83 protein-coding genes and 1 rRNA gene (1 of these 84 cut by a window edge) are annotated in these 85,309 nt (G+C 73.6%); 56 read left to right on the top strand and 28 right to left on the bottom strand.

The annotated features are described in order from the left end of the window. Positions 1-93: ribosomal RNA gene (gene rrf / locus ABWI07_RS28670) — 5S ribosomal RNA — on the top strand; the annotation flags it as partial. Between the two features lie 678 nt (positions 94-771). Here the strand turns inward: rrf and ABWI07_RS28665 are convergent. Next, positions 772-1,668, bottom strand: a complete 897-nt coding sequence (locus tag ABWI07_RS28665) for a hypothetical protein (RefSeq protein WP_353820351.1) — start codon at positions 1,666-1,668, stop codon at positions 772-774. A 71-nt stretch (positions 1,669-1,739) separates the two neighbouring features. Between ABWI07_RS28665 and ABWI07_RS28660 the strand changes: the two genes are divergently transcribed. After that, on the top strand, positions 1,740-4,235 hold the full coding sequence (locus ABWI07_RS28660; RefSeq protein ID WP_353820350.1) for a hypothetical protein: 2,496 nt from the start codon (positions 1,740-1,742) through the stop codon (positions 4,233-4,235). Here the strand turns inward: ABWI07_RS28660 and ABWI07_RS28655 are convergent. Both ABWI07_RS28655 and ABWI07_RS28650 read right to left on the bottom strand, forming a co-directional pair. Then, positions 4,232-4,744, bottom strand: coding sequence for a tetratricopeptide repeat protein (locus tag ABWI07_RS28655; RefSeq protein ID WP_353820349.1), 513 nt, complete (start codon positions 4,742-4,744; stop codon positions 4,232-4,234). The two genes, ABWI07_RS28660 and ABWI07_RS28655, sit on opposite strands and share 4 nt — an antisense overlap. A 15-nt stretch (positions 4,745-4,759) precedes the next feature. Further along, positions 4,760-6,016 (bottom strand): cytochrome P450, encoded by a 1,257-nt coding sequence (locus tag ABWI07_RS28650; protein ID WP_353820348.1) that lies wholly within the window; start codon positions 6,014-6,016, stop codon positions 4,760-4,762. A gap of 762 nt (positions 6,017-6,778) precedes the next feature. Between ABWI07_RS28650 and ABWI07_RS28645 the strand changes: the two genes are divergently transcribed. Together ABWI07_RS28645 and ABWI07_RS28640 are read left to right on the top strand one after the other, a co-directional pair. Then, positions 6,779-7,804, top strand: a complete 1,026-nt coding sequence (locus ABWI07_RS28645) for a M4 family metallopeptidase (RefSeq protein WP_353820347.1) — start codon at positions 6,779-6,781, stop codon at positions 7,802-7,804. 55 nt (positions 7,805-7,859) lie between these two features. Then, on the top strand, positions 7,860-8,483 hold the full coding sequence (locus ABWI07_RS28640) for a LysE family translocator (protein WP_353820346.1): 624 nt from the start codon (positions 7,860-7,862) through the stop codon (positions 8,481-8,483). A gap of 63 nt (positions 8,484-8,546) precedes the next feature. Here ABWI07_RS28640 and ABWI07_RS28635 read toward each other — a convergent pair whose 3' ends face one another. The 3 genes from ABWI07_RS28635 to ABWI07_RS28625 are packed head-to-tail and all read right to left on the bottom strand — an operon-like array spanning position 8,547 to position 10,507. Further along, entirely contained in the window at positions 8,547-9,416 is an 870-nt protein-coding gene (locus ABWI07_RS28635; RefSeq protein ID WP_353820345.1) for a phosphotransferase family protein, read from the bottom strand. Continuing rightward, positions 9,417-9,629, bottom strand: coding sequence for a DUF397 domain-containing protein (locus ABWI07_RS28630; protein ID WP_353820344.1), 213 nt, complete (start codon positions 9,627-9,629; stop codon positions 9,417-9,419). It lies immediately after the preceding gene. Beyond that, positions 9,626-10,507 (bottom strand): helix-turn-helix domain-containing protein, encoded by an 882-nt coding sequence (locus tag ABWI07_RS28625; protein ID WP_353820343.1) that lies wholly within the window; start codon positions 10,505-10,507, stop codon positions 9,626-9,628. The genes ABWI07_RS28630 and ABWI07_RS28625 overlap by 4 nt, the downstream gene beginning before the upstream one ends. A gap of 223 nt (positions 10,508-10,730) precedes the next feature. Here ABWI07_RS28625 and ABWI07_RS28620 point away from each other — a divergent pair, with 223 nt between their 5' ends. Together ABWI07_RS28620 and murA are read left to right on the top strand one after the other, a co-directional pair. Then, positions 10,731-11,174, top strand: coding sequence for an ATP-binding protein (locus ABWI07_RS28620; protein ID WP_353820358.1), 444 nt, complete (start codon positions 10,731-10,733; stop codon positions 11,172-11,174). Next, positions 11,167-12,468, top strand: coding sequence for a UDP-N-acetylglucosamine 1-carboxyvinyltransferase (gene murA / locus ABWI07_RS28615; RefSeq protein ID WP_149264687.1), 1,302 nt, complete (start codon positions 11,167-11,169; stop codon positions 12,466-12,468). Before ABWI07_RS28620 ends, murA begins: the two co-directional genes overlap by 8 nt. On the opposite strand, the gene ABWI07_RS28610 is transcribed toward murA, so the two are convergent. Then, complete coding sequence (locus ABWI07_RS28610) at positions 12,434-12,994, bottom strand: hypothetical protein (protein ID WP_353820342.1); 561 nt, start codon at positions 12,992-12,994, stop codon at positions 12,434-12,436. The genes murA and ABWI07_RS28610 overlap by 35 nt on opposite strands. A gap of 77 nt (positions 12,995-13,071) precedes the next feature. Here ABWI07_RS28610 and ABWI07_RS28605 point away from each other — a divergent pair, with 77 nt between their 5' ends. The 4 genes from ABWI07_RS28605 (at position 13,072) to ABWI07_RS28590 (ending at position 18,487) form a co-directional block, all read left to right on the top strand. After that, positions 13,072-14,226 carry a cytochrome P450 gene (locus tag ABWI07_RS28605; RefSeq protein WP_353820341.1) on the top strand — a complete coding sequence of 385 codons (1,155 nt, stop codon included), beginning with the start codon at positions 13,072-13,074 and terminating at the stop codon, positions 14,224-14,226. A gap of 49 nt (positions 14,227-14,275) precedes the next feature. Continuing rightward, positions 14,276-15,139 carry a hypothetical protein gene (locus ABWI07_RS28600; protein ID WP_353820340.1) on the top strand — a complete coding sequence of 288 codons (864 nt, stop codon included), beginning with the start codon at positions 14,276-14,278 and terminating at the stop codon, positions 15,137-15,139. 78 nt (positions 15,140-15,217) lie between these two features. Beyond that, positions 15,218-16,819: an acyl--CoA ligase family protein gene (locus ABWI07_RS28595; RefSeq protein ID WP_353820339.1), complete on the top strand. Its 1,602-nt coding sequence runs from the start codon at positions 15,218-15,220 to the stop codon at positions 16,817-16,819. Positions 16,820-16,927: 108 nt separating this feature from the next. Further along, positions 16,928-18,487: an FAD-dependent monooxygenase gene (locus tag ABWI07_RS28590; RefSeq protein ID WP_353820338.1), complete on the top strand. Its 1,560-nt coding sequence runs from the start codon at positions 16,928-16,930 to the stop codon at positions 18,485-18,487. Between the two features lie 78 nt (positions 18,488-18,565). Here the strand turns inward: ABWI07_RS28590 and ABWI07_RS28585 are convergent, their stop codons facing one another. Beyond that, positions 18,566-18,973 carry a DUF2795 domain-containing protein gene (locus tag ABWI07_RS28585; protein ID WP_353820337.1) on the bottom strand — a complete coding sequence of 136 codons (408 nt, stop codon included), beginning with the start codon at positions 18,971-18,973 and terminating at the stop codon, positions 18,566-18,568. A gap of 99 nt (positions 18,974-19,072) precedes the next feature. Between ABWI07_RS28585 and ABWI07_RS28580 the strand changes: the two genes are divergently transcribed. Continuing rightward, on the top strand, positions 19,073-19,432 hold the full coding sequence (locus ABWI07_RS28580) for a DUF7668 domain-containing protein (RefSeq protein ID WP_149264694.1): 360 nt from the start codon (positions 19,073-19,075) through the stop codon (positions 19,430-19,432). Between the two features lie 15 nt (positions 19,433-19,447). On the opposite strand, the gene ABWI07_RS28575 is transcribed toward ABWI07_RS28580, so the two are convergent. Next, the gene (locus ABWI07_RS28575; RefSeq protein WP_353820336.1) at positions 19,448-20,854 is read right to left on the bottom strand and encodes a cytochrome P450 family protein; all 1,407 of its coding nucleotides are present in this window, start codon (positions 20,852-20,854) and stop codon (positions 19,448-19,450) included. 142 nt (positions 20,855-20,996) lie between these two features. Here ABWI07_RS28575 and ABWI07_RS28570 point away from each other — a divergent pair, with 142 nt between their 5' ends. Continuing rightward, on the top strand, positions 20,997-21,185 hold the full coding sequence (locus ABWI07_RS28570; protein WP_353820335.1) for a DUF5302 domain-containing protein: 189 nt from the start codon (positions 20,997-20,999) through the stop codon (positions 21,183-21,185). Between the two features lie 103 nt (positions 21,186-21,288). Here the strand turns inward: ABWI07_RS28570 and ABWI07_RS28565 are convergent, their stop codons facing one another. The 4 genes from ABWI07_RS28565 to ABWI07_RS28550 form a co-directional block, all read right to left on the bottom strand. Then, positions 21,289-21,927: a pyridoxamine 5'-phosphate oxidase family protein gene (locus ABWI07_RS28565; protein WP_353820333.1), complete on the bottom strand. Its 639-nt coding sequence runs from the start codon at positions 21,925-21,927 to the stop codon at positions 21,289-21,291. A 59-nt stretch (positions 21,928-21,986) separates the two neighbouring features. Then, positions 21,987-22,733, bottom strand: coding sequence for a DUF899 domain-containing protein (locus tag ABWI07_RS28560; RefSeq protein WP_353820332.1), 747 nt, complete (start codon positions 22,731-22,733; stop codon positions 21,987-21,989). Between the two features lie 104 nt (positions 22,734-22,837). Next, positions 22,838-23,875, bottom strand: a complete 1,038-nt coding sequence (locus ABWI07_RS28555) for an MBL fold metallo-hydrolase (protein WP_353820331.1) — start codon at positions 23,873-23,875, stop codon at positions 22,838-22,840. 90 nt (positions 23,876-23,965) lie between these two features. After that, positions 23,966-24,874 (bottom strand): hypothetical protein, encoded by a 909-nt coding sequence (locus ABWI07_RS28550; RefSeq protein WP_353820330.1) that lies wholly within the window; start codon positions 24,872-24,874, stop codon positions 23,966-23,968. Positions 24,875-24,976: 102 nt separating this feature from the next. Here ABWI07_RS28550 and ABWI07_RS28545 point away from each other — a divergent pair, with 102 nt between their 5' ends. From ABWI07_RS28545 to ABWI07_RS28535, 3 genes are all read left to right on the top strand, one after another. Beyond that, complete coding sequence (locus ABWI07_RS28545) at positions 24,977-25,621, top strand: PadR family transcriptional regulator (protein ID WP_353820329.1); 645 nt, start codon at positions 24,977-24,979, stop codon at positions 25,619-25,621. Positions 25,622-25,772: 151 nt separating this feature from the next. Beyond that, positions 25,773-26,768: an ABC transporter ATP-binding protein gene (locus ABWI07_RS28540; protein WP_149264702.1), complete on the top strand. Its 996-nt coding sequence runs from the start codon at positions 25,773-25,775 to the stop codon at positions 26,766-26,768. Next, positions 26,765-27,541 carry an ABC transporter permease gene (locus tag ABWI07_RS28535; RefSeq protein ID WP_149264703.1) on the top strand — a complete coding sequence of 259 codons (777 nt, stop codon included), beginning with the start codon at positions 26,765-26,767 and terminating at the stop codon, positions 27,539-27,541. The genes ABWI07_RS28540 and ABWI07_RS28535 overlap by 4 nt, the downstream gene beginning before the upstream one ends. A 56-nt stretch (positions 27,542-27,597) precedes the next feature. Here the strand turns inward: ABWI07_RS28535 and ABWI07_RS28530 are convergent, their stop codons facing one another. Then, positions 27,598-28,923, bottom strand: a complete 1,326-nt coding sequence (locus ABWI07_RS28530; protein ID WP_502912865.1) for a M20/M25/M40 family metallo-hydrolase — start codon at positions 28,921-28,923, stop codon at positions 27,598-27,600. 243 nt (positions 28,924-29,166) lie between these two features. Here ABWI07_RS28530 and ABWI07_RS28525 point away from each other — a divergent pair, with 243 nt between their 5' ends. The 8 genes from ABWI07_RS28525 to ABWI07_RS28490 all read left to right on the top strand — a co-directional run bounded on the left by ABWI07_RS28525 (position 29,167) and on the right by ABWI07_RS28490 (position 38,525). Next, the gene (locus ABWI07_RS28525; protein WP_160161228.1) at positions 29,167-30,789 is read left to right on the top strand and encodes a peptide ABC transporter substrate-binding protein; all 1,623 of its coding nucleotides are present in this window, start codon (positions 29,167-29,169) and stop codon (positions 30,787-30,789) included. Between the two features lie 6 nt (positions 30,790-30,795). After that, positions 30,796-31,722, top strand: a complete 927-nt coding sequence (locus tag ABWI07_RS28520) for an ABC transporter permease (protein WP_149264705.1) — start codon at positions 30,796-30,798, stop codon at positions 31,720-31,722. A gap of 7 nt (positions 31,723-31,729) precedes the next feature. Beyond that, positions 31,730-32,692, top strand: coding sequence for an ABC transporter permease (locus ABWI07_RS28515; protein WP_149264706.1), 963 nt, complete (start codon positions 31,730-31,732; stop codon positions 32,690-32,692). Between the two features lie 8 nt (positions 32,693-32,700). Next, complete coding sequence (locus ABWI07_RS28510) at positions 32,701-33,735, top strand: ABC transporter ATP-binding protein (protein WP_149264707.1); 1,035 nt, start codon at positions 32,701-32,703, stop codon at positions 33,733-33,735. Continuing rightward, positions 33,719-34,747, top strand: coding sequence for an ABC transporter ATP-binding protein (locus ABWI07_RS28505; protein WP_149264708.1), 1,029 nt, complete (start codon positions 33,719-33,721; stop codon positions 34,745-34,747). Before ABWI07_RS28510 ends, ABWI07_RS28505 begins: the two co-directional genes overlap by 17 nt. Positions 34,748-34,786: 39 nt before the next feature. Further along, entirely contained in the window at positions 34,787-35,647 is an 861-nt protein-coding gene (locus ABWI07_RS28500; protein ID WP_353820328.1) for a spermidine synthase, read from the top strand. Positions 35,648-35,690: 43 nt separating this feature from the next. Continuing rightward, positions 35,691-36,464, top strand: a complete 774-nt coding sequence (locus ABWI07_RS28495) for an SDR family oxidoreductase (RefSeq protein ID WP_353820327.1) — start codon at positions 35,691-35,693, stop codon at positions 36,462-36,464. A gap of 93 nt (positions 36,465-36,557) precedes the next feature. Further along, positions 36,558-38,525: an ATP-binding SpoIIE family protein phosphatase gene (locus ABWI07_RS28490; protein WP_353820326.1), complete on the top strand. Its 1,968-nt coding sequence runs from the start codon at positions 36,558-36,560 to the stop codon at positions 38,523-38,525. A gap of 7 nt (positions 38,526-38,532) precedes the next feature. Here the strand turns inward: ABWI07_RS28490 and ABWI07_RS28485 are convergent, their stop codons facing one another. From ABWI07_RS28485 to ABWI07_RS28465, 5 genes are all read right to left on the bottom strand, one after another. Next, positions 38,533-39,681 (bottom strand): VldE C-terminal domain-containing protein, encoded by a 1,149-nt coding sequence (locus tag ABWI07_RS28485; protein WP_353820325.1) that lies wholly within the window; start codon positions 39,679-39,681, stop codon positions 38,533-38,535. 40 nt (positions 39,682-39,721) lie between these two features. After that, positions 39,722-40,561, bottom strand: a complete 840-nt coding sequence (locus ABWI07_RS28480) for a DUF4253 domain-containing protein (RefSeq protein ID WP_353820324.1) — start codon at positions 40,559-40,561, stop codon at positions 39,722-39,724. 110 nt (positions 40,562-40,671) lie between these two features. Next, entirely contained in the window at positions 40,672-40,842 is a 171-nt protein-coding gene (locus ABWI07_RS28475) for a hypothetical protein (RefSeq protein WP_160161229.1), read from the bottom strand. A 28-nt stretch (positions 40,843-40,870) separates the two neighbouring features. After that, a complete protein-coding gene (locus ABWI07_RS28470; RefSeq protein WP_353820323.1) occupies positions 40,871-43,297 on the bottom strand; it encodes an FtsX-like permease family protein in 2,427 nt (808 codons plus the stop codon). Continuing rightward, the gene (locus ABWI07_RS28465) at positions 43,294-44,025 is read right to left on the bottom strand and encodes an ABC transporter ATP-binding protein (protein ID WP_353820322.1); all 732 of its coding nucleotides are present in this window, start codon (positions 44,023-44,025) and stop codon (positions 43,294-43,296) included. Before ABWI07_RS28465 ends, ABWI07_RS28470 begins: the two co-directional genes overlap by 4 nt. A 184-nt stretch (positions 44,026-44,209) precedes the next feature. Between ABWI07_RS28465 and ABWI07_RS28460 the strand changes: the two genes are divergently transcribed. From ABWI07_RS28460 to ABWI07_RS28445, 4 genes are all read left to right on the top strand, one after another. Further along, positions 44,210-45,430, top strand: coding sequence for a sensor histidine kinase (locus tag ABWI07_RS28460; protein ID WP_353820321.1), 1,221 nt, complete (start codon positions 44,210-44,212; stop codon positions 45,428-45,430). After that, entirely contained in the window at positions 45,418-46,056 is a 639-nt protein-coding gene (locus ABWI07_RS28455) for a LuxR C-terminal-related transcriptional regulator (protein ID WP_149264715.1), read from the top strand. The genes ABWI07_RS28460 and ABWI07_RS28455 overlap by 13 nt, the downstream gene beginning before the upstream one ends. Further along, positions 46,053-46,541 (top strand): NUDIX domain-containing protein, encoded by a 489-nt coding sequence (locus ABWI07_RS28450; protein ID WP_353820320.1) that lies wholly within the window; start codon positions 46,053-46,055, stop codon positions 46,539-46,541. The genes ABWI07_RS28455 and ABWI07_RS28450 overlap by 4 nt, the downstream gene beginning before the upstream one ends. A gap of 76 nt (positions 46,542-46,617) precedes the next feature. Further along, the gene (locus ABWI07_RS28445) at positions 46,618-47,487 is read left to right on the top strand and encodes an alpha/beta hydrolase (protein WP_353820318.1); all 870 of its coding nucleotides are present in this window, start codon (positions 46,618-46,620) and stop codon (positions 47,485-47,487) included. On the opposite strand, the gene ABWI07_RS28440 is transcribed toward ABWI07_RS28445, so the two are convergent. Then, positions 47,488-48,417, bottom strand: a complete 930-nt coding sequence (locus tag ABWI07_RS28440) for a LysR substrate-binding domain-containing protein (protein WP_353820317.1) — start codon at positions 48,415-48,417, stop codon at positions 47,488-47,490. A 199-nt stretch (positions 48,418-48,616) separates the two neighbouring features. Here ABWI07_RS28440 and ABWI07_RS28435 point away from each other — a divergent pair, with 199 nt between their 5' ends. The 8 genes from ABWI07_RS28435 (at position 48,617) to ABWI07_RS28400 (ending at position 55,287) form a co-directional block, all read left to right on the top strand. Next, on the top strand, positions 48,617-50,053 hold the full coding sequence (locus ABWI07_RS28435) for a 2-hydroxymuconic semialdehyde dehydrogenase (protein ID WP_353820316.1): 1,437 nt from the start codon (positions 48,617-48,619) through the stop codon (positions 50,051-50,053). Positions 50,054-50,064: 11 nt separating this feature from the next. After that, positions 50,065-50,850: a 2-keto-4-pentenoate hydratase gene (locus ABWI07_RS28430; protein WP_305790882.1), complete on the top strand. Its 786-nt coding sequence runs from the start codon at positions 50,065-50,067 to the stop codon at positions 50,848-50,850. Then, entirely contained in the window at positions 50,850-51,593 is a 744-nt protein-coding gene (locus tag ABWI07_RS28425; RefSeq protein ID WP_353820315.1) for a 2-keto-4-pentenoate hydratase, read from the top strand. The genes ABWI07_RS28430 and ABWI07_RS28425 overlap by 1 nt, the downstream gene beginning before the upstream one ends. After that, entirely contained in the window at positions 51,593-52,036 is a 444-nt protein-coding gene (locus ABWI07_RS28420; RefSeq protein ID WP_149264720.1) for a RidA family protein, read from the top strand. Before ABWI07_RS28425 ends, ABWI07_RS28420 begins: the two co-directional genes overlap by 1 nt. Next, positions 52,033-52,605 carry a 3-hydroxyanthranilate 3,4-dioxygenase gene (locus ABWI07_RS28415; RefSeq protein ID WP_200842436.1) on the top strand — a complete coding sequence of 191 codons (573 nt, stop codon included), beginning with the start codon at positions 52,033-52,035 and terminating at the stop codon, positions 52,603-52,605. Before ABWI07_RS28420 ends, ABWI07_RS28415 begins: the two co-directional genes overlap by 4 nt. Further along, a complete protein-coding gene (locus ABWI07_RS28410) occupies positions 52,598-53,644 on the top strand; it encodes an amidohydrolase family protein (RefSeq protein WP_235037424.1) in 1,047 nt (348 codons plus the stop codon). Before ABWI07_RS28415 ends, ABWI07_RS28410 begins: the two co-directional genes overlap by 8 nt. After that, complete coding sequence (gene kynU / locus ABWI07_RS28405; RefSeq protein WP_235037425.1) at positions 53,641-54,891, top strand: kynureninase; 1,251 nt, start codon at positions 53,641-53,643, stop codon at positions 54,889-54,891. The genes ABWI07_RS28410 and kynU overlap by 4 nt, the downstream gene beginning before the upstream one ends. A 192-nt stretch (positions 54,892-55,083) precedes the next feature. Beyond that, the gene (locus tag ABWI07_RS28400; RefSeq protein WP_067639228.1) at positions 55,084-55,287 is read left to right on the top strand and encodes a cold-shock protein; all 204 of its coding nucleotides are present in this window, start codon (positions 55,084-55,086) and stop codon (positions 55,285-55,287) included. Between the two features lie 88 nt (positions 55,288-55,375). Here the strand turns inward: ABWI07_RS28400 and ABWI07_RS28395 are convergent, their stop codons facing one another. Further along, complete coding sequence (locus ABWI07_RS28395; RefSeq protein WP_353820314.1) at positions 55,376-56,560, bottom strand: MFS transporter; 1,185 nt, start codon at positions 56,558-56,560, stop codon at positions 55,376-55,378. Positions 56,561-56,637: 77 nt separating this feature from the next. On the opposite strand from ABWI07_RS28395, the gene ABWI07_RS28390 reads away from it, so the two are divergent. Continuing rightward, complete coding sequence (locus ABWI07_RS28390) at positions 56,638-57,657, top strand: ROK family transcriptional regulator (protein ID WP_235037426.1); 1,020 nt, start codon at positions 56,638-56,640, stop codon at positions 57,655-57,657. Here the strand turns inward: ABWI07_RS28390 and ABWI07_RS28385 are convergent. Continuing rightward, on the bottom strand, positions 57,654-58,328 hold the full coding sequence (locus ABWI07_RS28385; protein WP_353820313.1) for a TetR/AcrR family transcriptional regulator: 675 nt from the start codon (positions 58,326-58,328) through the stop codon (positions 57,654-57,656). The genes ABWI07_RS28390 and ABWI07_RS28385 overlap by 4 nt on opposite strands. A 131-nt stretch (positions 58,329-58,459) precedes the next feature. On the opposite strand from ABWI07_RS28385, the gene ABWI07_RS28380 reads away from it, so the two are divergent. After that, on the top strand, positions 58,460-59,668 hold the full coding sequence (locus tag ABWI07_RS28380) for an RNA-guided endonuclease InsQ/TnpB family protein (protein WP_353820312.1): 1,209 nt from the start codon (positions 58,460-58,462) through the stop codon (positions 59,666-59,668). Positions 59,669-59,681: 13 nt separating this feature from the next. Here ABWI07_RS28380 and ABWI07_RS28375 read toward each other — a convergent pair whose 3' ends face one another. Further along, positions 59,682-60,905, bottom strand: coding sequence for an acyl-CoA dehydrogenase family protein (locus ABWI07_RS28375; protein WP_149264724.1), 1,224 nt, complete (start codon positions 60,903-60,905; stop codon positions 59,682-59,684). 46 nt (positions 60,906-60,951) lie between these two features. On the opposite strand from ABWI07_RS28375, the gene ABWI07_RS28370 reads away from it, so the two are divergent. After that, positions 60,952-61,698, top strand: coding sequence for an SDR family oxidoreductase (locus tag ABWI07_RS28370; RefSeq protein ID WP_149264725.1), 747 nt, complete (start codon positions 60,952-60,954; stop codon positions 61,696-61,698). 28 nt (positions 61,699-61,726) lie between these two features. Then, positions 61,727-62,683: a quinone oxidoreductase family protein gene (locus ABWI07_RS28365; RefSeq protein ID WP_149264726.1), complete on the top strand. Its 957-nt coding sequence runs from the start codon at positions 61,727-61,729 to the stop codon at positions 62,681-62,683. A gap of 13 nt (positions 62,684-62,696) precedes the next feature. Here ABWI07_RS28365 and ABWI07_RS28360 read toward each other — a convergent pair whose 3' ends face one another. Together ABWI07_RS28360 and ABWI07_RS28355 are read right to left on the bottom strand one after the other, a co-directional pair. Beyond that, the gene (locus ABWI07_RS28360; RefSeq protein ID WP_141576397.1) at positions 62,697-63,371 is read right to left on the bottom strand and encodes a response regulator; all 675 of its coding nucleotides are present in this window, start codon (positions 63,369-63,371) and stop codon (positions 62,697-62,699) included. 39 nt (positions 63,372-63,410) lie between these two features. Continuing rightward, positions 63,411-64,661: a sensor histidine kinase gene (locus ABWI07_RS28355; RefSeq protein ID WP_353820311.1), complete on the bottom strand. Its 1,251-nt coding sequence runs from the start codon at positions 64,659-64,661 to the stop codon at positions 63,411-63,413. Between the two features lie 297 nt (positions 64,662-64,958). Between ABWI07_RS28355 and ABWI07_RS28350 the strand changes: the two genes are divergently transcribed. The 5 genes from ABWI07_RS28350 (at position 64,959) to ABWI07_RS28330 (ending at position 70,651) form a co-directional block, all read left to right on the top strand. Beyond that, positions 64,959-65,462, top strand: a complete 504-nt coding sequence (locus tag ABWI07_RS28350) for a cysteine dioxygenase (protein ID WP_353820309.1) — start codon at positions 64,959-64,961, stop codon at positions 65,460-65,462. A 61-nt stretch (positions 65,463-65,523) separates the two neighbouring features. Next, positions 65,524-66,156 (top strand): class I SAM-dependent methyltransferase, encoded by a 633-nt coding sequence (locus ABWI07_RS28345; protein ID WP_149264729.1) that lies wholly within the window; start codon positions 65,524-65,526, stop codon positions 66,154-66,156. Between the two features lie 48 nt (positions 66,157-66,204). Next, on the top strand, positions 66,205-67,668 hold the full coding sequence (locus ABWI07_RS28340; RefSeq protein ID WP_149264730.1) for a sugar porter family MFS transporter: 1,464 nt from the start codon (positions 66,205-66,207) through the stop codon (positions 67,666-67,668). A gap of 284 nt (positions 67,669-67,952) precedes the next feature. Further along, the gene (thrS, locus tag ABWI07_RS28335; RefSeq protein ID WP_353820308.1) at positions 67,953-69,938 is read left to right on the top strand and encodes a threonine--tRNA ligase; all 1,986 of its coding nucleotides are present in this window, start codon (positions 67,953-67,955) and stop codon (positions 69,936-69,938) included. A gap of 107 nt (positions 69,939-70,045) precedes the next feature. Continuing rightward, positions 70,046-70,651 carry a hypothetical protein gene (locus ABWI07_RS28330; RefSeq protein WP_353820307.1) on the top strand — a complete coding sequence of 202 codons (606 nt, stop codon included), beginning with the start codon at positions 70,046-70,048 and terminating at the stop codon, positions 70,649-70,651. On the opposite strand, the gene ABWI07_RS28325 is transcribed toward ABWI07_RS28330, so the two are convergent. Beyond that, positions 70,633-71,286: an Asp23/Gls24 family envelope stress response protein gene (locus ABWI07_RS28325; protein ID WP_353820306.1), complete on the bottom strand. Its 654-nt coding sequence runs from the start codon at positions 71,284-71,286 to the stop codon at positions 70,633-70,635. The two genes, ABWI07_RS28330 and ABWI07_RS28325, sit on opposite strands and share 19 nt — an antisense overlap. Positions 71,287-71,474: 188 nt before the next feature. Between ABWI07_RS28325 and ABWI07_RS28320 the strand changes: the two genes are divergently transcribed. Next, positions 71,475-72,104 carry an HIT family protein gene (locus ABWI07_RS28320; protein ID WP_235037427.1) on the top strand — a complete coding sequence of 210 codons (630 nt, stop codon included), beginning with the start codon at positions 71,475-71,477 and terminating at the stop codon, positions 72,102-72,104. Positions 72,105-72,169: 65 nt separating this feature from the next. On the opposite strand, the gene ABWI07_RS28315 is transcribed toward ABWI07_RS28320, so the two are convergent. Together ABWI07_RS28315 and ABWI07_RS28310 are read right to left on the bottom strand one after the other, a co-directional pair. Beyond that, positions 72,170-73,027, bottom strand: a complete 858-nt coding sequence (locus ABWI07_RS28315) for a polysaccharide deacetylase family protein (RefSeq protein WP_160161230.1) — start codon at positions 73,025-73,027, stop codon at positions 72,170-72,172. A 192-nt stretch (positions 73,028-73,219) separates the two neighbouring features. Continuing rightward, positions 73,220-75,385: an elongation factor G-like protein EF-G2 gene (locus ABWI07_RS28310; protein WP_149264735.1), complete on the bottom strand. Its 2,166-nt coding sequence runs from the start codon at positions 75,383-75,385 to the stop codon at positions 73,220-73,222. Between the two features lie 355 nt (positions 75,386-75,740). Here ABWI07_RS28310 and pgsA point away from each other — a divergent pair, with 355 nt between their 5' ends. The 11 genes from pgsA to ruvC all read left to right on the top strand — a co-directional run. After that, positions 75,741-76,403: a phosphatidylinositol phosphate synthase gene (gene pgsA, locus ABWI07_RS28305; protein WP_353820355.1), complete on the top strand. Its 663-nt coding sequence runs from the start codon at positions 75,741-75,743 to the stop codon at positions 76,401-76,403. Next, a complete protein-coding gene (locus tag ABWI07_RS28300; RefSeq protein WP_149264736.1) occupies positions 76,400-77,329 on the top strand; it encodes a phosphatidylinositol mannoside acyltransferase in 930 nt (309 codons plus the stop codon). Before pgsA ends, ABWI07_RS28300 begins: the two co-directional genes overlap by 4 nt. 10 nt (positions 77,330-77,339) lie before the next feature. Then, positions 77,340-78,503, top strand: coding sequence for a glycosyltransferase family 4 protein (locus ABWI07_RS28295; protein WP_149264737.1), 1,164 nt, complete (start codon positions 77,340-77,342; stop codon positions 78,501-78,503). A gap of 8 nt (positions 78,504-78,511) precedes the next feature. Further along, positions 78,512-79,051 (top strand): LemA family protein, encoded by a 540-nt coding sequence (locus ABWI07_RS28290; protein ID WP_149264738.1) that lies wholly within the window; start codon positions 78,512-78,514, stop codon positions 79,049-79,051. A gap of 172 nt (positions 79,052-79,223) precedes the next feature. Beyond that, a complete protein-coding gene (locus ABWI07_RS28285; protein ID WP_235037428.1) occupies positions 79,224-80,258 on the top strand; it encodes a DUF3048 domain-containing protein in 1,035 nt (344 codons plus the stop codon). Positions 80,259-80,413: 155 nt separating this feature from the next. After that, positions 80,414-81,337 (top strand): pyridoxal 5'-phosphate synthase lyase subunit PdxS, encoded by a 924-nt coding sequence (pdxS, locus tag ABWI07_RS28280; protein WP_149264739.1) that lies wholly within the window; start codon positions 80,414-80,416, stop codon positions 81,335-81,337. Between the two features lie 137 nt (positions 81,338-81,474). Continuing rightward, on the top strand, positions 81,475-82,089 hold the full coding sequence (locus ABWI07_RS28275; RefSeq protein WP_149264740.1) for a DUF6928 family protein: 615 nt from the start codon (positions 81,475-81,477) through the stop codon (positions 82,087-82,089). A 114-nt stretch (positions 82,090-82,203) separates the two neighbouring features. Beyond that, the gene (gene pdxT, locus ABWI07_RS28270) at positions 82,204-82,821 is read left to right on the top strand and encodes a pyridoxal 5'-phosphate synthase glutaminase subunit PdxT (RefSeq protein ID WP_353820305.1); all 618 of its coding nucleotides are present in this window, start codon (positions 82,204-82,206) and stop codon (positions 82,819-82,821) included. A 3-nt stretch (positions 82,822-82,824) separates the two neighbouring features. Then, entirely contained in the window at positions 82,825-83,580 is a 756-nt protein-coding gene (locus tag ABWI07_RS28265) for a YebC/PmpR family DNA-binding transcriptional regulator (RefSeq protein WP_149264742.1), read from the top strand. Positions 83,581-83,661: 81 nt separating this feature from the next. Then, a complete protein-coding gene (locus tag ABWI07_RS28260; RefSeq protein WP_149264743.1) occupies positions 83,662-84,813 on the top strand; it encodes a GNAT family N-acetyltransferase in 1,152 nt (383 codons plus the stop codon). 37 nt (positions 84,814-84,850) lie between these two features. Further along, a protein-coding gene (gene ruvC, locus ABWI07_RS28255; protein WP_235037429.1) for a crossover junction endodeoxyribonuclease RuvC crosses the window boundary here: on the top strand, positions 84,851-85,309 show its 5' portion. It continues 135 nt past the right edge of the window; only the first 459 of its 594 coding nucleotides appear in the window; the start codon lies at positions 84,851-84,853; its stop codon lies off the right edge, out of view.

Raw genomic sequence — 85,309 nt, 5'->3', positions numbered from 1 at the left:
ACACCCGGTCCCATCCCGAACCCGGAAGTTAAGCCCTTCAGCGCCGATGGTACTGCATGGGAGACCGTGTGGGAGAGTAGGACGCCGCCGGACACTTATTGGGGAAGGCCCCGCCGATCACGGCGGGGCCTTTCTTGTTTCATCGGGATTGCAGTAGCCGCCGTTTTTCGGGGTCGATTCTCAAGCTGAGTGCTGTTGAGACGAACGAACGCGTGGGGCGCGGTCGCCGGCGGCTCTGCGGTGGCGTGCCGTTCGCCGGCGCTGACCTGGCCGTGAAGGGTGGGGTTCGACTCTCGGTGGAGTTGGGTGGTGGACGGTGCGAGACCGCTGACCATGTCCAGTCCCGGGAGGGGCTCCCGTATCGCGGGGGGTAGCTCAGGGCGAGATTGGTTTGGGCTGGACTCGCCCTCGCCCTCGCCCTTGCTCTCGCCCTCGACCAGGTGCAACGTCGCCGGTAGCCCGGTCGGTGACTGGTGACTGGTGACTGGTGACTGTAACTCGTCTGGCATGACGTGATCATTCCACCGGCGAGGCGGGGTTCGTCGACGGGACGGGTTCGCTGGGTGGTGTCAGGTCCCGCGCTCGTGGAGCGCCGACCGACTGAGCTCGTCAGTGGTCGGCGGGAGGGGGGCGATGGCGACGGGACGCAAGGGCCGTGGCGCGTGCGTCGCGGTTACCGCGCGAGCCGGGCATGGCGGCTGACCCTTCCGCGGTCCAGTGCCAGTCATCCGCCACCCCTAGGAGGGGCGGCGCCGGTCGTCCTACCGCGTTTCAGGTTCGGGTGGCGGGGGTCTCGGGCTTGCGGGTGCGTGCTACCTCGGGGGTGCGGGCGTCCAAACTGATCTTGGCGAGGGCGTGGCGGCCGAGGTCGGCTGTCCCGGAGTGCTTGGTCTCGTCTTGGGTCAGGTAGACGGTCAGGTCGGGGAAGGTGACCAGCCATCCGCCGTCGCCGGCTGGGGCGGTTCGGAAATCGCGCGGGTCGCGCCGGGCTGCCAGTCTTTCCTTGGCGAAGTCGGCCGCAGAGTCGGCCTCGCGGGTTCCGGCGGGGACGAAGGTGCCGTTGCGGAAGTAGACCGTGGTCTGGGTCCGGTCACCGGCGGCCAGGGCCGCCTCGGACACGGTGGCCGGCGGCTCCGGTGGGCGATGGGTGAGCGTGCGTCGTGTGCTCCGCCGCCGGATTCGCCAGATCTTGGCCACCGCCCAGATGAGGAGCACCGGCCAGAGGACCAGCAGGGCCACGAGCAGGCCGGTTCCAGGCGCGTCCACCTGGATTCGCAGTGCCTCGTTGGAGCGGTCGCATGCGACCGCGACGTAGTCGGTGGCAGGGGCCTGGAACGCCCCGACCCATCGGTATCCCTTGATCTCCGCGGAGTCGCCGGAGTGCCGGACGCGGTCCAGCGTCAGCGGATAGGTGCCGTTCTGCCCGGCCAGCGCGCAGGAACCCGGGTCGGCGGCGCTTCCGACGACGTGGACGCGATAGCGCAGACCCTCGTCCACCCAGAGCACCGGACGGCTGTCGTCGGGGACGTTTCCGGACCGGACGGCGTCGACCGTGCTCGCGGTGAGGAGTGCGTGGTGCGTCCCCCAGAACAGCGCGGTGAGCAAGGCGAGCAGGACCACGGGCCAAGCCGGAATCAGATACGCGCGCCAGGACGTGGCGAAGGGCACCCGATACCGATATGCAACCTTTTTCGGCACCCGCGAATTGTACGATCTTGCGGCCTGGAGAGGGAGATCATTTGGACGTTACACGTACCGAGATCGACGGCGTTCCCGTGTTCTGGAGCAAGGGCGCGCCGGGCGACGACGACCATCGAGCGGCGCTGGTGTTCCGCGTGGGGCGGGCCGACGAGACCCTGGCACGGGGCGGGCTCACCCACCTGGTGGAGCATCTGGCGCTGCATGCGGTCGGCGATTCCGACTATCACCACAACGGCGTCGTGAACGCCGTGACCACCATGTTCGTCACCCATGGCGAGCCCGCGGAGATCGCTTCATTTCTGACGACCGTGTGCGAATCGCTGTGCGCGCTTCCCATGGACCGTCTGGAGGCGGAGAAGAACATCCTGCGGACCGAGGCCGAGGGACGCGACGCAGGGCTGCAAGGCCAGCTGCTGCTGTGGCGTTACGGAGCCGCCACTTATGGCCTGCCCGCCTACGACGAGCACGGTCTGACCGCCTTAACCCCCGAGGACGTCCAGGAGTGGGCGGCGCGCTGGTTCACCAAGAACAACGCGGCACTGGCGATCGTCGGCGGCCCGCCGCCCGAGGGGCTGACGCTGCCGCTTCCCGAGGGCGAACGGCGGCCCGTCCCGGAACCGACGAGCGCCCTGCCCCGGACACCCGCCTACTTCAACGCCGACGTCAACGGTGTCGCGCTGAGCGCGATCGTGCCGCGCTCGTCCGCCGCCCGGGTCTACGCCGACGTCCTCGGCCGCCGCCTTCACCGGGTGCTGCGGAGGGACAACGCGCTGAGCTACACGACGAGCGTCGACTTCTCATCGAGCACCGGGGACGGTGTGGAACTGCTCGCGTTCGCTGACGGTCTGGCCGAGGTGCGCCCGGAACTCGCGGAGCGGTTCTGCGGGGAGATCGGGCGCATCGCGGCCGAGCCGGTCGACGCGGCCGAACTCGCGGAGGTAGTCGCGGCGCGACGCGCCCGCACGGGCTCCGACGAGGCCCGCGCCTCGCAGCCGATGAGGCGGTGCCTTGCCGAACTGCTGGGAGCCCCGCTGCTGACGACGGACGAGGCCCTGGCGGAGCTCGACGCGGTGCGGCCCGAGGACGTCCAGGAGGTCGGCCGCGCCGTCCTGGACACCGCGCTCCTGATGCTTCCGCACGGCGAAGAGCCGCAAGGGGCGCGTTTCGCCCCGGCCCCGACCCGTTCCATGGTCGCGGTCGAGGGCCGCGTCCACACCCGGGCCGGCGACGTCCAGCAGGGCCTGATCGTCGGCCCTGAGGGGGCCACCTCGCTGACCGGCCCGATCATGGCGACCGTGCGCTTCGACCAGTGCGCCGCGGTGTTCGCGTGGCCGGACGGGGCACGCGCGCTGATCGGCCTGGACGGCGTGACGGTCGGGGTCGAGCCGAACCTCTGGCGCTCCGGCACGGCCGCCGTCGCGGAGATCGACCGGTACGCCCCCGCCGAGCTGGTCGTCCGCAAGCCGGCCCGCCCCGACGACCGCATCCCGTCTCCGGGCGACGGCGCCTCCTCGGCCGATCCTGAGGAGACCGGCAAAGCCTCACCCGGCGTGGTGGCCGCGCTCTTCGGGCTGCCCGGCAGGATCAGGTCGCGGCGGCGACGGCCGGCCTGGCGGGACGAGGCGCTGGCGGCGGCGCTGCCGAAGGTGCGCGGCGGCGACCTGCGCGCGGGCCTGGAACTGCTGGCACGCACCCGGGACGACGCCGAGACCCGCAGCCTCTACATGGATGGCCTCACCGACGCCGCGCTCGGACAGGCCGAGCGGCTCACGCGACTGTACGCGGACGATCCCGACGACCCGGACCTGTGCCTGTGGCTTGGCGCGACCCGGGTCGCCGAGGCATGGGAGGCGCGCAGCGCCCAACGCGCGGAGCACGTCGACGCGGAACGGTTCGGCCGGTTCTGGCGGCTGCTCGCCCTCGCGGGCCCGCCGCTCTACCGTGCCGCCGAGCTGCTTCCCGCGGACCCCGTCCCCTGGGACAGCCTCCAGTGGTACGGCATCGGCATGCAGCTCGGACGGGACGAACTGGACCGGATCTGGCGTGAGCTGACGGAGCGCGACCCGTCCCTCTACGCGGGCCATGTCTCCCGCTCCCAGGCATTGTGCAAGAAGTGGTGGGGCTCGGAGGCCGAGGTGCTGGACTTCGCCGAGGCGACCGTCGCCGCGGCCGAGCCGGGCGACCCGGTGACCGCGGTACTGGCGGTGGCGCACCTGGAGATCGGCGGTGAGATCGGCACCTGGGACGACCTGAACCGCTACCTGGCCCGGCCCTCGGTGCACGCCGCGCTCGTGGCGGCCGCCGACCGCTGGCTCGCCGGGGATCGGCCGCATCCGAGGAACCTGGAGGCCCACCACTTCTTCGGTGCGGTGTTCTACCGGGCCGGCGACCACGACCGGGCCCGGCGCCATCTCAGCCGGGTCGGCCGCACCAGCCCGCCCGAACGCGCGTGGGGGTACGCGCCCGACGCCGACCGGCTGCTGGTCCAGGCCCGGCGGGACGTCCGCGCGAAGCGTGAGGAGCCGCCGCACTAAGGGCGCAGGCCGGGGCCGTCCTGTGCGAGGGCCTTCGCATAGGCGGACAGCGAGCGGTTGTACTGCGGGAGGTGGCGGGAGAGCGCGCCCAGCGCGAGCCCGGCCGCCTCCCGCTCGCGTCCGACGTCGGTGAGCGCGAGCGCGAGGAACGCGGTGACGGCGTCGTCGAGCTCGTCCGAGCCGGCCTCGCGTTCCGCGGTCAGCAGCGCGACGCTCTCGTCGGCCCGGCCGAGGTTGCGGAGCGTGCTGGCGTACTGGATCACGGCCTGCCTCCGCCGCGGTCCGGAAAGCCCCGCGGCGAAGGCCCGCCGGTAGTGGTCGGCGGCCTCCGCCTCGTGGTCGAGGGCGTCGTGCGCGGAGGCCAGCTCGTACTCGGCGACGGCGTCGCCGGGCGGCAGCTCGCCGGTCAGGGCTTCGACCTTGCCGAGGAAGTCCTCGGGGGTGTGGTCGTCGAAGGCGTCCCACAGGGCGGCCATGCGCGCTTCCCAGTCGGGCGCGGGGTTGATCATAAGGTCAGCCTACGGTCATCCGTCCCGCTGCGGAGGTTCGAGGTCGAGCCAGAGCTCGGCCGGGTGACGGATCACGGTGACGGTGTTCCAGACGACGTCGTGCGGCGCGTGATGCAGCCGCGCGTCCGGGAAGCGGCGGGTCAGCTCGCGCAGGACGGTGTTCAGCTCCAGCCGGGCCAGCGGGGCGCCGAGGCAGACGTGGGGACCGGCTCCGAAGGCGAGGTGGGGGTTCGGGGCGCGCTGGAAGTCGATCCGCTCGGGGCCGTCGAACACGCCCGGGTCGCGGTTGGCGCGGTCGACCGCCGGAATCACCAGGTCGCCCTCGCGCAGCGGGACGCCGCCGAGTTCGACCTCGCGGGCGACCCGGCGCGGCTGCGCGGATTCGAACGCGGTGCCGGGAGTGGTGCGCAGCAGTTCCTCGACCGCGCCGGGAATGCGGTCGGGGCGGGCCGCGAGAAGGCGGTAGAGGGTGTCGCCGCCGTCCTCCCGGGTGGTGAGGAGCCGGAACAGGAAGCCCGCGATCGCGGCGGCCGTCGTCTCCCATCCCGCGACGACGACGCTCGCCGCCAGCAGCGCCGCCTCCTCCAGACCGGTCCGCCGGCGGACGGCGTTGGCGGCGATCACGGAGAGCAGGCCGCCTTCCTCGGAGCCGGGTTCCGCGTCCGCCATGAGCCCGCCGAGGCGCTCGGCCATGTAGCCGCTCATCTCCAGCACCGCGCGCTCGTTCTCGGCGGCGCGGTCGGCGCCCGTGGACAGGAACATGTCGCCCCACCTCCGGAACAGCGGCAGGTCGTCGTCCGGCAGGTGCATCACGCCGCCGATGACGCCGAGGGTGAGGGGCAGGGCGAGCTGCTCGTTGACCTCGATCGGACCGCCCGCCTGGACGAGCGAGTCGAGCAGCGCGGTGGTGAGCCGGTCGACGGTCGGCCGGTACCGGTCGATCCGGGCGGGCGCGAACGCGTTGCCGACCAGGTCGCGGTGCACGCGGTGTTCACGGCCGTCCCGCGCCAGCATCGTCGGGGAAGTGGGCGGGTAGGGCGGGATCGCGTCGGCTCCCGCACGGCGGAACGTGTCCTGCTCGCGCAGGACGCGCAGGCACTCCCTGTGCCCGGTGACCAGGAACGCCTCGTGCCCTTCCGGGAGGCGGACACGGGCGACGGGCGCGAGCCCGTCGTAGAGAGGGGACAGTCCCATCGGATCGTCGGGACGGACCCCGTCGACCGGAACGTCCTGGCAGGGGAACGGGTATCGCGGGTGATCGGTCGACGGCACGGCGCTCCTCGCGGATGTCGCTGGGGTGGTCACCTGTCTGCCCCGAAGCTCCGCGACACGCACGTCCCCGTCAACCCGGGGTGAGGTGCATGTGGCGTCCGCGACATCTGGGGCCCGCGCAACGCTTGTGCAACGTGGGATGCGGCAGAATTGGACCGCCCGGCCATGGCCGGAATCATGGTCGCGTCGGCGCCAACCCACACACGTGCACCGGCGCGGCCGCCGGCCGGCGGATCAGACGCTCGCACCGCGGTCCTCGGCGGCGCCGCGCCCGTTCCCCGGGACGGATTCCGGCGCGCCGCCCCGGGCGAGTCCGAAAAGGCCCAGCGCTCCCAGCGCCCAGGCCGCCGCAGCGAGCGGCAGCGAACCCGAGCCGCCGCGGTGAAGGCGGCGACGGCCAGGGCGAACGTCCTCACCGGGCCGAAGCGGTCGACCAGGGCGCCGCCGAGACGGCCGCCCGCGATGCCCGCGGCGCCGGTGAGGACCAGGAGGCCGCCGAGGCGGGACGGGGTCACGCCCGCGACCCCGTCGGGGAACGGCGCCAGGTACGTCTGGATCGAGATCGAGGGGCTCGCGGCGGCCAGCCGCCTCGGCGCCCTGACCTGCCGTCGAGCCGGAACACCGTGCTACTCCCGCCACTGGCGGTGGCACCAGCACAAACTTCGCCAGTGTTCGGGGCCGCGATCAGGCGATGCCAGACAGACTTGGACACGGCACGGATTGGACCTGTCCCCGCACCGGACCTGGCCGTACCGTCCGCCCATGCGTAACACACGACGCCTCGCCCTCGCGGCCGTGGCCGCGTTTCCCCTCGTGGCCGCGCTGCCGGCGGCGTCCGCCGCGGACTCCGGCGCGACCGCCACCGGGACCGTCTTCTACCCCAACCCCGTCCAGCAGCTCGGGGACCAGTCCCTCACCGACGCGAAGGACGCCGACTACGCCGCCCTCGCGCCCGCCTACCGGCAGGTCACCCTCACCGACCTCGACGGGTCCGGGTCGCTCACCGGGCGGTACGCGCGGGTCAAGAGCGAGACCGGCAAGGCCGCCCGGATCGAGGGCGGCGCGCTGCCCGCCTACCACCGCGACTCCGACCAGTTCGAGCAGGTGATGGGCTACTACTGGGTGACGACCGCGCAGCGGTACCTGCAGCACCTCGGGTTCGGGTCCGGGCTCCGGCCCGTGAACCAGCGGCAGATCGAGGTGCGGATCAACCAGTACGGCGGCGACAACTCCTTCTTCCGCCCCGACAAGGCGAACATCACGCTCGGCAAGGGCGGGATCGACGACGCCGAGGACGCCGAGGTGGTCATCCACGAGTACGGCCACTCCGTGCAGGACGGCCAGGTCACCGGGTTCGGCACGAACCTGGAGTCCGGATCGATCGGGGAGGCGTTCGGCGACTACCTGGCAGTGGCGGTCACCAGCTGGGCGACCGGCACGCCGACCAAGACCCCGGAGCCGTGCGTCGCCGACTGGGACTCGGTGTCCTACACGTCCGGGCCCACGCACTGCCTGCGGAGGCTGGACGGGACGAAGCACTACCCCGAGGACGTCCGCGGTGAGGTCCACGCCGACGGCGAGATCTGGTCGCGGGCCCTCTGGGACATCCGGCAGTCGCTCGGCGACACCCAGGCGAGCACGCTGATCGTCGAGGCGCAGTTCGCGTTCGCGCCGGACACCTCGTTCAAGGCCGCCGCCGAGGCGACCGTCGCCGCCGCCCAGCGCCTCTACGGAGCGAAAGCGGCGAAGGCCGCACAGGCGGCGTTCGCCGCGCGGGGCATCCTGTGACCGCTTGATCGTCGAGGGCGTGGTGCGGCCGTAAGGAGCGATATAGCATTCGCTCATGATCACGGCCGCGCTCGCCTTCGCCGTCGCCGCGCTGATCGTCAACGTGGTGCCGGGGCTCGACACTTTCCTGGTGCTCAGGACCTCCGTCGCGCAGGGACGGAGCCGAGGCTTGGCCGCGGCGCTCGGAATCATGGCCGGATGCGCGGTGTGGGGACTCGCCACGGCGGTCGGGCTGACCGCGCTGCTGACCGCCTCGCATGTGGCATACAACGTGGTGCGCGTCTGCGGCGCCGCCTACCTGGTGTGGCTCGGGGCGACGGCCCTCTGGCACGCCAGAAGGAAGGACGAGGTCGAACATCCCGAGCCCGTCGTGGTCGCGGGATGGCGTGCGGCGTTCCGCGCGGGAGTCGGGACCAATCTGCTGAACCCCAAGGCGGGCGTCTTCTACATGAGCCTCGTCCCGCAGTTCATGCCGCACGGCGCGCCGGTGTTCGGCACGACGATCCTGTTCACCGCGATCGACGTGGTGGAGCTCGCGGTCTGGTTCTGGCTCGTGTCGGGCGCGGCCGCCGCCATGGGGGAGCGCCTGCGGCGCCCGTCGTTCCGGCGGCGGATGGAGCAGCTCAGCGGCGTGGCCTTCCTCGGCTTCGCCGCCAACCTCCTGGCCGACCGCCCCTGACCCAGGCGACGGTCACGGCGAACGGCGTCATGCGAGAGCCCACGTGGGCTCTTCAACGGCCGGTCAGCTTTGCGAAGCCCGGGAGAGGCGCTCCTCGGTCCAAACCGTGTGGCGTTCGCGCAGGTCCTTCGAGGTGAGATCCGTGCGTCCCAGGTCGGTGTAGTTGGGAAGCCAGGTCTCGACGGTTCGGTACGAGTTGGTGAGGGCGAACACGTCCCACAAGGCAAGGTCAGGGACGAGCTCGCCTGCCGCCTCCTGGTAGGCGTCGGTGAAGGCCTCGGCCGTGGCCGGGCCATGGAGGAGGACGAGGTCGAGACGGCACCAGCCGACATCGAAGCCGCGCGGCGCCAGGGACGCGCCCGACCAGTCGACCACGCCGGTGAGGGTGCCGCCCTCCCACAGGACGTTGCCCGCCCAGAAGTCGAAATGCGTGAGGACGCGTTCGGCCGTGGCGAGGCGATTCCCTTGGGCCGCCAGGAGCGCTGTGCCAGGCGCGGAGCCTGGGAAGGCCCTGGCCGCCGCCATCCCATCGCGGAAGCCTGTCAACCGCGCGGCCGGGGTGGCGTGCAGGCGGGCGAGGACGCGGCCCAGCTGCACGGCCGCGGCGTCGGGTTCCATGGACGTGATGTCTGCACGGCCGGGGAGTCGGCTGATCAGGACGGCGGGAAGCCCGACACGCGCACCCTCCGGATCGGCGCCGAGGAGGCGCGGCGCCCAGCCGTCCAGGCCGTCGAGGACGTCCAGCACGTGGGCCTCGTTCACGGCGGCGGCGGTGTCGCCGGGCGGGAAGCGTCGCAGGACCGCCTGCCCGCGTGGTGTTTCGAGCAGGTCCGTTGCGGCATGCGTGCCGCCCGCGAGGCGCCTTACGGCGCGCACCGGCCCACCGGACACCTCGGCGGCCCACGCCAGGACCTCGTCGGACGGCCGCATCATCTAGCGGGTGCGTCCTTGCTTGAGCCGGGTGAGGAAGGACGCCCAGTCGTGGGCGTCGAAATGGAGGACGGGCCCGTCCGGGTCCTTCGAGTCGCGGGCGGCGACGGAACGGCCGCCCATCGACGCGACTTCGATGCACGAGCTGTTGTCGTCCACGCCGCCGCTTCGCGTGCTCTTGCGCCAGTCGAGTCGGGAGAGGTCTCGTCCGGTCATGCTCGCCTCGGTCTTCCCTTCGCCTGAGCTTGCGACTCGAAGACCAGATGCTCGATCCGCTGCCTCGAATCGTCCTCGGAGAGTGCGGCGGCGCGGAGCCTTTCGTAGACGTCGAGATAACGGCGCGTAGCCGCACCGTCGTCTACGAACCGCGACTGATTCGTCTCGTCGATATGGACTATATCGCCGCCGAGGGCCGGGACGGTGAGGATGTTGAAGCTGCCCAATGCAGGATGGGCGCCGGCGGTGAAGGGCAGCACCTGGAGGCCGACCCGCCCGCCGTCGATTTCGGTCAGCACGTGTTGCAATTGCCGCTGCATCACCTCGGGTCCGCCGACGCTCTGCCGCAGGGTGCTCTCGGCGACGATGACATGGACGTCGGGGCGAGCGGCCCGGTCGAGAATCTGTTGCCGCTTGATACGGACGTCGGTCAGACGCTTGGTCTCGAGGGGCGACCGGCCGGGAACGCCCGCCGCGAAAATCTCCCAGGCGTATTCGGGGGTCTGGAGGAGGCCTGGCAGGAAGACGCATTCGAAGGCTCGGATGCGGGTGGCCTCGTTCTCCATGCTGATGAAGGTCGGGTAGACGACGAGCACGTCGCGGTAGCTCTGCCACCAGTCCTTCGCGTCGTTTCGGCGAGTGAGGCCGAGGAGGGCTTCGCGGCGGGCCGGGTCCGTTATCCCGTAGGCGTCCAGGATGGGAGGAAGGTCGCGCTCGGGGATTCTGACCTGGCCCTTCTCGATACGGCTGATCGAGGAGACGGAGCGCCGCAGCAGTTTGTGAGCCTTCTGCAGGGTGAGGTTCTGTTCGAGCCGAATGTGGCGTAGTTCGAGGCCGAGGCGCACGGTCCGCACATCCGGTGTCGGTTCAGCGGACATTGTCGCTCTCCCTCCGTGGCCGTTCGATTCCATTGTGTGTCGACCGGCTCGCGGGCGGGGCGGGAACGCCAAGATCAGAGAATTCCCGCTGGAGGAATTCCCGTTGTCCGGTGGTCGGCGGATGCGTCCTGGCCCGGTTGTCCATGCTTGCGCTGGTCGCGTTGCGGAAGGTGGCGCGGAGTAATTCAGGAAGTGTCGGAAATGGGAGGGCGGCTTGGGCAGCATGGTGGTGCTGGGCGCGCTGACGGTGGACCGGGACGCATCGTCCGTGGCGCTGCTGCGCCGGTACGTGGACGGAGCCCTGGAGATGGAGGGCATCGGCGCGGAGGACGTCCAGCTGATCACGAGCGAGCTGGCGACCAACGCGGTCGAGCACGGCGCGGGGGACCGGATGGCGCTCGTCCTGACCGGGGACGGGGAGCGGGTCCGGGTGGAGCTCACGGACGGCGGAGGCGGGGAGCCGCGGGTGCGGGCGCCCGGGGACGAGGAGGAGGGCGGGCGCGGGCTGTTGATCGTCACGGCGGTGGCGGAGCGGTGGGGCGTGCGGCGCGAGGGCGGCGGCACCTGCGTGTGGGCGGAGGTCGCCCGCACGGAGCGGAGCGTGCCGGGGTTGCGGCGAAATCGGGGGGCCGGGCTCCCGGACGCCGTAGGCTGCTCGGGTGACTGAGAAGCTTTGGCAGATCGAGCCGTCGGGGCCGCTTCGCGGGGACGTCACCGTGCGGGGCGCGAAGAACGCGGTCAGCAAGCACATGGTCGCCGCGATGCTGGGGGACGGGCCGAGCACGATCAGCAATGCGCCGGACGTCGGCGAGGTCGGCATCACGGCGGGCATGCTGGAGCACGTCGGGATGACCGTGGAGCGGTCCGGCGGCGAGGTGACGGTCGTGCCGGGGCCCGTGTCGGACCCGAGCGTCGGCAAGGCGTTCACCGGCCTGAACCGCATCCCCATCCTGATGCTGGGGCCGCTGCTGCACCAGGCGGGCGAGGCGTTCGTGCCGCTGGTCGGGGGCGACCCGATCGGGCGGCGGCCGGTCGACTTCCACGTGGAGGCGCTGCGGGCGTTCGGAGCCGAGGTGTCGCTCGCGGCCGACGGGATCCACGCGCACGCCACGCGGCTCGTGGGGACGCGCATCGAACTGCCCTACCCGAGCGTCGGCGCCACCGAGACGGTGCTGCTGGCGGCGGTGCGGGCCGAGGGCAAGACCGTCATCCGCAACGCGGCGACCGAGCCGGAGATCACCGAGCTGGCGCTGTTCCTGCAGCGGATGGGGGCGCGGATCTCCTTCGCCCCCGACCGGCGCATCGTCGTGGAGGGCGTCGAGCGGCTGAGCGGCGCGCAGACGCGGCTCGGCGGCGACCGGATCGAGGCGTTCTCCTACCTGGTCGCGGGCCTGGTGACGGGCGGCGAGGTGCGGGTGCACGGGTGCCCGCAGGACCGGCTCGTCACCGCCATCACGACGCTGACCAGGATGGGCGCCGAGTTCGAGATCACCGACGACTGGATCATGGCGTCCGCGCCCGGCGGCCTGCGCCCCGCGGCGGTGCAGACCGACACGCACCCGGGGTTCGCGACGGACTGGCAGACGCCCCTGATGGTGCTGTTCACGCAGGCGGACGGCATGTCGGTGCTGCACGAGACCGTGTACGAGAACCGGCTCGCCTACGTCCCGGCGCTGCAGAGCATGGGCGCGGAGATCGAGGTCTACGACACCTGCCTGGGCGGTCCGGCCTGCCGGTACCACGACACGGCGGCGCTGCACTCGGCGGTCGTGCGCGGGGTGAGCAAGCTGCGCGGCGGGGACGTGACCATGCCCGACATCCGGGCCGGGTTCTCGGCCGTGCTGGCGGCTGCGGTCGCGGAGGGGCCGTCCACGCTCAGGGGCGTGCACCACATCGAGCGCGGCTACCACCGCCCCGTCGAGCAGTTCAGGACGCTGGGCCTGTCGCTGCGCGCGGGCTGAGGGAGTTCGGGGCCGTCCGGGGCCAGGTGAAGGTGAGCGATCCGCCTACGGGCAGGTCGTGCCAGAGCGGTGCCAGCTCGTCGAGCCGGGCCAGGACGCGATCGACGGCGGGCCGGTCCTCGGGCGGTATCGGCCGGCGGTCGGCCCACGCGGGCGTCCGCGCGCCCGCGCGGCGGCGCCAGGCGAGGTCGCACAGGCCCGCCAGGTGCTCGGACCTGGCCATGTCGCCGTGGTCGGACCGCCTGAGGAACGCCTCCCGCTTCTTCAGCCGGCGCTGCTCCCTGGCCCGCCGCCGCGGATCGCCGGGCGTCTCGCCCGTCTCGGCGAAGTCGCCGCCGCCCGCCGCGGCCCGCCCGAACACGCCGGACGCGAGGCCCATCTCCGCCTCGACCAGGTAGTGGACGAGGTCGTGCGGGATGTGGTCGTCGTAGCCGGGGGCGGGATCCATCCGGCGCGGGTTCCGCCCCGGGAGCCGGACGACGGTCGCGTACCGGCGCTCACCCGTCCGTTCGAAACTCACGTCCATCCGGCCAGGCTAGGCCGGAGGCTTTCCGCGCCGCATTCCGATTTCCTACGGTGGACCAGTCGTCTGGAGGGGGCGCCGTGGAGTTCGACCGGACCGATCCCTATCCGTTCTACGCCCGGGCGCGCGAGGCCGAAGGGCTGACCTTCGTCCCGGAACTGGACGCCTGGCTCGTCGCCCGGCACGCCGACGTGCGGGCGGTGCTGCGCGACCCGGAGACGTTCTCCTCGGCGAACGCGCTGCGGCCGGACGTGGTGCCGGGCCCCGAGGCCCTCGCCGTGCTGCGGGCGCTTCCGCAGGGCCGCCCCGTCGTGGTCACGGCGGACGGCGACGACCACCGGTGGCTGCGCGGGCCGCTGACGCGCGGGCTCTCGCCGAACCGGGTCGCCGCCGCCGTCCCGTTCATCACCCGGCGGGCGCGGGAGCTGGTCGACTCCTTCGCCGCAGACCGCCGCGTCGAGCTGATGGGACGGTACGCGCGCGTCCTGCCCGGCGAGGTGATCGGGCACATGCTCGGCATCGACCCGGAGGAGGTGCCCGCCCTGATCGAGGGCAGCTACCGGGCGGAGGACCTCGTCTTCCGGCCGATGGGCGCGGAGGAGCAGGTCGCCGCCGCCGAGCACGTCGCGGGCATGAAGCGGGTGCTGGACGAGCACGTGAAGGGCCGGGAGCCGGGCGACGACCTGTGCGGCCAGATGGCCCGCGCGATCGAGCCGCACGGCACGCTCATCTCCAACCTGCAGAACATCCTGCTGGCCGGGCACCTGACGACGACGGCCCTCATCGGCACGACGGTGCTGCACCTGTTGCGGAACCGGGAGCAGTGGGAGCTGCTGTGCCAACGGCCGGAGCTGATCCCGGCGGCCGTCAAGGAGGCCGCGCGCTACGACACCGCGATCCAGGGGTTCCGGCGGGTCACCACCCGCCCGGTGCGGGTGGCGGGCACCGACCTGCCCGCCGGCGCGGCGGTCTTCGTCGCCTTCGCCTCGACCGGGCGCGACCCGCGCGCCCATGACCGCCCCGACGAGTTCGACATCACCCGGGAGCCGGCGCGGCACCTGGCGTTCGGGCACGGCGTCCACGCCTGCCCGGGCTCGCAGCTCGCCCGCGAGCAGGTCCGCGTCACGCTGGAGGAGCTGACCGCGCGACTGCCGGGGCTGCGCGTCGAGGAACCGGTGGAGATGCTTCCGAGCCTGATCCACCGCTCGCCGAAGGAGCTGTTCCTTACCTGGTGATGGCCGGAATCTACAAGACGGGTGTGCCCGCGAGGGCCACGCTGGAGTCATGGATCTGACCAAGGCGACCGACTTCATGGCCATGCACGCGCGTCCTCTGGACCGCCGACGCTTCGAACTGCTGACCGGGGAGGGCGACCGGGAGGCGCTGCTCGCCGCGCTGAACGCCTACCGGAACCCCGACGGGGGATACGGCCACGGGCTGGAGCCCGACCTGCGGTCGCGGACGAGCCAGCCGGGCCCCGCGCTGCACGCGTTCGAGGTCTTCGAGGAACTGGCCCCGGTGACGGCGCCGGAGGCGGCCGCCCTCTGCGACTGGCTGGGCTCGGTGACGCTGCCGGACGGCGGCCTTCCGTTCGCCCTGCCCATCCCCGACCCCGCAGGCTGCGCGCCGTTCTGGACCGGCGCCGACCCGGGGACGTCCTCGCTGCAGATCACCGCGGTGGTCGCGGCCATGGCGCAGCGCGTCGCCGTCCACGACACGGCGGTCGCCCGGCATCCCTGGCTCGACCGCGCCACCCGCTACTGCCTCGACGCCATGCGCGCCAAGGACACGATGCACGCACTGGAAGTTGAGTTCGCCCTCTGGCTGGCGGACGCCGTCGAAGACACCGAGGCCATCGCCCTGCTCGGCGAGCACATCCCGGACGACGGCCTCCTCCATGTCGAGGGCGGCCTGGAGGACGAGTCGCTGCGCCCGCTCGACTTGGCGCCCTACCCGGACCGTCCGTCCCGCTCCCTCTTCAAGGCGGACATCGTGGCCGCCGAACTGCGGCGGCTCGACGGCATGCAGCAGGACGACGGCGGGTGGCTGGTCGACTTCGCCTCCTATTCGCCCGCCGCCGAACTGGAGTGGCGGGGCTACGCCACCGTCAGGGCCGTCTCCGTCCTGACCCGCAACGCGGGCGGCTAGCCCGGCGTCCCGGTGCGGGGCGGGTGCGCGTGGGATCCTGGAGACGCAGGCCACATCCGACGGCACCGGAGGCTCCCGATGGACAACGGCCCGGGTCACACGGCGCTCACCCCGCTCGCGTTCCTCGAACGGTCGGCCCAGGTGTTCCCCGCCAAGACCGCCTACGCCTACGGGGACCGGCGCGTCGCCTACGCCGAGTTCGCCGCCGAGGCGACCCGGCTGGCGAACGCGCTGCGGGCCTCCGGAGTCGAGCCGGGGGACCGGGTCGCCTACCTGGCGCCCAACGTCCCGGAGCTCCTCGTCGCGCACTTCGCGGTGCCGCTCGCCGGGGCGGTCCTCGTCGCGATCAACACGCGGCTGGCGCCGGACGAGATCCGCTACATCCTCGACCACTCGGGCGCGAAGGCCCTGGTGGTCGACGCGGGGCTGCATCCGTCCGTGGCGCCGGTCGCGGCCGGGCTGCCGCCGGTGGTCACCGTTCCCGCGGCCGGCGCCGAGCCCGACCCGGCGGTCGGCGGCATCTCCTACGAGGAGCTGCTGGCGCGCGGCTCGGACGACCCGCTGCCCTGGACGGTCCAGGACGAGAACGCCGCCATCTCGATCAACTACACGTCCGGCACCACGGGACGGCCGAAGGGCGTCGTCTACACGCACCGCGGCGCCTACCTCAACGCGCTCGGCGAGGTCGTGCACTCGCGGCACACGCCCGAGAGCGTCTACCTGTGGACGCTGCCGATGTTCCACTGCAACGGCTGGTGCACGCCGTGGGCGCTCGCCGCGATCGGCGGGACGCAGGTCTGCCTGCGCGCCGTCGTCGCCGGGGAGATCTGGCGGCTCATCGACACCGAGGGCGTCACCCACCTCAACGGCGCCCCGACCGTGCTGGTGACGATCGCGAACGCGCCGGAGGCGCACCCGCTGGAGCGGCCGCTGACCGTCACCACGGCGGGCGCGCCGCCGAGCCCGACGATCATCGGGGAGATGGAGCGGCTCGGGGCCGGCATCGTGCACGTGTACGGGCTGACGGAGACCTACGGGCCGTACTCGGTGTGCGAGCCGCAGCCCGGCTGGGCGGGGCTGCCCGCGGGCGACCGGGCCCGGCTGCTGGCGCGGCAGGGCGTCGGCATGATCCAGACCGACGGGCTGCGGGTCGTCGACGCCGACATGAACGACGTCCCGGCAGACGGGACGACGCTCGGCGAGATCGTCATGCGCGGCAACAACGTCATGAAGTGCTACCACCGGGACGAGGAGGCCACCGCCCACGCGTTCCGCGGCGGCTGGTTCCACTCCGGCGACCTCGGCGTCCGCCACCCCGACGGCTACGTCGAGCTGCGCGACCGTTCCAAGGACATCATCATCTCCGGCGGCGAGAACATCTCGACGGTCGAGGTCGAGCGGGCGATCGACTCGCATCCCGCCGTGCTGGAGGTCGCCGTGGTCGCGGTGCCGGACGACAGGTGGGGGGAGCGCCCCAAGGCGTTCGTGGTGCTGCGGGACGGCCGCACCGCCACCGAGTCCGAACTGGTCGAGCACGTCCGGGCGGGCCTCGCCCGGTACAAGGCCCCGGACGAGGTGGAGTTCGTCGCCGAGCTGCCCAAGACCTCCACCGGGAAGATCCAGAAGTTCCAGCTCCGGGAGCGGGAGTGGGCGGGGCGCGACCGCCGCGTCCAGGGCTGAGAACTCCCGCCGCGCCAGGGCCTCCCGCCGTGTGAGGCGCGGCGGTTCGTGGGAAGTGTTTCTGCGCGGGCGTCCGAGCCGCCGGCTGCCGAGCGAGAGGGGAGCGCGATGCCGCCCACCGACAGGCCGACCGGGAACGTGCTGATCGTGGGGGCCGGACCGACCGGCCTCCTCCTGGCGGGTGACCTCGCCGCGGCCGGGATCGGCTGCACGGTTCTGGAGCGCCGTCCCGAGGAGACGACCAACCTGACGCGGGCGTTCGCCGTGCACGCCCGCAGCCTGGAGATGCTGGACGCGCGCGGCGTCGCCGAGGAGCTGGTCGCGACCGGGACGCGCGTCAGCAGGCTGCGGCTGCTCGGCTCCACCGCCCTCGACCTCTCGCGGCTGCCGGGGCGGTTCCCGTACGTCCTGGTCACCCCGCAGTACGAGACCGAACGCGTCCTGCGGGAGCGGGCGCTGTCCGCCGGCGCGCAGATCGTGCACGGCGCCGAGGCCGTCGGGCTCCGCCAGGACGCGGCGGGCGTGGACGTCGACGTGCGGGACGCCGGCGGCGGGACGCGCACGCTCCGCGCGTCCTACGTCGTCGGCGCGGACGGGGTCCGCAGCACCGTCCGGGAGGCGCTCGGGCTGCCGTTCCCCGGCCGCGCGGCGGTGCGGTCGGTGATGCTGGCCGACGTCCGGCTGGACAGGGCGCCCGCCGACGTGCTCAGCGTGGGCGCCGTCGGCGACGCGTTCGCGTTCCTCGCCCCGTTCGGGGACGGCTGGTACCGGGTGATCGCGTGGAACCGCCGCCGTCAGGCGCCCGACTCCGAGCCCGTCGACATGGACGAGCTGCGCGAGGTGACCCGCCGCGCCCTCGGCACCGACCTCGGCATGGGGGAGCCGCGCTGGACGTCCCGGTTCCACAGCGACGAGCGGCAGGTCCCGCGCTACCGGGTGGGCCGGGCCTTCCTCGCCGGGGACGCCGCGCACGTCCACTCGCCGGCGGGCGGGCAGGGCATGAACACCGGGATGCAGGACGCGGCGAACCTCGGCTGGAAACTGGCCGCCGAGCTGCGCGGCTGGGCGCCGTCATGGCTGCTCGACAGCTACCACGAGGAGCGGCATCCCGTCGGCAGGCTCGTCCTGCGCAGGAGCGGCGCGCTGCTGCGGTTCGCCCTCGCCGAGCCGCGCTCGCTGCGGGCGGCCCGCGCCGCGGCGGCGTACGCGGCGACCCACGTGCCGCCCGTCGCGCGGCGGATCGCGGGCGCCGTCTCCGGTATCGACCTCGCCTACCCGGCGCCGCGCGGGTCGCATCCCCTGACCGGGCGGCGGGCCCCTGACGTGCCGCTGGCGGGCGACCCCGGCAGGCTCTACGAACTGCTGGCCGACGGACGGTTCGTGCTGGTGGTCGCGGCCAACGACCCCGCGGTCACCTACCTGGCGGCCAAGCGGTGGGCCGGCCGCGTGCACTGCGCGCCCGCCGGCGGCGCCACCCGCACGACCGCGCTGGTGCGTCCGGACGGCTACGTCGCCTGGGCGACCGACGAGACGGCGCCGGACCGGCGCGCGGCGGCGATCCGGGACGCGCTGAGCCAGTGGTGCGGGCGACCCGCCGACCGGCCCGCCCACGAGCCGAGGCCCAGCGAGACCGTTCCGGGCGAGGACGGGACGGGGACCGGACGCTGACGAGGCGCTTCCGACGAAGCAGCGGGGTCCGGCCGCGATGGGCGGCCGGACCCCGCTGCTTCCCCGGTGCGGCTCCGGTCAGTAGCGCCGCTCCTCGCGGCCGTAGCCGAGTTCCTCGGCCACGTCGGCGACGTTCTCGTACTCGCGTTTCGGCAGCGTCCGGAGCTGGTCGACCGCCCGGTCCGGCGCACCGCCCTCGGCGGCGTGGCGGACCAGCTCGTTCGGGCGGGCCGGGTAGCGGACGCCGCTGAGCATCCGGGCGAGGGCGCTGCGGCCCTCCACGTCCTGCGCGCTCATCCCGGGCGGGGAGCCCTCCCGGTCCCCGGCGGCGGGCGCCGTCGGGTCCGCGGGGTAGTCGTTGGAGAACGGCTCGGTCTCCTTGAACTCCTCGGCGTGCGTGGGGTGGTGGCCGCTGACCATGCCCTGCGTCTCGCGGCCCATCTCATCGTCCAGCTTCGCGCCGTGCTTGTCGCTCTGGTCTGGCATCTTCGTCCTCCTTGCGCGCCTACCGGACTGAGCGTTCCCGGGCGGGCACTGCCAAACATGCGGGCGATCACATGGCGGGCGCGCGGTACGGTGTGGCGCATGCTGCCGGAAGAGGGCGTGAACGCGGTCCGGGTCGTGGTCGGGCTGCTGGTCCGCGGCGAGTACGAGGAGCTCGAGACCCTCACCGAGGGGCGCCGGCTGAGCGCGGCGGAGACGGCCGCCGCGGTGGCCGCGTCCGGGCGCGACCTGATCAGCCCGCCCGACGGCGCCTTCGCCGACCTGGAGACGACCGGGGTCGAGCAGGTCTCGGGCGCGGAGCGCGCCTTCCATGTCGCCTTCCGGCTGTGGACCGCGCAGGACGGGCCTTCCGGGCCGGTGCTGAGCCTCACCCTGTCCGAGGTCATGGACGGCGTGTGGACCGTGGAGCTGGACGGGATCGAGGACGCCGGCGCGCTGTGACGCCCCGGCCCCCGGTCAGGACTGCCCGAGCCGCATCATCCGCAGGACGCGCCGCACCAGCGAGTTCTGCCCGCCCTCGCTCGGTTCCTCCTGATCCGTCGCCTCCTCGGCCTCGGCGGCGGGGGAGGACCGCGGCTCCGGCGGGTCCCCGGCCAGCTCGTAGGTGACCGGCAGCGACCGCAGGCCGCGCATCAGCGGGGACGAGCGCCACGGGAGCTGGTCGGCGGGCAGCGCGAGCCGCAGTTCGGAGAACCGGTCGAACAGCCGCTCCACCGCGATCGCGGTGATGGTGGTGGCGAGGTCGCGGCCGAGGCAGGCGTGCGGGCCGGCGCTCCACGCCAGGTGGGCGCGCGAGCTGTAGATCGAGTCCGGTCCGCCGCCCGCCGCGAACGCCGGGTCCAGGTGGGCGGCGGCGGGCGAGACCATGACCGGGTCGCCGGCCGCGATCTGGAACCGGCCGAGGCGCACGTCGGCCTTGGCCCACCGGAACGCCAGGTTCGCCATCGGCGGGTTGGCGGCCGCGGCCCGGTTGATCGCCTCCTGGAGCATCCCGGCCGACAGGCTGTCGCGGGCGCCGGTCTCCCCTATGAGCACCTCGGCGATGGTGTTGCAGATCAGCGTCCCGGTCACGTCGCCGACGAGGCCGGTCATCATCGCCATCTCGCCGGTGAGCTCCTCGGCCGTCAGGTCCGGCAAGGCGGCGAGCATGTAGGACGGCAGGTCGTCGCCGGGGTCCGCCGCCCGCGCCGCGCACAGGTCCGCGACCCGCGCGATCAGCCGGGCGGACGCCTCCTGGGCGTCCGGGCCCGCGTCCATCACCCGCCACAGATCGATGATCAGCTCGTCGCCGCCGTCGGCGCCCGAGCCGAGCAGCCGCCCGATCACCATCAGCGGCAGCGGCCGCGCGTACTGCGCCGACAGGTCGGCCCACCCGGTCCGGCCGCCGCTCTCCGCCAGCACCGTGAGCAGCTCGTCGGCGTAGCGCCGGACGGCCTGCTCCAGGGCCTTCGCCTCCGGCCTGCCCCGGTCCTGGAACGGCCGCAGCCCCTCGCTCCAGGCGCCGCGCAGCCGGGTGGACTCGGCGCCGTCGCGGAACCCGCAGTTGTCCGACTCGACGACGGGCAGCATCGGCCAGTCCGCCGGGACCGCGCCCTCCCGGTACGCGCGCCAGTTGCCGACCCGCCGGCTCCAGTTCCCGCGGGCGTCGCGCAGGATGTCGAGCGTCTGGGTGTAGCCGATGACGAGCCAGGCCGGGACCCCGAGGACGTCCACCGGAGCGACCGGGCCGTACTCCGCCCGCAGCCGCTCGTAGAACGCCGCGGGGCGGGCCTCGTAGTCGCGGTTCAGCAGCGGCTGGACGGCGAGCGCCTCCAGCGGCGGATGGGCGGGGGCGGGCTCGGCCTGCGGCGTCTGGGGCTCCACGTGCACAGACCCTAGGAGAGAACGTTCGCTCCTGGCCGGTTTATGCTGGAATCTCCCACGGCGATCTTTCGGCGTGCACGAGCTCGCGGCCATCGCGGGGTATGTGACGCTAGGGGTGCCCATACATGAGCTGGAGGTCCGCATGACCGACTCGGCGGGAGCGCCCGAAGACGGCGAGGACGAGGTGAAGCGCCGGTTCCGGGAGGCCCTGGAGCGCAAGCGCGGCGCGGAGAGCAAGAACGCCAGCGGCGGCGGCCGGAGCGGCTCGAAGGTGCGCGGCACCCACGAGCGCGCCGACCACCAGCGGCAGTTCCGCCGCAAGAGCGGCTGACCGGGCGGACCCGACCCGCCGGCCCCCGCGCCTGGGCGCGGGGGCCGTTCCGTTCTCCGGAGCCCGTGCCCCGCGAGGACCGCGCGCCCGGCCGCCGGGCGTGTCAGCCCTGGTAGAGCTTCTTGCTGTAGTTCGCCTCGCGGTAGTACTCCCGGAGCTCCTCGACGCTCTCCTCGGTGTACTGGACGTCCTTGACGATCCGGGCGTGCGGCGGCAGCGCCTCCGGCTCCCAGGACTCGGGCTTCCACAGCTTGGAGCGCATGAGCGCCTTCGCGCAGTGGAAGAAGATCTGCTCGATCTCCACGACGAGCGCGAGGGCCGGCCGGTGGCCCTTGACGACCATCTCGTCGAAGAACGGCGCGTCCCGGACGAGCGTGGCCCGGCCGTTGATCCGCAGCGTCTCGCCGCGGCCCGGCACCAGGAAGATCAGGCCGACGTGCGGGTTGCTCAGCACGTTCATGAACCCGTCCACCCGGCGGTTGCCGGGCCGGTCCGGGATGGCGATCGTCGTGTCGTCGAGCACGCGCACGAACCCGGGCGGGTCGCCCTTGGGCGAGACGTCGCAGTCGCCGGCGGCGTCGCTGGTGGCGATCAGGCAGAACGGGGACCGGGCGAGCCACTCGCGATCCCAGGCGTGCAGCGTGACGCGCTCCTTGTCGATCGCGCGCCGCATCGGCGCGCCGAGGAGCTCGCGCAGCTCGGCGGCCGAGGTGATCGCAGTGAACTCGGGGGCGACCGTCATCGCCGCTCCTTCCGCGGGGGATCAGGAGGTCAGCGTAACCAGGCCGGTTCCGGCGTTTCTCAGTGGGAGTACTCGTCGTCGTACTCGTCCGGATAGGGGAGCCTGGCGCCCGCCTGCATGCCGCCCGTCCCGCGGCCCTTCGGCTCCTCCCACTCCTCCTGGCGGCCGAGCGCGGTCACGTCGAGGAAGTAGTACGAGCCGCCGACCTGCTCCACGCCCCGCGCGTACGTCGAGTACGTGTGGTAGACGGTGTCGCCGTCCCGCAGGAAGCAGCTCGCGCCGGGCAGGTCCATCGGCCGGTCGCCCTCCGGCGGCACCGGCCGGTAGTTGTACTCCTCCGGCGCCACCGACCCGTCGAGGGTGACGTGGTAGTCGTAGTTGAAGTCGCCGCCGAACGAGGAGTACCAGGGGAACACCCAGCCCATCTCCGCCCGGAACGGCCCGATCTTCGACTGCGGGGCCCGCGACACCGCCGCGTAGGTCGTGCCGCGGTCGTGCAGGTGGCGCAGGAGCCCGACCGAGATCTCCGCGAGACCCGACGAGCAGCTCCGGCAGGCGCGGTCCCACTCCGGGGCCCACATCGCGTGGTTCACGATGAGCTGGCGGCGCCCCTCGAACAGGTCGAGCAGGGACGCCTTGCCGTCCGGCCCCTCGAAGACGTAGTCCTTGTCGACCCGCACCATGGGCAGCCGCCGCCGGGCGCTGTTCAGCGCGTCGCGGGCGCGGGTGAGTTCCTTCTCCTTGACGAGCAGTGCCTTGCGGGCCGCCAGCCACTCTTCGCGGGAGGCGACGTCTGGGAGCGCCATGCTCAGTCCTCCGATCTGCACGGTTTCCCATGCAGACTCGGCGGCGCGCCGGAACTCATCGCCCGCGCCGGACCCGATCGCGCGGAGCCGATCGCGCGGGGGCGTCAGCGCCGCACGGCGTAGCGGCGGACGCCGCCCTCCTCGTGGGAGTCGAGCACGCCCCGGTCGGCGAGGACGTCCAGATGCGCCTCGATCTCCAGGACGGCCAGCATCCGGCTGAACGCGTCCAGATCGTCGAGGCTGCGGCGGCGGCGCGTCCACCGCATCGCGGCCGCGACCTCGAAGGCGGTGCCGTGCCCGGCGCGGACCTGCGCGGCGGCGACGTCGAGCCGCTCGGCGTGGTGCTCCAGCAGCTCGTCGATCCGGGTGTGCACGCTCGGCCGCACGGGGCCGTGCGCGGGCAGCAGCACGGTGTCCGGCATGTCGCGCACGAGCCGCAGCGACTCCAGGTAGCTGCGCAGCGGCTTGGGCTCCGGCTCGGTCTCCAGTCCGATCGACGGGGTGATGTGCGGCAGGATGTGGTCCCCCGAGAACAGCAGCCCGGCGGCCGCGTCCCGCAGGACGATGTGGCCGCGCGTGTGGCCCGGCGTGGTGAACACGTCCAGGCCCCGGTCCGCCAGGGCGATGCGCTCCCCGTCGTCCAGCCACGCGTCCGGCATCGTGTGCGGAACGTCCCGCTCGGAACGGTCCACCGGCCGGCCCGCGATCTCGTCGGCCAGCTGGTCCGCGCCGCACCGCCGCAGCAGTTCGACCTGCCGGGGATGCAGACCCCGGTGGACGTCGAACGCCTCGATCGACGGCCGCTCGCCCCGGCCGATCCGCACCCGCGTCCCGAACGACTCGCGCAGCGCCAGGGCCTGCGAGTAGTGGTCCCAGTGGGCGTGGGTGACGAGGAACTGCGCCACGTCGTCCAGCCGGTGGCCGAGGGCGGCGAGCGCGCCTTCGAGCGAGGTCCGCGTGTCGGGCATGGCCCAGCCCGAGTCCACGACCACGAGGCCTTCGCCGTCCTCGATGACGTACACGTTGACCGCGTGCAGCGACGGGATCGGCAGCGCCAGGGGGATCCGGTGCACGCCCGGCGCGACCGGGTGGGCGCCCGGCTCGGTCCAGTCAGTCGGCTGCTCCACGACCGGTGCCGTCACCGCGCGCCCCCTTGATTGTCGAATCACGTTCGGAACGAACCTACTTCATCCCCGCCATCCCGTTTATCCCAGCCCCGCACCGGGCCGGGACTACCCGGGGTGCGGGTCGCGGGCGGCGGCGCGGCGGGCCTCGGTCGCGGCCCGGCGGGCCTCTCGGGCGGCCTCCTCCGCACGGGCGCGGTTCTGCTCGGCGCGCTCCGCCCTGCGGGAGGCGGCGTCCCGCTCGGCGATCGCCCGTTCCAGTTCGCGCCGGAGGTGCCCGACCTTGGCGGAGGCCTCCTGCGCCTCGCTCCTGGCCGCCTCCGCCTGCTCCTCCCGGTCGGCCAGCTTGTCCTCGGCCTGCTCGGCGCGCTTGCGCAGCGTCTCCGCGCGCTTGGCGCGGACCGCGCTCGTGCGCGCCACGTTCGACTTCGCCGGTTCCCCCTCCTTCTTCTTCTCCGGCTTCCTCTCCGGCGACGGCTTCGCCTTGGCGGGCTTCTCCTTCGGCTTCGGCTTCGCGCGCTCTTCCTGGTCCGGGGGCGTCGCGAAACCGGCCGGGACGAAGCCGGAGTGGCTGCGGGGCTGCGACAGCCGCCCCTCCCTGACCTCCTCGGCGATGTCGGCGTCCACCGTGGCGGCCTGGAGGGTGTCCTCCACCTCGCGGACCGCCTGCTCCCGCAGCGCGCTGCCCGCGTCCGCAGCGAGCTCGCCCGCCGTACGCACCAGCGACCCGACGAGGCCGGCCCGGCGGCGCTCCAGATCCCCGAGGCCGCGGCCGGAGCCCCAGGCCGCCCGCATCTCCTCGCCGACGTCCAGCAGGTCGGCGAGGTCGCCGGTGGCCGAGCGCGCCAGGAGGTTCACCGCCCACGCCGAGAGGGTGGGGCGGCGCAGCGCCCCTATCCGCTTCGCGAGCGCGGCGTCGCCTTCCGCCTTCGCCTCCCGGGCCAGGCGGGTGCGGGCCTCCACGAAGTCGGCGGGCGGGACGCCGTACAACTCGTCGGCCGCACTGGAGAAGTCCACGTCCGATCTCTACCCGCACCGGATCCGAGTGCATCGGGGGTGGACGGGCCCGGTTCCGGGTGCCATACTCGGCGACGAGTATTCGTCTACGAGGAGGGCGAGATGGCCAAGCGGCGCAAGGTGGGCAACCTTCTGGGGCTCGCCGTGCTGTCGACCGTCTCCGCCAAGCCGATGCACCCCTACGAGATGGCCTCGCTGATGCGCGCCCGCGGCAAGGACCGCGACATGGACATCAAGTGGGGGTCGCTCTACACCGTCGTCGGCAACCTGGAGAAGCACGGGTTCCTGGCCGTCGAGGGCAGCTCCCGGCACGGGTCTCGGCCCGAGCGCACCGTCTACCGCATCACCGACGCGGGACGGGACGAGCTGGCCGACTGGGTCCGGGAACTCATCGGGGTGCCCGAGCGGGAGCGGCCGCGCTTCGAGGCGGGGCTGTCCGTCCTCGGCGCGCTCGGGCCGGACGAGGCGGCGGCCCTGCTGCGCCGCCGCCTCGACGCGATGGAACGGGAGATCGCCGAGGACCGGGCCGTCCTGGAGGCCGCGAAGGAGGTCCCCCGCCTCTTCCTGATCGAGGCCGAGTACGACCTCGCGATGCGGCGCGCCGAGGCCGAGTGGGTGCGCGGCTTCCTCGCCGAGATCGAGGACGGCACGCTGCCGGACCTCGACCTGTGGCGGGCCTTCCACGAGACGGGCGAGATGCCGCCCGAGCTCGCCGAGCTGGCGGAGAGGGGAGCCCCGGAGGACTAGCGAGCGAGAGGCCCGGCGGCGGTGCTGCAACACCGCCGCCGGGCCGGGACCCACCACCGAGAACCCGCGCGGAGCGGGCCCTGGCGGCGTGACGCGACACCAGCCTATCCGGGGCCCTTCGTGCGGCACGTTTCCTTCCACGGAGGAGAACATGGCGCATGCCATCGAGGCCGAGGGCCTCGTGAAGAACTACCCCGGCGACGTCCGGGCCCTGGACGGCCTGTCGGTCACGGTCGGGCGGGGCGAGATCCTCGGGCTGCTCGGCCCCAACGGGGCGGGCAAGTCCACCACCGTCAAGATCCTCACCACGCTGGTCCGGCCGGACGCGGGCGCCGCGGCCGTGGCCGGGCACGACGTGCTGCGGCGGCCCGACCGGGTCCGGCGCGTCATCGGCGTGGTGTCGCAGCGGTCGGGCGCCGACCCCGAGGCCAGCGGCCGCGACAACCTCGTCCTGCAAGGCCGCCTCTACGGGATGGGCGGGGCGCAGGCGCGGCGGCGCGCGGCCGAGCTGCTCGCCAGGTTCGGGCTGGAGGACGCGGCGGGCAGGCCGGCGAAGACCTACTCCGGCGGGATGCGGCGGCGGCTCGACGTCGCGCTCGGCCTCGTCCACCGGCCGCAGGTGCTGTTCCTGGACGAGCCCACCACCGGCCTCGACCCGGAGGCGCGCGCGTCGATGTGGGCGGAGATCGCGCGGCTGGCGGGCGACGACGCGCTCGCGATCCTGCTGACCACCCACTACCTGGAGGAGGCCGACCGGCTCGCGCGGCGGCTGGCGATCGTCGACCGGGGCCGCGTCGTGGTCGAGGGCACCCCCGACGCGCTCAAGGGCGAGCTGCGCGGCGACGCCGTCCACGTGGAGTGGCGGGAGGCGCCGCCCGAGCCGCGGGTGCGGGAGGCGCTGGACCGCCTCCCCGGCGTGCGCGAGGTCGTCGTGGACGGGCCGCGCCTCAGCGCCCGCGCCGACGACGGCGCGGCGGCGGTCCCCGCCGTCCTCGCCGCGCTCGACCAGGCGGGCGTCCCGGCCGCGGCGGCGACCGTCGCGCGGCCCTCGCTGGACGACGTGTACCTGCGCTACGCCGGCCGCAGGTTCGCGCACGCCGACGGAGCCGGCCAGGCCGAGACCGCCGCCGCCGGAGGTGCCCGATGACCGCCCTCGTGACCGGGACCTGGTGGATGACCCACCGGCGGCTGACCGCGCTGGTGCGCAACCCGGCCGTCGTCGTCATGACGCTGGTGCAGCCGATGATCTGGCTGTTCCTGTTCGGCCAGCTGTTCAGGAGGGTGGTCGAGCTGCCCGGCTTCGGCACGCAGTCCTACCTGGACTACATCGTGCCCGGCGTGGTGGTCATGAACGCGGTGTCGCTGAACTCCTTCGCCGGGATGGCGACCATGGACGAGATCGAGCGCGGGACCCTCAACCGGTTCCTCGTCACGCCGGTGCGGCGCGGCGCGATCGCGAACGCCGGCGTCGTCGAGCAGGCCCTCAGCACGGCGTTCCAGTCCATCGTGATCATCGCGCTGGGAGGGGTCGCGGGCGCGCACTACCCGGGCGGCCTCACGGGCCTGGCGGTGCTGGTCGCCGCGTCGGTGCTGATCGGCGTCGTCCTCGCCGCGCTGTCCAACACCCTCGCCCTGCTCGTGCGCGACCGCAACACCATCATCGGCCTGAACGTGATGCTGCTGCTGCCGCTGACGTTCCTGTCGTCGGCGTTCATGGCGAAGGGGCTGATGCCGGGCTGGATGCGGCACGTAGCGGCCGGCAACCCGGTGAGCTGGGCGCTGGACGCGGCGCGCGGCGCGCTCGCCGACGATCCCGACTGGGGGACCGTCGGGACGCACGGCGGGTGGCTGCTCGTCCTGACGGCGGCCGCGGTCGGGCTCGCCGTCCACTCGTTGCGGAGCTATCAGAAGTCGCAGTGACCGGGGAAGGACCGGCGGGGGATCGGGCGGCGCGACGCACCGGGACCCCGCCGGTCCTACCGGGTGTCGAGGAACCGGTCCAGCACGCGGGTCCCGAAGGCGAGGCCGTCCAGCGGGACCCGCTCGTCCACGCCGTGGAACATCCCGAAGTAGTCGAGCTCCGGGCCGAGCAGCAGCGGCGCGAAGCCGAAGCTCGTGATCCCGATGCGGTGGAACGACTTCGCGTCGGTCCCCCCGGCCATCACGTACGGGACGGGGCGCGCGAGCGGGTCCTCGGCGCGCAGCGCGTCCGCGAGCGCGGCGAACGTCGGGCCCGCCGGGTCGGCGGCCGGGGCCTCCTCGTGGTTGATGAACTCGCGGGTCACCTTCGGGCCGAGCAGCCGGTCGATCGTGGCGAGGAACTCCTCGCCCGTGCCGGGCAGGTACCGGCCGTCGACCTGCGCGGTCGCCACCCCGGGGACGACGTTGACCTTGTAGCCGGCGTCGAGCCGGGTCGGGTTGGCCGAGTTGCGGATCGTCCCGGCGAACAGGTGCCCGGCGCGGCCGAGCCGGTCCGCCTCCTCGTCGAGGCGGTCGTGGTCGATGGGGGTGCCGAGGGCGTCCGCCAGCCCGTCCAGCAGCGCCCGGACACCCGGCGTCAGGCGGACCGGCCACTCGTGGGAGGCCAGCCGGGACACCGCGTGCGCGATCTCGGCCACCGCGTTGTCGGGGGCCGGCTTCGAGCCGTGCCCGGCCGTGCCGCGCGCCGTCAGCCTCATCCAGGTCGTGCCGCGCTCGCCGGTCGCGACGGGGTAGATCCGCGTCCCGCCGGCGTCCACGCTGAACCCGCCGGACTCGCTGATCGCCTCCGTGCAGCCCTCGAAGAACCCGCGGTGCTCGCGCGCCACGTACCGGGACCCGTACTCGCCGGTGCACTCCTCGTCGGCCAGGAAGGCCAGGACCAGGTCGCCGCGCGTGCGCCGCCCCTCCCGCAGCCGCGCCCGCACGGTCGCGAGCGTCATCGCGAGGCTGCCCTTCATGTCGACGGCGCCGCGCCCCCAAACGCACCCGTCCCGCACCTCGCCGGAGAACGGCGGAACGCTCCAGTCCGCCGGATCGGCGGGGACCACGTCCAGGTGCCCGTGGATCAGGAACCCCGGATGGGACGGGTCGGTGCCGGGGATCCGGGCGAGCGTGCTCGCGCGGCCCGGCGCCGACTCGACGATCGTCGCCTCGACGCCCACCTCGTCCAGCAGGGCGGCGACGTGCTCGGCGGCGGGGCGCTCCGGCTCGGCCACCCCCTCGCCCCGGTTCACGGTGGCGAACCTGATCAGGTCCGCGCAGATCGCCGCCGCCTCGGCGCCCGCCGGATCGGCGCCGGTCCCGTCCACCGTGCCGTCCACCGTGCCGCCCGCCGTCGCGCCCGCCTGATCGAAGTGCACCACACCCCCATTGTCCCCTTTTGCAACGAAGCTTCATTTTGGTCCGTCGCTGACCAGTGTCAACTAATGATCAAGAACGTCTCGATCCGGTTTCGGATCCGTCAGCGCCGTACCCAAACCGTCAAAGTGAGTACGACGCTGCGAACAATCCAGGTGCGGCGGGCGGCCAAGCGCCCGCCGGAAGAAAGACGGCCGAGGAGGAGCATGACCATCCTGAGGGGTGCCGGAAGAGGTCTCCGCCTGAATGTCGCGGGCCTCGCCGCGGTGGCGCTGGCCGCCTCACTCGGCCTTTCGGCCTGCGGCGGGAGCGACGACGCCGAGGCCGGCGACGGAACGTTCACCGTGGGCCATTCCGAGCCGGACCACCTGCTGCCCGCCAACACGACCGGCAGCTACGCCTTCGACGTGATCACCGAGATGTTCGACAACCTGATGGACCTGACCAAGGACGGCAAGGCCGTCCCGCTGGCGGCCGAGTCGGTCACCTCGGACGACCAGAAGGTCTGGACGATCAAGGTCAGGCCGGGGCAGAAGTTCCACAACGGGGAGCCGGTGACGGCCCAGAGCTTCGCCGACGCGTGGAACAACGCCGCGTACGGGCCGAACGCGATGGGCGCCAACGACTACTTCTCGTACATCAAGGGGTACGAGGACATGAACCCCGAGGACGAGAACGCCAAGCCCAAGGCCGACAAGCTCTCCGGGGTCGAGGTCGTCGACCAGAACACGCTCAAGGTCACGCTGAACGACCCGTTCAGCCAGTTCCCGCTGCTGCTGACCTACCCGGCGTACGCGCCGATGCCGAAGGCCGGGCTCAAGGACACCAAGGCCTTCGACGACCACCCGATCGGCAACGGCCCGTACATGATGGACGGGAACTGGAAGCGCAACGGGCCCATCAAGCTCGTCGCCTTCCCCGGTTACACCGGGGCGCGCAAGCCGAAGAACAAGGGCGTGACCTGGAAGAGCTACTCCAGCGCGGACACCGCCTACACCGACCTGCGGGCGGGCCGGATCGACGTGCTCCAGACCATTCCGTCCGCCAAGGTCCCCGAGGCCAAGCGGCTCCTGGGCGACCGGTTCCTCACCCGGAAGATGAGCACGACCGACTACCTCGGCATTCCCGTGTTCGACAAGCGGTTCGCCAATCCTGACCTGCGCAAGGCCATCTCGATGGCCATCGACCGGCAGGGCATCAACAAGGCCGTCTTCAACGGCGGCTACTTCCCCGCCGACTCGCTGGTCCCGTCCATCATCCCGGGCCACCGCGCGAACGCCTGCGGTGAGCTGTGCACCTACGACCCCGCCAAGGCCAAGCAGTTGTTCGACAAGGCCGGCGGATTCTCCGGGACGCTGGAGTTGTACTTCTCCAACGCGCAGCCGACCTACGCCCAGTGGATGCGGATCGTCGCCAACTCGCTGCGCGACAACCTCGGCATCAAGGACATCCAGTTCCGGCAGGTCCCCGCCTCCGACTACTTCTCCCTGCTGAGCGACCGCAAGGAGAAGGGTCCGTACCGGCAGAACTGGGAGGCCGACTACCCGAGCCCGCAGAACTACCTGGAGAACATGTGGGGCTCGGCGGGCAACCGCATGGGCTGGAAGAACACGGAGTTCGACGACCTCATCTCCAAGGCCAACAAGACGCCGGACCAGCAGCAGGCGTTCGCGCTCTACAACCAGGCAGAGGACATCGCCATCCGCGAGATGCCGATGATCCCGCTGTGGACGTGGGCGGGCGAGGGCGGCCGTTCCAAGAGGGTCGACAACGTCACGATCACCCCGTTCTCCACGGGCCTGATCGCCACCGAAGTGACGGTGAAGTAGCCGGCGATGTGGCGCTACGTCCTCCGGCGGCTCCTGCAGGCGGTCCCCGTCTTCATCGGCACCACGCTGCTCATCTACGCGATGGTGTTCGCACTGCCGGGCGATCCGATCCAGGCCCTCGCCGGGGACAAGCCGGTCCCGGAGAACGTCCTGGCGACCCTCCGCGACCGCTACAACCTGAACGACCCCCTGCTGGTGCAGTACGCCAAGTACATGTGGGGCCTCCTCCAGGGCGACCTCGGCGAGAACTACACCGGCGAGAGCGTCTCGGAGATGCTCAGCGGGCGCTGGGCGGTGACGGCGCAGCTCGCCGTCACCGCCTGGATCTTCGAGCTGGTCCTCGGGATCCTGCTCGGCGTCTGGGCGGGCCTGCGCCGCGGCAAGCTCGCCGACACCCTCGTCCTCAGCGGGACCACGCTGGTCATCGCGGTGCCGGTGTTCGTGCTCGGCTACGCGGCGCAGCTCCTGTTCGGGCTGCACTGGCAGATCTTCCCCACGGCCGGGACGGACGACGGCTGGCCGATGAGCTACCTGCTGCCCGGGATGGTGCTCGGCTCGCTCGGCCTGTCGTACGTGGCGCGGCTGACCCGCACGAGCCTGTCGGAGAACCTGCGGGCCGACTACGTGCGCACCGCGAACGCCAAGGGGCTCTCGCGGGCGCGGGTGGTCGGCCGGCACGCCCTGCGCAACTCGCTGATCCCGGTGGTGACCTATCTCGGCGTCGACTTCGGGAACATGATGGCCGGCGCGGTCGTGACCGAGGGCATCTTCAACCTGCCGGGCATCGGGGGGCAGGTCTTCGAGTCGATCCAGCTGAAGGAGGGGCCCGTCGTGGTCGGCGCGGTCACCCTGCTGGTGCTGATCTTCCTGCTGGTCAACCTGGTCGTGGACCTGCTGTACGGGGTGCTCGACCCGCGGATCAGGTACGAGTGAGGAGCGCATGACCATCAAGCAGCCGGACGCCGGGCCGCCGGGCGCCGAGCCGGAGGCGCCGGCCGGCGCCGGCGCCCCGGGGACGAGCGCCGCCGCGGTCGCCGTCGCCGGCGGGGAGATCGGCCGGGCGTCGCTGTGGGACGACGCGTGGCACGAGCTGCGGCGCCGCTGGATCTTCTGGGGCTCGGTGGCGGTCCTCGCGCTCGTGACGCTCATGGCCGCGGTGCCGCGGCTGTTCACCGCCACCGCGGTCAACGAGGGCTGCGACCCGAACGACGCCAAGCTCGGGCCGTCCGGCGACCACTGGTTCGGCACCGACCTCGCGGGCTGCGACTACTACGCGCACGTCGTGCACGGCGCCCGCCCGACGCTGCTGATCGGCGTCGCCGTCACCGTGTTCGCGCTGCTGATCGCCCTGCTGTTCGGGCTGCTCGCCGGATACTACGGCGGCCTGGTCGACGCGCTGATCGCCCGGCTGACCGACATCTTCTTCGGGCTGCCGTTCGTGCTCGGCGCCACCGTGATCCTGGTCGCCTTCCCCTCGCACGGGGTGTGGGCGATGACGCTGGTGCTGGTCCTGCTCGGCTGGACGACGATGATCCGCATCATGCGGGGGCAGGTCATCTCCGTCCGCGACGCCGACTACGTGCAGGCGGCGCGGCTGCTCGGCGCGTCCGACCGGCGGATCATGGTCCGGCACATCCTGCCGAACGCGATCGCCCCGGTGATCGTGGTGGCCACCCTCAACGTCGGCCACGTGATCGTGGGCGAGGCGACGCTGGACTTCCTCGGCGTCGGCCTCCAGTACCCGGAGGTCTCCTGGGGCCTCCAGCTCAACCAGGCGAAGGACGCCTTCGTCGACCATCCGCATCTGCTGATCTTCCCCGCGGTGTTCCTGTCGGCCACGGTGCTGAGCTTCCTGCTGCTCGGCGACGCCGTCCGCGACGCCCTCGACCCGAAGCTGCGGTGAGCCGAGACATGACCACGGACCTGAAGGACGACCCGGTCCCCGCCCCGGAACCGGAGGCGCCGCTCCTGCGCGTCGAGGACCTGCACGTGCGGTTCCGTGTGCGGGACCAGGACGTGCACGCGGTGAACGGGCTGTCCTACACCCTCGCCGAGGGCGAGACGCTCGCGATCCTGGGCGAGTCGGGCTCCGGGAAGAGCGTCGCGGCGCAGGCCGTGATGGGCATCCTGGACGTCCCGCCCGCGCGCGTCGAGCGCGGGTCGGTCCGGTTGCGCGGCGAGGAGCTGCTCGGCCTGCCCGAGCGGCGGCGCCGCGCGTACCGCGGCGACCGCATCTCGATGATCTTCCAGGACGCGCTGACCGCGCTGAACCCGGTCTTCACGGTCGGCGACCAGCTCCGCGAGATGTTCCGGGTGCACCGGGGCCTCGGCCGCAAGGAGGCCACCGCGAAGGCCGTCGAGCTGATGGAGCGGGTGCGGATCCCCTCCGCCCGGAGCCGGCTCGGCGACTACCCGCACCAGTTCTCCGGCGGCATGCGCCAGCGCATCATGATCGCGATGGCGCTGGCGCTGGAGCCGGACGTGCTGATAGCCGACGAGCCGACCACCGCGCTCGACGTGACCGTGCAGGCGCAGATCATGCGGCTGCTGGCCGGGCTGCAGGACGAGCTGCGCATGGGCATGGTGCTGATCACGCACGACCTCGGCGTGGTGGCCGGCGTCGCCGACCGGATCGTCGTGATGTACGCGGGGTCGGTCGCCGAGCAGGCGCCCGCCCGGGAGCTGTACGCGCGGCCCGCCCACCCCTACACCCGGGGCCTGCTCGCCTCGGTGCCGCGGCTCGACCGGCGCGGCGGCCCGCTCGTCCCGATCAAGGGGTCGCCGCCGAACCCGGCCGCGCTTCCGCCGGGCTGCCCCTTCCAGCCGCGCTGCCCGCGCGCCGAGGCGCTGTGCGCGGCGGAGCGGCCGCCGCTCGTCACCGTCGCCCCGGGGCACGAGGCCGCCTGCCACTTCGCCGAGGAGGTGCATCGTGCCGGAGCCGAGTGAGGGCCCGATCCTGGAGGTGGAGGGCCTCGTCAAACACTACCCCGTGACCCGGGGCGTCGTGGTCAAGCGCGCCGTCGGGCAGGTCAAGGCCGTGGACGGGGTGGATCTGGAGCTGCGCCGCGGCGAGACCCTCGGGATCGTCGGCGAGTCCGGGTGCGGGAAGTCGACGCTGGCCAAGCTCCTGCTCGCGGCCGAGCGCCCCACCGCCGGGACGGTCCGCTTCGACGGCCGCGACATCTTCGCGATGCCCAAGCCGGAGCTGCGGGCGCTGCGCCGCCGCGTCCAGATGGTGATGCAGGACCCCTACTCGTCGCTCAACCCGCGGATGACGGTCGGCGACATCGTGGGCGAGCCGTTCGCCGTCCACCCCGAGGTCGCGCCGAAGGGCGAGCGGCGCCGGCGCGTCCAGGAGCTGCTGGAGCTCGTCGGCCTCGACCCCGCCCACGTCAGCCGCTACCCGCACCAGTTCTCCGGCGGGCAGCGCCAGCGCGTCGGCATCGCCCGCGCGCTGGCGCTGCGCCCCGACGTCATCGTGTGCGACGAGCCCGTCTCGGCGCTGGACGTGTCCGTCCAGGCGCAGGTGATGAACCTGCTCGCCGAGCTGCAGCGCGAACTCGGCCTGGCGTACGTGTTCATCGCGCACGACCTGGCGGCCGTCCGCCACATCTCCGACCGGATCGCCGTCATGTACCTGGGCAAGGTGGTCGAGACGGGCGACGAGGCCCAGATCTACGAGCACCCCACCCACCCGTACACGCAGGCGCTGCTGTCGGCCGTCCCGGTGCCCGACCCGGACGCGCCCGGCTGGGCCGAGCAGATCCGGCTGGAAGGGGAGCCGCCGTCGCCGCTGGACCCGCCGTCCGGCTGCCGGTTCCGCACCCGCTGCTGGAAGGCTCAGGACATCTGCGCGGAGGAGGTGCCCGCGCTGGAGCAGCGGGAGGGCTCCGCCCATCCCAGCGCCTGCCACTTCGCGGCGGAGACCGTCCTGACGGACCTGACGGAACAGACCTGATCGCGGGCCGCGCGGGCGGCGGTCCGTAGGGTGGAGGCCATGGCACGCAAGGGCAGGCACGGATCCCGGCCGCGAACCTACGAGATCGCCGGCGGGGAGGCCGAGCTCCTGCGCGACGCCGACCGCGACGGCGGCTGGATGCTGCTCGTCGACGGCGTCCCCCAGTCGTACGTGGACCTGTCCGACCCCACCTACCTCGACTTCGAGTACATGCGGCTGATGGGCGACGTGGTCGACTCGCTCGGCCTGGCCGGGGAGGCGTTCGACGCGGTGCACATCGGCGGCGCCGGGTGCACGCTGCCCCGCTACATCGCCGCGACCCGGCCGGGCTCGCGGCAGATCGTGCTGGAGCCGGACGCCGAGCTGGTGCAGGTCGTCCGGGAGCGGCTGCCGGTCAAGAACGTCCCCGGCCTGCGGATCCGGATCACCGACGGGCGCTCGGGGATCGCCGCGCTCGCAGACCAGGCCGACGACCTGGTCGTGATGGACGCCTTCGCCGGGGCCTCGATGCCGCCGGACCTCGCGACCCGCGAGTTCGTCCTGGACGCCGCGCGGGTGCTGCGGCCCGGCGGCGTCTACCTGGCCAACGTCGCCGACGGGTTCCGGCTGCCGTTCGCCCGCCGGGTGACCGCGACGGTCCGCTCGGTGTTCCGGCACGCGCTGCTGATGGGCGACCCCGGCGTGCTGCGGGGCCGCCGCTTCGGGAACCTGATCGTGGCCGCGTCGCGGGAGCCGCTCCCCGCGGCCGAGCTGACGCGCCGCGCTGCGGGCGGCGTCGTGCGCGCCCGGCTGCTGGAGGGCGGCGACCTCGCCGCGTTCTGCGCCGGCGCCGCGCCGCTGCACGACGGCGAGGAGATCGTCGCGCCCGTCCCGCCGCCGCAGGTCTTCGGCAGGTCCTGACGGCGCTCCGCCGCAATCCCACGACCCGCCCAAGGAGGCGACCATGATCCTCGTGACCGGGGCGAGCGGCACGCTCGGCCGGCCCGTCACCCGCCTGCTGGCCGAGGCCGGCGCGGACGTGCACGCGCTCAGCCGCCGCGCCCGGCAGCCGGAGGCCGGGGTGACGTGGCACAAGGGCGACCTCGTGACCGGCGAGGGCCTCCAGGACGCCCTCGCCGGCGCCGAGACGATCGTGCACTGCGCCAGCGACCCGTTCCACTACAAGCGGGACCTCACCGCCGCGCGGAGGCTGATCCAGACCGCGCGCGGGCAGGGCGCGCCGCACCTGGTCTATATCTCGATCGTCGGCGTCGACAAGATCCCTTACCGCTATTACCAGATCAAGTACGCGGTGGAGCGGATGATCGAGGAGTCCGGCCTGCCGTACACGATCTTGCGCGCCACCCAGTTCCACACCCTGCCCGACACGGTCTTCAACGCGCTCACCAAGATCCCCGGCCTGGTGCTGCTGCCGGGAGGGCTGCGGGACCAGCCGGTCGACGCCGGCGAGGTCGCGGCGCGGCTCGCCGAACTGGCCCTGGGCGCCGGGCCCGCGCGGCGGGTCGACGACATGGGCGGCCCGGAGGTGCTCACGGCCGAGGAGATGATGCGGGACTACCTGAGGGCGCGGGGGCTGCGGCGGCCCGTCCGGGTGCCGCTCCCGCTCCCCGGGCGCGCCGCGCGCGGGTTCCGGGAGGGGCACCACCTGGCGCCGGACCGCGCGGTCGGGAAGCGGACGTGGCGTCAGTTCCTGGATGAGACCCATACGCATCGGTAAGGGACGGATTCCCCTCCCGTATCGGTCTCATCGGGCCGCTCGATGTCCCATAATCGAGCGATGGAGTCGTCCACCCGAATTCTCATTCTCGGCATGGATTCGTCGGGGAGAATTCTCCAGTTCGACCGCAATGCCGCTGCGGTTCTGAGCCCGAATGAGAACGGCCTGCTGGGCGCGCTGCTGGACGAGGTGATCCCCGGCGCGCACACGCCGCTGCTGGAGGCGCTGAAGGCCGGGCGGGAGCGCACCGCCATGCTCGCCGTGGAGACTCCGGTCGGCGGCACGCTCGACGCCGTCGTGACCGTCCACCCGATGAGCGGCGGCGCGCCCGGGATCGCCGCGCTCGCCGTCGTGAAGGTGCCGGTGCCGCTGGCGGACCGGTTCGTCGACCCGGCCGTCATCCGCCGCGCGCTGCTGGACGACGCGCTCCCGCGGATCGGCTCCACGCTCGACCTGGAAATGCTCGCGCGCGGGCTGATGGACGTGCTCGTCCCGCACTTCTGCAATTCCGGCGCGCTGCTGCTGCTGGAGACCCACATCGACGCCGACGAGGGGCCGGAGGGCCCCGACGGCCCCCAGCTGCGCCGGATGGCGATCGGGTTCGACGACGAGGACCCGGCCTGGGACGCGACGTTCCCGACCGGGGAGTCCCTCGGCTACCCGCGGGGGACCCCGCACGCGCTGTGCCTGGAGTCCGGCGAGCCGGTGCTGCGCTCGCTCGGCGGCGAGGGGTCGGCGTGGCTCGCCTCCTCGTGGCGGCGGCCGCCGGTCGCCGAGCTGCTCAAGGGCGCGTCGATGCTGCTGCTGCCGATCATCTCGCCGGTGGGCGTCCTCGGCTTCTTCGTCTGCACCCGCAACGTCGCGCACCGCCCGTTCGACGCCTACGACATCGAGATCGGGATGGAGTTCGCCGCCCGGGCGGCCATCTTCATCGAGAGCGCCCGGCAGTACTCCCGGGAGCGGGCGACCGCGCTGACCCTGCAGCGCAGCCTCCTGCCGACCGGGCTGTCGGCGCCGTCGCCGGTGGAGGTGCACCACCGGTACCTGCCGGGCAGCCGCCTCATCGAGGTCGGCGGCGACTGGTACGAGTCGATCGCGCTGCCGGGCGCGCGGGTCGCGCTGGTGGTCGGGGACGTGGCCGGGCACGGCGTGAAGGCCGCCGTCACCATGGGGCGGCTCCGCACCGCCATCCACACCCTCGCCGGGCTGGAGCTGCCGCCCGCCGAGGCGCTGGAGCGGCTCGACTCCCTGATGCGGACGCTCGGCGAGCGCGAGCCCCACTTCGCCACCTGCGCCTACGTCGTCTACGACGCGGTGAGCGGCCGGTGCGAGGTCGTCAGCGCCGGGCACCTGCCGCCGCTGCTGGCCCCGCCCGGCACGGCCTCGGAGTACCTGCCGGTGCCGCCCGCGCCGCCGCTCGGCGTCGGCGGCGAGGGCCCGATCGTCAGCCGCGAGTTCACCGTCGAGGACGGGACGCTGCTGTTCCTGTACACCGACGGCCTGGTGGAGAACCGGGCCCGCGACATCGACGACGGCCTGGCCAGGCTGCGCGCCACCTTCGGGCCGGGCGCGGCCGACCGCCCCCTGGAGGACCTGTGCCAGGCCGCCCTCGACGGCGTCTACGACGACCAGCACCGCGACGACATCGCGATGCTCGTCGCGCGGCTGGCGCGGATCCCGGCGGACCGGCACGCCTCCTGGGAGCTGCCCGCCGAGCCCGCCGCCGTCCGCCGGGCCCGCGGCCTCATCCGCGACCGGCTCGCCCGCTGGGACCTGGAGGACATGGCCTACACCACCACCCTGCTGGCGTCGGAGCTGGTCACCAACGCCGTCCGGCACGCCGGGGGCCGCATCGGGCTGCGGCTCGTGCGGGAGGGCGGGCTGGTCTGCGAGGTGTTCGACTCCTCCGACGGGCGCCCCCGGGTCCGCCACCAGGAGGACGAGGACGACACGAGCGAGTCGGGCCGGGGCCTCCAGGTGGTGGGGCGGCTGGCGCAGCGCTGGGGCGTCCGCCGCACCAAGGGCGGCAAGGTCGTCTGGTGCGAGCAGCCGCTCCCGTGAGGGGCCGCTAGCGCAGCACCGAGATGTGCACGTGGTCGTAGTGGTTCTGGGTGATGCTTCCCCGGTCCTCCATCGGCCGCCATCCGCCGCCGCGCACGTTCCAGATGTGCTGCTTCCAGATGACGTAGGAGATGCCCAGCCGCCGCGCGTTCGCGACGGCGTACCGGGCGACCTGGTCGCCGTGCCGCTGCGCGCCGGCGCTCGGCGTCCGGCCGCCGGTGCTCTCCATGAAGTCGCAGGCGCGGCCGTCGCCGTGGTCCTGCGGGTCGCCGGTGGAGCGGTAGCAGCCGATCACCGGGAACGGGCCGAACATCCGGGCGATCTCCAGCAGGGCGGTCCGCATCGTGGGCGTCATCATGTTGCCGGTGATGGGGGAGCGGTCGCCGACCGCCCCGTCCGGCCGCCCGGTCACCCGCGGCAGGCTCCTGCGCGGCGTGCCGCCGGTGCTCTTCGGCGCCGCCAGCGTCGCCACCCTCGTGCCGCGCGGGAGGATCCTCTTCAGCCGTTTCGCCAGCGCCGCGGCGTCGGCCTTCGGGGCGCTGATGACCATGCCGTTCCCCTCCGGCAGCCCCAGCGCGCGGGCCTGCCCGCGGGACACGACGGCGTCGACGTCGCCGATGCCCATCGAGGCGTAGGCGCCGACGCGGACCCGCCCCGGCTTCGCGCTGCGCCCCGCGGGGACCACGGCGCCGAGCGGCAGCGCGCCGTCCCGGCCCTGCTCGAACGACACCGCCAGGCCGCCGGACGCGACGGTCTGCCACAGCTGGTCGGACTGGGCGGTCGGCTCGGGCGCGAACGCGCGGAACCCCGACGGGTCGACCCCGAGCAGGCCCATGCGGCGGCCCCCGACGCTGGCCTGCGCCGCGTCCACGACCGCGACCCCGGCGACGCCCTTGAGGCGCCGCGCCCGCTCGACGGCCGCGGGCGGTAGCGTCGACGTCCCGGCGACGAGCAGGTGGGGGGTGTAGCGGCGGGTCAGCGGCGCGACGGCCGGCGCCCGCGGCGCGTCGGCCACGGAGACGAGGTTCCCGGCTCCGCGGGGCTCGCGGTCCGCCCGCTCCGTCCGGTCCCGGACGAGCACGGTGACGTCGGCGGCGAGGGTGACGGCGATTCCGGCCGCGATGACCGCCGAGAGCGCCCTGCCATTGCGTCGCATCCGTCCCCGTCCCCGTTCCGTTTCCGTCCCTGCCGACCGGTCAGTCCCACCAGAACGACCAGTTGGTCTTGCCGCGGATCTCCTCGGCGTATCCGGCGAGGGTGCCGGGCCCCTGGAACAGGATGTCGGGGCAGAACGCCCAGTGCTCGGCCGCGACGTGGACGGCGTGCCGTGTGCTCACGGGCGGCGCGGCGACGCTGAGCTCCATGGTGTTGAAGCCGAGCGCGACGACGCGGGCGCCGAAGCGGTCCTCCCAGCTGCGCAGGACGGCCGCGAGCGGTGCCGTCCACTCGTTGTGGTTCAGCGCGCCCTGCCAGCCGACGGCGGCGATCGCGTCGGCGCTCCGCTCCACCGCGACCAGGCCGAGCGGAAGGCCGCGGGCGGCGAGGGCGCGGGCGTGCCGGTCGGCCATGGCGTCGGGGTCGTCGACCGGGACGCCGGCGGGCGCGGGGCCGGGGCAGTGCCGCCCGTAGGGGGCGAGGTCGTCGTGGTCGTCGTCGGCGGCCTGCTCCGCCCAGTCCGCCCACACCTCGTACATGAACGCGTGGGGGTGGTAGTTGCCGATCTCGGCGACCGGCTCGGGGGCGATCTGGCCCGCCGCCCAGGGCTGGTCGGACTCGTCCATGAGCAGGGGCCACAGCCCCGACCGGGCGTGCTCGGCGCGGACCCGGGCCCACAGCTCGCCGCGGACCGGCTCGTCGCTCAGCCAGAACGCGGGCCGCATGAGGAGCTGCCGCTGCGGGTACCCGGGGTCGGGCCAGACCAGGTCCCCTTCGGGCAGCGGAACCGACAGCGTCCGGCCGGTCGCGCCCTCCTCGGCGCCGCCGTCGAACAGCTGCGGCAGGTCGCCCGGCAGGGGCCGGACCTCCACATCATCCATTTCACGCCGTTCCGGTACAGAGCATGCCAGTGGCGATCGTAACGGCGGTAGGGGCCGTCCGGGGGACGAGCCGTGCGGTTCGGTCGTCCGGCCGGGCGGCCCGGGCGGGCTCAGGGCTCGCGGCGGCCGCGGAGCAGCAGGTCGATCACGACGGCGGCGGCCGCGAGGCCGGTGACGGCGCTGACGGCGATCTGGACCCAGCCGTCGCCGAGGACCGCGTTCGACAGGACGTTCACGGCGACCAGGACGACGATCAGGGTCCAGCGGGTGGAGTTGCTCATGGGAGCGCCTTTCGGTGAGTGGGGGACTTCAGGAGAGCGAGGGAGGGGTGCGCCGGCGCAGCACCGCGCGCGCCGGGAGCAGGATCGCGGCGGCGCCTGATCCGGCAACGCCGAGGAGGATCACCGCGCAGGCGAGCGGCGGGACGGAGGGCAGCGGCAGGCCGGTGACGCGGGCCGCGAAGGCCGTCAGCGTCACCGCGGCGATGAGGGCCCCGGTCGCGATGCCCGTGCCGAGGACGATCGCGGCCTCCAGCCGCAGCATCCGCAGGACCTGGCGACGGGTCGCGCCGACCAGGCGCAGCAGCGCGAACTCGCGGCGGCGCGCCGCCGTCGCCAGCGCCAGCGTGGTGACGAGACCGATGAGGACGAACCCGGTGATCGCGGCGACGACCAGCCGGCTGACGAACCCCTGGAGCCTGACCTCGTGGGAGAGGCCCTCCTGGAAGCCGGCGGGCGTGAGCACCCGGGTCCCGGCGTAGGCGGCGGTGACCGCGCTCAGGTCCGCCCTGCCGCGGACGAGGACGCGATCGTCGAGCGGCGAGGAGGAGTGCGCGGCCACGACGTCGCGGGGGAGGAGCACGTCGCCGAACCCGAGGCCACGGTCGTAGACGGCGACGACGCGCGCCCGGATCCGCGTCCCGTCGCCGAGCCACAGGGTCGTCGTCGAGCCGACGCGCAGGCCGCCGGCGACGTCCCGGCTGAGCGCGACGGCGTCGCCGCGCAGGTCGCCGAGCCTGCCGGAGGACACGCCCGGGTCCAGGGTCGCGGCGGCGTCCGCGCCGACGCCGGCGCCGTTCAGCGAGCGCAGGTTCTTCTCGCCCAGTTCCCTGACCGCCATGACGGCGGTGGTGCGCTTGACCGGCGTCGCGGCCGTCACGCCGGGGACGCGGCGCACCGCCTCGACGACCCCGTGCGGGAGGCCGGGGCCCGCCGCCACGACGATCCGGTCGGCGCGGTTCCCGTCCTCCGCCTGCGTCCGCGCGGCCTGGACGACGGTGGACTGGGCGAAGAGCTGGACGCCGGCGAACGCGACGGCCAGGGCGACCGGCGTGATCAGCGATCCGGCGCGGAGGGCGGCGGTGCCGGCTGCGTGCTGGGCCATCCGCCCGGCCACCGGCGAGACGGCCCGGGCGGCGCGGCCCAGGACCCGGTTCCCGGCCCGCGCCACCAGCGGCCCGAGGAAGGCCGTGGCGATGATGAGCGAGATGACCAGGCCGCCGATCGAGGCGCTGGCGGCGGGGCCGGTGGCGCCGGCGGAGAACCCGAGCGCGTTCAGGCCGAGGACGAGGAAGGCGGCGCCGGTGACCACGCGCCAGCGGGGCAGGCGCGGGTTCTCGGCGGCGGCCTCGCCGAGCGCCTCCACGGGCCGGATCCGCGACAGCCGCAGCGAGGCGAGGAACGCGGTCGCGGTGGCGGCGAGCAGCGTGACGGCGACCGCCGCGAGCGCGGGGAGCGGACCGAGCGACAGCCCGAAGCCGTCCGGCAGGACGCCCTTGTTCACCATCGCGGCGTGCAGCGCGGCACCCGCCCCGAGCGACAGCGCCCCGCCGGCGAGCGCGGCCGGCGCCCCGATCCGCAGCGTCTCGCGCACGAGGCGGGCCCGCACCTGGCCCGGCGTCGCGCCGACCGCCCGCAGCAGCGCGAACTCGCGGGCGCGTTCCCGCACCGAAAGCACGATCAGGCCGCCGACGACCACGAGCGCCGTCATCACGGCGAGGCCGCCGAACGAGGCTGACAGCTCGACGATGTCGGGGCGCGCGGCGGCGACGGCCGGGTCCTCGGCGTCGCCGCGCGCGGCGCCGGTGGAGACGGAGAGGCCGGGCACGGCCTTGCGGAGCGCCTCCTCGTCGGGGTCGCCGAGCACCGCGAGGGCGTCGGCGAGGCCGGGGCGCCCGTCGAGGGCCGCGGCCGTCGCCGTGCTGAAGAACGCCGCGGCGGGACCGCCGGCGACGAGCCCGGACACGCGGTAGGGGCGGGGCGGCCCGTCGACCTGGATGCGGACCACCGCCCCCGGCGCGACGCCCGGCGACCGGCTCAGCACGACCTCGTCCGGCGCCTGCGGGGCGCGGCCCGCGCTCAGCAGGTAGGGCCGGAGCGCCGCAGATTCCCAGCCGTGCCCCGTCACCGGCCCTCCCGAGGAGAGCAGCGCGGGGAACGACACGTCGGCGACCACGTCCCGCACGCCCGGAACGGCCCGCAGCCTCGCGGCCGCCGCGACCGGGACGGGGGCGCGCTCGGTCAGCGGCCGGCTCTGCTCCTCCGGCGCGTCCGCGAACCTCCCCAACCGCTCCGTGACGCTCCCGGGGCCGGTCACGACCGCGGCGGCGGCGCCGAACCGCTCGACCGGCGCGTGCGCCCGGAGCGCCGACTCCAGCAGCACCCCGCACGCCCCGAGGAGCACCGCCGCGAACGCCAGCGCGACGAAGATCCCGGCGAACGCCCCCCGGCTCCTCACAGCGACTCCCAGCGGGACATGACGGCGGACGCGGTCGGGGCGGCCAGCTCGTCGACGATGCGGCCGCGGCTGAGGAACAGCACCGAGTCGGCCCACGCGGCGGCCGCCGGGTCGTGGGTGACCAGGACGATCGTCTGGCCGGTCAGGTCGGCGGCCTCGCGCAGCATCCGCATGACGTCGCGCGCGGTGCGGGGATCGAGGGCACCGGTCGGCTCGTCGGCGAAGACGACCTCCGGACGGGTGATCAGCGCGCGGGCGAGGGCGGCGCGCTGCTGCTGCCCGCCCGACAGCTCGGACGGGCGGTGCCGGAGCCGGTCCGCCAGCCCCACCCGCCGGACGATCTCCTCCAGCCGGGCCGGGTCGGGCTCGGCGCCGCCGAGCCGCAGCGGGAGGGTGATGTTCTGCTCGACGTCCATGGACGGGATCAGGTTGAACGCCTGGAACACGAACCCGATCCGCTCGCGGCGCAGCCGCGTCCGCTTCGCCTCGCCGAGCCGCCCGAGGTCCACCCCGCCGATCCGGACCGTGCCCCCGCTCGGGCGGTCGAGCCCGGACGCGCAGTGCAGGAACGTGCTCTTGCCCGATCCCGAGGGCCCCATCACCGCGGTGAACCCGCCGCGGCGGAACGTCCAGGTGACGCCGTCCAGGGCCCGCACGGCCCCGTAGGTCTTGGTGACCGCGTCCAGGCCCACCGCCTCCGCGGTGGCCTCGGCCGTCATCGTGGTCATGGTCCCCCTCCGTGGGATATCGCCTCTCACCTGGACGAACCTAGGTTCGGCAGGGGGTCGGGCACATGGGCGCGCACTCCCGAAACGGTGGTGTAGCGGGCTACACCACCGGTCCGGGGGCAGGCCCGGGTGCGAGGGGCGCCGGCGTCGCTTACGGTGTGCTGCGAGGTGACGGCGAGGTGACATGAACAGAGCTCTGAGACGCAGCACGGAGGCGACCGGCGAGCTGGTCGGAGCCCTGCGCACGGGCCTGCCCGCGATGGCCGGGCTCGTGCCGCTCACGGCGGCGCTCGTCCTGTCGTTCCTTGTGCTGCCGTGGCTGCCGTCGGCCGTGAAGCCCCTGCGGGCGCTCGCGAACGCCGAACGGCGGCGGGCCGGACGCGTCCTCGGCCGCGAGATCCCCGAGCCGTACCGCCCGTCCTCAGGCGACGGCCTCGGCGAGGCGCGCCGCCTGCTGCGGTCGCCGTCCACCTGGCGGGACGCCGCCTGGATGGCGGTGCACGGCCTCACCGCCCTGGTCGCGGCGGTGGTCGCGGTCGCGGTGTGGCCGGCCATCCCGTTCACGCTCTCGCTGCCGCTGTGGTGGTGGGCGGCGCCCGAGGGCTCCCAGTCGGCGTTCATCACCCTGGACAGCTGGCCCAAGGCGCTGACGATGCCGTTCGTGCAGGGGGCGTTCGACCTGGGCATCCTGCTGTGGCTGGTGCCGAGGATCGCGCGGTGGCAGGCCGGGCTCGCCGAGGTCCTGCTGGGGCCCACCCGGCGCACCAGCCTCGCCGAGCGGGTCGAGGAGCTGACCGAGACCCGCGCCGAGGCCCTGGAGGCGCACGGCGCCGAGCTGCGCCGCATCGAGCGCGACCTGCACGACGGCACGCAGGCCCAGCTCGTCGCCGCCGCCCTGCGGCTCGGGCTCGCCGACCGCCGCTTCGACGCCGACCCGGACGCGGCCCGGACGCTGTTCCTGGAGGCCAGGGACGGCGTCGAGGAGGCCCTCACGCAGCTGCGGACGGTGATCCGCGGCATCTACCCGCCGATCCTGTCCGACCGCGGCCTGGCGGGGGCGCTGCGGGCGCTCGCCGCCGGGCAGCCGATCCCCGTCGACCTGGACGTCGAGGACGGCCGTGCGCCCGCCGCCGTCGAGGCCGCCGCCTACTTCGTCGTGGCCGAGGCCCTCACCAACATCGCCAGGCACAGCGGCGCGCGGCACGGCGAGGTCGCGCTCCGCCGCGAACCCGCCCGCCTCACGATCACCGTGCGGGATGATGGCAAGGGCGGGGCCGATCCGGACCGGGGCAGCGGCCTCGCGGGCATCCGCCGCCGGGTGGCGGCGCTCGACGGGACGACCCGCCTCGACAGCCCCGACGGGGGAGGGACGACGCTTCAGGTGGAGCTGCCGTGCGGATCGTGATCGCGGAGGACAGCGTCCTGCTCCGCGAGGGCCTCGTCATGCTGCTGGACGCGGGCGGCCACGAGGTGGTCGCCGCCGCGGGCAGCGGCCCGGACGTGCTGCCCGCCCTGCTGGAGCACCGCCCCGACGCGGCCGTCCTCGACGTCCGGCTGCCGCCCGGGTTCCGCGACGAGGGGCTGCGCGCGGCGATCGAGGCGCGCAGGCGGCTCCCGGGCCTTCCGGTGCTGGTCCTGTCGCAGTACGTCGAGCAGACCTACGCCGCCGAGCTGCTCGCGGGCGGCGCCGGAGGCGTCGGCTACATGCTGAAGGACCGGGTCGGCCGCGTCGACGAGTTCCTGGACGCCCTGGACCGCGTCGCCGCCGGGGGCACCGCCCTCGACCCCGAGGTGGTCTCCCAGCTGATGACGTCCCGGCAGGACCCGCTCCAGGCCCTCACGCCCCGCGAGCGCGAGGTCCTCGGGCTGATGGCGCAGGGCCTCGACAACGCCACGATCGCCGAGACGCTCGTCATCACCGAGCGGTCGGTGAGCAAGCACATCGGCGCCGTGTTCGCCAAGCTCGGCCTCCCGCCCACCGACAGCGGGCACCGCCGCGTGCTCGCCGTCCTGGCCTACCTGAACTCGTGAGGGTCCGCCGGGGCGCCCGCGCCCTCCTCCTGGACGGCGGCTCGCTCGTCCTCCTGCGCCGCACCGTCCCCGGCCGCCCCGTCTACTGGACGACCCCCGGCGGAAAGATCGAGCCCACCGACGCGTCACCGGAGGCCGCGCTGCGCCGGGAGCTGGACGAGGAGCTCGGCGCCACGGCCGGGCCCGTCCGGCAGGTCTTCGCGTGCGCCGAGCAGAGCCCCGAGCTGCACCGCCTCAACACCTTCTACGTCTGCCGGCTGGTGGCGATGGACCTGTCGCGCCGGCACGGCCCTGAGTTCGACGACCCCGCGAACGGCCGCTACGACGTCGACCGCGTCCCGTGCACGCCCGACGCCCTCGGGTCCCTCCGGCTCGTCCCCGAGATGCTCTCCGCCTACCTGCGCGACCACGCCGGCGACCTCCCCGGCCTCGTGCCGGGCGGGCAGGACGCCGGGCACGAGGGACGGGGTATGGCGGAGGCGTGATACCGGAAGGCCGGGAAGGGTATTTGATCGTCTCCCCGGCGGGCGGGAGGCTGGTCCCGGAGGGGGAGGTGCTCCCGTGAGCGATCTGGACGACTGGCCGGGCAGCGAGCTGAGCGACGAGGAACTGGACGTCGCCTACAACGTGCGCAGGAAGGCCGGACCCGAGCTGTTCGACCGGCACATGGCCCGGTACCGGGCCATGTCGGAGGCGGCCGTCGCGGGCCTGCCCGGGCACCCGGGGATCGTCTACGACCAGGTGAGCGGGGAGCGCCTCGACGTCTGGGGCACGGGCGGGGAGCCGCGCCCGGTGTTCGTCTTCCTGCACGGCGGCTACTGGATGGCGCTGTCGCGGGACGTGTCGTCGTTCATGGCGAGGACGCTCCACGAGCAGGGCATCGCGACCGTGGTGCCCGACTACACGCTCGCGCCGAAGGCGACGCTGGAGGAGATCGTCCGGCAGGTGCGGGCCGCCGTGGCCTGGGTCCACCGGCACGGGCGGGACCACGGCCTCGACCCCGACCGGATCGTGGTGGGGGGCAGTTCGGCGGGCGGGCACCTGACCGGCATGACCATGGTCGGCGGATGGCAGGAGCCGCTCGGGCTGCCCGCCGACGTCGTCAAGGCCGCGATGCCGTTCAGCGGGCTGTTCGACATCCGGCCGATCACCCGCGTCTACGTCAACGAGTACGTGCGGCTGGACCTGGAGCGCGCGGCGGCGCTGAGCCCGGCGCTGCTGCCGGCGCGGTACCGCTGCCCGGCCGTCATCGCCGTCGCGGAGCACGACGGGGACGGATTCCTCGCGCAGTCCCGCATGTTCCATCCGCGCTGGGACGCCGGGGATCTGATGGTCGTCCCGGACCGCGACCACTTCGACGTGGTCCTCGACCTGGCGGACCCCGACTCCATGGTCGGCCGGGCGCTCGTCGACCTGGTCCGCGCGGTGTGATCAGCCGGCGATGATCTCAGCCGCCGCACCGCGGAGATGGTCCAGCATCAACCGGGCGGACGGGGTCGGGGCGCGGTGCGCGGGGAGCGTGACGCCCACCTGGCGGCGGACGGTCTCCAGCGGCACCGGGAGCGGCGCGATGTCGGCGTCGGTCCGCGCGACCAGCTCGGGAAGGGCGGCGATCATGTCGGTGTCGCGGACGAGGGTGCGCACGGTCAGCACCGAGGTGCACTCGACCAGATTGCCGGGCGGTTCCAGGCCCTCGGCGCGGAAGACCTGCTCCAGCTCCGACCGCAGCGCCGTCCGCTCCAGGGGCAGCACCCACGGGTAGGCGAGCAGGTCGGCGAGGCCGAGGCCCGGCACCGAGCGCGCGGGGTGGCCGCGGCGGGCGACGAGGCGTACGGGCTCGCCGTACAGGGTGATCTGGCGCAGGCCGCGCAGGTCGTCGATCGGATTGAGGCGGCCGAGGATCAGGTCGATCTCACCGTCCAGCAGGCGAGGCACCTGCGCGTCGAAGGTGGCCTCCTGGACGATCACGGTGACGCCGGGCCGGTCCCGCTTCAGCGCCGCGATCGCGCGGGGGAGCAGGACGCTGGAGCCGGCGAGCAGGGTGCCGATCGTGACCGTGCCGACCTCGCCGTCGGCCAGGCCGCTGATGCGCTCGCCGGCGCGGCGGAGCTCGGCCAGGACGGCGCGGGCGTGCTCGACGAACGCGTCGCCGAACATCGTCGGGGTCATGCCGCGCGGGCCGCGGGTGAACAGCTCCACGCCGAGGACGCCCTCCACCTCGCGCAGGCTGCGCGTCACCGCGGGCTGCGCGAGCCGCAGGTGCTCGGCGGCGCGCAGGACGCTGCCGTGGTCGGCGACGGCGACGACGAGCACCAGGTGCCGCAGCTTCAGCCGTCCGTTGAGCAGGTCGATCGCGCGCATGCCGCCTTGGTATCACAGATCGGTCATAACCGGCGGCCCGCAGGTCACCGTCCGGGTATGGGCGGGGCGGGGGAGTGCGGCCCTCCGGCCACGGCCTCCGGCATACCCGTTCCGTCATATCGGCCGGGTGGTTTGGTATTTGCCAGGCATAGCTTCGCGGGCAGAGGATCAGGATGTCGAGCCACGCGGGAGGGAACGGATGAAGGCTGAGCACTACGTCGGCGGGGTGTTCCGTACGGACGGTCCGACCTTCCCCCTCATCGCACCCGTGGACGGCACCGAGCTGGGGACCGTCCCCGAGGCCACGCGGGAGGTCGTCGACGACGCCGTGGCCGCGGCCCGGTCCGCGCTGAAGGGCCCCTGGGGCGCGATGGCCGCCGAGGAGCGGGCCGCGGCGCTGCGGCGCGTCGCGGACGGCATCCAGGCGCGGTTCGAGGAGTTCGTGGACGCCGAGGTCGCCGACACCGGCCGGCCCCGCGCGTTCGCCGAGACCGTCGACGTGCCGCGCGCCGTCGGCAACTTCCGCGCCTATGCCGACCTGCTCTACGGGCGGCCCGAGCGGGCCTACACCACGCGGGTCCCGGGATGGAGCTCCGGGACGGGCGAGGCGCTCAACTACACGGTGCGCCGGCCGCTCGGGGTGGTGGCGATCGTCTCGCCGTGGAACCTGCCGCTGCTGCTGTCCACCTGGAAGATCGCGCCCGCGCTCGCGTGCGGGAACACCGTGGTGGCCAAGCCGTCGGAGGAGACGCCGTCCACCGCGACGCTGCTCGCCCGGGTGATCGACGACGCCGGCCTCCCGGACGGCGTGTTCAACCTCGTGCACGGGCACGGCCCCGGCGCCGCGGGCGAGTTCCTCACCGGGCACCCGGGGGTCGACGCGATCGCGTTCACCGGCGAGTCGGCCACCGGCGCGGCGATCATGCGCAACGCCGCCGACCACGTCACCCCCGTCTCGTTCGAGCTGGGCGGCAAGAACCCCGCGCTCGTCTTCGCCGACGCCGACCTGGACGCCGCCGTGGACGGCACGGTCCGCTCCTCCTTCACCCACTCCGGGCAGATCTGCCTGTGCACCGAGCGCGTCTACGTGGAGCGCCCCGTCTTCGAGGAGTTCACCGCGAGGCTCGGGGAGCGGGCCAGGGCGCTGGAGGGCTACGGGCCGATGATCTCGGCCGAGCACCGCGACAAGGTCCTGTCGTACTACCGGCTCGCCCGCGAGGAGGGCGCAACGGTCGTCGCGGGCGGCGGCGCGCCGGAGTTCGGGGACGCGCGGGACGGCGGCTTCCACGTCGAGCCGACCGTCCTCACCGGCCTCCCTGAGACCGCCCGGAGCGTGCGGGAGGAGATCTTCGGGCCGGTCTGCCACGTCGCGCCGTTCGACACCGAGGACGAGGCCCTCGCGCTCGCCAACGACAGCCCCTACGGCCTCGCCTCCACCGTGTGGACGCGGGACCTGTCGCGGGCGCACCGGGTGGCGCCGCGCGTCGAGACCGGGATCGTCTGGGTGAACTGCTGGAACCTGCGCGACCTGCGCACCCCGTTCGGCGGCGTGAAGGCGTCCGGGATCGGGAGGGAGGGGGGAGAGTACTCCTTGGACTTCTTCTCCGAGCCCGTCAACGTCTGCATCCAGATCTGAGAGCGAGCCCAGTGACCACGAACATCGAGGCCGCCGCCGAGCGGCTCCTCGGCGCCTACGCAGCCGGCGCCCCGTGCGCCCCCGTCCGCGACCTGATCACCACCGCCGACGACGCCTACGCCGTCCAGGACCGGCTGACCGAGCGGTGGCTGGGGGAGGGGCGCCGCCTCGCCGGGCGCAAGATCGGGCTGACGTCGCGCGCCGTCCAGGCGCAGATCGGGGTGGACAGCCCCGACTTCGGGATGCTGTTCGCCGACATGGCCGTCCCGGACGGGGAGGAGATCCCCGCCGGCGCCGTCCTGCAGCCGCGCGCCGAGGCCGAGGTGGCGCTCGTGCTGGAGCACGACCTGACCCACGAGCGGCACACCGCCGCCGACGTGATCCGGGCGACGGCGTTCGCGCTGCCCGCCATCGAGGTGGTCGGCAGCCGCGTCCGCGACTGGGACATCACGCTCGCCGACACGGTCGCCGACAACGCCTCCTCCGGCATGTACGCGCTGGGCAACCGCCCCGTCCCGCTCAAGGACGTCGACCTGCGCCTGTGCGGGATGGTGATGGAGCGGCGCGGCGAGCAGGTCTCGACCGGCAACGGCGCCGCCTGCCTCGGGCACCCGCTGAACGCCGCGCTGTGGCTCGCCGACACCCTCGTCCGGGTCGGCCGCCCGCTGCGCGCGGGCGACACCGTGCTGACCGGCGCGCTCGGCCCGGTCGTCCCGGCGAACCCGGGCGACGTGTTCGAGGCGCGCATCGACGGCCTCGGCGACGTCCGCGTCGCCTTCGGCAAGGAGGAGTCCTGATGGCCGACGTGCACGCGCTCGCGGCGGAACTCGACGAGGCGGCCCGGAACGTCCGGGCGATCCCGAAGCTGACCGCCCGGACACCTCTGGACGTCGCGACGGCGTACGCGGTCCAGCGCTCCGGGATCGAGCGGCGGCGCCGCAGAGGCGAGCGGCTCGCCGGGGTGAAGATGGGGTTCACCAGCCGCGCCAAGATGGTCCAGATGGGCGTGGACGACGTCATCTGGGGCCTGCTGACCGACGGCATGGCGGCCGAGTCGTCGGTGGACGTGTCCCGCCTCGTCCATCCCCGCGTCGAGCCGGAGATCGCGTACCTGATCGGGCGGGAGGTCCGCTCCGCCGCCGAGGTCGAGTCCGCCGTGGCCGGCGTCGCCGTCGGCTTCGAGGTGCTCGACTCCCGCTACGAGAACTTCGACTTCACCCTCCCGGACGTCATCGCCGACAACGCCTCGGCGGCCCGGTTCGGCGTCGGCGCGTGGCACGCCCCCCGCGACCTGTCGAACACCGGGCTCCTGCTGGAGATCGACGGGCGCCCGGTGCAGACGGGCTCGTCCGCCGCGATCCTCGGGGACCCGGTGCGGTCGCTGCGCGCGGCGGCGCGGCTCGCGCTCGCCGCCGGGCTGACGCTGGAGCCGGGCTGGATCGTGCTCGCCGGCGCCGCGACGGCGGCCGTCCCGCTGCCGAAGGACGCCCATGTCCGGGTCGTCGGCGCGGGTCTCGGCGCCGTGGAGGTGACGACCTGATGGACGAGGCGATCCTGGTCGAGGGCAAGGCGCGGCCGCGCGGGCGGTTCCCGCACCTGCGGCGCGCGGGCGACCTGGTCTTCGTGTCCGGCACGAGCTCGCGCCGCCCGGACGGGACGTTCGCCGGGGCGAGCGCCGACGCGATGGGCGTCACCGACCTCGACATCCGGGAGCAGACCCGCGCCGTCATCGAGAACATCCGCGACCTGCTGGAGGCGGCGGGGGGCGGGCTGTCCGACGTCGTCAACGTGACCACCTACCTGGTGAGCATGAACGACTTCGGCGGTTACAACGAGGTCTACGGGGAGTACTTCGACGAGACCGGCCCCGCCCGCACGACCGTCGCAGTCCACCAGCTCCCGCACCCGCATCTGCTCATCGAGATCTCGTGCGTCGCGCACATCCCGCAGGCGACGCGGACCGGAAAGGAGGGCGGAGCATGACCCTGCCCCAGCTGACGTTCGGACGGCCGTTCAACTTCGACGCCTGGATCGAGGAGCACCGGGACCTGCTGAAGCCCCCGGTCGGCAACGTCCAGGTGTTCGAGGACGCCGGTCTGATCATCATGGTGGTCGGCGGCCCCAACCAGCGCACCGACTTCCACGACGACCCGACCGAGGAGTTCTTCTACCAGCTCAAGGGCAACATGGTGCTCCGCGTCATGGAGGAGGAGGGCCGCCCGCCCACCGACCTGCAGATCAACGAGGGCGACGTCTTCCTGCTGCCGCCGCACGTCCGGCACTCGCCGCAGCGGCCCGAGCCCGGGTCGATCGGCCTCGTCGTGGAGATCCCGCGCCCGGAGGGCCTCACCGAGGCGTTCGAGTGGTACTGCACCGAGTGCCACCACCTCGTCCACCGCGCCGAGCTCCAGGTCCGCTCGATCGTCGACGACCTGCCGCCCGCCTTCGAGGGCTTCTACGGCGGTGACCGCACGTGCCCGAACTGCGGCGCGGTCCACCCGGGCCGGCAGTGGCCGCGCTCGATGACCCCGACGACGGCGCCCCGTGTCTGACGGGGCCCTCGTGACGGTCTTCGACGTCCACACGCACGTCTTCCCGCGGATCGGCCGGGCCGAGGGGCGGATCCTCGCCGACGAGGGCGAGCCGTGGCTGCGCGTCGACGGCGGCGGCGCCGGGATGATGATGTGCGGCGACCAGGAGTACCGGCCCGTCGGAGAGGCGCTCTGGGACGCCGCGCGCCGCGTGGCCGACATGGACGCCGCCGGCGTCGACCGGCAGGCCGTCTCGTCCACGCCGCTGATGTTCGGGTACGCCGCCGAGCCGTCCCGCGCCGCCGACTGGTGCGACCTCGTCAACGACCGCATCCTCGCGTTCTGCGCGGACGCCCCCGACCGGCTCGTGCCGCTCTGCCAGGTGCCGCTCCAGGATCCGGAGCTCGCCTGCGAGGTCGCCACGCGGGCGTCCGCCGCGGGGCACCGCGGCGTCCACATCGGCAACCACGTCGGGGACCGCAACCTCGACGACGAGGGGATCACGGCGTTCCTCGCGCACTGCGCGGAGCTCGGCCTGCCCGTCCTGGCGCACCCGTGGGACATGCTCGGCGCCGACCGGATGCGCGGCCACATGCTGCCGTGGCTGGCGGGGATGCCCGCCGAGACGCAGCTGAGCATCCTCGGGCTGATGCTGTCGGGGGCCTTCGAGCGGCTCCCTGAGTCCCTGCGGCTGTGCTTCTGCCACGGCGGCGGCAGCTTCGCGTTCCTGCTCGGGCGGGCCGACAACGCCTGGCACCGCCGCGACATCGTCCGCGCCGACTCGCCGCGCCCGCCGTCGGAGTACGTCGGCCGCTTCCACGTCGACTCGGCCGTGTTCGACCCGCGCGCGCTCCGGCTGCTCGTCGACGTGATGGGCCCCGAACGGGTCATGCTCGGCACCGACTACCCGTTCCCGCTCGGCGAGAAGGACCCCGGCGCGACCATCCGGGCCTGCCCCGGCCTGGACGACGCCGAACGCGCCCTGCTGCTCGGCGGCAACGCGGAGGAGTTCTTCGCGCCCGCCCACGACCTGGTGACCACCGAAGGAATGACGCAGTGACCCTGGAGGAAGAAGCGCGGCGCCTCGACGCGACCGACCCGCTGCCCACGCTGCGAGGGGAGTTCCTCATCCCGCCCGCTCCCGGCGGGCCCTACGAGGAGGCCGCCTACTTCGCGGGCAACTCGCTCGGGCTCCAGCCGAGGAGCGTGGCCGGGCGGCTCCGCGAGGAGCTGGACGACTGGGCGCGGCTCGCCGTCGAGGCCCACACGCAGGCCCGCCGCCCCTGGGTGGACTACCACGAGCTGCTGCGGGGGCCCGCCGCCCGCCTCGTGGGGGCGCGCCCGCACGAGGTCGTCGCGATGAACTCGCTGACGGTCAACCTGCACCTGATGATGGCGAGCTTCTACCGGCCCGCCGGGGCCCGCACCCGCATCGTCATCGAGGACACCGCGTTCCCGTCCGACTCTTACGCGGTGGCGAGCCAGGCCGTCCACCACGGGCTCGATCCGGCCGAGGCGGTCGTGCGGCTCAGGCCCCGCGACGGCGAGGACAACCTGCGCACCGAGGACGTCGTCGGGTTCCTCGAACGCGAGGGCGGCACGGTCGCGCTCGTCCTGCTCGGCGGGGTCAACTACCTGACCGGCCAGCTGATGGACATGCCCGCGATCACCAAGGCGGGCCGGGCCGCCGGCGCCGTCGTCGGGTGGGACCTCGCCCACGCCGCGGGGAACGTCCCCCTGCGGCTGCACGACTGGGACGTGGACTTCGCCGCCTGGTGCACCTACAAGTACCTCAACAGCGGTCCGGGCGCGGTCGCGGGATGCTTCGTCCACGAGCGGCACGTCCGGGACTCCTCCGTGCCGAAGCTGTCGGGGTGGTGGGGCACCGACCCGGCCGTCCGGTTCCGGATGGACCCGGCGATCGCGCCGCCCGCCTCCGCCGACGCCTGGCAGCTGTCCAACCCGCCGATCATGGCGCTCGCGCCGGTGCTGGCCTCCCTGGAGATCTTCGACCGGGTCGGGATGGACGCGCTGCGCGCCAAGAGCGAGCGCCTCACCGGCCACCTGGCGGCCCGGCTCGCGGACCTCGGCGCCGACGTCGTCACTCCGTCCGACCCGGCCGCGCGCGGAGCCCAGCTCTCGCTGCGGGTGCCGGACGCGGGCGGGCTCGTCCGGCGGCTCGCCGCGGCGCACGGCGTCATCGCCGACGCCCGCGAACCGGACGTCATCCGGCTCGCGCCCGTCCCGCTGTACTGCACGTTCCACGACTGCCACCGCGCCGCCGAGGCACTCGCCGATCTTCTTTAGGTGTGTCGGTGCATGGGTCCGCCCCGCATCGGGTAAGTTCGTCTGCGTTGCACGATGGCACCGGCCCGGCCGGCCGGCGCCAAGCAGTCTCGAAGCGTTTTCTCCGGGTGACCGGCGGGCGTGAGTGAGTCCGCTTGCAGCCCGGGCCGCCGACCGGCGGACCGGAGACGTTTTACCCGGAAGGGAAAGACCATGGCCGAAGGCACCGTGAAGTGGTTCAACGCTGAGAAGGGCTTCGGGTTCATCGCGCCTGACGGCGGCGGCCCCGACGTGTTCGTCCACTACTCGGCGATCACCACCAACGGCTACCGCAGCCTCGACGAGAACCAGCGCGTCGGGTTCGAGATCACCCAGGGCCAGAAGGGCCCGCAGGCCGAGGGCGTCTACCCGCTCTAAGGTCCTGCCGGATCTCAGATGAGGCCGGGGACGCTCTGCGTGTCCCCGGCCTTTCGCATGCCCGGCGGCCGTGCGCGGCCGGTCCCGCCTACGGCAGCGCAGACCCGGCGTGTTCGGCGGGCTCCGCCGGGGGCCGCGCGGTGGCGCCGCCGCGCGGGGCCAGCGCGCCGGCCGACACGGTCATCACCGCGACCACGCACGTGATCATCGCGAACGCGGCCGGGTAGGACAGCGCCCCGGCCGTCCAGCCGGTGACGGCGGGCGCGGTCAGCCCGGACAGGTAGGTGATCGTCGCGACGCCCGCCACGCCCTCCCCGGGGGTGGCGCCGGCGGAGCCCGCCGCCGTGAAGACCAGCGGCACGACCGTCGCCACGCCGACGCCGAGCAGCGCGAAGCCCCCGACGGCCGGCCAGGGCGCTCGGGACGCCGTGACCGTCGCGCCGCCGAGGACCGCCACCACGCCCGCGCAGCGGACCACCCGCACCGGACCGAGCCGCCGCACCAGCCGGTCGCCGAGGAGCCGGGTGCCCGCCATGCACGCGACGAAGACCGTGTAGCCCGCGGCGGCCAGCCCGGGGCCCGCGCCCGCCACCTCGGTCAGGTAGACCGCGGTCCAGTCGGTGCTCGCGCCCTCGGCGAACATGGCGCAGAAGCCGACGACGCCGATGGCGAGGACGGCCCGGGTCGGCAGGGCGAACCGGCGCGGCGCCGGAGCGCCGGGGTCCGGGCGGACGTCCAGCAGCCCGCGCCCAGCGGGCACGCCCGCCGCCACCAGCACGGCGGCGACCAGCCCGAGATGCAGCCGGGCGTCGATCCCCGCGTGCGCGGCCAGGATGCCGGCGCCGCCCGCGACGAGGCTGCCGACGCACCACAGGCCGTGCAGCCCGGACATGATCGGCCGCCCCAGGTGCCGCTCCACCGACACCGCGTGCGCGTTCATCACCACGTCGGACATGCCGGCGGCGGCTCCGAACAGCAGCATCGCCCCGAACAGGAAGGCGGGCGCCGGGGCGAGGGCGGGGAGCGCCACGGCGGCGCACCAGGCCGCGATCAGCAGGCGGGTCGCGCGGCGCTCGCCGATCCGGTGCGCGACGCGGCTCGCGGTCGGCATGCCGACGAACGCGCCGGCGGACGGGCAGAGGAGCGCCAGGCCGAGGACGCCGGGGGACAGGTCGAGCCGGTCCTGGATCCAGGGGATGCGGGTGGCGAGGGAGCCGGCGACGGCGCCGTGCAGGACGAAGACGACCGCGATGGCGCGGTGGGGAGACCTCATGGTCCCAAAAACTAACAGGCAGGCTTCCTGATGAAAAGAGAAAATCAGGCAGGCTCCCTGCCTACTAGCATGGGGGCGTGAAGACCGCCGACCCCACGATGGCCCGCGCGATCAACGACCGGCTGGCGCTCGACCTGCTGCTGGAGCGCGGCCCGCTGACCGCGCCGCAGCTGCGGACGCTGACCGGGCTGTCGCGCCCGACGGTGTCCGACCTGATCGAGCGGCTGCGCGCCGGCGGCCTGATCGAGGTGGCGGGGGAGGCCGGCGCCGACCGGCGGGGCCCGAACGCCCGCCTCTACGGGCTGGTCGCCGACCGTGCGCACATCGCCGGGGTCGACCTGCGCCGCGACGCCGTGCACGTCGGCGTCGCCGACATCGCGGGGAACCCGGTGGGGGCGGCGTCCCGGCCGCTGCCGCCGTCCCCCGACCTCGCCGCGGTCGTCGCCGGAGCCGTGGCCGAGGCGGCGGACGGCCGCACGCTGCACACGGTGGTGCTCGGCACCCCCGGACTGATCCATCCGCGCACCGGGCGCGCCACCGGCGACCACGTCCCCGGCGGCAGGCCCGACCTCGGGGAGGCGCTCCGCGACCGGCTCGGCGCGCCGGTGCTCGTGGAGAACGAGGTCAACCTGGGCGCCGTCGCCGAGCACCGGGAGGGCGCCGCGGCCGGCCGCGACGACTTCGCGCTGCTCTGGCTGGACGACGGCGTCGGCGGGGCGCTCGTCCTGGACGGGCGGCTGCGGCGCGGCGCCTCCGGCGGCGCCGGCGAGGTGGGCCTGCTGAAGTTCGGCGGCACGGAGTTCTGCAGCCTGCTCGACCCGGCGGCCGTGGCGGGCCTCGGCGACGAGGCGGTCGCCGCGCGCATCACCGAGGCGGTGTTCGTGCTCGTCGCCGTCCTGGACCCGGGGCTCGTCGTGCTCGGCGGGGCGTTCGGCCGCGCCGGCGGCGACCGGCTCGCGGAGCTGGTCGCCGGGCACCTGGGCGTCCTCAGCCCGGCCGCCACCGAGGTGCGGGCGAGCCGCGTCGAGGGCGACGCCGTGCTGCGGGGCGCGGTCCTGACCGCCCTCGACCTCGTCCGCGACGACGTCTTCGGCTAGGGGCGCCTCACGTTCGGCAGGCGCTCGCCCGCCCGGAGCCGGTCGAGGCCGAGCCAGATGAACTCCACGGCCATCTGCTCGGCGCGCTCGCGCGGCGTGTCGGGATGCTCCAGCCACCACGACACCATCGACAGCATCGACCCGTACATCAGCGGGACGAGCAGCCGCGCCCGCCGCTCGTTCACCGCGAGCGCGGCCGGCGACAGCGCCGGGTCGGCGCGGCGGCGGCGCAGCAGCAGGTCGGCGAACGCGGTGCCGAGGCGGTCGCGCAGCTCCCGCAGCTCCAGCCCCACCTCGGGCTTGTCGAGATGCCGGACCACGAGCGCCCACGCGTCCGGCTCCTCGGTGGCGTAGTCGAACAGCACCCGGATCATCGCCCGGATGCCGTCGGCCGAGCCGTGCGCCGCGAGCACGGCCCGGTTCAGCCTGCCGGTGAGCTCGGCGACGATCACCTCGGTGATCTCGGCGAACAGCTCCTCCTTGGAGGTGAAGTGCTGGTACAGCAGCGCCTTGGAGACCTGCGCCGCGGCCGCCACGTGCTCCATCTGGGTCAGGTGGTAGCCGCGCCGGCCGAACTCCGCGAGCGCGACCTGCAGCAGCTGCTCGCGGCGCCGGGCGTGCGGCATGCGCCGCCGCGCGCCCGGCGCCGCCTCCCCCGTGCCGTTCGTCATCGTTTCTCCTTCGTTTCCTCCCCGGCCTTCAGGCCGGGGAGGAAACAGGTCCTTGCGGAGTAGGTCGGCGAAGTCGGGGCCTTTCGCCGTCCGTCAGACTGGCTCGCAGTGCAGCTGCTAGAACGTGAGCCATGGAGCGGCAGGTCAGGCGGGCGTTCAAGTACCGCTTCTACCCCACCGGCGAGCAGGCGGCCGAGTTGTCGCGCACGTTCGGGTGCGTGCGGCTGGTGTACGACAAGGCGCTGGAGGAACGCACCCGAGCCTGGTACGAGGAGCGGCGCCGCATCTCCTACGCGCAGTCGTCGGCCTTGCTGACGCAGTGGATGAAGACCGCGGAACTGGCCTTCCTTGCCGAGGTGTCGTGCGTTCCGCTCCAGCAGGCGCTGCGGCATCTGCAGACGGCGTTCGCCAACTTCTTCGCCAAGCGCGCCGCCTATCCGCGCTACAAGTCGCGCAAGCGGTCGCGTGCGTCGGCCGAGTACACCCGCAGCGCCTTCACCTGGCGCGACGGGCGTCTGACGCTGGCGAAGATGGCGGCGCCGCTGGACATCCGCTGGTCGCGTCCGCTGCCCCAGGGGGCCGAGCCGAGCACGGTGACCGTCTCCCGCGACAGCGCCGGACGCTGGTTCGTCTCCCTGCTGTGCCAGGACATGGTCACTGCGGCTCCGCCCAGGGACGCGGCGGTCGGGGTCGACGCCGGGATCAGCACGCTGGTGGCTCTGTCGTCCGGGGAGAAGGTCGCCAACCCCCGGCACGAGCGCCGTGACCGGACCCGGCTGGCCAAGGCGCAGCGGAACCTGGCCCGCAAAGCCCCGGGTTCGGTGAACCGGGACAAGGCCCGCCGCAGGGTGGCGCGGGTGCATGTGCGGATCGCCGATCGGCGCCGCGATTTGCTGCACAAGCTGTCGACCCGTCTCGTCCGTGAGAACCAAACGGTCGTGATCGAAGACCTCACCGTCGCCAACCTGCTCAAGAACCACAAGCTCGCGCGCGCCATCTCCGACGCCGCGTGGCGGGAACTGCGGTTCATGCTGGAGTACAAGTGCGCCTGGTACGGCCGCGACCTGGTCGTGGTCGACCGCTGGTTCCCCTCCTCCAAGCTGTGCGGGGCCTGCGGCACGGTCCGCGGCAAGCTGCCGCTGGATGTCCGCGAGTGGACGTGCGGCTGCGGGGCGGTGCATGACCGCGATGTGAACGCGGTGCGCAACATCCTGGCCGCCGGGCTGGCGGTGTCCGCCTGTGGAGACGGTGTAAGACCTCAACGGGACTCCTCCCGGGCGGGGCGGTCGTCGGCGAAGCAGGAAACCCAGCGGGCGACCGCTGGAACCCCCCGCCGTTAGGCGGGAGAGGAAGTCAAGTGCCGAGGTACCTGCCGAGCTCGGCGCGGGCCACGGAGCGCACGTGGACCTCGTCCGGGCCGTCCGCGAGGCGCAGCGTGCGCAGCCCGGCCCACATCGCCGCGAGCGGGGTGTCGTCGCTGACGCCGGCGCCGCCGTGCACCTGGATCGCCCTGTCGACCACGTCCAGCGCGACGCGCGGGGCGATCACCTTGATCGCCGCGACCTCGGACCGGGCGGCCTGCACGCCCTGCTTGTCGATCAGCCAGGCGGTCTTGAGGGTGAGCAGCCGCGCCTGCTCGATGGCCATCCGCGACTCGGCGATCTGCTGGCGCACCACGCCCTGCTTGGCCAGCGGCCCGCCGAAGGCAACGCGCGACACCGCGCGCTCGCACATCAGCTCCAGCGCCCGCTCGGCCATCCCGATCGCGCGCATGCAGTGGTGGATGCGGCCGGGGCCGAGGCGGGCCTGCGCGATGGCGAAGCCGCCGCCCTCCTCGCCGACCAGGTTCTCCACCGGGACGCGGACGTCGGTGAAGGTGATCTCGCAGTGGCCGTGCTGGTCCTGGTAGCCGAACACGGGCAGCGGCCGGACGACCTCCACGCCGGGTGCGTCGAGCGGTACGAGCACCATCGACTGCTGCCGGTACGGGTGGCCCTCCGGGTCCGTCTTGCCCATCACGATCATGATCTTGCAGCGCGGGTCGGCGGCGCCGCTGATCCACCACTTGCGGCCGTTGATGACGTAGTGGTCGCCGTCCCGCTCGATGCGGGTGGAGATGTTGGTGGCGTCCGAACTCGCCACGTCCGGCTCGGTCATCGCGAACGCGCTGCGGATCTCCCCGTTCAGCAGGGGGACGAGCCACCGCTCCTTCTGCTCGGGCGTCCCGAACAGGTGCAGGACCTCCATGTTGCCGGTGTCGGGGGCGGCGCAGTTGGTCGCCTCGGGCGCCAGGTTGGGGGAGCGGCCGGTCACCTCGGCGAGGGAGGCGTAGTCGGTGACCGAGAGGCCGTGCGCGGGGTCATCGCTGTCGGGAAGGAACAGGTTCCAGAGGCCGCGCTTGCGCGCCTCCACCTTGAGGTCCTCCACGATCTGGGGGACGTGGTGCTCGCGGCCCGCCGCGCGCAGCTCCGCCCGCTGCGCCGCGTAGACCGGCTCGGCCGGGTAGACGTGGGAGTCCATGAAGTCCTGGAGGCGGCCGAGGTGGTCCCGGGCCCGCTCGCTCAAACCGAAGTCCATTCCGCTAGAGTAACTGACGAGTCAGTTACTTCGGGAGGAGTCCCCCATGGCACCCTTCGACGGCACCGGCAAGGTCGCGCTGATCACAGGCGGATCCAACGGCATCGGCGCCGCGGTGGCGCGCCGCCTCGCCCGCGAGGGCGCGCGCGTCGTGCTCGCCGACGTCGACGCGGAGGCCGGGGACGCCCTCGCCAAGGAGCTGGACGGCGCGTTCGTCCGCTGCGACGTGCGCGAGCCCGCCGACAGCGAGGCCGCCGTCGCGGCCGCCGTCGACCGCTTCGGGGGCCTGGACGTGGCGTTCCTCAACGCCGGGGTCGCGGGCGGCGGGGGCGTCGGCGACGACTTCGACCTCGCCGCGTACCGGCGGGCCATGGGGATCAACCTCGACGGCGTCGTGTTCGGCGCGCACGCCGCGCTGCCCGCGCTGCGCGCCCGGGGCGGCGGCGACATCATCGCCACCGCGAGCATGGCGGCGCTCACCGCGACGCCGTTCGACCCGGTCTACGGCGCCAACAAGGCGGCCGTGGTCGGGCTGGTCCGAGCCCTCGGCCCGACGTTCGCCGAGGAGGGCATCCGCGTGAACGCGCTGTGCCCCTCCTTCGCCGACACAGACATCCTGACCCCCATGAAGGGGCAGCTCCAGGAGACCGGCTTCCCGATCCTGGACGTGGGGGACGTCGTCGAGGCGTTCATGCGGATCCTGGACGCGGACGGCGCAGGCGAGGCCTGGTACGTGGTGCCGGGCCGCCCGTCCGAGCCGTTCCGTTTCCGCGGCGTCCCCGGCCCCCGCTGAGCGTCCGAGAGCTTCCGAGAGGAGAGTCATGCGCGCGATCCAGATCACCGAGTTCGGCGGACCGGAGGTCCTGACCGTCACCGAGCTCCCCGACCCCGTCGCCGGGCCGGGGCACCTGCTCATCGACGTCTCCCGGGCCGGCGTCAACTACGCCGACACCCACCAGGCCGAGAACAGCTACCTGTCGGAGTCCACACTGCCGATGGTGCCGGGCGGCGAGGTCGTCGGGACGACCCCGGACGGCCGCCGCGTCGTCGCACTGGTCGGCACCGGCGGCTATGCCGAGAAGGCCGTCGCCCCCGAGGCGCTGGCCTGGGACGTCCCGGACGCCATCGACGACCTCACGGCCCTCGGCATGATCGTCCAGGGGGCGTCGGCTTGGGTGCTGCTGCGCCGCAGCGTCCACCTGGAGCCCGGCGAGTCCGTCGTCGTGCACGCCGCCGCCGGCGGGGTCGGCACGATCGCCGTGCAGCTCGCCAAGGCCTGGGGCGCCGGGCGGGTCATCGCCACCGCCTCCTCCAAGGAGAAGCGCGACCTCGCCCTCGACCTCGGGGCCGACGTCGCGATCGACCCGAACGTGCCCGACCTCACCCGGGCGCTGATCGACGCCAACGAGGGCAGGCGCGTCGACACCGTCCTGGAGATGACCGGCGGGACGGTGACCGACCAGAGCCTGCGCGCCCTGGCCCCGTTCGGCCGCCTCGCGTTCTACGGCATGGCGTCGCGCACCGAGCCCTCGCCCGTCCGGCCCGCCACCCTCATGTCGCACTCCACCACGATCTCCGGCATGTGGCTGGCGCACGTCTTCCAGCTCCCCGGCAACGTGATGCGCCGGGCGCTGGACGAGCTGTTCGGCCTCGCCGCGGAGGGCGGGCTCCGCGTCGTCGCCGGCGGCGAGTACGGGCTGACCGAGGCGCGGCGGGCCCACGAGGACCTGCGCGCCCGCCGCACCACCGGCAAGCTCGTCATCGACCCGTCGCGCTAAGCCCCCGGCCGGGCTAGCCGACGAGCCCGTTCTCGTAGGCGTAGACGACGGCCTGGGTGCGGTCGCGCAGCCCGAGCTTGGTCAGCACGTGGCCGACGTGCGTCTTGACCGTCTGCTCGGCCAGCACCAGCTCGGCGGCGATCTCGGCGTTGGACAGGCCGCGCGCCATGAGGCGCAGGACGTCCAGCTCGCGCGGCGTCAGCCCCGCGGTCGCCTTCGGGCTCGGCCGCTGGTGCCGGCGCCGGCGCGCGAAGTCGCCGATCAGCCGGCGGGTGATGGACGGGGCGAGCAGCGCGTCGCCCGCCGCCACGACCCGCACGCCGTTCACCAGGTCGGCCGCCGAGGCGTCCTTCAGCAGGAACCCGCTGGCCCCCGCGCCGAGCGCCTCGTAGACGTACTCGTCCAGGTCGAACGTCGTGAGCATGAGCACCTTGGGCCGCGCGCCGGCCGGGTCGGCGTCCGGATCGGGGGCGCCGGCCAGCTCGGCGGTGGCGGCCAGGCCGTCCATCTCCGGCATCCGGATGTCCATGACGACCACGTCCGGGTCCAGCCGGCGGGCCATCTCCACCGCCTCGCGGCCGTTGCCCGCCTGGCCGATCACCTCGATCCCCGGATCGGAGGACAGCAGCGCCGCGAGCCCGTCGCGGATCATCACCTGGTCGTCGGCGATCAGCACACGAATCGTCACGGCACAACCCTACGGGTCGAGTGATCGGCGCGATCCGGACTAGTCCGGATCGCCGTAGGGCAGTTCGGCGACGACCGACCAGCCGGCGTCGTCGCGGGGGCCCGCCTCGATGCGGCCGCCGAGCATCGCGACGCGCTCGCGCATGCCGACCAGGCCGTGGCCGCCGCCCTGCGACTCCTCCGGCGTGCTGCGGGCGCCGTCATCGGTGATCGACACCACCAGCGCCTCGGTCCCGTACCGCACCTCGACGTGCACCCGGGAGCCCGGCGCGTACCGGGAGGCGTTGCTCAGCGACTCCTGCACGATCCGGTACGCCGACAGGTCGACCCCGGCGTTCAGCGGCCGCGGCATCCCGACGACGGCCGTCGCGACCGCGAGTCCGGCACGGCGGGCCGCGCCGACCAGGTCGTCCAGCCGCTCCAGGCCGGGCTGCGGGGCGCGCTCGGCGCTCTCGTCGTCGGCGCGCAGCAGCCCGACGACCCGGCGCGTCTCGGTGAGGGCCTCGCGGGCCGCGTCCCGGACGACCCCGAACGTCTGCCGTGCCGCGTCCGGCAGGTCGGGGATCTTGAACGGGGCGGCCTCCGCCTGCATCGCGATCACCGACATGTGGTGGGCGACGACGTCGTGCAGCTCGCGGGCGATGCGGGCCCGCTCCTCCAGCACCGCCTGCCGGGCGAGGTCGCGCCGGTGCTGCTCCTCGCGCAGGCGCAGCTCCTCCACGGCCGAGTGCCGCCCGCCGACCGCGTCGCCGAAGGTGAGCGCGACCGCGGCGATCCCGGCGAGGATCGTGGCGAACCAGCCGGGCATGCCGAACAGCACGGCGGGCACCAGCACGCCGGCGATGGTGACCGCGCCCACCCCGACGGTCGTCTGCCGCGCGGCGCCGACGCCCGTGAAGAACAGGATGACGACCAGGGCGAGGATCGCCGTCACCGGCCACGGCATGAACCCCTCGCCGTGCCTGACGAAGACCGTCAGCAGCAGGCCGATCGCCGCGACGCGCCAGGCGGCGATCGGCCAGCGGGCCGCGAACACCAGGGGTGCCGCCTGGAGCAGGCCGAGGGGCCAGGCCAGCTCCGCGTCGACGCGGTACTGCGTGATGGAGATGGCGATGGAGCCGGCGGTGAACCCGATGGTCAGCGCGACCAGGACGGCCAGGATCGGGAAGCGCAGCGCGGGGTGGGCGGGCAGCAGGGTGACGGCCGGCTCGTCGTGGCCGGGCACGAGGGCGGCGCGGACGCCGGCGGCGAGCCGGGTGCGGCCCGGCGCGGGGCGGACTGGATCGTTCATTTGGGTGCGAGCCTAGAACGCCCGGACCCCCGGCGGCCTGCCTCCGCGGAGGGAGATCCGATCCGGCCCCTGGGTATCAGCCCTGGCAGCGCTCTCGGGACGTTCGGGAGGGCGTCAAACAGCTATTTCCGATTGACTTTATAGGAAATCTGCGCCACGCTGGTCCCGTGTCGATCTCCGGACTCCGCTACGAGCGCCTGCACGTCGACCTGCGCCGCCAGGCCAGCGCGCTGTGTCGCCGCCCGCCCCGCTGAAACGCGACGACGAACGGCAGCGCACCGCTAGGAGAACGACCGCATGACCGTCACCACGACCGGCCTCGCCGTGCCCGCGTCCACCGGCGCCCCCTTCACGCCGCGGCGGCTCGCCGAGCGGGCGCGCCGGCTCGCGACCGACCCGGGGGAGTGGCTGCACCGGGTGCGCCTCGACCCGCAGGGGCGCTGGTACGAGCGCGTCCACCAGGACGCCGACCACGAGATATGGCTGATCAGCTGGCTGCCCGGCCAGTCCACCGGGTTCCACGACCACGGCGGCTCCGCGGGCGCGTTCGCGGTGGCCCTCGGGGCCCTGGAGGAGCAGCGCGCCGGCGCCGCGCGCCGGGTCGGAGCAGTGCACGGCGTCGGCGCCGGGCAGGCCCGCTCCTTCGGCCCCGGCTACGTCCACGACGTGCGCAACGCCTCCGACGCCCCCGCCGTGAGCGTCCACGTCTACTCGCCGCCGCTCACCGCCATGCGCCGGTACGACGTGGACCCGGGCGGCGGCCTCGTCCGGCTCGCCGACGAGTCCGCCGCCGACTGGTGAGGCCGGGCCGCCCGGGAGCCGCGATCTTGCGGTGATCGCCGGGGCGGCGGACACTGCGGGAATGACCGACCTGAGTCATCCCATTTTCGCCCGGCTCTACCCGCGGCTGGACGCCGGCTGCGCCAAGGCGGGCGGCGACGCGCTCCGGGCCGAGCTCCTCGCCGGGGCGTCCGGCCGCGTGGTGGAGGTGGGCGCCGGGTACGGGGCCAACTTCGCCCACTACCCGCCCGAGGTCACCGAGGTCGTCGCCATCGAGCCCGAGCCGCGGCTGCGCGCGAAGGCCGGCCACGCGGCGGACCGCGCGCCGGTCCCGGTCACGGTGCGCCCCGGCCTCGCCGAGGACCTCGACCTCGACGACGCGTCCTTCGACGTGGCCGTGGCCTCGCTCGTGCTGTGCTCGGTCCGCGACCCCGTCCGCGCGCTGGCCGAGCTGCGGCGCGTCCTCAAGCCGGGCGGCGAGCTGCGCTACTACGAGCACGTGCGGGGCGCCGCCCCCGGCAAGGTGCGCTTCCAGCGCTACGCCGACCTGCTGTGGCCGTTCTTCGCCGCCGGATGCCACGTCTCCCGCCCGACGGACGAGTGGATCGCCGGCAGCGGGTTCACCGTGCGGGAGGAGCGGCGGTTCGAGTTCCCGGAGCAGGGCCGGGCCAACCCGGCCTCCCCGCACGTCATCGGGACCGCCGTCCGGGACTGACCGGACATCACCCGCATAAGGTCCGGCTCCCGGGGAAGATCGGGCTCCATGACCGCAGGGAGCGAACCGGAACAGGTGGACGAGCGGCTCCAGGACGGGCCGTCCCATACCGCCGCGGTGGCGGCGCTGCTGGCGGGTGCCGCCGCCCTCGGCGGGTTCCTCTTCGGCTACGACTCCTCCGTGATCAACGGGACGGTCGACGCCCTCAAGCAGGAGTTCGGCCTCGGCGGCTTCGCGGTCGGCTTCGTCGTGTCCGCCGCGCTGCTCGGCTGCGCGGCGGGCGCCTGGTGCGCGGGCCCGCTGAGCGACCGGATCGGCCGGGTGCGGGTGATGCTCATCGCCTCCGGGCTGTTCGTGGTCAGCTCGCTCGGCTCCGCGCTGGCCTTCAGCGCGGTCGACCTCACCGCCTGGCGGCTGGTCGGCGGCCTCGCCATCGGCGCCGCGTCGGTGATCGCGCCCGCCTACATCGCCGAGATCGCCCCGGCCGAGCTGCGCGGCCGGCTCGGATCCCTGCAGCAGATGGCGATCGTGCTCGGCATCTTCGCCGCCCTCGTCGCCGACTACGCCATCGCGCGGGTGTCCGACGGCGGCGCGACCGGGACGTTCCCGTGGGGCGGGGGCGCGTGGCGGTGGATGTTCGCCAGCGCCGTCGTCCCGGCCGTGATGTACGGCGTGATCGCCACCACCATCCCCGAGTCGCCCCGCTACCTGGTCAAGAAGCACGAGACGGCCCGCGCCCGCCAGGTGCTGCGGCGCGTGATGGGCCGCGGCGACGTGGACGTGAAGATCACCGAGATCGTGCGGTCCATCGCCGCGGACCGGCCCGTCCGGCTGCGGGACCTGCGCGGGAGCCGGCTGGGACTGCTGCCGATCGTCTGGGCCGGGATCCTGCTGTCGGTGTTCCAGCAGTTCGTCGGCATCAACGTGATCTTCTACTACTCCTCGTCGCTGTGGCAGGCGGTCGGGTTCTCCGAGAACGACGCGATGCTCACCTCGGTGATCAACTCGGTCGTCAACGTCGCCTTCACGCTGGTCGCGATCGCGCTCGTCGACCGGGTCGGGCGGCGCCCCCTGCTGCTGACCGGAGCCGCCGGCATGGCGGTCTCCCTCGGCACCCTCACCGCCTGCTTCGCGACCGCCCCCGTGGTGGACGGCGAGCCGCACCTCGGCGGCGCCGCCGGGCCCGTGGCGCTCGTCGCGGCCAACGTGTTCGTCGCCTCCTTCGCCGCGACGTGGGGGCCCGTCGTGTGGGTGATGCTCGGCGAGATGTTCAACAACTTCATCCGCGCGTCCGCGCTGGCCGTCGCCGCCGCCGCGCAGTGGCTCGCCAACTGGGTCGTCACGACGACGTTCCCCGGCATCTCCGGCTTCTCCCTCGGCCTGGCCTACGGCATCTACACGCTGTTCTCGATCCTGGCGTTCGTGTTCGTGCTCCGCGCCGTCCCCGAGACCAAGGGACGCGAACTGGAGGAGATGGACGACCTCGCCGCCCCGAGGGGGGCCCGCGCGTGAAGGGCCGGGCCCCGCGCCCGCCCATCGGTTACAGTGGTGTCATGCCGTACGCGTTCGCAGAGACGACGACGCCGGGCCACTCCCGGCGCGACGGCGGCATGTCCTGACATTGCACGCGGAAGGGCCCCGGGAGCGATCCCCGGGGCCCTTCCGCTGTCCGGGGACGCCACGGGCCCTCCGCCGACCGAGAGGAGCGGCCGATGGAGCCGGATGCGTCCGGGGGACACCCCGAGTCGATAGCATCGAAACCCGCTGACCCCGAACCACCATCGCGAGGAGTACCCGTGTCCACCGTGTCTGAGCTGCGCATCACCCTCGACGGGAGCGAGCGGGCGGTGCCGGCGGGCACCACCGCGGGGCAGGCACTGGAGGCCGACGGCCGGACCGTGATCGCCGCCCGCGTCAACGGCGAGCTGCGCGACCTCGCCGGCGAGCTGCGCGACGGCGACGCCGTCGAGCCGGTCGAGATCGGCTCCGACGACGGCCGGGCGATCATGCGGCACTCCGCCGCGCACGTGATGGCGCAGGCCGTCCAGGAGCTGTTCCCCGAGGCGAAGCTGGGCATCGGCCCGCCGGTGGAGAACGGCTTCTACTACGACTTCGACGTTCCCGAGCCGTTCACCCCCGACGACCTCAAGCGCGTCGAGAAGCGGATGCGCGAGATCGTCAAGCAGGGGCAGCGGTTCTCCCGCCGCCCCGTCGCCGAGGAGGACGCGCGCGCCGAGCTGGCCGCCGAGCCCTACAAGCTGGAGCTGATCGGCCTGAAGGGCTCCGGCCCGGTCGGGGACGCCGCCGACGGCGCCGAGGTCGAGGTGGGCGGCGGCGAGCTGACCATCTACGACAACCTCGACGCCAAGTCCGGCGAGCTGCGCTGGAAGGACCTGTGCCGAGGCCCGCACGTGCCGTCCACCCGGGTCATCCCCGCGTTCAAGCTGATGCGCTCGGGCGGCGCCTACTGGCGCGGCAGCGAGAAGAACCCGCAGCTCCAGCGGATCTACGGCACCGCCTGGGAGTCCCGCGAGAAGCAGGACGAGTACCTGCGGTTCCTGGAGGAGGCCGAGAAGCGCGACCACCGCAGGCTCGGCGCCGAGCTCGACCTGTTCTCCTTCCCGAACGAGATCGGCAGCGGCCTCGCCGTCTTCCATCCGAAGGGCGGCGCGGTCCGCAAGGTGATGGAGGACTACTCCCGCCGGCGGCACGAGGAGGAGGGGTACGAGTTCGTCAACACCCCCCACATCACCAAGGGCCACCTGTTCGAGACCTCCGGGCACCTCGGCTGGTACAAGGACGACATGTTCCCGGCGATGGAGATCGACGGGGGCGACTACTACCTCAAGCCGATGAACTGCCCGATGCACAACCTGATCTTCCGGGCGCGCGGCCGGTCCTACCGGGAGCTGCCGCTGCGGCTGTTCGAGTTCGGGTCGGTGTACCGGTACGAGAAGTCGGGCGTCGTGCACGGCCTCACCCGCGTGCGGGGCATGACCCAGGACGACGCGCACATCTACTGCACCGAGGACCAGATGGGCGAGGAGATCAAGCGGCTCCTCGACTTCGTCCTCGGGCTGCTGCGCGACTACGGCCTGAACGAGTTCTACCTCGAGCTGTCCACCCGCGACGAGTCCGACAAGTTCATCGGCTCGGACGAGATGTGGGAGAAGGCCACCGCCGCGCTCCGCGAGGCCGCCGAGGCCACCGGGCTCGACCTCGTCCCCGACCCGGGCGGCGCGGCGTTCTACGGCCCCAAGATCTCGGTGCAGGCCAAGGACGCGATCGGGCGCACCTGGCAGCTGTCCACCATCCAGGTCGACCCCAACCAGCCCGAGCGGTTCGGCCTGGAGTACCAGGCGGCCGACGGCACCCGGCAGCGCCCCATGATGCTGCACCGGGCGCTGTTCGGGTCGATCGAGCGGTTCTTCGGCGTGCTGCTGGAGCACTACGCGGGCGCGATGCCGCCGTGGCTGGCGCCGGTCCAGGCGGTCGGCATCCCGATCGGGGACGCCCACGTCCCGCACCTGGAGAAGGTGGCGGCGCGGCTGCGCGAGCACGGCCTGCGCGTCGAGGTGGACGCGTCCTCCGACCGGATGCAGAAGAAGATCCGCAACGCGCAGAAGCAGAAGGTCCCGTACATGCTGCTCGCGGGCGACGAAGACGTGGCCAAGGACGCCGTGTCGTTCCGGTACCGCAACGGCGAGCAGAAGAACGGCGTCCCGATCGACGAGGCGGTCGAGGAGATCGTCGAGGCCGTGCGGTCCCGCGCGCAGATCTGAGCCGGCCCGGGTCGCGCCCGCCGCGCGCGGGCGCGACCCGCGGGTGGCGGCGCGCCCGGAGTTGGTAGCCTCATCGACCACGTGCGACGACCGGGGAGACAGCGGAGATGAAGTCCAGGAGGCCGGCGCGGCGCGGGCGCTCGCTCTGGCTCCGGATGGCCGGCTACACCGGCACCCTGGCGCTCGTCGCCGCCGCGGTCGTCGTGCTCCTCATGCCGCTGATGGACGACGGCCAGAAGGGCGCCGCCGGCGCCGGGGGGACGGCGGGCCCGTCCGCGCCGGGCGGGCAGACGGGCGTTCCCGGAGGCGGCGGCCTCCCGGCGACCCCGACCAACCCCGCTCCGCAGCAGACCGGCGGCCAGCCCTACCCGAGCGGCGGGGGCGGCGGGTCCGGCGGCCAGGGCGGCGGTCCGCAGATCCCGCCCCAGAACGGCTCGGCCGGCGGTATCGGCGCCTGCCCCAAGGGGACGGCGTACTACCGGGCCGCCCCGACGGGCGTGGACGTCGTCATCGCGGTCTCCGCCGGCGGCGCGATCCGGGCGGAGCTGTCGCTGCGGGGGCAGGAGCCCAGGGCCCAGCAGACCACCATGCGGAGCGGCGGGTCGAAGACCTTCCACTTCACGGGCGTCATGCCGCAACTCGTCGAGCGCGTGAAGGTGACCACGATCTCGGTGGGCGGCGGCATGCAGAACTGCTACGCCCGCGCCGCCTGACGAACGTCCTCGACCGACACGTTCACGGCGGCGACCCGCGTGCCCAGCATGATCGCCGCCACCCGCGCCACGTTCGCCTTCACCAGGGTCGCCACGTCCCTGATCACGGTGCCGTACTCGACGGCGATGGCGACGTCGAGGGTGACCTCGTCGTCGTTCTGGACGACGCGCACCCCGGTCGCGGCGGGCTCCTCCCGGACGGTGAGGCCGGCGACGCCGTCCACCTCCAGCGCCGCGAACGCGGCGATCTTCCCGATGACCGCGTTCCCGATCGTGATGCGGCCCTCCACCGGCGCGCTGAGGTCGCCGGGTGAGCCGTGCAGCGTCATCGGCACCGCGTTCGGCCCCGAGGACTGGGCGCCCCGCGGCGGCGGGACCGACTGCCGCGCCGCGGCCGGGGGAGGAGCCGACAGCGGTCTCCCCGGCTGGGTCACCTGCTGCGTCCCCTGTGAAGGCGTCCCCTGTGACGGCGCGCCGTGGGGTGGCATGCCGGGGGGCTGCTGGGCGTGCGGGGGCGTCGCGGGCGGCGGCTCGGTCTCCGGGCGGCCGGCGGGCACCCCGGGGAACCGCGGTCCGGGGCCGGCCTCCTGCCCCTGCTCGGCGTTCCCGGTGCGGTGCTTGTCGAGCCCGGTCATGATCGCTCCCTGGGGGTCGGTCGGGTGACCATGGTGTCGGAGCGACGCGCGGGACGTCACGCAGGCACCGGATCGCGGGCGCGTCCGAAGACCCGCCGACGGGCCATGCTAGGGGATCCCGGCTACAGCCCCCGGGGCGTCTCTCTCTATGCTGCTGGTCAGGCCGTGAACAAAAGGAGACCGCCGCCTTGAGCCCAGAGCCGGAGGAGTCCGTGGTGCAGCAGGGGCGCGAGGACGCGCCCGGTGCCGGCGCCGGGAACGAGCGCACGCCCCGCTTCGAGGAGGAGAGGGGCGGCGCGGGCACGCCCGACAACTTCCAGCGGCTCTGGACCCCGCACCGGATGGCCTACATCAAGGGCGAGAACAAGCCCACGGGCGGGGGAGCCGGCGACGGCTGCCCCTTCTGCGAGATCCCGAAGATGACCGACGAGGAGGGGCTCGTCGTGGCCCGCGGGGAGTCGGTGTTCACGGTGCTGAACCTCTACCCCTACAACTCCGGGCACCTGATGGTCGTCCCGTACCGGCACGTCGCCGACTACGCCGACCTGGAGGAGCCGGAGTACACCGAGCTGGCCGTCTTCACGCAGCGGGCCCTGACGGCGCTGCGCAAGGCGAGCGGCGCGCAGGGCTTCAACGTCGGCATGAACCTCGGCCTCGTCGCGGGCGCCGGCATCGCGGCCCACCTGCACCAGCACGTCGTCCCGCGCTGGGGCGGCGACACCAACTTCATGCCGGTGGTCGGGCACACGAAGGTCCTGCCGCAGCTGCTGCGCGACACCCGCCAGATGCTCGCCGACGCCTGGCCGCACGACGGCTGACGGCAACGACGGCCGACCGGGCGGAGCCCGCCGGACGAGGGGGACGAGGCTCGGGCGCGGCCGCCCTAGGCGGGAGGCACGGCTCGCCGCAGGCCCGCGTCGCCACCGGGGCGGGGCGGCGGCTGCGAGACGCTCATCAGCTCCGAGAGCGTGACGAACTCGAAGCCCTTGGCGCGCAGGCCCCGGATCATCGGGACGAGGTTGCGGAGCGCGACCAGGCGGTCGTGGTTGCCGGTGTCGTGGGCGAGCAGGATCGCGCCGGGGCCGGTGTTGCCCACGATGTAGTCCACCAGCGCCGGCGGCTCGTCCTCGTAGGTCTTCTCCAGCATCTTGATCGACCACAGCGCGATGTCGTAGTCGAACCGGCACGCGGCGCTGAGCGTGGTGCCGCCCAGATGCCCGAACGGCGGGCGCAGGAACCGGGGCTCCCTGCCGACGATCCGCGTGATGGCGTTGTGGGCGCGCCGCAGCTGCTCCAGGGCCTGATCGTCGGACAGGCGCGACAGGTCCTTGTGCTGCCAGGTGTGGTTGCCGGCCTCGTGCCGCTCCATCCGCCCGTGCACGAGCCGGGCGTGGCGGACGAGGCGCTCCCCGACGAGGAAGAACGTCGCCTTGACCCGCTCGGCGTCCAGGATGTCGTGCACCATGGGCGTCCAGTCGGGCATCGGCCCGTCGTCGAAGGTGAGGGCGACGAGCTTCTGGGCGGTGTCGACGCCCCAGATCACGTCGACGTGCGCGCTGCCGGGGCGCCACGGACCGGCGATGGGGACCGCCATCGCCGACGACGGCGGGCCCCCGGAGCCGACCACGGCGCCGACGGCCTCCGCGCCGGCGCCCAGTGTGACCGCTCCGGCGGCCGCCAGCCCCAACCCCTTGATGAACGTCCGGCGTCCGGGGGCGGCCGGATCCCGGGGGGCGTCCACGTTTTTCATTGTGAGACCACGATCGCACCGCGGACCCGCCCTGATCATCGGCCGTCCGGCCGAATCGCGGGTCACCCTGCGGGATGAGCCGGGCTCCCCCCGCAGGTCGATTCGGCGGCGCCGGCCGTCACCGCGGCGGAGGGGGCGGGGCGGGGCCCGGCGCGCGCCGGGCCCCGCCCCCGCGGGGCGCGGTCAGCCGTCCCTGGACTCGGCGGCGACCTTGTCGGCGAGATGCGACGGGAGCGGTTCGTAGCGCAGGAAGGAGCGGCTGAACGTGCCGGTGCCCTGCGACATCGAGCGCAGGTCGATCGCGTACCGGACGATCTCCAGCTGCGGCACCTCCGCCTTGATCATCGTGCGGCCGCCCGGTACCGCCTGGGAGCCGAGCACCCGGCCGCGCCGGGAGGTGAGGTCGGACATGATCGGGCCGACGTACTCGTCGGCGATCAGCACGCCCACCTCGTCGACCGGCTCCAGCAGCAGGATCGGAACCTGGCTCGCCGCGTCCTTCAGCGCGAGCGCCCCGGCCGCCTGGAACGCCATGTCGGAGGAGTCGACCGAGTGCGCCTTCCCGTCGTGCAGGGTGACCTTGATGTCCACCATCGGGTATCCGGCGGACACGCCGCGCTCCATCTGCTGCCGGACGCCCTTCTCGACCGACGGGATGAACTGGCGCGGGACGACCCCGCCGACGATCTTGTCGACGAACTCGAAGCCCTCGCCGGAGGGCAGCGGCTCGACGTCGATATGGCAGATGCCGTACTGGCCGTGCCCGCCGCTCTGCTTGACGTGCCGGCCGAGGCCCTTCGCCGTCCCGCCGAACGTCTCGCGCAGCGGGACGCGCAGCTCCACCCGCTCGACCTCGACGCCGTAGCGGGCGCGCAGCCGGTCGATCAGGACGTCGGCGTGCGCCTCGCCCATGCACCACAGCACCAGCTGCCGGGTCTCGGAGTTGTTCTCCAGCCGCAGCGTCGGGTCCTCGGCGACGAGCCGGCCGAGCGCCTGGCTCAGCTTGTCCTCGTCGGCCTTGGACTTCGCGCGGATGGCGACGGGCAGAAGCGGGTCCGGCATGGACCAGGGCGCCATCACCATGGGCGCCGCCGGGTCGGACAGCGTGTCGCCCGTCTCGGCGCGGCTGAGCTTCGCCACCGCGCAGATGTCGCCCGCGCCGCACGACGACACGGTGCGCTGCGTCTTGCCCAGGGGCGAGGTGAGCGCGCCGACGCGCTCGTCGACGTCGTGGTCCTCGTGGCCGCGGTCCTCCATGCCGTGCCCGGAGACGTGCACGGTCGTGTCGGGGCGCAGGGTCCCGGAGAAGACCCGGACCAGCGAGATCCGCCCGACGTACGGGTCGGAGGTGGTCTTGACGACCTCGGCGACCAGCGGCCCCTCCGGATCGCAGGAGATCTCCTTCGGGGGCCCGCCCGCCACCGGGGTCACCGGGGGGATGCCGTGTTCGAGGGGGGACGGGAACGCCTGGGTGACGACCTCCAGCAGCTCCATCATGCCGACGACCGGGCCGGGGTGGTCGCCGTGCGGCACCGACGTGGCGAGGACGGGGTAGAAGCTGCCGCGCGCCACCGCGGTCTCCAGGTCCTCGATGAGCGCCTTGACGTCGATCTCCTCGCCGGACAGGTACCGGTCCATGAGGGTCTCGTCCTCGCTCTCCTGGATGATCCCCTCGATGAGCGAGGCGCGCTGCTCGGAGATCTGGTCCAGGTACCGGGGGTCGGGGTCGCACTCGGTGCGCTTCCCGGTCGAGTAGTCGAGGCAGCGCTGCGACAGCAGCCCGATCAGGCCCTTGAGGCCGTCGTCGCCCTGGGCCGGGAAGTACAGCGGCGCGACGCCCTCGCCGAAGACGTCCTGGCAGGTCATGACCACGTCGTCGTAGTCGCCGCGCTGCTGGTCGATCTTGGTGATGACGACCGCGCGGGGCATCTGCACCGCCGCGCACTCCTCCCAGATCATCCGGGTGAGCCCGTCGATGCCGTCCACCGCGGAGATCACGAACAGCGCCGCGTCGGCGGCGCGCAGCCCGGCCCGCAGGTCCCCGACGAAGTCGGCGTAGCCGGGGGTGTCGATGAGATTGACCTTGACGTCGCCGTGCACCAGCGGCGCGAGCGCGAGGTTGACCGAGCGCTGCTGGCGCACCTCGACCTCGTCGAAGTCGCTGACGGTGGTGCCGTCCTCGACCTTCCCCGCCCGCTGCAGCGTGCCCGTGGCGGCGAGCAGCGCCTCGACGAGCGTGGTCTTACCGGCCCCTGAATGGCCGACCAGCGCGACGTTGCGCACTTTGTCGCACGTGCCGGCCTCCGGTGCCCTGCCGGGGGCTCCCGGGTGGCCTCCCTTGTCCGCCATGACTACCTCCTCGGACGGGCCTCTCGCGGAGGCCCGCGTGCGGCTGGGGCCCGGCCCCGGCGGGCCCGGCCCTGACGTCCGAGTGCGGCGTCCGACCTCGTTCATCGCGCGTGACCGGCGTCACACCCGTGCCAACAGCCTTTCCCCTGCGGGCCGGGATCACAAGGGGTGAACGGCAAACAACCGCGATCCGTCCGGGCCGCGGCGGCGGCGGGCCCGTGCCCGGCCGCGTCCCGGCGGCGTCCGCACTACGATGGGCGCGCCGCGTGGGCGCCGGACGCCCGCGGCGGGGCCGCTCCCGGTGACCACGACTCCCGGCGGCGACGACTCCAGGCGACCACGAGAACGGACGGCGATGCTCAACAAGATCAGGCCCGTGCTGGGGCGCGTCCTCACCCCCGTCGGACAGGCGGTCGCGCGGACCGGGGTCTCGCCCAACGCCATCACCGTCATCGGGACGGTCGGCGTCGCCGCCGGCGCGCTCGTGCTGTTCCCGCGCGGGGAGTTCTTCTGGGGGACGATGGTCATCACCGCGTTCGTCCTGTTCGACATGCTCGACGGCGCGGTGGCCCGGGTCACCGGGAAGATCTCCTCGTTCGGGGCGTTCCTGGACTCCACCATGGACCGCGTCGCCGATGCCGCGATCTTCGCCGGGCTCATGATCGGGCTGTACCGGGCCGGGCAGGAGCCCCTCGCCGGGGTCGCCCTGTACTGCCTGGTCTCCGGGGTCGTGGTGTCCTACGCCAAGGCGCGCGCCGAGGGGCTCGGCTACACCTGCAACGTCGGCATCGCCGAGCGCGCCGAGCGCCTCATCGTCGCGCTGGTCGCCGCCGGGCTCGACGGGCTCGGCGTCCCCTACGTCCTCGCCGTCGCGCTGTGGGCCCTCGCCGTGCTCAGCACCGTCACGGTCGGGCAGCGGTTCGCCACGGTGTACGCCCAGGCGAAGGCCGACGGCGGCCCGGGGGCGGGCAACGGCGCGCGCAACGGGGCCGAGAAGACGCCGGAGCCGCGTCCATGACCACGCCCCGCCGCGCAGAGGCGTCGCCGTCGCTTCGCGACGAGGTGACCGACGCCGTCTACGCCCTGGGCTGGACGGTCGTCCGCAAGATGCCCGAGAGCGCGGCGCGCCTGGTGTTCGCCGCGCTCGCCGACCGCACCTGGCACCGCTACGGCGGCGGCGTGCGGCAGCTGGAGAAGAACCTGTGCCGAGTCCTCGGCAAGGACGCCGTCGACGACGAGGTCCGCGTCCTCAGCAAGAAGGTGCTGCGCTCCTACTTCCGCTACTGGCTGGAGGTCTTCCGGCTGCCCGAGTACGACCGGGCGCGGATCGTCGGCCGGATGCGGGTCACCGGCGAGAAGAAGATCTTCACCAACCTCGACTCCGGGCGCGGCGTCATCCTGGCGCTGCCCCACATGGGCAACTACGAGCAGGCCGGGGCGTGGCTGGTGCACAACGGCCACCCGTTCACCACCGTCGCCGAGCGCCTCGAGCCGGCGTCGCTGTTCGACCGGTTCGTCGAGTTCCGCGAGGGCCTCGGCATGGAGGTCCTCGCGCACAGGGGCGCCTCCGCCTACGGGCGGATGGCGCAGCGGCTGCGCGCCGGGCGGCCGGTGTGCCTGGTCGTCGACCGCGACCTGACCGACACCGGCGTCGAGGTCGAGTTCTTCGGCGCCACCGCCCGGATGCCCGCCGTGTCGGCCGCGCTGGCCATCCAGACGGGCGCCGCCCTCATCCCCGTGACACTCTGGTACGAGGGCGAGTACTGGGCGGCGAGGGTCCACGAGGAGATCCCCGTGCCGGACGAGGGCGGCAGACAGGAGAAGATCCAGGCCATGACCCAGGAGCTCGCGCGCGCCTTCGAGGAGGGCATCGCCGCCCACCCCGAGGACTGGCACATGCTGCAGAAGGTCTGGGTGGACGACCTCGCGGACGGCCGAAGTTGAGGGCCGGCCGATGAAGGTGGGCATCGTCTGCCCCTACACCTGGGACGTGCCGGGCGGCGTCCAGCAGCACATCGGCGACCTCGCCGAGGCGCTGGTCGCGCTCGGCCACGAGGTGTCGGTCATCACGCCCGCCGACGACGACGCCGACCTGCCGCCCTACGTCGTGGCGGCCGGGCGCGCCGTCCCCGTCCCCTACAACGGCTCGGTCGCCCGGCTGGCGTTCGGGTTCCTGTCGGCCGGCCGGGTCCGGCGCTGGATCCGCGACGGCGGGTTCGACGTCCTGCACGTCCACGAGCCCGCCGCGCCCTCGCTCGGGCTGCTGGCCTGCTGGGCCGCCGACGGGCCCATCGTGGGGACGTTCCACGCCTCCTACGAGCGGTCGCGGGCGCTGTCGGTCACCGCGCCGATCCTGCAGAGCGCCCTCGAGAAGATCACCGGCCGGATCGCGGTGTCCGAGGCCGCCCGCACCACGCTCGTCGAGCACCTCGGCGGCGACGCCGTGCTCATCCCGAACGGCGTCGCGACCGAGCGCTACGCGATGGCCGCGCCGCTGCCCGGCTGGCGCGGCCGCGCGGACCCGCCGCCCGGGGGCGGCGACGGGGGAGCGCTCGGCTTCCTCGGCCGGATGGACGAGCCGCGCAAGGGCCTGCCGGTGCTGCTGCGCGCCTTCGAGATCATCGGCCGCCTCCGGCCCGGGCTGCGGCTGCTGCTGGCCGGCCCCGGCGACGCCGACGACGTGCTGGCCAGGGTCCCGCCCGACCTGCGCGACCGCGTCGTCGTGCTCGGCATGGTGAGCGAGGAGGACAAGGTCCGCGCCTACCACTCGGTTGACGTGTTCGTCGCGCCCAACCTCGGCGGCGAGAGCTTCGGCATCGTCCTCGCCGAGGCCATGGCGGCGGGCGCGCCCATCCTGGCCAGCGACATCGAGGCGTTCGACCGCGTCCTGCGCCGCGGCCGGGCCGGGGCGCTGTTCCCGGCCGGCGACCACGAGGCGCTCGCGGCGGCGGCCGGGGCCCTGCTCGACGACCCGGCCCGCCGCAAGCAGCTGTCCGCGGAGGCCCGCGCGGCCGTCCGGGCCTACGACTGGTCGTCCGTGGCCCGCGACGTGGTGCGGGTGTACGAGACCGTCACCGGCGGCCGCGTCCGCGTCGTCGAGTCCGGCGTCGGCGCGTAGGGGGCGGCGTGTCCTACGACTGGGTCATCGACGTCCTGTTCTGGATCGCCGTCGTCTTCCTCGTCGGCGTGTACGTGTCGTGGCGCGCCACCCGGCTCGACCGGCTGCACGTGCGGGTCGAGACGGCCCGCGCCGCGCTCGACGCCGCGCTCGTCAGGCGGGCCGCCGCCACGCTGGAGCTGGCCGCGTCGCGGCTTCTGGACCCCGCCACCAGCCTGGTGCTGGCCACCGCCGCCCACGAGGCCCGCACCGCCGACGCCGAGGGGCGCGAGTTCGCCGAGAGCGACCTGTCGCGGGCGCTGCGCGCCGCCGTCGACCAGCCCGGGTTCGTCGACGCCCTCGCCGCGCGCGGCGGCGACGGCCAGGCGGTCCTGGAGGAGCTGTCGTCCGCCGCCGCGAAGGTCGCCTACGCCCGCCGCTTCTACAACGACGCCGTGTCCCAGGCCCGGATCGCGCGCCGCAAGCTGCTCATCCGCGTCCTGCCGCTCGCCGGGCGCGCCCCGCTCCCGGACTTCTTCGAGATCGACGACGACCCGCCCGGGATCTGACCGCGGGGGACCGCGGCCGGCCGCGGTCCGGAGGCCCGGAATCCGGCCGCCCGGACATATCGGCAGGCGGACCTTGAGCGGGGGAGCACCCCTCGGCCGTACCACCGGGCGGGCGAGCGCACCGGATCACGTTCGCTAACCTCTGGCAGATCGTCCAAAGGAGGGGTAGATCGTGCGATCTGTCTGGGAGATCACCGCCCGGAGGCACGCGGCCGCGGGACTCGGCGTCCTCGTCCTCGGCGCCGCGCTGCCGGCCTGCTCGAGCTCGGACGGTCCGAAGTCGGCGCCGCCGCCGAAGAGCACGGGCGCGCCCCAGGACAGCGCGACGCCGACGCCGGCGACGCACCCGTTCACCGGCGGCACCAAGGGCCTCGGCAACCCCGTCCTCGCGGTCAAGATCGAGAACACCAGCCCCGCGCTCCCGCAGAGCGGCGTGTCGGCCGCCGACATCGTCTACGTCGAGCAGGTTGAGGGCGGCGAGACCCGCCTGATGGCGGTCTTCTCCTCCAAGCTGCCGAAGAAGGTCGGGCCCGTCCGCAGCGCCCGCATCTCCGACCTGCACATCCTGCCGCAGTTCGGCCGTCCCGCCTTCGCGTTCTCCGGCGTCCAGAGCAAGATGAAGAAGTACATCCGCAAGGCGCCGGTGTACGACATCTCACAGGAGAGCGCGGGCGGCGCGTACTTCCGCTCCAGCGACAGGCGCATCCCCTACAACCTCTACGCCGACCCCAAGAACCTCCTCAAGCGGGCGCCGAAGGCCGCCAAGCCGCGCGACATCGGCTTCCGCTTCGGAGAGGCCCCCGAAGGCGGCGAGCCCACCAAGTCGTTCACCGCCCGGTGGCCCGCCGCCAGGATGGGTTTCACGTGGTCGGCCAAGCAGAAGCGGTGGCTCGCCAGCTGGGGCGGCAGGCCCGACCGCGCCGCGGAAGGCGGGCTGCTCGGCGGCAAGACCGTCGTCGTCCAGTACGCCAAGACGACCCGCTCGAAGTTCCACGACTTCCTCGGCAGCTACACGCCGCTGATCCACACCACCGGCACCGGGCGCGCGGTCGTCCTGCGCGACGGCAAGGCCTACGACGCCAAGTGGTCGCGCCCGTCCGAGAGCAAAGGCACCACCTACACCACAGCCGACGGCAAACCCATGAACTTCGCACCCGGCCAGGTGTGGGTCGTGCTCGTCAACGACGGCAAGCCCTACACGCCCTGAAGTGGGCGCGTCCTAGGCCGCGCGGAGCCCGGGGCACCCCCGCCGCCCGTCACTTCGTAAGCCTCCGCCGCCGTCCGCTGACACTCTGCCGGGTCCAGAGGGCGAACGAGCAGGCAATATCATGGGAAAAGACTTGTCGTCCGTCCACGTGAGGAATGCCCGTGTCCACTTCCACTCCCGCCCCTGACAACGCCGCGCCCGAGACCGGGACCGCCCGCGTCAAGCGCGGCATGGCGGAGATGCTCAAGGGCGGCGTGATCATGGACGTCGTCACGCCCGAGCAGGCGAAGATCGCCGAAGACGCGGGCGCGGTCGCCGTCATGGCCCTGGAGCGGGTCCCCGCCGACATCCGCGCCGAGGGCGGCATCTCCCGGATGAGCGACCCCGACATGATCGACGGGATCATCGGCGCGGTCTCCATCCCGGTCATGGCCAAGGCCCGCATCGGCCACTTCGTCGAGGCGCAGGTGCTGCAGGCCCTCGGCGTCGACTACATCGACGAGTCGGAGGTGCTGACGCCCGCCGACTACGACAACCACATCGACAAGTGGGCGTTCACCGTCCCCTTCGTCTGCGGCGCCACCAGCCTCGGCGAGGCGCTGCGCCGCATCACCGAGGGCGCGGCGATGATCCGCTCCAAGGGCGAGGCCGGCACCGGCGACGTCTCCAACGCCACGACGCACATGCGCAAGATCCGGCAGGAGATCCGCCGCCTGCAGTCCCTGCCCGAGGACGAGCTGTACGTCGCGGCCAAGGAGCTCCAGGCCCCGTACGAGCTGGTCAAGGAGGTCGCGCAGGCGGGCAGGCTGCCCGTCGTGCTGTTCACCGCGGGCGGCATCGCCACCCCGGCCGACGCCGCGATGATGATGCAGCTCGGCGCCGAGGGCGTCTTCGTCGGCTCCGGGATCTTCAAGTCCGGCAACCCCGCCCAGCGGGCCGAGGCGATCGTGAAGGCCACCACCTTCCACGACGACCCCGACGTGATCGCGAAGGTGTCGCGCGGCCTCGGCGAGGCCATGGTCGGCATCAGCGCCGCCTCCCTCGGCGAGGACCAGAAGTTCGCCGGTCGCGGCTGGTAGCGGGCACCCGTCCGCCCGGCCCGGAGTGGCCGGGCGGATACCGGGGTCCCCCCTCCACACCGGCCGCCGGCGGGGTTACGCTGACGTCGCGGCCGGTGAAGCGATCTTCGGGCGGTCCGGCCGCGGGAGGGGAGAGCATGGCTTGGTCGGTCGCGCTGGCGTGTGCGAGCGCGGGTGAGCCCACCGAGGTGTTCCGGCCCGGCATGGTGCCCGATCCGGACGCCGCCGCGAAGATCGCGCGCCGCCTGTACCCGGCGGCCGCCCTCACCGAGACCGGTGACACGGTCCTGGACTTCGCGCTCTGGCCCTACGACGACGAGCTGTTCGTCGGGGCCTTCGAGCGGGCGCTGCTGCTGTGCGACAGGCGGCTGTTCTGCCTCGACGAGGACGCCCGCCGCATCGCCGACACCGCCGCCGCGGCCCTGCCCGGCGCGCACTGCGGCGTCCTCGTCCTGCACAACGTCATCCGCGGCTGCTGGTTCCGCTGGTACGAGTCGGGCGAGCTGCTCCGCGACGTGTTCGTCACCGCGGAGGACGGGGTGGTCGTCGACCAGGGCGAGCGGCTGCCCGCCGAGCGGCCGTTCTGGCGCGCCGTCGACGCCGGCGCCCCGGACGTGCCGCTCCCGTTCGACCCCGAGGAGTTCGGGCTCGCCCTCGCCGAGGCCTACATGTTCGGCCGCGGCATCGCCGACCGGGGCAAGGACGGCTTCCTGCCCCTGGAACTCCCGGTCCGCCGCTTCCGGCACGCCTGACCTAGGCGCGGGGGCGGGGGCGCTGCGGGGGCGCTGGGAAGATCAGCCAGGTCGTGCGCCGTTGTAAGGAACGTCTAGGGTTGAGACGACTCCTGTTCCCCGGAAGGTTTCCACGTGACTGCTGTGCCCACGATCGGTGTCCTCGCCCTGCAGGGCGACGTGCGCGAGCACGCGCGCGCGTTGGAGGCGGCCGGGGTGCGCGCCCTGAAGGTGCGCCGCCCCGACGAACTGGAACAGGTCGACGGGCTGGTGCTGCCCGGCGGGGAGTCCACCACCATGTGGCGGCTGGCGCGCTCGTTCGAACTGCTCGACCCGCTGCGCAAGCGGATCGAGGCGGGCATGCCCGCCTACGGCTCCTGCGCCGGCATGATCATGCTGGCGGACCGGATCCGCGGCGGCGTCGCGGGCCAGGAGACCGTGGGGGGGATCGACATGACCGTGCGGCGCAACGCGTTCGGCCGGCAGGTCGACTCGTTCGAGGCCGCCGTCCCGCTGACCGGTATGGGTGACACGCCGTACCACGCGGTTTTCATCCGCGCACCCTGGGTGGAGTCCGTCGGCGACGACGTCGAGGTCCTCGGACGCGCGGAGAGCGGCCCGAACGCCGGTAGGATCGTCGCCGTCCGCCAGGGGCGCCTCATGGCGACCGCGTTCCATCCGGAGTTGACAGGCGATTTCCGCGTGCACCACTACTTCGCCGATCTGGTGCGCCGGACGACAGAGGAGGATTGACAGATGTCCGGCCATTCCAAGTGGGCGACGACCAAGCACAAGAAGGCGGCCCTCGACGCCAAGCGGGGCAAGCTCTTCGCCAAGCTGATCAAGAACATCGAGGTGGCGGCCCGCACCGGCGGCGGAGACCCCGACGCGAATCCCACCCTCTACGACGCCATCTACAAGGCGAAGAAGAACTCGGTCCCGAACGACAACATCGAGCGCGCCCGCAAGCGGGGCGCCGGTGAGGAGGCCGGGGGCGCCGAATGGCAGACCATCACCTACGAGGGCTACGCCCCCGGCGGGGTGGCCGTGCTCATCGAGTGCCTGACCGACAACCGCAACCGGGCCGCCTCCGAGGTCCGCGTCGCCCTGACCCGCAACGGCGGCTCCCTCGCCGACCCGGGCTCGGTCTCCTACATGTTCAACCGCAAGGGCGTCGTGATCGTCCCCAAGGCGGGCACCAGCGAGGACGACGTCATGATGGCCGTCCTGGACGCCGGGGCCGAGGAGGTCAACGACCTCGACGAGGAGAACTTCGAGGTCGTGAGCGAGGCCGGCGACCTGGTCGCGGTCCGCTCGGCGCTGGTGGAGGCGGGCATCGACTACGACTCGGCGGAGAGCAAGTTCCTGCCGAGCGTGACCGTCCCGCTCGACGAGGACAACGCCAAGAAGGTGTTCCGGCTCCTCGACGCCCTGGAGGACTCCGACGACGTCCAGGAGGTCTACGCCAACTTCGACGTCAGCGACGAGGTCATGGCCTCCATCGACGCCTGACCCCGCCGCCCCGCGAACGCCGCCGCCGCCCGCCCGGGTGCGGCGGCGTTGCCGTCGGAGCCGTCGCATACGGTCTGGATCATGGAGATTCGCGCTGTCGCCCCCGGCGAGGTGGACGCCGTCCGAGACATCCGGGCCCGCGCCTTCGGGCCGCTGCCCGACGAGGTGTGGGCGCGGCGGTCCCGCCTCGTCCGGCAGGCCGCGGAGGCCGGGCGGCAGTTCGCGGGCTTCGACGGCCGGGCGGTCGTCGCCACGGGAGCCCTGCTCGACATGGCGCAGTGGTGGAACGGGCGTGCGGTCTCCACGGCCGGCGTCAGCGCGATCACGGTCGCGCCTGAGGAGCGCGGGCGGGGGCTCGGCCGCCGCCTGATGACCGACCTGCTGGAGCGGTGCGCCGGCCTCGGCCACCCGCTCGCCATGCTCTATCCGGCCACGACGCGGCTCTACCGGTCGCTGGGCTGGGAGCACGCGGGCGGCTGGCACCACGTCGACCTGTCCACCGAGGCCCTGCGCACGATCGCGGCCGAACGGGTCCCCGTCCGCCGCGCCGGGCCGGGCGACGCCGCCGAGGTGGCCGCCGTGATCGGGCGCGCGCACCGGACGGCGCGCGACTGCGGCCCCGTCGGCTGGCCCGAGGCGAGGTGGCGCGAGCATCTGGACGCCCCGGACGTCTACCACTACCTGGCCGAGGACGGATTCCTCTCCTACCGCTGGGCGGAGGGCAACGCCGGGCTGGAGGTCCTCCGGCTCGTCGCGTCCTCCGAGAGGACGCTGAGGGCGCTGTGGGCCATCGTCGGATCCGGCTCGTCCACGGCCGAGTCGGTGCGGGCCTGCGTCTCGCCCGCGGACCCGGTGCTGTGGCTGCCGCGCGAACGCGAACACGAGGTCGTCCATCGCTCCCAGTGGATGCTGCGGGTCGTCGACGCGCCCGCGGCGATCGCGGCGCGCGGCTACCCGGCCGGGGTCGCCGCCGGCGTCCCGCTGGAGATCGACGACCCGGAGCGTCCGGCGAACTCCGGGCACTGGAGGCTGGAGGTCGCGGACGGGGAGGGCAGGCTGGAGCGCTCCACCGCCGCCGCGGACGCCGTGCGCCTCGGCCCGCGCGGCCTGTCGGCCCTCTACGCCGGGATCCCGGTGACCACGCTCCGCCGCGCGGGCCTGCTCCAGGGCGCGGACGCCGAGGCGCTCACGGCCGTGTTCGCGGCCACGCCGTTCTCGCTGGACTACTTCTGACCGGCGACGCGGATTGGTAGCGTTGGCGGCCGAACAGATGATCGAAGGAGCGGCCGTGCGGGTGATGGGGGTGGACCCCGGGCTCACCCGGTGCGGGGTCGGGGTCGTCGAGGGCGCCCCGGGCAAGCGGCTGCACCTGGTGCACGTGTCGGTCGTGCGGACCGCCCCCGACGAGGACCACGCCCAGCGCCTGCTGGGCATCGAGACGGGGATCGCGGCCCTGATGGACGAACTGCGCCCTGAGGCCGTCGCGGTCGAGCGCGTGTTCTCCCAGCACAACGTCCGGACCGTCATGGGGACGGCCCAGGCCGCGGGCATCGCGATGCTGCTGGCCGCCCGCCGCGGCCTGCCCGTCGCGCTGCACACCCCGAGCGAGGCCAAGGCCGCCGTCACCGGCAACGGCCGCGCCGACAAGGCGCAGGTGACCCGGATGGTGACCCGGTTGCTGGCGCTGGAGGCGGCGCCGAAGCCGGCGGACGCCGCGGACGCGCTCGCC

The organism is Actinomadura sp. NPDC000600 (assembly GCF_040492135.1).
In the GTDB taxonomy this organism is placed as follows: Bacteria; Actinomycetota; Actinomycetes; order Streptosporangiales; family Streptosporangiaceae; genus Spirillospora.
The sequence above is the reverse complement of the archived record's forward strand: the minus strand, read 5'-3'. Positions and strand labels throughout refer to the sequence as shown.

Coding starts and splice junctions, on each gene's coding strand:
- ABWI07_RS28655 (WP_353820349.1), bottom strand. CDS start 4,744: ATGATCAACCCCGCGCCCGACTGGGAAGCGCGCATGGCCGCCCTGTGG.
- ABWI07_RS28645 (WP_353820347.1), top strand. CDS start 6,779: ATGCGTAACACACGACGCCTCGCCCTCGCGGCCGTGGCCGCGTTTCCC.
- ABWI07_RS28640 (WP_353820346.1), top strand. CDS start 7,860: ATGATCACGGCCGCGCTCGCCTTCGCCGTCGCCGCGCTGATCGTCAAC.
- ABWI07_RS28635 (WP_353820345.1), bottom strand. CDS start 9,416: ATGATGCGGCCGTCCGACGAGGTCCTGGCGTGGGCCGCCGAGGTGTCC.
- ABWI07_RS28630 (WP_353820344.1), bottom strand. CDS start 9,629: ATGACCGGACGAGACCTCTCCCGACTCGACTGGCGCAAGAGCACGCGA.
- ABWI07_RS28625 (WP_353820343.1), bottom strand. CDS start 10,507: ATGTCCGCTGAACCGACACCGGATGTGCGGACCGTGCGCCTCGGCCTC.
- ABWI07_RS28620 (WP_353820358.1), top strand. CDS start 10,731: ATGGTGGTGCTGGGCGCGCTGACGGTGGACCGGGACGCATCGTCCGTG.
- ABWI07_RS28610 (WP_353820342.1), bottom strand. CDS start 12,994: ATGGACGTGAGTTTCGAACGGACGGGTGAGCGCCGGTACGCGACCGTC.
- ABWI07_RS28600 (WP_353820340.1), top strand. CDS start 14,276: ATGGATCTGACCAAGGCGACCGACTTCATGGCCATGCACGCGCGTCCT.
- ABWI07_RS28595 (WP_353820339.1), top strand. CDS start 15,218: ATGGACAACGGCCCGGGTCACACGGCGCTCACCCCGCTCGCGTTCCTC.
- ABWI07_RS28590 (WP_353820338.1), top strand. CDS start 16,928: ATGCCGCCCACCGACAGGCCGACCGGGAACGTGCTGATCGTGGGGGCC.
- ABWI07_RS28585 (WP_353820337.1), bottom strand. CDS start 18,973: ATGCCAGACCAGAGCGACAAGCACGGCGCGAAGCTGGACGATGAGATG.
- ABWI07_RS28580 (WP_149264694.1), top strand. CDS start 19,073: ATGCTGCCGGAAGAGGGCGTGAACGCGGTCCGGGTCGTGGTCGGGCTG.
- ABWI07_RS28570 (WP_353820335.1), top strand. CDS start 20,997: ATGACCGACTCGGCGGGAGCGCCCGAAGACGGCGAGGACGAGGTGAAG.
- ABWI07_RS28565 (WP_353820333.1), bottom strand. CDS start 21,927: ATGACGGTCGCCCCCGAGTTCACTGCGATCACCTCGGCCGCCGAGCTG.
- ABWI07_RS28560 (WP_353820332.1), bottom strand. CDS start 22,733: ATGGCGCTCCCAGACGTCGCCTCCCGCGAAGAGTGGCTGGCGGCCCGC.
- ABWI07_RS28545 (WP_353820329.1), top strand. CDS start 24,977: ATGGCCAAGCGGCGCAAGGTGGGCAACCTTCTGGGGCTCGCCGTGCTG.
- ABWI07_RS28540 (WP_149264702.1), top strand. CDS start 25,773: ATGGCGCATGCCATCGAGGCCGAGGGCCTCGTGAAGAACTACCCCGGC.
- ABWI07_RS28535 (WP_149264703.1), top strand. CDS start 26,765: ATGACCGCCCTCGTGACCGGGACCTGGTGGATGACCCACCGGCGGCTG.
- ABWI07_RS28525 (WP_160161228.1), top strand. CDS start 29,167: ATGACCATCCTGAGGGGTGCCGGAAGAGGTCTCCGCCTGAATGTCGCG.
- ABWI07_RS28520 (WP_149264705.1), top strand. CDS start 30,796: ATGTGGCGCTACGTCCTCCGGCGGCTCCTGCAGGCGGTCCCCGTCTTC.
- ABWI07_RS28515 (WP_149264706.1), top strand. CDS start 31,730: ATGACCATCAAGCAGCCGGACGCCGGGCCGCCGGGCGCCGAGCCGGAG.
- ABWI07_RS28510 (WP_149264707.1), top strand. CDS start 32,701: ATGACCACGGACCTGAAGGACGACCCGGTCCCCGCCCCGGAACCGGAG.
- ABWI07_RS28500 (WP_353820328.1), top strand. CDS start 34,787: ATGGCACGCAAGGGCAGGCACGGATCCCGGCCGCGAACCTACGAGATC.
- ABWI07_RS28495 (WP_353820327.1), top strand. CDS start 35,691: ATGATCCTCGTGACCGGGGCGAGCGGCACGCTCGGCCGGCCCGTCACC.
- ABWI07_RS28490 (WP_353820326.1), top strand. CDS start 36,558: ATGGATTCGTCGGGGAGAATTCTCCAGTTCGACCGCAATGCCGCTGCG.
- ABWI07_RS28485 (WP_353820325.1), bottom strand. CDS start 39,681: ATGCGACGCAATGGCAGGGCGCTCTCGGCGGTCATCGCGGCCGGAATC.
- ABWI07_RS28480 (WP_353820324.1), bottom strand. CDS start 40,561: ATGGATGATGTGGAGGTCCGGCCCCTGCCGGGCGACCTGCCGCAGCTG.
- ABWI07_RS28475 (WP_160161229.1), bottom strand. CDS start 40,842: ATGAGCAACTCCACCCGCTGGACCCTGATCGTCGTCCTGGTCGCCGTG.
- ABWI07_RS28465 (WP_353820322.1), bottom strand. CDS start 44,025: ATGACCACGATGACGGCCGAGGCCACCGCGGAGGCGGTGGGCCTGGAC.
- ABWI07_RS28460 (WP_353820321.1), top strand. CDS start 44,210: ATGAACAGAGCTCTGAGACGCAGCACGGAGGCGACCGGCGAGCTGGTC.
- ABWI07_RS28440 (WP_353820317.1), bottom strand. CDS start 48,417: ATGCGCGCGATCGACCTGCTCAACGGACGGCTGAAGCTGCGGCACCTG.
- ABWI07_RS28435 (WP_353820316.1), top strand. CDS start 48,617: ATGAAGGCTGAGCACTACGTCGGCGGGGTGTTCCGTACGGACGGTCCG.
- ABWI07_RS28425 (WP_353820315.1), top strand. CDS start 50,850: ATGGCCGACGTGCACGCGCTCGCGGCGGAACTCGACGAGGCGGCCCGG.
- ABWI07_RS28420 (WP_149264720.1), top strand. CDS start 51,593: ATGGACGAGGCGATCCTGGTCGAGGGCAAGGCGCGGCCGCGCGGGCGG.
- ABWI07_RS28415 (WP_200842436.1), top strand. CDS start 52,033: ATGACCCTGCCCCAGCTGACGTTCGGACGGCCGTTCAACTTCGACGCC.
- ABWI07_RS28400 (WP_067639228.1), top strand. CDS start 55,084: ATGGCCGAAGGCACCGTGAAGTGGTTCAACGCTGAGAAGGGCTTCGGG.
- ABWI07_RS28395 (WP_353820314.1), bottom strand. CDS start 56,560: ATGAGGTCTCCCCACCGCGCCATCGCGGTCGTCTTCGTCCTGCACGGC.
- ABWI07_RS28385 (WP_353820313.1), bottom strand. CDS start 58,328: ATGACGAACGGCACGGGGGAGGCGGCGCCGGGCGCGCGGCGGCGCATG.
- ABWI07_RS28380 (WP_353820312.1), top strand. CDS start 58,460: ATGGAGCGGCAGGTCAGGCGGGCGTTCAAGTACCGCTTCTACCCCACC.
- ABWI07_RS28375 (WP_149264724.1), bottom strand. CDS start 60,905: ATGGACTTCGGTTTGAGCGAGCGGGCCCGGGACCACCTCGGCCGCCTC.
- ABWI07_RS28370 (WP_149264725.1), top strand. CDS start 60,952: ATGGCACCCTTCGACGGCACCGGCAAGGTCGCGCTGATCACAGGCGGA.
- ABWI07_RS28365 (WP_149264726.1), top strand. CDS start 61,727: ATGCGCGCGATCCAGATCACCGAGTTCGGCGGACCGGAGGTCCTGACC.
- ABWI07_RS28355 (WP_353820311.1), bottom strand. CDS start 64,661: ATGAACGATCCAGTCCGCCCCGCGCCGGGCCGCACCCGGCTCGCCGCC.
- ABWI07_RS28350 (WP_353820309.1), top strand. CDS start 64,959: ATGACCGTCACCACGACCGGCCTCGCCGTGCCCGCGTCCACCGGCGCC.
- ABWI07_RS28345 (WP_149264729.1), top strand. CDS start 65,524: ATGACCGACCTGAGTCATCCCATTTTCGCCCGGCTCTACCCGCGGCTG.
- ABWI07_RS28340 (WP_149264730.1), top strand. CDS start 66,205: ATGACCGCAGGGAGCGAACCGGAACAGGTGGACGAGCGGCTCCAGGAC.
- ABWI07_RS28330 (WP_353820307.1), top strand. CDS start 70,046: ATGAAGTCCAGGAGGCCGGCGCGGCGCGGGCGCTCGCTCTGGCTCCGG.
- ABWI07_RS28325 (WP_353820306.1), bottom strand. CDS start 71,286: ATGACCGGGCTCGACAAGCACCGCACCGGGAACGCCGAGCAGGGGCAG.
- ABWI07_RS28310 (WP_149264735.1), bottom strand. CDS start 75,385: ATGGCGGACAAGGGAGGCCACCCGGGAGCCCCCGGCAGGGCACCGGAG.
- pgsA (WP_353820355.1), top strand. CDS start 75,741: ATGCTCAACAAGATCAGGCCCGTGCTGGGGCGCGTCCTCACCCCCGTC.
- ABWI07_RS28300 (WP_149264736.1), top strand. CDS start 76,400: ATGACCACGCCCCGCCGCGCAGAGGCGTCGCCGTCGCTTCGCGACGAG.
- ABWI07_RS28295 (WP_149264737.1), top strand. CDS start 77,340: ATGAAGGTGGGCATCGTCTGCCCCTACACCTGGGACGTGCCGGGCGGC.
- pdxS (WP_149264739.1), top strand. CDS start 80,414: ATGCCCGTGTCCACTTCCACTCCCGCCCCTGACAACGCCGCGCCCGAG.
- ABWI07_RS28275 (WP_149264740.1), top strand. CDS start 81,475: ATGGCTTGGTCGGTCGCGCTGGCGTGTGCGAGCGCGGGTGAGCCCACC.
- ABWI07_RS28265 (WP_149264742.1), top strand. CDS start 82,825: ATGTCCGGCCATTCCAAGTGGGCGACGACCAAGCACAAGAAGGCGGCC.
- ABWI07_RS28260 (WP_149264743.1), top strand. CDS start 83,662: ATGGAGATTCGCGCTGTCGCCCCCGGCGAGGTGGACGCCGTCCGAGAC.